Genomic DNA, 115,343 nt, shown 5'->3' with positions numbered 1-115,343 from the left:
TCGATGAAAGATGAGCAGAGTTACCCAGCGATGACAGGCGCCTTTAAAATTAAAGCGTTCAACAAGGACCAATCCTTGGTCGTAGAGCGTTATGACGGATACTGGGGCGAGAAGGCCCGGTTGGCTGAGGCGACAATGAAGTTCATTACGGACGGGAATTCGCGCCTGATGGCGCTGCAATCCGGCGAGGTGGACGTAGCGACGGATATTCCGGTTGATAACGCAGAGGTACTGAAAAAGAACGACAAGCTACAAGTGCTGTCGGCTCCCTCCTTGCGCACCCATATGATCGTGTACAATATGGAATCCCCAGTATTCAAGGATGCGGCGAACCGTAAGGTGGTGGACAGCCTGATTCCACGCACATCGATTGTGAGCGCCGTCATGAGGGGCTTCGGTACGGAAGCAAGCAGTCCGTTCCCGAGCATTCTTCCCTTCGGTAAAGTTGAGCGTAAAGCGCTGGACGGAACGGCGGATCAGCTGTTAACGAAGGATGGCTGGCAGAAGGACGCCCAAGGGACATGGACTAAGCAAGGCAAGCCGTTCGAGGTTACGCTGCTGACTTTTCCTCAGCGTCCAGAGCTCTCTGTTATGGCTGAGGTCATCCAAAGCCAATTGCTGAAAGAGGGAATCCAGGTCAAGATTCGCAAGGTGGAAAATATCGACGAGGCGTTGACCAAAAACGATTGGGATTTTGCTATGTACAGTATGCTTACTGCTCATACAGGAGAGCCACAATATTTTATGGACATGTTTTATTCTTCGCAAAGCGAAGCCAATGTAAGCCGTTATAGTTCCAAACCGCTGGAGAGTATTCTTAACAGCTTGAAGCTGGCGAAGGATACAGCGCAGCGTAATGCTGTGACACTACAAGCGCTGGATATCATCAATACGGATTTGCCACAGTCCTTCATTGTGCATCCTGACAATGTGTTTGGTGTGAAAAAAGGGGTAGAGGGTTTTACACCCCATCCGATCGAGTATTACTACATTACAGCGCAATCCGATATTGCGGAATAACGAGCGGCGTATCCTATGATTCGTTTTATACTGGAACGTGTGGCGCAGCTGCTCATCATTGTATTCGTTGTATCCACGCTGACTTTTGTACTGATGCGGCTGGCTCCTGGAGACCCTGCTACCATTTTGCTCACCGCGCATAATGTCCCTGCCTCTGAGGAGGCGTTGACGACGCTACGGCAGGAACTAGGCTTAAACGAACCGTTTCATATTCAATATGTGAACTGGCTGCGGGATGTGTTCACAGGGCATTGGGGCACCTCGTATGTATCCAAGGAATCCGTGCTAGCCGAACTGTGGAACAGACTGCCTGCTACTGTGGAGCTAGCTGCTGCGGGCTTTGCCGTCATGACGGTGCTTACGCTGGGGTTGGGGCTGGCTGCCTCGCTAAAAATTAGCGGCCCATTGGATCGTCTGGGCAGGCTGTTCGCCCTGCTGGGATCGTCGATCCCCTCTTTTTGGCTTGGGTTTCTGTTGATCTATCTATTCTCCGTTCGCTTGGGCTGGCTCCCATCCATGGGAAGGGAGGATTGGACACATTTAGTGCTCCCAGCGCTGACTCTTGGCGCAGGTTTGGGAGCTGTGCAAGCCCGTGTACTACGCGCTCAAATACTGGAGCTGGGTGACCGGAATTTTGTGAAAGCAGCGAAGGCTCGAGGCTTTTCCCGTATGCATATCCTGTTTTTTGAGATATTTAAGCATGCGGTTCTGCCTATAATTACACTGCTAGGTACCAACCTATCATTTATGCTGGCAGGTAATGTCATCGTAGAGACCATTTTTTCATGGCCGGGGTTGGGCAAGTATTTTATAGATGCAATTACACAGCGAGATTATCCGGTGATTCAGGGATATGTTATTTTCGCCGTATTTTTAATTGTAGGAGTTCAGTGTTTGGTGGATGTGGTCCAGACGGCAATAGATCCGAGGCTGCGTTTGCGTTAAGGGGGAAGCTGAAAATGAAAAAGATACGGCTTTCCTTTCAAGGGAGCTTGCTGGCAGGAGGCGTACTGTTTGGTCTGATCGTGCTGCTTGGGTTATTGGCTCCATGGGTCGCTCCTCATGATCCTCTTCAAGTGGATCTTTTGAACCGTCTGGCACCACCCAGTCGGAAATATCCTTTCGGTACGGATCATCTGGGTCGGGATGTGCTGTCAAGGCTAATTTACGGGATTCGGATGAGCGTGCTAATCGCATGTGCAATTACTGTAGCTACGTTGTGCTTCAGTCTGCCTATAGGGTTGCTCATTGGTTATGTGCGCGGACGCGTGGATCAGCTGGTTATGCGTGGAATCGACGGCGTACTGGCTTTTCCTGATATTATTTTAACGGTGGCAATTGTGGGCATTTTGGGTCCAGGTTTTGTTAACATGACCCTTGCGATTATTGCGGTACGGTGGGCGGGCTATGTCCGGTATATCCGTAGTCTGGTTCAAAAAGCCTGTCAGGAGGACTACGTTCGATATGCCCGTTTATCCGGCAATTCACACGTACGTATACTGAGCCGTTATGTATTGCCACAAGCGTTGCCGCAGTTGTTGGTTTATGCGGTATGGGATATCGGACGCGTGGTGCTGATGATCGCTGGGCTGTCCTTTCTTGGACTGGGTGTACAGCCGCCCAAGCCAGAGTGGGGCGTGATGCTGCATGATGCAACCTCGTATTTTCAGGTGGCTCCGCATGTCATGATTTTCCCGGGCTTGGCGATTATGCTGTTCGTACTTGCCTGCCAGCTTTTGGGCGACCGCTTTTCGGAAAAGGGGGCGGCCAAATAGTGGAGGATCAAACAGCCCTTGGGTGCAAGGATGCGATAGAACAAGTGGCAGGGCGAAAACCGTTGTTACACGTGGAACATTTGGAAATCTGCCGCACAGGCGTAGGAGCAAGCGGAAGCGGGAGCAAACTACTGCTGCGTGATGTGAGCTTTTCCATATATTCAGGGGAGATTGTGGCCCTGACCGGACCGAGTGGATGCGGCAAGAGCCTGACCGCACACGCAATCGCAGGCATGCTGGAGCCAGGTATTAATGTTACGCAAGGGCGTATCTACTATAACGGGGAAGACATTCTTCCGTTCCAGGAACGGCGCTGGCAAAGGCTACGCCAAGAGGATATTGCCCTGCTCATTCAACAATCGCTGAGCGGGTTGAACCCGATCCGGACTGTCCGCGCCCAGCTGATGGATACGCTTAGACTGCACGGGCGGCATTGGATGCCGCACGACCAGATGAAGCCGGGGCACGCTGGTGCTGCCCCATCCCACAATGCACCGCAGCAAGTCCACCCATTGGGCGTGCTGCCACGGATACGGCAGATGCTGAGCCGTGCCTCGGAGATAGCCAGAGGAGGCGCTACTCCAGTGCGAGAGGCCTATTTGTGCTCTCTGCTCCGCAAGGTTGGATTTGCAAATCCTGAGCATATTTTGTCATCATATCCTTTTGAACTAAGCGGAGGCATGTGTCAAAGGGTGCTGCTGGCTGCAATGTTAAGCTCCGGTCCGAGCCTCTTTATTGCCGATGAGCCTACTACGGCGTTGGATGTTATCAACCGCGATAAGGTTCTGGCATTGTTGCAACAATTGAGAGAAGACTTTGATCTCACCATATTGTTGATTTCACATGATCGCCAGAGTATGAGTCGCATAGCAGATCGAGTGTTGGAGATGAGCCCGGAAGGAAGGATGCACAAGTGATGCTGGAATTGAAGAATGTGACCAAAGCATACCCTGTCCGCAAACGGAGAAAAGGCTGGTTCAGCACGCAAGATAGCGAGCAGGCCGTGAAGAAGGTGAGTCTGGAGCTACGACAGGGGGAATGTCTCGGACTGGTTGGAGAAAGTGGAAGTGGCAAAAGCACGCTGGCACAATGTATTCTAGGGCTGGAGTCGTTGACTTCAGGAGAGATTTGGCTGGATGACCAGCCCATTCACACCGGAAGGATGAAGGATATTCAGCTGTACAAGCGAATTCAGTTGGTCGCACAGGATTCGTCGTCCTCGCTCCATCCTCGCATGACCATACGAGATATTTTGGAGGAGCCGATCCACAATTATTTTCCCGGACGAAAAGCGCAAGCACTGGATATTTGCCAGTCTTTACTGGAATCTGTGGGGCTGGACACGGAATGTCTGGTAAAGTACCCAACACAACTAAGTGGCGGGCAAAAACAGCGGGTATGTATTGCCCGAGCGTTGGCGGTGGAGCCCGATATTATCTTGTTCGATGAATCGATCGCCAATCTGGATACGACAACGCAGTTTTCCGTGCTGGGCATGCTTAAGAGAATGCAGCAGGAACGTGAGTTGTCCTACCTATTCATCACTCACGATCTCCAATCTACTCGTCAGTTTTGTGACCGCGTTGCCGTTATGGTTCAGGGGGAGATCGTGGAAATATTTAAGGAATGGGATAAGGACTTGTTACAGCATGAGTACACACGTACTCTGTTTCAAACGTTGGCGAATTAAGCCATAAATTTAATATTCTACAAATTTAAAATAAATAAGAGGATGGCTTGTCGAATGTTGTTGACAAAATAGAACGTGGTACCTATTCTAAATATGATTATGATAATCATTATCACATATATAGAAAAGGGGAAATACATTGATGTCCGTTCGACACCGCAAGACTGCCACCCTTATGTTGGTGGCGCTCCTCTTATTATCCGTTGTTTTGGGCTGCGCGAAGCAGGAGAACACACCTGCATCCACCTCTACTGAGGGAGCTGCCAATGAAAAGTCGATCACGCTATCGTGGCCGCGTGACATTGGTACGATGAATCCTCACGTATACAATCCTTCCCAACTTTTTGCACAATCCATGGTTTATGAGCCGTTAGTCAGCTACAAGCAAGGAGGCAAGCTGGAGCCTGCTTTGGCTGAATCCTGGACCATTTCCAAGGACGGCAAAATATATACATTTAAGCTGCACAAAGGTGTGAAATTTTCGGATGGAACGCTATTTAATGCAGCCATTGTCAAAAAGAACTTTGACGCTATTATGAAAAATCAGAAGACCCACAGCTGGCTTGGTATAGTAGGCGTTCTCGACAAAACTGAAGCTGTAGATGACAGCACCTTCCGAATGACGCTCAAAGAGCCATACTATCCAGTGCTTCAGGATTTGTCTGTCGTTCGCCCGTTCCGTTTTCTGGGTGAAGCGGGGTTCCCGGATGATGGAGATACGTCCAAAGGAATCAAGAAACCTGTAGGTACAGGACCTTGGATGCTGGATGAATACAAGCAAGATGAATATGCAACCTTTAAGCGTAATCCAAATTATTGGGGCACTGCACCAAAGGTGGATAAAATTACGGTAAAAATCATTCCCGATGGCGAAACCCGTGTAATGGCCTTTGAAAAAGGCGACTTGGATCTGATTTATGGAGAGGGTGTCATTAGTCTGGATGCTTTCAAACAGCTTCGCGACACGAATCAGTATGTTACCACGCTGTCCGAGCCTGTCGGTACAAGAAGCCTGTTACTCAACTCATCCAATCCCAAGCTGGCAGACCTTCGGGTACGTCTGGCACTCCAGCATGGCTTTAACAAGCAGGCAATGGTGGAAGGTGTAACCTCAGGTCTGGAGGAAACAGCGGATACGGTTTTATCCAAAAACTATCCGTATACGAATGTAAACTTACAGCCTGTTGGCTATGATGTGGAAAAATCCAAATCGTTGCTGGATGAGGCTGGCTGGAAGCTGCCCGCAGGCGGTACAGTACGGGAAAAAGACGGACAACAGCTGGATTTTGAGCTGATTTTTGATAAGACTGATCCGATCCAAAAGGCGATGGCTGAAACCATTCAGGCTGAATGGGGAGAACTGGGTGTCAAAGTGAACCTGACCGGACTGGAGCTGACGGTTCAAATTAAGCGCCTTAGATCCAACCAGTTTGATCTGTACTTCTGGTACAACTATGGTGCGCCTTATGATCCGCATTCCTTTATTAATGTTATTGCTAAGAAGAGCTTCGGAATTTCCGAGGTGCTGAGCGCCCTTCCGATGAAGAAAGACCTGGATCAGCAAGTACACCAAGCGCTCTCATCGACAGATGAAACCAAGCGCCAAGAGCTGTATGCTTCGATTCTGAAGACGCTCCAGGAGCAATCTGCCATTGTACCTATTTCGTATATTAAGAAAACGGCAGTGTACCAGAAAAAGATTACAAACTTTGTATTCCCGGCTAATCGGGATGAAAATCCGTTTGAGGGAATTGAAATCGGAAAGTAGCTGAAGCCGATAGGTAACGGTAGTTTACAGGATAGGAGGACAACTCATGATCAGCTATATCGGGAAGCGAATGGTAGCGGTCATTCCTATTGTTCTCTTTGCCACCCTCGTTACCTTTGCACTCATTCATATTTCACCAGTTGATCCGGCCGAGGCCTATTTGACGGCTGCTCATATTTACCCTACTCCAGAGATTCTGGAGCAGAAAAGACATGAGTTCGGGCTGGATCAGCCTTTGCTGACGCAGTATATGCATACACTTCAAAGAATCAGTCAATTGGACTTTGGTACTTCGTATCTAACCAACAAGCCGGTGTGGGATGAGGTCAAGGTTCGGCTGCCCGCCACTTTTGAATTGGCTGTGAGCAGTATGTTGCTATCTATTGTGGTAAGTATTCCGCTGGGCGTGCTGGCGGCGATGCGTAAAAATGGCTGGATCGACCTGCTTAGTCGAGGAATTTCATATTTTGGCGCGTCTATACCCCAGTTCTGGCTGGGATATTTGTTAATCTTCTTTTTCTCTGTCCGATTGGATTGGCTCCCTGTAGAGGGGCGAGGAACGTGGCAGCATCTGGTGTTGCCCACGTTAACCCTGTCGCTGGTTCTGATTGCTTTATATACGCGCCTGCTGCGTTCCAGTGTGTTGGAGCAGCTTCAGGAAACGTATGTGCAGTATGCCAGAACTCGAGGAATCCGTGAGCGGGTGATCATGCTCAAGCATGTACTGAAAATTGCCATTGCTCCACTGATTACAAGTATGGGTATGAATCTGGGCAAGCTTCTGACCGGAACAATTATTGTGGAGCAGGTGTTTTCATGGCCCGGGTTTGGCCGTTATTTTGTGGAAGCGATTTTTAACCGGGATATTCCCGTCATACAATGCTATGTATTTTTGGCGGCATGCCTGTTCATCGTATGCAATTTGCTCGTTGATCTGGTGCAATTGTATATGGACCCCCGAATTTCATCGAAGGGACGAGCAGAGCAGTGATGATAAGGTTGCGTACAATGTTCAAAGGTCAAAAGGTAATCGTGGTCTGCTCTGTCGTACTGGTTGCTCTTTTTATCATTATGGCGCTAGCTCCTTGGCTGGCTCCCCATGATCCGGTTAAAGTCAATTTACTGCACAAGCTGGAGGGACCTTCGAAAGAATACTGGCTGGGGACCGATCATTTGGGTCGATGCAATTTATCCCGGTTGCTGTATGGAGCGCGGATTTCCCTCGGCTTTGCGACATTAATTTTCCTGTCCTCGCTTAGTATCGGCGTTGTGATCGGGTCGCTTGCAGGTTATGTGGGTGGCTGGGTCGATAGTGTGTTGATGCGGTTTTGCGAAGGTATTATGGCGTTTCCGAATTTGGTGCTTGTGCTGGGCATTGTCGGTATTTTTGGGCCGGGCCTCATGCAGGTGCTGCTTGCTTTAATGATGGTGCAGTGGGTGTATTATGCCAGAATGTGCCGCAATATGGTCGTCAGTCTGAAAGAACGGAATTTTATAGCTGCCGCAAGGATTAGCGGGTCCTCCTCAGGGGCCATTATCCGCCGGCATATCATTCCAAATGTACTAAGGCCGATTGTGGTCATTGGTACGCTGGAAATGGGCTGGGCGATCATGGATATTTCTGCGTTGTCTTTCCTCGGTTTGGGCATCCAACCGCCGACTCCCGAATGGGGCGCGATGATTCATGAGGGAACGGGATACATCCGCAGTCACCCGGAATTAATGATCTATCCGGGGGTTATGATTCTGATGGTGGTGATGGCCTTCAATATATTGGGGGAGGCGCTGTCCGACCGATACGGAATTGCCAAACGTCAGTAAAACAGGAGTGAGTTACAACGATGGACGACAGGGCGAAGGTGCTGGAGGTCAGCGGCTTACAGGTGAAGCTCAAAACCGATGCCGAGGCGGTATCTCTGCTAGAGCCAACTCATTTTGAGCTGAAAAGGGGACAAGTTCTGGGTCTTGTCGGTGAGAGTGGAAGCGGCAAAACGGTGACTTGTAAAGCATTGCTCCAACTGCTGGATCGCCAGACGATGGACGTGGAAGGTAGTGTCCGTCTGAACGGGCGTGAACTGAACGGAATGACGGCCGAGGAAATGCGGCGTATTCGGGGCAAGGAAATCGCGTTTATTATGCAAAATCCGATGAGCGCCTTTACGCCAGTGTATACGATCGGAGCTCAGTTTATGGAAACGGTCCGTACGCACACTGGATTAACCAAACGACAGGCCCGTGATCTTGCCATAACGGCTCTGGAAAATATGAATTTGCCCGATCCAGCCAAGCTGATGAAGCGTTACTCGTTTCAGTTGAGCGGCGGGATGCTGCAACGGGTCATGATCGCCATTTCCATGTGCCTGCGGCCAGCAGTGGTTATTGCCGATGAACCAACGACGGCGCTTGATGTGGTCAATCAGCTACAGGTGCTAAGAGAGCTGAATCGCTTGCGTACGGAATACAATACGTCCATTTTGCTGATCTCGCATGATCTGGGCGTCATTTCCCAATTGGCGGATGAAGTGGCTGTCATGCAGCAGGGTCGTATTGTTGAGCAGGCTGAGGTCCATCAGTTGTTCGATCACCCGCAGGATGAATATACGAAAATGCTGCTGCATGTCAGACCCAAGTTGTCCATTCGGGGCATGAATCAGGTAGGTGGTTAGTCGCCTGTTCGACAGTTACACTTTCAAAAGGGGAGCGAATGCGTATGCTACAAGTGAAGAAAGTAACTCATAGCTATGGAAGACGCAAATGGCTGGGCCGTTCTGAACCACGCCCCCCTGTGTTGGCTAACGTTTCACTTACTATAGAGAGTGGGTTTTGCCTAGGCTTACTTGGAACCAGTGGAGCCGGTAAAAGCACGCTGGGCAAGGTTATTCTGGGGCTGGAGAAGCCGCAGGAGGGTCAGGTGCTGTTCCAGGGACAGGACATTTATAATGCGAGCCCCCAAGTCCGCAGGGGAATGCGACGGGATATGCAGGTCGTATTTCAGGACTGCTACTCTGCTGTAAACCCCCGAATGACCGCCGGGCAGATTATTGGGGAGCCATTGGACAATTACGAACGGTTATCGGTGCAGGAACAAAAAAGAACGGTCGAAAGCCTACTGGAACGGGTCGGCCTCAAGCCAGAGGATCGGATTAAATATCCGCATCAGTTCAGTGGCGGACAATTGCAGCGGATCAATATTGCACGGGCGATTGCGCTCAAACCAAAGCTGATCGTGCTGGATGAGTCCGTCAGTAGCCTCGATATGGTTCACCAGATGCATATTTTATCCCTGCTGGGAGAACTGAAATCTTCGTTTGGATTGTCATATCTGTTCATCACGCATGATATTCGGGCAGCTTATGCTGTCTGCGATGGCATTGCTGTGATGGAGCAGGGGAGACTGATTGAGCGCTGTGATGAGAAGGATCAGATTTTTGAATCTGCTCATCCGGCTGTACGACGGTTGATCTCGTCCATTTTGCCGGAACATCCAGCAGAGCGTTTTCCGCTTCATGGATGACATTGGACCCGCAAGGGTCCTTTTTTTGTGCAACATATAGCTAAATAATCAATATGAAATTTACTTGTTGTATTATTTGAATAACCCGTTATAATATAAAATCATAGTAAATTACTTGGATATTAAAAAGGGGATGTCATAATATGAAGAAATCTGCTTTGGTAGCAGCGATTGGTCTATCTCTTGTGTTATTAACGGGTGCCTTAAGTGGATGTTCCTCGAAGGAGGCGGCATCGGGGGATAAGGTAATCTATGTCGGCACACAAAATGACTACCCACCGTTTGCTTTTACGAATGATAAAAACGAGCTGACTGGATACGATGTGGAAGTAGTCAAGGAGATCGACAAGAAGCTGGACGGCTATAAGATTGAATTTGTGCCTTCGGGCTGGGATGCGATATTCCTTGCACTAGATTCAAATAAAGTTCAGATGATCGCCGATGAAGTTGCCAAAAATCCCGAACGTGAGAAGAAGTATTTGTTCTCGGATGAGTCCTATTTCTCGGCTCAGTCGGTTATTATTGTGAAAAAGGGTAGAACGGATATTCATTCCCTCAAGGATTTGGAAGGCAAGAAGGTAGCAGCCTCGGTAGGCGACTCCTACACACAGTTGCTGGAACAGTATAATGCGGAGAACGGAAATAAAATTATTTTGAAATACAATGATACAGGTACTTCGTCCGATAACCTTCAAGACGTGCAAAATGGCCGAGTGGACGCTTATGTGAATGATCCGGTTATGGCGGCGGCAACAATCAAGAAGGAAGGCTTGCAGGTGGAAGCTGTGGGTGAGCCGGTGCAAAGCGATAACATCAACCTGGTGTTCAAAAAGGATAAGCAGGGCGAAGAGCTGAAAGCTAAAATCGATCCGATTATTAAAGAGCTGAAAGCGGACGGAACACTGAAAAAATTGTCTCAACAGTGGACAGGTGGAGAATTTATTCCTCAGTAATAACAATGTAAAGGGTAAAGTGGGGTTCCTATGGAAAAGCTGTTTGATCTTGATTATATGCTGAAAAGCCTTCCCCAGATCGTCGAGTATCTTCCCGTGACCTTATGGATTGCGTTTGTGTCCATGCTGCTGGGTGGGATCATCGGGTTAGCTACGGCCTTAATCCGGATATACAAGGTGCCTGTCTTGGCGCCATTGTCTACGTTGTATGTCTCGTACATTCGGGGAACACCGCTCATTGTGCAGCTGTTTCTCGTATATTACGGAATACCCAAGTTTCTGTATTATTTCCAGAGCGAATATGGATTCTTACAGCAATTCAATGTCTATGTCATCCCGCCCGAGCTGTTTGCGTTGCTCTCATTTTCATTGAACCTCGGGGGATATTTGTCGGAGACGTTCCGGGCGGCGATTCATTCAGTCGACCGGGGACAATTTGAGGCTGCTAATTCCATCGGTATGAGCCAAACACAAATTATGCTCAAAATTGTATTGCCGCAGGCGTTGACGGTCGCTTTGCCCAATTTGGGAAACACGCTGATCAGTACGGTGAAGGATACGTCTTTTATTTTTATGATCGGTGTCGTCGATATGATGGGACAGGCTAAAATTATGGGCGCGCGAGCGTTGGCTTTTTTTGAGGTATATGTTGCGGTGTCTCTGATTTACTGGTTGGTGTGCATTATTATTGAGCGCGGGCTTGTCGTGCTGGAGAAGCGTATTCGAATTTACGAAAGAAGTGAGTAAGGGTATGATTCAACTTCATCAAATTCATAAGCATTTTGGACAGCATCACGTGTTGAAGGGCATAGACCTGACGGTAGGCAAGGGAGAAGTCGTAGTGATCCTGGGCCCAAGCGGATCGGGGAAGTCCACGCTGCTGCGCAGCATTAATTTTTTGGAACAGCCGACCAGTGGTGTTATTGAAATTGACGGTGTAAAGGTCGATGCCGCCAAGGCGGGAAAAAAGGACATTCTCGGACTACGGATGGCAACGGCAATGGTATTTCAGCAATATCAGTTGTTTAAAAATTTGAATGCACTCCACAATGTGATGATTGGTCTGACCAGTGTGAAAAAGCTGGATCGTAAGCAGGCGAGAGAGATCAGTGAAGGCATTCTGGAAAAGGTCGGGTTAAAGGATCGTATGACTTATTATCCTGCCCAGCTTTCGGGTGGACAGCAGCAGCGAGTTGCGATTGCCCGTGCTTTAGCACTAAATCCACAGGTGTTGTTGTTCGATGAACCGACATCCTCACTTGATCCTGAATTGGTGGATGAAGTGTTGTCCGTGATTCAAAAGGTGGCGAGTGAAGGCAATACGATGATTATTGTCACACATGAGCTTGGTTTTGCGAGAGATGTAGCGGATCGGGTTGTACTAATGGAGCATGGCGTGATCGTGGAGCAGGGACCCGTCGAGCAGTTTTTCACCAATCCGAAGGAAGAACGGACACGGCAGTTTCTGGGCAAAGCGTTGGTACAGTAGAGAGCGCCACAGGAGCAGCCTGTATCCCCATAAGAAGTACGTGGATGGGTTATAGGTATGTGCAGCGCTGTAGAGTATTGCACCTATAGTAAAAGCACGTTAGACAAGTCGCAGGAGGAAGGAAAGCCCGCGCTTGTTTGTCGTGCTTTTTTTGGCCCCTCATATCCCAAATTCTTTTCTATTGCAAAGTAGCTTATCACACTTATTCATGATAAATTCTAAGAACAATACAGTGAAGATGTAATCGGGAAGGAACATTGGCATATGAAAAAGGTTTTGTTCATTAATACCGGAGGGACCATTTCTTCCTCCTATCAGGAAAACGGCCTGACACCGACCCAATCGGCTGAAAATATTTTGGCGGAAATTCCGGAGCTGAAGGAGATTTGCGAGATTGATGCCCATAATCTGATGAGCATTGATAGCACAAATACACAACCTGAGGATTGGGCTTCTATCGCCCGGATGGTACATCGTTCGCTCGATCAATACGACGGTATTGTCATTGCACACGGCACGGATACGATGGCTTATACGGCTTCAGCCTTGAGCTTCATGCTGGGAACCGTAGACAAACCCGTCGTCGTGACAGGTTCGCAGGTTTCCATTTTGGCGGAGCACAGCGATTCCAAAAAAAATGTAATCGACTCATTCCTGACCGCATGTGGCGAGGTGGCCGGGGTTTTTGTCGTGTTTAACGGCAAAATTATTAACGGCAGCCGCAGCTCGAAGATCAGAACACGCAGCTATAATGCTTTTGAGAGTATTAACTATCCGTATATCGGACTCGTGGAGAACGGTAAGGTGGTCTATACGGAGGGCGTATTTGCAAATCGCGGTACCGCTCGTCACCCATACAACGACGGGTATGCTTCGGAGGTATTCCTGCTCAGGCTGATTCCGGGTACGAATCCGGCGATTTTCGATGCCATTCAGGGCTTGGGCTATAAAGGTATCGTCATTGAGGGCTTTGGTATGGGTGGCGTTCCTTTTAAAGAAAGAAGCCTGATCAGCAAAATCGAGGAGCTGATGAAGGACGGTATGAGTATTGTCGTGACTACTCAATGTCCTTATGAGGGCGGGGATTTGACGATTTACGAAGTGGGGCAAAAGGTACTGGAGAAGGGCGTTATTCCGGGGTATGACATGACAACGGAAGCGCTGGTGACGAAAATGATGTGGGCGTTGGGGCAGACGACCGACCCGGCAGGGGTAGCCAAGATTATGGCAACGAACTACGCGGACGAAGTTTCCTTGCCTGCGGATACAGCTTCCTTATAGGAAGCTGATTTCCGTAGATAAGAACAGGCATAAGAAAAAATACGGGGTTAACGCTGGGCTTGCCCCAGTCTGCCTTTAATCTCAACAGCCACTTTCAGCGCTTGTACAGCCGATTCCAGTGGAATCAGGCTTTCCGAATGTCCGCCAAAGCATTCAAGTGCATGATCCAAACTTTTTTCATAGGGATTGGCAGATTCGAGGTTGATTTTTTGCTGTCCTGATGCGGTATACTCATATAATGCGGTAGGTATAAGATCGTTTTCATCGCTTTCATGAAATACCAGCTTGGCCTTTTCAAAATAAGCCTCATAGGCCACTGTGAAGGGGTAGCTTCCCGGCATGTGGGATGAGGCGATGACTTCTGTGAATGTATCCCGATGCTGAAAGTAAGCCCGAACCTGTGCTTGTTCAGGATGGGTAACTTCTGTACCCCAGACTGTATATGGATCACAGGGGCCTAATAGCCAGGTCAATAAATCCAGTTCATGAATCATGAACTGAGTAGGAATGGAGCTTAGTCCAAGATCCCCCCACAGAGGAGGCGTTTCTCTTTTCAAAGATAAGGAGATGAGCTTCCCGTATTTCTGTTGGCGGTATGTCTCATACAGATAGGTATAGGCGGGGTCAAACTTAATGAACTGGTTGACCAGAATCTTTTTGCCATATTGCTTCTCAGCTTGTTGCATAAGAAGAGCGTCTTCGAGATCAAAGCAAACCGGTGTTTCACAAAATACATGCTTACCGTGCTTCAGCGCATCCACGGCATAGGACCTATGCAGCTGGGAGGGCAGGCATAGATCGACGATATCCACGTCTGGGTCCAGCAGAATATCCTCTATATTTTGTGTGACTTCTACGTTTAGCTCCTCTTTCAGCTTTTGCAGCTTGATTTCGTTCCTTCCAAATACCATGATTCTGTTTACTTTGGGATGGTTGTTTAACAGTGAGGCATGATACGCGCCGAATCCCGTCCCCAATATTCCAATATTCATCATCCATTACACCCCTTTACTTCTATGATACACACCTATTACTGCCAACAGGGTGTCAACAATCTTTGCATCATCTTTTCAATTCGGGTTAACCATCTATTGTGGAGGTATGATTGTGAGACTGCATCGTTTAATCGCGATTTTATTATGTATCGAATCTAGAGGGAGAATGAAGGCCAAAGAATTGGCGTTGGCACTGGAAACCTCTGTACGCTCTATTTACAGGGACATCGATCTCCTGGCTGAAGCCGGCGTTCCGATTGTTACCGCATCCGGCCCGAAGGGCGGAATTTATTTAATGGAGGGTTATACGGCGAACTTGAAACAGTTGAATGGCGGGGATGTTATTCAGTTGTATTTAACAGGGATGGGCATTTATACAGGCGGGCCCACGGAATCGGGTTTGAAGTTAAAGAATGCTCTGCTCAAACTGGAACAGACGATGCCAGACCCGTATCAGTCCGATATTAAGAAAGCCAAAGCGCGGTTTTATTTTGATGATACGCCGTGGTGGACGGAACGTATAGCCATTCCTTGTCTTGAGGCCGTGAGAACTGCAGTGTGGGGGTCACATAAAATAACCATTCAATATGAGAAAGCTGACGGAATCTGTTCTTCCCGTCATGTGCATCCCTATGGACTTGTGGTGAAAAAAGGAGATAAATGATTAAAAAAACACCTGCCTAGGGCAGATGCTTTGCTTGTTAAGTCCAGGCCCAGAGAAATCCGTCACGATCCCAGGCAATTCTGCCACCATGAAGCTTGCGGAATGCTTTTTTGATTTCTTTTTCCAGAGATACATGACCATGCTCGCTTATAAATACATACTGCTCTCCATACTCAGAGCGTACATATGCAATTGCATCTTCTTGTTTCAGGGTGCCCACTTCACGGATCTGCGCGACCATCCATTGTGCAATCTCTTGTTCTGTTGTAGGGGTGTTGTCCATTTGTTGTATCCTTTCCTGCGTACCGATTGGGTGTAGCTGTTCGGCTCACCTCCCCGTAGTATACGGCAATTCGGAGAATTATTGAATTTTTTGATATAAATTTACTTGAGCAGTTGGCTAAGTGGGCTTTCTTTTGTATAATTAAGGGAATATTCACGGGAATTTTCTTTTTTTGTATTGTAATCATGCAAGTAATCCCTGGGGGTGCCTGATTTGAAGGAAACAACCACAATTCGCGCAGAGCTGGAGCAGTACATCAGACGAGAAGGAATTACGATTAGTAAGTTTGGGGAGAACACAGGTATTAATGCAGGAACGATCAGTGCCATTATTAACGGTAATCGTCCGATTGCGATGCTGCTGTTGGATCGGATTGGTGCAGGCATGGGGCTTGAAGAAGGGAGCCTCTATGAGTTATACATTGATGAATTTATACGGAATACGGCACCGAATTGGCGACGGGTTCGTCCCTTTTTGCATCGCTGTGCAGAGCTGAACAAACTGGATTGTATTAAGCAAGTCGTGGAGTTTATGATGGACTATCTCATATACGCCCCAGCTTTATTTGAGACAGCAGAAGAATTATTCAGTGAAGGTAAGTTCGAGGCTGCGGCAATTATTTATAAAAATGTTTCGGAAAGTGAGAAGTACCAACATTCAGAGCGTCTGGCGCTCTGCCAATACCGTTTATTTACGATTGCCGTTGGCGATGACCAGGACGAAAATTTATGGGCAGCCACACACTTTGAAAGTTTTGTGGAGCGATTGGGTGAAGCAGACCAACTGGATGCCTTAAGAGACCTGGCTAATACCTATGCCTCCTTGCGGCGTTGGGATAAAGTAGAATGGTTTGCTGAAAAAATGGGTCACAGGGCCAAGGTGCAATACGAACAAAAATACGGGAATACCAGAAGATCAGAGCGTGGCAAGGAACCCAAGGGTCCTTTGTTTATGTATATTGTATACTCTTACGTGTTGCGTGCCGGGGTGTGGGATGAGCGCGGGGATTATCAGAAGGCGCTGGAGTATGTATCGCTATACTCTGATTTGAGCTGGGTGCAAGAGGATACGGAAGAAGCTCGGCGTTTGAAGGCCCTTTGTAGCAACTGGGCTGAGGCCAACGGGTATTTGTATCAGTTGATGTCAGGCAGCTTGGATGTGATTCCACAATATGTGGATTATTTGGAAAAAAACGAAGGCGAAATTCTGGTGGGGTTGCATAAAATTATGGTAGCGGCCAACCGTTATGATTTTAATGTGGATCATGTACTGCAACGTTTTGAAAAACAAATTGAGGCATTTGCAGATCAGCATGTCAAGGTAGGCACCTATACGGAGCAAATGTCAGCAGATCTTTATGCACGATTTTTGGCAGAGATGGCTTGTTATGATCTCAACAAACACCGTTATACCAAAGGCATGAAATTCTTGCTTGAGAGTCTTTCCTATTCTGTAGTGCTGAATGGTAATCCTGTCACCATTAAATGTGTAGGACTATTTGAAAAGTATCGGCATACTGCCACTTCTGAGGACAAAGAGGAATATAAAAACTTACTTGGAGAGGTAGAGTACATCCATGATAAAAAAGATCGTTTTTTCTCTGCTCGCATTTAATGTTTTTGTCCTATTGAATTTTTCACCCGTTACCCCCCCTATGGAAGATCCTAGCGACGTCCACAGTCATGGGTTAGGGGGATGGGCTTTTTCATCCCTTGAACCATCCGCTTAGAGGATCTAGAAAGCGGCATTCAAAAAGGTATTCTCTTATGAAGAAGAGGATACCTTTTTTTGATGTGAAGTGCATTTGAAGGAGCACTTTTGCCGTCAAGAGTGGGGAGCTGGAAGTTGAGCAGGCGGAAACCAGACATGACGTAGATCCACCCAGCCCTGACTGTTAAAAGATACGCCACGTACAGAAGGGAGATAGGCCGTCTGAACGGGCTTTTCATATAAAATATGCAGCTGGTGCTCATCCATGAGCCGAGTTTCGATATGTTCGAATTGCTGCGCCCTAACAGTATGATCGGCCTCCCGTGCAATTTCACGCAGCAGTCTTTCGATATCCACACGGCTATGAGGCTCCACATGCCCAGATACATTGAGATACAAGTCAAACAGGCGTAATTGCTCATCACGGTCACGAAAGAGAGAAAAGATGATTAAGTCTGACTCCATACGGATAGATGAGCTTTTGAATTCGTTCATAGATGCGGCCACGATGTTACAGGTATACCCACAGGATTCGAGCTGAGCCGCAACCCGGTCTGCGTCTGCTTTATACTCGGGAATGGTAGCAATTTGCAGCGCCGCCAGAGGTTCATAAGAATCGTTAGATGAATCCACTGCTGGAGGAAGGGAGCGATGATCGAGACATGCTACAATGCGGGCACGTATTTCTGGATTGCGTAGTGGTCCATCCTTATGTGTATTACATGTGATAAATTTGCGTACCGAAGCCGCCGAGTGAATCTGGCTCCATGCGGTATCCGTATCTCCCGCCGATACGGGATTATGGATAATGTGAAAAGAAGAAGCGGTGTCTTCCGTATCCGACGATTCCAGCTTAGTCGCCCATGGGAGTTGGACAATTTCCACTCGGTCCAGATGAGCCCGGCCTTGAAAATAAGGTGCGAAAGCCTCCAGTGTACACAGGCTTTCGTTCATTTCCGTGACTTTGAATGCCCCTGTACCGACAGGGCGGATGCCAAAGGCGGCTTCACCCACCTGATTAAGTTCACGCGGCACAATCGCAGCCCGGCTGGTACACAGGAAGGATAGAAACAGCTCGTTCGGCTCCTTTAGTACGAAGCGTACTATCGTTGGACTTAGCGCCTGGACGTGCTGAATTTGCCGGACGATAAAATGGTAAAGTCTCCTTCCCGGCGCCCGACTCAGTCGCTCAAAGGTATAGACGACGTCTTCAGCGGTCAGTATTTTTCCGTTATGAAACAGCACTTCTTTACGCAGGAAAAAGGTCCACTGTGTACGAGTGGTGTCCACCTCCCAAGCGTGCGCCAATCCCGGCAAAATCTCGCCGCTTTCGTTCGCCCGGCGGGCTAGGCCATCAAAGACGTGGCTGGATACGAAGGACTCGGCGAGCCAGTTTAAATACAACGGGTCCAGTGTATAGAGCTGCTGGCGAATAGGCAGACGCAGCGTGTCGATCTGCTGCTGATCACTGCGCACCTCTGCGTGATGCCCAAAATAATTCAGCAACCAGCCTTGCAAATGCTCCTGCATGGTGGAGGAGCGTGAATGAACTCGAATTTCATCCAGCGCGCGTTTGATATCATGGCGGTCTATGGCTTGCATCATGGATTGCACGGCAATGTCTTCCGGTTGAATGAGGAAGCGCAGACTGGAGCGACGACCTCTGCCTCGGCGGGGAGTCCATTGTATCCAGTCATGCTGCTCCATTTTCTGAATGATCATCAAGGCGTTGCGGTGAGTACAGTCAAAAATAGCCGCAAGCTCATCCAGCGTCGTCTCTATGGTATGGTTTTCGTCCTTGTTGTCAGCTGCGTGGGAGTGAAGCCGTAAAAATTGGGCATGGAGTTTCATTCAAGGTTGCTCCGTTTCCCCTATATTTGATTAAAAGCGTAGTCACTTTTATAAAATAGGAAATTTTGTTTGAATTAATTTCTCTTTATCTTCTTATTTTATCATCTACAATAAGGGTTATAAAGCATATTTGTGGAGGTATTTACCATGCATGACAAGATGAATGGAACGTCTTTGCCGAAAACGTCGTTTCTGTCCGCCTTTGCTGGCGCAATTGTGTTGGCGCTGGTTCATCAATATCTGTTTTACGGACATGGGCTGGGCGTGTCTATGCCAATTTTTGTTATTGGGTTTTACGCCTATATGTATGCCTTTAATCGAGATCGTTTCAAGTCCAGATCATGGATAGGGCGTTTGCTGTTTGTGATCATTTTCATGCTGGCATTGACATACGCGCTGTTCAATAATCCGGTCCTGTATGTGTTAAATGCGCTGGCGATACCTGCTCTGATTAGCGTACATATGGTGCTGCTGTTTGGGGAGAAAAGGCATGGCTGGTCAGAACCCGGTATTATTGGTCAGGCGTTAAGCCATTGGTTTTATCAAAACTTTCGTCATATCGTGACCCCCTTTCGGATGGTCAAGACAGTAGCCCTTCGGAATGTAAAGGATGAGCGTAAGCGTGTATTGGGAAAAGTGCTGATCGGTTTACTTATTGCCTTGCCGCTACTGTTCATTATCATATCTTTGCTGGCTTCGGCGGATGGGATGTTCGAAAAGTTGTTAGCTGGAGTACCCGAATGGATCGGAACGCTGTCCTTTGGGAATGGCATGCTGCGGCTGATCTGGACCTGCTTTTTCACCTTCTGTTTCTTCTGTTATTTGTGGGGATTTGTACAGCCTGCTCCGCGTAATACGCAGAGAGAGACCCAATCATGGCACGGGTTAGATGAGCGCACGAATGGCCAAACCACCGAGTATGATGGTCACTCTTCAGTGATGATTGACCGACCAACGGTGCCTTACCACGAGCCGGTCGCGATTAAATTTGACCCTGTCATTACCGCTACGGTGCTGATTGTCATGAATCTGGTGTATGTTGTGTTCGTTGTGTTGCAGTTCGGATATTTGTTTGGTGCATGGGAAGGTGCTCTGCCCGAAGGAACCTCGTATGCCGAATATGCGAGAAGAGGATTCGGGGAGCTGGTTATGGTAACAGGTATCAACTTTGTGCTGATGATCAGTGTATTGAAGTGGACTGAATTTGGCTCAGGTATAGTGCAAAAAATGAACAGCGGCCTGCTGTATATACTCGTGGGTTGTTCGGGTGTGATGCTGTATTCGGGATATACCCGGCTGGTTATGTACGAAGAAGCATACGGCTATACGTACACCCGCTATTTGGTACACGCGTTTATGATTTTTCTGGGCTTGCTACTGCTTATTGCAGCAATGCGCATTCATTTCCGTCAACTGCCGTTGGCGAAATATTATATTGTACTCGCTCTGGTCGCCTATGTCGTCGTGAACTATGTGGGCATTGATATACGGATTGCTGAAAATAATCTCGAACGGTATCGCACGACATCGGTGATAGATAAGGAATATTTGAGTGAGCTATCGGCGGACGCGATTCCGCTGCTGATTGACTTTAGTCGTAAGGAACATGGATCACTAGATGAGTTTTTACAAGCCCGTTTGACGAGCATGACGAGAGAAGAATCGGCTTGGCCTGAATTCAATTGGGCAAAGTATCGAGCGCAACGGGAATTGCACGACTATATTTTGGAATGAGAGGTGTTTGGGAATGATCGGAACAGAAACGGTACAGGGTATGGTACTGGAGCTACAGGATGAAATGTCACAGTATCAGCATCAGTTTGGTGTAAGACGGAACGATTTTCTCGTGGAGGCTATGTCTTACGGAATGAGTGAGGAGGAAGCTCGGTCTTATGCTATCCAGAGTATCGGTCCGGTCGTTCCCGTCGCCTATATGCCTACGTTGGCTCCTGGTAAAATCCGACCACTCAGTCCAATGCTGGCAGCGCGGTACCGATATGCGGGGGATTGGAAGGATATCGACGAGCATCTGCTCCTACCTGATGAAGTCCTGCGGATCGCAGGTACAGAGCAGTTCCGCAGCTGGATCAGCGATATGCGGAATTACTGGGTGGAATCGGCTCCATACCGATTCGGGGATGATCGTCTTTCGCTGCTATCGGTTGCGAGCGAGGAAGAGGGTCACTTTTCCATGCTCGTCTGGAAGGAGCCCGGTGAAGAGCCAGAAGTATGGACGTATGCTTCGCAGCATGAATACCGATTCAGTCATTTACTCCATTGGTTCAAGTGGCTGAACGGGCGGAGTGAAGAATGAGAGGTACAGATGATGAAAAAGAATCGTAATTGGGTCGTGCTATTTATCGGCATCGCTCTGATGATGGGGGCAGCAGACTATTTAACACAAGCTAAGCCTACGACTACTCCTGAGCTTATCGTTCCAACCGTAATCAGTGAAGAAAGCCTTCAGTTATGAGAATGAAGTTAATTTTTTGTAGTATTACGTTGTTAAAGTAAGCCGGAAATCACCCTAATAGTTGAGAGGGAATTGAGGCCAACATCAATGAATGTGGAGCCATTCAGATGTTCAAGCGACTCCGTCGTTTCCTCTACAACTTATATTCAGGGGGAATTTCAATGGCTAGAAGTGCAAGTACTTACGCATCTGTAATTGACGGTTTTAAGGTAGAAACGAACAAAAAGTATTCGCCAGTAGGTGGAACGAAGTGTAATATTTTTGCACAAGATGTGATGTCTGCGATGTCGGCTTCCCTGCCAAGTGGCTTAGCCAATCAAATGGCTGATGCTTTACTGGGTAACAATGCGCCGGGATGGTACACTGTAACCTTTCAGGATGCTCAAAAAAGAGCAAATCTCGGGTATCCTACCATCGGAATCAAAAAAGCAGATGGGCATGGTCATGTGGTCGTTGTCAGACCGAAGGGTTCATCGATCACGATTTTGAAGGAGGTACAGGTTGCACAGGCGGGGACCAAAAATTACAACAGTAATACCATTAATTATTCGTGGGTAGCAGCAGATCTGCCTGGAGTGAAATTCTACACACACGACTAATTGTATACAAGATATTGGAAATCTAATGACCCCGGAAGCAGATCCACTCGATCTGCCTCCGGGGTCGTCTTTTTTATTTTGAAACGGAATGTTTAGATACAATAAACGCTTTGCCTGGCTTGATAAAAGCAACAGCATAGCCATTGGAGAAGGAGGAGGATTCTGCCCTGTACTCAAGTTTAGTCAGCAGTTGCCCCTGACGATTGATGTAACCGAATTTGCCGTCTGAGACGGATGATTGTGTTTGTTTACCGACTAAAGCTAAGCCTTCTTTGAACGGAGAAGTAACATCATATTTTTGTTGATATTTAATGACCAGCGTTCCGTTTTTATCAATAAATCCGACTTCGTTTTTTGCATTTTTCACACTCGCCAGGCCTTCACTAAAATCCTGGGCATCCGTAAATTTAAAGGGAATCGCGACTTTTCCCTGTTTATTGATGAATCCCCATTTTCCCTTAGTATTTTGCACAGGGGCCAATCCTTCCGAGAAGTCTCCACCGGATTTATATTGAGGAGGAATAACTTCTTTTCCTGCTGTATTGATATATCCGTATAGCCCTTTGCTATTCTGAACAATAGCCAAGCCATCCGAGAAACCACGACTGTATTTATATTTATAGGGAATTGCTAGTTGACCAGAGGCATTCACAAAACCGATCTTGCCAGTGTTGGGGGCGTAGGCAAGAGCCAGACCGTCCGTAAATATATATTCTGAATCCCCATTTTCTTTAAAATGAGAAATGATTTTTCCCGTTCGATCTATAATTGCATTTTCTTTGGTGTCTGCTATGGTAACCTTGGCTTTTCCTTCGGAAAAGAAATTGGCTTCGGTATATTGGCAAGGGATGACCAGTGTCCCTTTGGTGTTAATGTATCCATAGAGATTGGTTTTTGTATTTTTGACTACGGCTCGCTGCTCATGAAAATCACCAATGGGTTTAAGCTCGGCGGGAAGTGAGAAAGCTTTATCTCCTTTGGTATTGTAATACACGAGGTTTCCAGCAGATGTTTCAGCAGCCAATAAGCCGTCATGAAAAGCACCATCGCTCAGCGGGCGAGCAACGTTGTAATCCAGAGCAGTTTTAGAAACTTCAATGGTTGTTGTGCCGGATGCGGCCCAGCCTGTTCCCATAACGGAGAGGCTAGTAACCAGAATCAATGCAGCTAATCCTAACTTTTTTAACATGCATAAGCTCCTTTGTGAGTTGATTTTTACCTTCGGGCTTTGAAAAATCTTACCTTCATACGTAAGGTATTCCATAATATAGACGATAAAAATGTGGGAATGTTTCTTAATATTCTAAATTTTTCTAATTTTCATCTCAATAACCAGAAAGGGAGCAAGCTAATCGCTTGCTCCCTCTACACCTAAACCTGCCCTATATCTTTCGTATGCTTAACAGAGAGTTGCCGTTACGCATAAACTCATACGGAACCTTGGCCTCTGTCACCCGTAAGCCTTCTGCCTCCAGCTCAAGAATCAAACGATCTAGCAGATCGTAACGAGTTCCCGTTAAATCGGTCAGAGGAAAAATGCGGACTTCCTCTGAAGCCACTCGCAGCAGTTCGTGTACCGTATTCTTATGAAACTCATAGTCGAGTCGATCACTATACATAAACAGAAAATGGGCAGACAGCACGATATTAAACTGTTCATCTTCAAAGGGAAGCTCCGGCAGTACCGCAGCAACGTAGCGTTCTGGGTGCTTCCTCATATCCTGCGTGCAATCCTGGAGTGCTTGATGGCGCTGCTCGCTAAGCCCTTGCACATCTCCATAACAGCTCCAAACATAATTATCTTTTGCACGTTCTAGCGTTTCCATTGCATGCTCAATATCCAATAGGCCTTTGCGTTTCAGATCATCAATCTTGTGATCGTAGGCGATATCACTTGCGGTGATATCCAGCGAGGCTTTGGTGCCCAGAGCGGTGAAGGAACATGCTCCCGCAGGACAGTCCAAAATCTTTTTGCCTACAAGTTCAGAAATTTGCAAATTGAACATTTGGACGTACTCCTCAAACGTGCGGCCGATGAACACGACCCGGTCTAACTCTTGCTTGGTTTTACTTTGACTCTTCTCATCACTACTCATCTCTTCTCACCTCAGCTATTCTTTGGCTACGGAGGAGCAACCAAGTTTACTCCGTAAGCTCATGTTAACATTTTACAGAATCGAATAACATATCATTTGGCAGAACCTCTTATTGTGAAAATCGATTCTATTGAGAGATTAAAGATAAGAGATCACGTTCATTTTCAAGAAAAAAAGTGAAGAAACAGTGTCATTTTAAAAAAAGTCTATACATATATATTAAATGTATAGACAAATCAAAAAACTGGATTTATAATTACGCTGTAAACGTTTTCTAGTAGTTAACATCCAATCAGAACTTGAAGGGAAGGAACAATCATGAAGAAAATTTTGCTGGCGTGCAGCTCAGGTATGTCTACAAGTTTGCTGGTTACTAAGATGCAGGATTATGCTAAGTCCATTGGAGACGAGGCTGAAATTTGGGCAGTAGGTCAAGATCAGGCGGCAGAAGACATGGCTAAGGCTGACGCAGTATTGATTGGCCCGCAAATGAGTTTTCTTAAAGGACAGCTGGAAAAGGAAGCAGCCCAATATGGTATTCATGTAGAAGTGATTGACATGATGGCATACGGGATGGTTGACGGTAAGAAAGCCTATGAGCAAGCAGTGAAGCTGGTGGAACGCAAAAATGGATAAAGTCAATATAGCCGAACTGACGGAAGAGCAAATTAGTTTCCAACTTATTCTTCATAGTGGAAGCGCTCGCAGTAAAGTGATTCAGGCGCTGACCGAATATCGAAATGAGAATGTAGAGGGTGCGGACGAACTGCTCAAACAAGCCAAGCAGGATTTACGTGCTGCGCATGATATCCATTTTCAAATGGTTAAGAAGGAAGCGGGAGGTACCCAAACTCCTTTCTCGCTCCTTCTAATGCATGCCGAGGATCATCTGATGTCCACGGTTACCATGAAGGATCTGGTTCTAGAATTGCTGGAGCTGTTCAAATCCAGAAATTTATAACGGAACATGTAATTTTGTGAAATTTGGGACATGAAAAGCTTGCAATCCTATTGATGCAAGTCACTTCGCGGGGAGGAATAGGCTTTGTTTGAGAAATTAAGCCGGATACTGATACCTATTGCCGGTAAACTGAACAACAACCGCTATCTTACTGTACTGCGTGATGCATTTATGTTGTCATTTCCATTAACAGTTTTTGGCTCCATCATTGTCGTTATTATCAATCTGCCGTTTCTAAAAGATTGGATGGGCGACGGTAATTATGCGACTTTTAACAGTCTGCTGAACATTGCGCCGAGTGCCACCCTGAACATCATGACCTTATTCGTGGTTGTCGGGATCGGCTATTATTTATCCCGAAGTTATAAGGTCGAGCCCATATTCGGTGGCATGATCGCGTTGGTCAGCTTCTTGATGCTCACCCCGTTTGTGCTGACACAAGAAAGCGGTGCCACGATTGCTGGTGTCATTCCGTTGGATCGGATTGGGGCCAAAGGCATGTTCCTTGGCATGATCGTTGCTTTTATAGCTGCTGAAATTTACCGAAGAGTGACACAGCGGAACATTGTTATCAAAATGCCTCCAGGCGTTCCGCCAGCCGTTGCCAAATCGTTTGCCGCTTTGCTTCCGGCGTGTATCACATTGGGCATATTTTTGATCATTAATGTTGTAGTTACACTGACTCTTCATAATAACCTGCATGATCTGATTTATCATGCTGTACAGGCACCTCTGGTGCACTTGGGCAGTGGTATTATACCTACATTAATTGCTATTTTCTTTGTTCAGCTTTTATGGTTCTTTGGGCTTCATGGTCAGATTATTATCAACTCAGTCATGGAACCGATCTGGAATACGCTGGCACTTGAAAACTACGAAGCGTACTCCAAAGGAGCGGAACTGCCGCATATTATCACCAAGCAGTTTGTGGATATTTATACCGTAGGTATCGGTGGTACAGGTATGACACTGGCCGTAGTGCTCACGATTCTGATCTTCCTGAAGAGTAAGCAATTGAAGCAGGTCAGTAAGCTGGCCCTTGGACCGGGTCTGTTTAATGTCAACGAGCCCGTCATATTCGGTTTGCCGATTGTGATGAATCCGCTTATTTTTGTCCCATGGGTCATTGCTCCAATGATCGTTACGCTGATTACTTACTTCGCCATGTCTACTGGGATTGTACCGCCGCCAAACGGAATACAGGTTCCTTGGACGATGCCGTTGTTCTTTAGTGGAATGATGGCTACGGGATCTCTGATGGGAGGCGTACTGCAGTTGTTTAATATGGCTGTCGTCTTTGTCATCTGGTTCCCGTTCCTAAAAATTATTGATCGGATGAACGTTCGTAAAGAGCAGGAAGAGGAGCTTAACCAAGCAGCCATTGCAGGTAAGGATCAAACTGTTGGAATGTAATGTGAATAAGCTGCTAGATTAGCAGCTTATTCATGCAAAAGAGAGAGGAGTAGAGCTGTGAATCATACCGAAATGAAAGATATAGAGCAGCAAACCATTCAATACCGTTTTCCATCCGACTTCTGGTGGGGCTCATCGGCCTCGGCTACCCAGACAGAAGGAACCGTGGAGGGAGACGGCAAAGGACCGAACATTTGGGATTATTGGTTTGAGCAGGAGCCGAACCGTTTTTATGACGGCGTTGGACCTGGCGAAACGTCCCGTTTCTATACCCGTTACAAAGAAGATATTGCACTCATGAAAGAGCTTGGTCACAACTCCTTCCGGTTCTCTATTTCCTGGTCACGTCTGTTTCCGGCAGGGAGAGGTGAATTGAACCAGAAGGCAGTTCAATTCTATAATGCCGTCATTGCAGAGTTGCATCAGGCGGGGATTGAGCCATTTGTGAGTTTGTATCATTTTGATTTGCCGATGGCTTTACAGGAAAAAGGAGGCTGGGTGAACCGGGAGACGGTCGAAGCTTACGTAGATTACGCTAACACTTGCTTTGAGCTATTCGGGGATCGTGTAGCCAAATGGTTTACGCATAACGAGCCGATTGTCCCGGTGGAAGGCGGCTATCTATACGATTTCCACTATCCGAATGAAGTGGATTTCGGTAAAGCCGTACAGGTGGGATATCATACCCTGTTATCGAGCGCCAGTGCTATTAAGGCTTACAGAGAGGGCGGTTATAAGGGGAAAATTGGAATTATTTTGAACCTGACGCCGACTTATCCGCGTAGTCAGCATCCGGCAGACGTGCAGGCTGCTGAAATATGCGATGCGTTCTTTAACCGTTCCTTTTTAGACCCATCTGTGACGGGAGAATTCAATCCTTTGCTCGTGGAGCTGTTACGCCAAGAGGGATATGTACCAAGCATGGAAGACGGAGATCGGGAGATTATACGCCAGGGCACTGTGGACCTACTGGGTATTAACTATTATCAGCCCCGCAGAGTCAAGGCTCGTGAAAGTCTGCCGAACCCGGATGCTCCTTTTGTGCCGGAACGTTTCTTCGATTATTACGTCATGCCTGGCCGCAAGATGAATGAGATGCGGGGCTGGGAGATTTATGAGAAAGGCATTTACGACATCCTGACCAATGTCAGAGAAAATTATGGCAACATTGAATGCTTCATTTCAGAAAACGGAATGGGCGTTCAAGGTGAAGAAAAATTCAGAGATGAACAGGGCATGATCCGCGATGACTATCGCATTGATTTTATCCGTGAGCATCTCAAGTGGGTTCAACGGGCCATCTCAGAGGGCTCGAATGTAAAGGGCTATCACTTATGGACGTTTATGGACAACTGGTCCTGGACGAATGCTTATAAGAATCGCTATGGTTTTGTGTCTGTCGATCTTCAGAACGGTGGCAAGAGATCCGTTAAACAGAGTGGGCACTGGTTCAAACAGGTGATCGAGAATAACGGATTCTAAGGTGGTCCTCTGGACCGCCTTTTTTTCTTCATCATCATCAAAGAACTGTGCTGTACGCCGCTGGTGAGAAAGTATAATGTTCGGTATACTTACTTATACCGTGATACCTTAACGTCCCGCCTGCAGAACCAAAAGAACCAGCGCTACCGATGTTTTGGTAAAATGCTGACATAAAACAAATTTTAGTACAGGTGGTAGACCAATGAACAAATACGAACGGATTGCACAAGAGGTCAAGAAGCGTATTATAGACAAGACCTATAGCAGTGATGATCCGATTCCCGATGAAATTTCACTGGCCAGTGAGTTCCGGGTAAGTCGGATGACGATTAAGAGGGCATTGGATACCTTGGTGTCGGAAGGGCTGTTGAATCGTAAAAGAGGACACGGAACCTTTATCGTCAAATCGATCTACAATGGCCCGGTTAATGTCGTTGTGAATGAAATGCTGGGGCTGACAAACGTGCTGCGCGGGAAAGAAATCAAAAGTAAAATCATAGCCTTTGACGTTCAATTTCCATCTGAAGAGGTAGCGGCGCATCTATTTATTGATGCCAATTCTCCTGTGTATCGTGTAGTCCGTCTGCGTATTGTAGAGGGCGAGCCGTATGTGATAGAGCGCACATACATGCCTACGAAGCTGATCAGCGGTATTACCGAGCAGGTGTTGCACGGCTCAGTGTACAAACATATTAAGGAGGAGCTGGGCCTTAATATTGTCAGTTCACATCGTACTATCCGCGCGTCCAAGTCGACCGAGCTAGATTGGGAGTATTTGGATTGTGGTGCGGATGATCCGGTTTTAGAAATTGAGCAGGTAGGTTATCTGGATACGGGTATACCGTTTGAATACTCATTCTCACGGCATCGGTATGATAAATTTGTGTTTACCACAGTAAATCGGGTACGTTGAGCGAATGAGTACGAAACAGGTGGTAAAGCAAACATGGCAGAAGAAGCCTATCTAATATGGGATTCTCCTGCCATGTTCTTTTTTAATGAAGCAAGTTAATTGCCAAGCAATCTTACTTCATGCACCGTCGGGGTATACCAGTTGTTCGGATTATTGAATAGCACTGCATTTACAAGGTTGATTCGCACGTAGCGAGCTTGAAAGTTGACTTTGTCACTGGTAAAACCATACGTGGTATTACCTGTGCGGTCAATCGTGGAGTAGTTAACTCCATCCGTGCTGTATTCAATTTTATATTTGTAATACGCTTCAGATCCTTTGTACATAAACCATGAAATATCCACTTCGCTGATGGTCTTGGTACTGCCCAAATCGACCTGCCACCAAGCGGGCCAGGATGCGGAAGCAGCTTTCCACGAGGTTTGGGCGTTGCCATCGTTCGCCAGTGAAGCTGGAGAACTGGATGCGGCTGAGCTCGCAGTCGCTGTTTTGCCCTGTGCGTGATTCACAAGGGACGGTAGGATTACTGTGCCTGTCGCAGCATCCAGATCCCAGCTACTGTACCAGTTCAGGGTTGCTGTTTTATTGGAGTCATTCAGAGTTAGCGGCAACCAGATGAATTTGTGGTCGCTCAGATTGAGCGGATTCCAGCGGTCGCCCATATAGATGTAGCTGGTTCCTGCGCTACCCGTAATTGTGGCGATGGAATGGATTTGCGAGCCGTAAGCTGCCGGGTCACCGAAGGGCGACAGAGCAGACCAGCTCCCAGTCATGGAACTGGCGGTTGCGTAGGCGCCCTGATTCGGATACCAGCCGGATGCCTGCGAGGTGAACAGGTAGTAGGTATTGTTCTTTTTCACAACAGCAGGAGCTTCGCGATAGCCATTTTCAAAAATCCAGCCAACGAACGACTGTACGCCTGTATAATCGGCTGTCAGCTTGAAGATGGCCATCGTATCGTTGGCGCCGCCATTTTTACGGGAAGCTGTAATAAGGTAACCGCTACCGTCAGTATCCGTGAACACCGTCATATCCCGAGACTCGTAATTCAGCGGGCGGAAGCTGCCTTGGTAGGCAAAATTTCCGTCGGGTGTATCGCTGGTAGCGACGGCTACACGACCGAGTGAGTAGTCCGTGCCATTTTCATAGTGCGCCCATAGTACATATTTTCCGGTGGTTTTGTTGTAGATGACTTTGGGACGCTCGATTTTGCTCGAATTCAGCTCAGGGGCGGAATCTTTGGTGAGAATACTGCTGCGGAAGGACCAATTTTTCAAATCGGTTGAGGTATATACGTTCACTTTTTCAAATTTCCAGTTTTCGGCGTGCTCGCCGTACCAATAATAAGTAGAACCTACTTTTAGAATATTACCGCTGTTCGCCTGAATCGGGTTACCTGCGGTGTCTTTCCAATCCATTCCGTTCGTAATGGCTGTGCTTGCTGTTGCGCTCAGGGATAGTTCAGCATTGGCGACGTCCAAACCATTCAGCGCTTGGTTCACCTCGGTCCCGTAGGTTGCTTGCGTAACGCCTGTTGTATGGGCATGTGCTGTATCGGGTTGAAGACCCGCACTGGCCACTGCGAATAGGATACAAATCCATGCGGCTAACCATTTGCTGCTGTTGATCCACTTCACGATATCATCTGCCTCCTTTAACACGGATAGGATGGGTCGGAATGGCTTGTCCGGCACCTCATCTTCGATTTTATCCTAATTGGAATCGTTTACAAGTGGAATAAATTGAAGTCTTTAGCATGGTGAAACTGTTGTTACGAGAAAGGAAAAATCTGATCACTACATACAAAAAGGGTATATAGATATTTGAAACTTTGGGGAAAGCTCGTCAGTTATGTGGGAAGTGTTTATTAATTGTGCGTTTTGTCATTGACACGTTCACATTATTTCAAATTTAAAGTGACTGGAATCACATAAACGGTTACTTTATGTGGGTATACTGGGTTTTAAATTGAGGATTAACAAATGGGACATATGTTGAAATACCCTTTGTTATCTTATTTTGGAGAGAAGAGGGATACAAAGATGCTAAGTGAGCAAACCATTGCAACGATCAAATCGACTGTACCTGTTTTGGAGGTACACGGAACTACAATCACCAAGCGTTTTTACCAGATGATGTTTGAGGCCCATCCCGAGCTTCTCAATATATTCAATCACGCGAATCAGAAGCAAGGACGTCAACAGGGAGCGCTGGCCAATGCTGTATATGCGGCTGCACAGCACATTGACCGCCTGGAGGAAATTATTCCGGTGGTACGCCAGATTGCACATAAGCATCGCAGTTTGGGAATTAAGCCCGAGCATTATCCTATCGTCGGAAAATATCTGCTCGCTGCGATCAAGGACGTACTGGGAGATGCTGCTACAGACGAGATCATTGCCGCATGGGCCGAAGCCTACGGTGTGATCGCTAACGTATTTATAGACATGGAAGCTGAAATGTACAAGGAGGCTGGTCAGCAGCAGGGAGGCTGGTCAGACTTTAAGAGCTTTGTTGTGCAGAAAAAGGTTAAGGAAAGCGACCAAATTACGTCCTTTTATTTGGTGCCGCAGGATGGGCAGGTGTTGCCTGAATTCGAGCCTGGACAATATATCAGCTTAAAGATGGAAATTCCGGGCGAACACAATACCCACATTCGTCAATACAGTCTTTCGGATGCACCGGGCCAATCTCACTACCGGATATCTGTAAAGCGTGAGGATGCTGTAGAGTCCCGCCCGGCAGGTAAAGTATCCGTGTATCTGCATGAGCAGGTGCAAGAGGGCGATGTGCTTCAAGTATCTGCACCGGCGGGTGATTTTACGCTGGATCGGACAGATCGCAGACCTGTCGTGCTGATCAGCGGTGGGGTTGGGCTAACCCCGATGGTTAGTATGCTGGCTTCTTTGGTGAAATCTGCTCCGCATCGGCCTATCACTTTTGTCCACGCAGCAGTCAATGGGGATAACCATGCTTTGCGTAATGAGGTAGAAAAGCTGGTCGCCACACATGCACAGGCTGCAGTTCGCTGGTGTTACAGCAGACCAACGGAGCAGGATCGGCTGGCACAGGCTTTTCACAAGGAAGGCCGTTTGGATCTGGCCTGGTTACAATCCGTGATACCGGATCGGAACGCCCAATATTATTTTTGCGGCCCTGAGGGATTCATGCAATCGGTATACGGCCTGTTGAAGGAGTGGAATATCCCTACTTCGGATATCCACTATGAATTCTTTGGTCCTGCCAGCGCATGGGAAGCAGAAGCACAATGACACAATGAAACATCAAAAAAGACGAAGGATATTTATCCTTCGTCTTTTTTGCGATGATTACAATCGAAAATCCTGCTCATTGGGTACTACTTTTCAAAATGCGCTCCTGTTTTCATAACAAGGGAGTACGCAAAAATTCCATACCTCGCGGCATATATGGGCGTAAAGCCTCCGGAATGCGGATCGAACCGTCCTCTTGCTGGTGATACTCCAGCAACGGAATCAGAATCCGGGGTGAAGCGACCGCTGTGTTGTTGAGCGTGTAACAATATTTCAATTTGCCGTCCGCATTGCGGTACCGGATGTTGGAACGACGTGCCTGGAAATCAAGCAGCTGGGACGACGAATGTGTCTCGCCGTAAGCATGGCGGCTGGGCATCCATGTCTCAATGTCCACCTGCTTGTAGGTTTTTTGCGCCATGTCGCCTGTACAGACAGCCATCTTACGGTAGGGCAGCTCCAGCAGTTGAAGCAGGTCTTCCGCATTGCGCGTAATCTCCTGAAACATCTGCTCTGAAGCGTCCAGGCTGGCTTCGCAGATGACGACCTGCTCAACCTTGGCAAACTGGTGCACACGATACAGTCCATGCACATCCCTTCCGGCCGAGCCGACCTCATTGCGGAAGCATACGGACACGGCTGCCAGCCGTATCGGGTCCGTAACATCCACGATCTCACCGCTGTAATACGAGACCAATGGCACTTCCGAAGTGCCTACAAGCCACTGATCCTCTCCTGTGATGCGGTACGTCTGATCCAGTCCGAGTGGGAAAAAACCAGTGCTGCGCATCGCCTCTGCACGTACCATCAGTGGAACGTCCAACAACTGGAATCCGCGTGCAGTCAGCAAATCCACCGCAAGCTGCTGAACAGCCCGATGCAAAGCAACCCCTGCTCCCGTCAGATAGTAGTTACGGGTACCGGCTGTTTTGACACCCCGAGGGACGTCGATAAGCTTGTGAAGCTCACCGAGCGCCATATGATCCTTTGGTTCAAATCCGAAGTTCGGAACCGGCCCGACCCGCTCCAGTTCTACATTATCGTCATCCGATCTTCCCCGTGGCGTATCTGGCGATACGATATTAGGCATCAGAAGCAAAAGCTGTTGAAACTGTTCCTCTACTTCCTGTTGCGGGGCTTCCAGAAGATCTAGCCGTTCGTTAATTTCTTTGACCTGCCGCTTTGCCCCTTCTGCCTGTTCACTCTTCCCAGCATGGATTAGCGCGCCAATATCCTGACTACACTGATTACGCTTCTGTCGAAGCTGTTCCACTTCCTGAAGTAGCTGTTTTCTCCGATCATCCAGGGTCAACAGCTCCACGACCGATACCTGTATTCCTTTGCCGTCTGCTGCCGTCTGAACTTGCTCTTGATGCTCTCTGATCCATTTGATATCCAACATGACACCGCACTCCTTTTCGGATAAAAATACAAAAAGCGCCCTCATCCACATGGGACGAGGAGCGCTTTGATCTCGCGGTGCCACCCAAATTGACCGGACAGCATGACTGATGTCATGACTCTCCAATCCACTTTGCTCCGCTGTAACGGGCGGTCCGGTTTACTTAGGTACATATCGCCATATCCTACGCTAACGTATGGTCCTTGGCGTAAACGCCTCCGAGTTGGATGCTCTTCACAGGCATAATATCGTTTGCTTTTTTGTTAGTATACGGATTTTCGGCAGGGTAATCAAGGGCATGAGTCTGCACATTGGATTAATTCCTTTTTTCATTGTGATCTTTCCAATAAAAATAAATACACAGCGTAGACTCTGCAACACATCCATGCGGATTTCATGTTTGCGAAGGGGAAAGGTAGGCTTTATTTCATATGTATATCCATCCTACTTCATCTGCGATCATGAAACTGGAAGAATATATAAGTAAAAGCCCCAATTTACCGTCCAAAATGGGCTATAGTCTCTATAATGACTTTTTAATTTCATGTAAAATGTAATGATTACCAAAATGGACAGCAATGGAGGAGAACATGGAGGATTTTAAAGATCGTTTACATACGATCCGCCAAGAACAGAACAAGCTGCTCAAGGAGTATCAAACATTAATCGCGGACTATGAAGCCTCAGATATCATTTTGGAGAATGAGGTTCTGCGAAAAAAGTTCGAGGATCATCAGGCTCGCTGCATTCACTTGGAAGAGCGAGTACGACATATTGAGCAGGAAAATGGAAAGCTGCGCACTGCGCTGACGGAGCAAATGCTGAGTGAAAAGGCGAATATGATTCGCATTTCGCGTGAAAAGCTGGAGACCTATTTTGCTTCCAGAACCGCAGAAGGGAAAAATCGGCTGACATCCTTTGAATATGGGGCTAAAAACCGGGTGGACCAGCTTATTCAGCAAACTACGCATGAGCTTAAAGAAGATCAGGACGAGATCGTCGCCAGATTACGACTGTTCTCAGAGGAGATTCGTGACCGGATCATGGAACAACGCGAGCGGTTTCAGGAGGCCGAGCGCCAATTGCTTCATCAGACGGCAAGCGAGTTTCAGCAACTCGGAGAAGAAGAGATCAGCGAGGAAACGATGCAGAAGCGCATGAAGCAAAATCAGTTTGAAATGAAGCTAGGCTTGAACTGGATCAACAAGCTGGGGATTTTGCTAATTATATTGGGTGTGGGAGCCGCTTTTAAATACTCATATTCGAACTGGTTCACAGGAAATATGAAGGGCGTGGCCTTCTTTCTGCTAGGAGCGCTGATGCTAGGAGGCGGCGAATGGCTGTACCGCAAGCAGAAGCAGACCTTTGCGCTCGGTATTTTGGGCGGCGGTATTTCTGTACTGTACGGATCGATTTTTTACAGCTACTTTTTGTTAGAAATCATAGGAATGTATACAGGCATAGGCTTGTCCGTACTCGTTACGGTGACCGCTGTGCTACTGTCATTAAGGTATGAATCCCGAACGATATGCTCTTTCGGCTTAGTAGGGGGGTATCTTCCGCTCTTTTCTTATATGGCAGCCAACGGGCTGGAAGGGAACGCCGTGTATATCGCCATGGGCTATTTGTTCCTGTTAAACTTGCTGATTCTGCTTGTATCCTTCCGCAAACGCTGGGTCGTCGTGCAATATATCAGCTTTCTGCTTAATACGCCCTTGATGATTGTGCTGGCGTGGTTATCGGAAAGCACCGTAGCGAGCATGCTGTATGCAGTCATTACATTTGCGATGTACCTCGGGATGACACTGTGGGTGCCGTTCCGTTTAAAAACAAAACTGTCATGGCTGGATTTCTCCCTATTGGCTCTGAATACAGTCGTGAGCTGTTCCGTTCTGTATTCTCTATTCGGCGATGCAGGCCTGGATGATTATAAAGGCTTGCTGGCTCTGGTCTTTTGCTTGGTGTACGGAGGTCTGGGACAATGGGTCCGTCGATATATTCCAGAGGAGAAACAAACTAAAATATTATTTTATGCGACTTCTTTGACCTTTGCCATCCTCATGATTCCGTTCCAGTTTGGAGTTAGATGGTTATCTATGGGGTGGTTGATCGAAGCAGTTCTCCTTACATTATATGGACACCGTTACCGGTTGAAGGAATTGGAACGAGCTGGCTGGGGCATTTTATTACTGTGTCTGGGCGCATTCTTTTTCGTCGATTTCCCTATATATCTGTTGTCAGGATTTGAGACAGACTATTTTGGACTCAAATATACGCTCATTACACTGGGAATGTTGATCGTTACCGTCTTCTATGCGATTGAATTTAGCCGTCCGAATGCTTTCAAAAACAATCGGTTGTACGAAATGCATATCATGCAAGGATTTAAATATGTAGCTTTGGTGAACGTATATTTCTACCTTTTGTATGAAGCCGGGCATTGGTATAACATCGTCTTATCCGACGAGTTTGCTCATTACACCTTGTACAAAGTATTGTTGTATGCCTGCGTATCGCTGGTGTTGGCTTATTTCCTGCCTAAGGTGAGGTTGCTGTATGATCGGGTGATTAAATACTACAGCTTGGCGTTGTACGTCATAGGCTACGCGCTGGCACTGGTGGTCACCGTAACGATTCCGACCTTGCATGAAAATTATGCGCAAAATACGGCTGCTGATTATGTGGCATTGGTGGTACTCGCAGCCTTTAATGTGCTGGTATTCTTCAGCAGCAGGGATTTCCTAAACGCACTGATGACCCGACATTATAGAAGTAATGAGTTGTATCCGGTCATTATGGGTGTATATTTGCTGGGCATCATAACGGCCTTTCTCGGAGTTCAGTTCCGTCTGGGGGATGCTGGTCTTGTGTTCAGTCTGGTGTATTTGCTACTGGCCATTTTGTATATTGTATACGGCTTCCTCAAGCGAGTGGTCTACATTCGCAGATTTGGATTGGGCTTGACCTTGCTGTCGACAGGTAAGCTGCTGTTGTATGATCTACATCTGTTAACAACTGGAAGCACGATTGTAGCCTACTTCTCTTTTGGTGTTGTACTGTTGGCGATTTCGTATATTTATCAAAAAGTATCTAATCGCATGGGAGAGACCATAATAAAGAAGGATGTTGAAGAAAATATGTAGTTTTCTGTTGTATTTTGTAGATACCGAACATTATGAAAATAAATCCGGTAATAGTGAAAAATTATGCATGACCTTACATCCTACTTACGCTATAATGAGTAAAAATTATTTATGTACGCATGCTCATGTTTATGCGTAAGTAGAGAGAATGAGGGGGATATAATGAATTTGAGCAAGGGGCAGAATAGCCTGTCTGATAAAAATGAACGCTTCTCGTCTGCTGGATTTATATTGGCGGCGATCGGCAGTGCGGCAGGACTAGGTAATATTTGGAAATTTCCGTATATTACAGGACAATATGGTGGAGCTGCATTTTTCTTATTGTTTATTGTCTGCCTGTTGCTTGTTGGTTTGCCTGTACTTTTAGCGGAGCTTGCGCTTGGTCGTGCAGGTCGAGGAAGTGCTGCTTCTGCAATGGTAAAAGTAGGCGGTCATCCGATTTGGGGCAAGATGAGCATCATGTTTGTTATCGTGCCGTTTGTTATCTTGTCGTTCTATGCCATTGTAGGGGGCTGGACACTACATTATGCCGTTGAGGCATTTAGCGGAAATCTGTTTTCGAATAATGATTTTGCTGGACAGTTCGCTTCTTTTTCCTCCGGCTATGCGCCGTTGGTTTGGCTGTTAGTTGTTTTTGCATTTACAGCAGTCGTGGTAACTCTTGGGGTATCGAACGGGATTGAAAAGTTCAATAAAATTTTGATTCCTGCCAAGGTCATCCTGTTGCTCGTGTTGATGATTAACGCTCTTATGCTGCCAGGCTCTGGTGCTGGCGTATCCTTCTTTCTGAATCCCGACTTCTCTAAGCTAAGTATAGAGTCTGCATTGGTTGCTTTGGGACATGCCTTCTTCTCACTCTCACTGGGGATGGGAATTATGATCACGTACGGTGCATACGTAGATCGCCGTCAATCGCTGGGTGGAGCCATGCTGGCCGTTGGTGGCGGAGATTTAATCTATGCGTTTATCGCAGGTATGATTATTTTCCCTACAACCTTCTCCTTCGGAATTAATCCGGCTCAAGGACCATCGCTGGTTTTCATTGCTTTACCGGCTGCTTTCTCGGCAATGCCTTTTGGTGCATTCTTCGGCGGTTTGTTCTTCGTACTGCTGGCGGTTGCTGCATTAGGTTCTATGGTATCCTTGCTGGAAGTTCCAGTAGCCTATGTCATGGAGCGTATGCGTTGGAGCCGGGTTCGCTCCGTTCTCGTCGTATCGGTCCTGTGCTTGATGCTGGGCGTCCCTTCTGCATTGTCCATGGGGCTGGTGCCTGAACTAAAAGTAGGGGATAAATCATTCTTTGATTTCGTAGACTTTACCGCATCCAACATCTTCTTACCGTTAGGCGGTTTGTTGATTGTTATATTCACAGGTTATTACTGGAAGACTGCGGCTGAGCATGCGAACATCAAACCTTTCTGGTTCAACGTATGGTTATTCGGTCTTCGGTATGTTGCACCGATCCTGATGTTGTTGGTCTTCCTTCATACCTCAGGTATCATCAAGTTTTAAGAGAATAGAATACTAATAAAAAGGCATTTTCTTCCTAAGGGAAGAGATGCCTTTTTTTGTATATCTATCAGTGGTTACCTAACTGTGGAAAGGAATGATATAATAAAAACATTGTCATTAATTTTAACTTCATTGAAATCATTACGATTATGAAGTTTTATATAATGAATGAAAAGGCTACAGGGCATCGCAGACGATGTGCAGGAGAGGGAAAGGGCAGAAGAGCATTGAAACAGACAGGGAGCTTGAATTTGCAAGAAGGACGGCGGCTGAAATGAAGTCTAATCGGTTGTCGTCACAACGTCGTTATATGCCAGGTTTGGATGGTTTAAGAGCGCTGGCGGTCATCGCAGTCATTGTGTATCATCTGAATCCGGATTGGTTGCCGGGTGGTTTGTTGGGTGTGGGCGTGTTTTTTACTTTGTCGGGGTATCTGATTACAGATATTTTGGTGAGTCAGTGGGATACATATCATAGTTTTAAAATGAAAGATTTCTGGTTGCGTCGTGCCAGAAGGTTGCTGCCTGCCGTGTTGACGGTTGTGGCTGTCATTGTCCTGTGCTCGTTGCTTTTCGATCCGTCACGGCTCACGGCCTTGCGCGGAGATGTACCTGCCGCATTGGTGTATATGAGCAATTGGTGGTTTATTTTCCATCAGGTTTCGTATTTTGAAAGTTTCGGCCCACCTTCTCCGCTTGGGCATCTGTGGTCGCTGGCGGTGGAGGAGCAGTTTTATATCCTGTGGCCCTTACTGCTGGCGCTCGGGCTAAAATTCATGCCCAAGCGTATTGTGCTCGCAGGCTGGGTAACTTGTCTGGCATTAATATCTGCGCTCCTGATGGCCGTGATTTACGTACCGGGAAGCGACCCGAGCCGGGTGTATTACGGCACGGATACGCGTGGATTTGCTTTACTAATTGGTGCGGCGCTGGCCTTGGTGTGGCCAAGCGGCAAGCTGAAAGAGCAAGCTTCTGCTAAGGCGCGTATGCTTTTGGATAGCATCGGTGCAATAAGCTTGCTGTTGCTTTGTCACTGGGCGTGGGCCTCGAATGAATATGACCCATCTCTGTACCGGGGCGGCCTGCTGGGCATAGCTTTAGTCACTGCTATTGTGGTCGCAGCGTTGGCACATCCGGTAAGCCACCTTGGTCGTCTGCTTGGAATCAAGCCGCTACGTTGGATTGGAGCCCGTTCCTACGGACTGTATCTGTGGCATGTTCCGGTTATCACGCTAACGACGCCTCAGGTAGATACCGATGGCGTGCATGTGCTGCGCATCATTTTACAATTGCTAGCTACCGTATTGCTGGCGTCTCTCTCGTTTAAATATATCGAGGAGCCGATCCGCCATGGAGGATTCCGCCACTGGATCACAGGAATCCGCTCTGCGGTTCGTAGACAGGAGCGGTGGAGATGGATGCCTACAACTACAGCGGCTGTGCTGTTTGTAGGTATTCTCGTGGGTACCGTCCACCTGTACGTGGCTTCTCCTGATGCAACGATTCAGGCGGCATCAAGCGATGAGAATCCAGTCGCAAAGGCAAAGGCGATGCCGCCGCTTCACGGAACGGTATCCGTGGCTTCCAAGGAGCCTCAAGCCATCAAGCTGCAAGGGTCCGAGGGCAGCAAGGTGCAGACCCCAGTCCCGTCTCAAACCCAGACGCCTAAGAATACGGCGGTCCAGGCTGGTACTACGGACGATGTTACGAAACCGTCGGAACCTTCGGACAAACCCAAAGAAGCTACGCCTATGACAGGTGATGGCTCGAGTGTTACCGCCATTGGAGACTCTGTCATGTTGGATGTACAGTCGTACATTCAGGAATCCTTCCCGGGAGCTGTTGTAGATGGGCGGATCGGCCGTCAGATGGCGGAGGCGCCTGCCGTACTGGAGCAGCTAAGACAGAACGGACAGCTCGGTAAGACGGTTATTATTGAGCTAGGCACGAACGGCGCTTTTACCAAGGACCAGTTATCCGATCTGTTGGCTAGCCTGAAGGATGCGAAGCGTATTATACTTGTGAATACCCGTGTGCCTCGGCCGTGGGAGAGTATTGTGAACAAGCATCTTGCTGAAGCAGCGTCCCAGGACCCGCGAATTACAATGATTGACTGGTACGGAGCCAGCTCTGGTAAAAACTCCTATTTCGAGCATGACGGAGTACATTTGAAACCTAAAGGTGCTAAAGCTTATGCGTCCTTGTTGGCTCAGGCCCTAACGAAGCAATCGTAATAAACTGCAATGATACTCATAAATTATGTAAATGCAAGACAAGAAAGCCACCGGGAGTAGGTTGTCCTCTGGTTGAAGCACATCCCTAAATTTTCATCGGCTAAACCTAAGGGGTTTTCCAATGTCTATTCTAAGGTGTGTATATCAACCCTGATCCGGTGGTTTTTCTTATTTTAGTATGGAGGTACATAAGCTAATGGAAAAGGGCTATTCACATAGTAGGACAATGGAGCACCGCTTGAAGAGGAACAGAAAAAGGCTCATTTGGATTGCTATTTTATTATTTGTGGCAGGTTGTATTACTTTCATTGCAATAAAGGTCTCAGATAACAAAACACAGGCGCCAACACAGGAGCTTGCTAAAAAAACAGATTCCGTATCCAAGGACTCATCAAAAGGTAAAGCGGTCTCTCCAAAAAGCGACCCCGAAGTAGAAGATGGTGCCTTTGTCGAAAAATATTTAAAGCAGCAAATGCTAGGGCAGATGCCCGATGGAGCCGATGGTAAAAAAGTGGCCTACTTATCCTTTGATGATGGTCCATCCGTGACGGTAACACCTAAAATATTGGACATTCTGAAAAAACAGAAGGTCAAGGCAACCTTTTTTATCGTAGGAAAAGAAGCCGATGAAAATGAACATACCAGGAACATTATCAAAAGAATTGTTAAAGAGGGTCATGCGATAGGAAACCACACGTACTCTCATAATTATAAATATTTATATCCTAACAGGCGGGTAAGCACGGACCATGTTATGCAGGAAATTGAGAGGAACAATAAGGTGTTAAAAAGTATTCTGGGGCCAGAATTCACCACAAGAATGGTGCGGTTTCCTGGGGGCCACATGACATGGAATAGAAGAGATCCACAGGGGATGGCTGCTTTGGATAAAGTCTTACTTCAGAAGGACTATCATCAGGTAGATTGGAATGTACTAACGAAGGATGCAGAGGGAGCATCCAAGAAAGCCCCTGGACTAATCAACCAATTTATGAGATCAGTGAAAGGTCGAGAAAAAGCCATCATACTCATGCATGATACCTATGGTAAAGAAGAAACTGCAAAAGCTTTGCCGCAAATTATAGAATATCTAAAAAAACAGGGATATGAGTTTAAGGTTATGAAGTAAGATAAGTTTATATATAAGAAAAGGACGGGGCTGATGGCCACCGTCCTTTTTGCTAATAAGGTATATCGTTCGGGTGTTTTAGATACGCTCTGCTTCACCCATTGCCTGAATGAAAGCACCGATACCTTTGGGATCATTAGTTATAATCGGCTCGCTGATATAGTAAGCGAAGGTACCGTCCCGACGATCTTTGCCACCCAAACCGCTTACTTGCACCGTTTTGTTCAGATTCACGAGTCCTTCTTCAGTGATCGTGATAAATTCATCGATAATACCCTTACGGATGATTTCGGCCTCTTGACGATATTGCTCTGGCAGATAGCCTTTGCGAACGCCCTTGGCAATAGCATAGAGAATCATGCAGGAAGCAGAGGCCTCCAGATAGTTGCCTTTCACATGGCCCAGGTTGAGCACTTGATAAAAGACTCCACTTTCTTTATCACGCACTTTCAGCAGGGCTTCCAGTGTTTCCGTCAGCATATCAATTAGGACGGGACGGTCTGCATGATCCTCTGGAATATAGTCCAGCACGTCAACGAGTGCCATAACGAACCAACCCATCGAGCGTCCCCAGAAATTTTTAGAGCAGCCTGTTTCCGGGTTGCACCAATGCTGCTCACCCTTCTCATCCCAAGCATGGTAGAGCAGACCTGTTTCAGGATCACGCGTATGTTCGTAGCAAAGCTTGAATTGCAGGGTCACATCGTCAAACTCTGATGGATCTCCGAATTCGCGGATGAATTCAGCATAGAACGGGGCACCCATGTACAAGCCGTCGAGCCAAATTTGATACGGATAAATTTGCTTATGCCAGAATGCGCCCTCGCTTGTGCGTGGGTGTTTTTCCAGCTGACTGCGTAATTGGTAGGCTGCCTTTTTGTATCGTTCATCTCCTGTGGCACGATACAGCGAGAAGAGCAGCTTGCCGTTATTCACGTGGTCAATATTGTACTCATCTACTTTATAGCGCTGAATTACGCCATTTTCGTCAACAAAATGGTCCATATGTTTTTTTATAAATTCCATGTACTTGGGATCGCCTGTCAGTTCGCCAACCCATTCCAGACCTCTGTAAATAACGCCATGGTCATATTCCCATTTTTCATAAAATTCCGGGCTCCGTTGCAGAACGGAATCGCTCATACGTACAGCCCAAGAATCTGTTTTTGTAGGACTGGTGGTTGGTTGTGATGTTGGATTTGCCATGATACAGTCACCTCTTTAGTAAATGTTTAATCTGTAATTGTTATTGTTGTTACATAGATGGAGTGTGTGTCTTAGGGTCAACGGGTTTGTTCTTGAAGCCCACGTTATTGTTACCCCAGCACCGATCGTAATGGAAGCCTGTCAGTTCCTCGAATACCTTCCGGGCTTCCGGTTTGGCTGATTTCATGGAGCCACCGTTTTTGAGGCGGTCAATTTCGGCGATTAGCTTCTTGTGGCTGTCAATATCCAGCTTCATCACGACAGAAGCAATCATACCGATGATCGCGAGAACGATAGTACCAACCACAAGTACATAAAAGATGGCGTGCTGAGCAGCGACGGGCTGACTATCAGCCCCGGATACAAAGCCAAAATGCTGTAACACCCAGCCGAGAATGAAGACGACAACGGCCCGCACCATTTTTCCGGCAAAAGTCATCATACCTGCATAAATACCTTCCCGGCGACGGCCGGTCAACGCTTCATCCACATCGGCAAGGAACGTGTATTGATTCCAAGGGATGTAGTAGACGCCCCCAGTACCAAGCCCCATGAACAGGGTGATGACATATAGCCATACCATCGTATTCGAGGCTCCCGTTATATAGAGCAGGCCATAACCTGCTACGCTAAAGCAAACGACAACGAGTGCGGCGATGAAAGGCATACGGAACCCTTTACGCACGCAGAATTGAATGAAGAAATAGGTAGAAATCAATTGAATGACAGAGTTAAAGCTGTTCAAATTGGATACCATCTCCGAGCTTTGGAACAAGGAGAAGACAATAAAGTACGTAAAAGCAGAAGTAAACAGCCACTCAGCTGAAAAGCCGCCCAGGTACATCCCGAGATGATGACGGAACGTCTTGACTCGGAAGGTAGAGGAAATGTCGACAAACAACTTTTTCATCGAATCTATGAAGGAAAGCGGAGCTTCACCTTCCAGTTCCTTTTGCAGTTCCTCACTTGGACGTTCCCAGGAGTTTTTGTACAAGAATGCCATCGCAATCAGCAGAATAGCTGCAAAAACGAGACCGGTATAAAAGAAAGGCAATGGAGAGTCTTTGCCATACTCGGCAATAAAGCGACCAGGGATAAAAGCGGCAGCGAAATTGGCAATTTTGCCAAACATAGCCTTCCATCCAGTCAATCTGGAGCGTGCGCCGAAGTCCCGTGTCATCTCTGACGCTAGTGCTTCATACGGCACCATGACAGAGGTATACACCAGTTCAAACAGCACGTACGTACTCAGGTAATACCAGAAGCCCAACCCATCTACCCAAAGCATCGGATACACGAGCATCAGCGGGATACCCATCATGATGAAAAAGCGTCGTCTGCCGAATTTACGGCCCAAGCGGGTCCGGTGAAAGTTATCGCTGATAAAGCCCATGACCGGATTGCTGACTGCATCTATGATGCTAGCAACAGAGAAAATGGCCGCGGCCTGAACGGGAGACAGTCCGCAAAAGGTTGTATAAAAGTACATTAACCATGCACCGCTAATCGCAAGTGCGCCACTTCCCAGCATGTTACCGCTTCCATAGGCGAGTGTATGTTTCAGTGTGATTCTTCGTTCCATGATCTGTTCACCTCATATTTTGTCTGGTTATGAGGACAATCACCGGTCGCTATATTATGCAGAATTGTCTAAGTTGGTAGATGGGCCAGGGCGTCCTGATTAGGCAGGGCTTTTAACGTGCCCCTATATTTTTTCCGCTCGGAGTACCCGAGCCGATCAGATCGCTTCCTTTGGCCAGCTTAAGGAAATCACCTAGCTGGATGGAACCGTCTGCACTTCGAGTGATAGAAGGCGTGAGACTAACAAAGTCGTCTGCACTGACTACCAGACCATTGGCATTCGTCGATTTTTTGTTTTTCCACCAAACGCTAGAGTTGTCTTGATCTGTACCGCTTGTTTTGTCACTGGCGCTTCCCTCAAAGGAAAGATTGTTTATGAACACGTGATCACCCTTGTCAAAAGCAAAATTACTTTGTCCATTGTCCCACGAAGTATTATTGGTCAACGTAATGCTGCCGGGGTTGCTATTGTAGGTGAAGCCGTGTTTTTTGTTTTGGAAAGCAATACTGTTTTTCACAATATGGTTGACTTTGATTTTGTCTCCACCCAGCTTAAAGCCGTTGCCGTCGCTGTTCGCGGTAGACGTTCCATCTGCGGTCTGCCCGTTGTGGTGGGCCACACTGTTCAAAATGGTTACTTCGCCGATGGGACCCGTTTCGGTTTTGCTATACAAATCCCAGCCATCGTCTACGTTGTACGCAGCCAAGCAGTTATCAAACACATTGCCTGATCCCACAGTCAATTTGGCAGCGAAGCCATCGGCATCCTCACCATTATCGGGATCAGCGTTATCGTGAGAGTAAGAATTCAAAATCAAATTGTTCGAAGGCCACTCACTAGTGGAAGCGTTAGGGGAGTAACGTCCAAGCTGAAGTCCAGTATCCCGGTTGTGGTGAGTTTCCACGTTTTCGATTCGGTTATTGCTGCCGCCGATATAGATACCATTATCTCCGGCACCCTTGACTTCCAGGCCCTTTACCAGCCAAAAGTCTCCGTTAAGCTGAAGTCCACGATTGGCTGAACCAAAGGCTTGAGCAGAGAAATCAAGTACCGGCTTTTCACTACCGTAAGCGACCAACCCTTTGAGTGAGCCGTTATTGCCGCTATTTTCACGCTGAATTGTAACCGTTGAGGAGTAGGTGTAGTTACCACCGCGCAGGTAAATGGTTTTACCAGGAGCAATTTGCGTAAGTGCTGCTTCGAGCGTGGTAGGACTGGATATTGTACCCGGATTGGACACGTTACCATTTGGCGCTACATACAAATCACCTGCCGCTAACGTTGTGGAGACGGTGGTTGAGTCGGTTGTACTAACTGCCTCTTCTGTGAGTGCGGAAGAAGGGATGTCGTTGGATAACGTATCTGCGTAAGCGGTTCCAATAAGGCAAGAAGAAGCAAAAACAAAAGAAACACCGAGTCTTAGAGCGTTAAAGCCGGTTTTTGGACGATCATTTCGTTTAAACATGTAATTTCCTCCTTATTTGAGCTCATATTTTAAAAGAAGATAGCATCTATAAAAGTGACTCATGCTGTCTTTCCACTAAAAACAGGACACCTCCTGGGGGAATAGATTGATCTACCATTAGTCCAAAACGCTCTAAGAAGTATATGCACAGTGTAATATATGTTAACGTTTGCATCAACAGTTTTTTACTGTTTTTTTGATATTGTGAAAAAAAGTTCACACTTTTGTTTCAACTAAAAATGTAGTTTTGCCAGACTGGGAAAATTTGATTATACTTAAACATTATACATATAATAGGAATGAAAACTGTGGGAAAGGGTGGGTTTAGCGCATGGAGAGTGGAAATCATTTGACGGATTCAACTGTCGAACAATTGCAGGAAAAGCGGCCACGAGTGAAAAATGAGATGATCGATTGGCTTAAGGCCATTATTGTAGCCATTGTGTTCGTGTTCATTATACGTTGGCTATTATTTGCGCCATTTATTGTTGAGGGAGCGTCCATGGAACCGAATTTCAAGACAGATGAACGAGTGGTCGTGAACAAGGTGATTTACGATTTTCGTGATCCCAAGCCGAGTGAGGTTGTTGTATTCCATGTGAGAAAGGAACAAAGAGACTTTATTAAACGTGTTATTGGAGTGGCTGGAGATACGATTCAGTATCAAGGCGACAATCTTTATGTGAACGGTAAGAAAGTAGAGGAGTCATACATTCAGGGAGCTATTCAGGATGCGCACGCCAAGGGAGAACTATATAACAATGTTGATTTTCCAAATGGAACCATAACCGATTCCAAGGTACCTGAGGGGTATATTTTTGTGATGGGTGACCACCGCAATAATAGTAGGGATAGTCGTGCTATTGGCTTTGTCTCTATTAAAGATATTGTTGGCCGTGCGGATGTGATTTTTTGGCCGGTGGATAGCGCACAATGGGTTAAGCATAAATAATATAAGAGCGCCTAAGAGGGGGGGATTCCTCACTTAAGGCGCTTTTTATTTTATAAACTTCGAATATTTGACTCAGCCTTTGACGGCTCCAGCAACGACGCCTTTAACAATGTATTTTTGCAGAAAAATAAATACGATGATCGAAGGCAGAACAGCCATTACCATCGCGGTCATGGCGTATTGCCAATCTGACGTATACTGTCCGACAAAGGTGTAGGCGGCCAGCGTCAGTGTTTTGGTGCTGGGTGAGCCGTTGACCATGAGTAACGGAAGCAGAAAATCGTTCCAAATCCACATCACGTCGATAATGACAATGGTGGCGGTGACTGATTTCAGCAAGGGGAAAATCACGGAAAAGAAAAGCCGGAATCCCGAGGCCCCATCGATTTTGGCGCTTTCATCAATCTCAGCCGGAATACCTTTCACGAAGCCGTGATAGATAAACACTGCCAGCGGTGCGCCGAAGCCCCAATACAGCAAACCAAGTCCCCAAGTGCTATCTGCCAGATTTAAGTCTTTCGCCAGTCGCAAGACAGTGAGCATGATGGACTGAAATGGGATCAGCATCGGCATAATGCACAGCATGTAAATCACGGAGCTCCATTTGCTTTTGGTTCTTGCCAGCTTGTAGGCCGCGATGGAAGATATCAGTACGATACCTGCCAGTCCGACGACGGTGATAATGGTGTTATTCAGAAATAGGCGTGGATAGTCAATGAATTTCCATACATATACGTAGTTATCCAGCGAAAGCTGCTTGGGCAGCGCAATGACGTCGGTCATGACCTCAGCGAAGCTTTTGAACGAATTGTTAATGGCGAGAAACAGCGGATACAAAAATAACAGTGATAATACAATCATGCCCGCTTCTAGCAAAATACGTCCTGTACGGCTGCGTTGCATCAGGCTTCAACCTCCCTGCGTTTGAAAATAGACAATTGAATAATCGTAATGATCAGGACTGCAACGAATAAAATCAATGCTTTGGCTGTTCCGTAGCCATACAGATTGTTCTGGAACGTGTCCCGGTAAATATCATACGCAATGCTGTATGTTGTACCACCTGGCCCACCGCCGGTCAGAGATAAAATGACGTCAAACACTTTGATCGAGTTGGTCAGTGCCATGAAGACTGAGATCGTAATGGAAGGTGCGAGCATCGGTAGAATAATACTGAAAAATCTCCGAATCGGCCCCGCGCCATCGACAATGGCAGCTTCTTTTAAATCTTCTGGCACAGATTGCAAGCCTGCAATATAAATGACCATGTAAAAGCCAATGGATTGCCAGATCGATACCGCCAAAATGGAAACAAACGCGAGCCCTTCCTCACCCAGCCAACTTAGCTGGAAGATGCCCCAGCCTGTACTGTGTCCCAGTGACTCAAAGCCTTGCATGAAGATGAATTTCCATATAAAGCCGACAATCACGAGACTGAGGATATACGGGATAAAGAAAGCCGCCCGCAGCCAAGCCGAGCTTTTCAGCTTCATATCGAGAACGAGCGCCAGCAAAATGGCCAGCACATTCACCAATACAATGTACAGAATGGCATATTTGACGGTAAACCAGGCTGCATGTGCAAAATTGGCGTCCCCAAGCAGGATTTGCTTGAAGTTATCCAGACCTACAAATTTCGGATGTTTGGATATGCCGTTCCACTTCGTCAGGGAATAGCGTATCGTCATCAAAAACGGAATATAAAATGCAATCGTAATGCACAGGATTACGGGCAGTGTGAATAAACCGAATTCCAGTTTACTGCCCTTGTCGCCCCAAGTTCCCCTTTTTTTCAGCATAACGCACCTCTTTTTCTCAACATTTTCCGCTCTTTCGCTCCAAGCTGTTTAAGATATAATGAAAGTATAGGATAGCCCCTAGGGCCGGACCAATGGATTTAAGAAAACAGTTGAGGGTAAAAATGTGTACGCTTTCAAAAGGGGCGATTATCATGATGTCAGAGCGTGTAGGAACGTTTCTTCGCTCTATGTGGAGGAGGATCACGCAAAAATTAGTGAACAAGCTCATTCTACTTTTTACCTCGGTGATTATTCTGGTGGTGGGCTCACTCACAATTATTTCCTATCAGATGATTGAAAAGGAGTCGGTTAACCATAGCATCGCCAGCACGACCAATAATCTGTTGCTAGTCAATCAGAATTTGGAGGATTACTTGGAGGGAATGCAGCAGCTGGCTCTTCCGCAGCTTCGTTATAACGATATCATGAACGCCATTGCCAATGAGAATCGGGACTATGCTTCGAGAATGGTCATTGAAAATTACTTGCGCAGCATGTTTTATTCACGTAATGATCTGGAAGCGATCTATCTGTACGTGGCGGACCGACATCAATACTATGTGGTTACCAGGGAGACGTACAACATTACGGTGCGCAAAGGAATAAACACAGATATTCCCAAGCTTCCTTGGTATAAAGAGGCGATGGCTAGTACTACGAACGAATCATTTCAATCCTTTGTAGGGTCCCGCTCTGATATGGGCTATGTGGCGCCACAAGCGAGCTTTATGGCATACCATCGAGTGCTGAGGTCGATTGCATCCCGCCACCCGCAGGCGGTGCTGTCCTTTTATTACAATACGAGCGCCGTGAATGAAATCATGCAGAACATTCCACTGGGCAAAGGGGACCAATTGATGCTAATGAGCCCTAAAGGGGTTCCCTTTTATGTGAACAGCTTTCCGCTATATGAGCGGATGCGTGATTCTGGAGTGTTGACACAGATCGGCAAGGGAGGAAGCGGGCGAGTAACGTGGTCAGATAGCAGTGGGGATCAGGAGTATTTGGTCGTCTATGATGCTGGTGAAAAAGAGGGGTGGCAGCTCATTAAGCCCATCCCATACCGCCAGATTTATGAAGCAGCTACGACAACACGGAATTGGAGCTATGCCATCGGGGCTTTATTTTTAGGTGTGTCTATTATATTAGTGACACTGACCTCGAACGCCATTACCCGACCTTTACATAAGCTGTCCACCCAGATGAAGCGGTTTAGCACCGGAGATTTTGGAGCAACAGCTCCTGTGAAGGGACATGACGAGATTGCATATTTGTCGCTGCATTTTAACGAAATGGTACAAAGAACCGAAGAACTTATTAATGAGCGCTATCGCATGAAGCTGGTCGAAAAGAACGCCATACTCAAGGCGTTGGAGGCTGAAATTAATCCTCATTTTCTGTACAATGCCCTGCAAGCCATATCCACGCAGGCATTAAAGCGGGAGATGTTCGACATGGCGGATATGGTGGATGCGTTGGCCCAAACGTTGCGGTATTCCATCAACGGCAAGGATATCGTAGCTGCCCGCGAAGAGCTCAAGCACATTGAACGGTATATAGGTCTGCAAAAAGCAAGGTTCGGAGCGAGACTGCGGGTCGAAGTGGTATGGGAAGAAACGCTGATGGAGCTGCCGATTCCGAGATTATCTGTGCAGACGTTGGTGGAAAACGCTATCAAGCATGCGTTGGAAAAAGTATCAAGCGATATTCTGATCGTCATTTCAGCCGAATCGAGTTCTACAAATGCCACAATTACAGTCAGGGACAACGGACCTGGAATTTCAGAGGACAAGCTGAAAATGGTGCTGGATTCATTCCATGAAAAATGGGAAGAACGGGAGAGCGAGCATATTGGTTTGAAAAATCTGAACACACGGTTGAAGCTTTTGTATGGAGATCAGGCAGGATTATTCATACTTACGGATGAAACGGGAACGGAAATGAGAATGCAAATTCCCCGGGGAGGAAGTAGTCATGTATAACGTATTGATTATTGACGATGAGGAGCCATTGCGCGAAGCCATTCGTATTATCGGGGACTGGGACGGTCTGGGCATCGAACATATTTATGAGGCGACGAATGGAAGGTTGGGACTGGAGCTGTTGGGTCAGCACCATATAGATGTGGTGATGGTCGATATGAAAATGCCTGAGCTGAACGGTATCGAATTTCTTCGTGCCATCGAAAAGGCATATCCCCACCTGCTGACGATTGTCATTAGTGGCTACAATGACTTTGAATTTACACGGCAGGCGATTCAATCCCGGGTGGTGGACTATCTGCTCAAACCTATCAATCGTCAGGATCTGAACCAGGCACTGCGCAAAGCAGTGGACATTCTGGAAAGTCGAGAGCAAAGCAAAAACAAGTTCATTAGCCAGAACATTACGCTGAATATGTCACTGCCGAAGCTGAAAGAGAAGCTATATTTGTCCATTTTGGACGGTAGCTTCAAAAGGCAGGCCAATACGGCGTTGCTCCCATTGATCGGAGCGGATCAGCCGGGGAGTCGCTTTGGGGTGATCGTGCTGCGGCTGCTGAACAGGGATGAGATTCGCAGGACGCGTTTTCATGGCGATGCCGATCTGATGGATTTTGCCGTGACCAATGTGTTAGCTCAGACGTCAGATGAACGGTTGAGTTGTTTTAGCTTCTCCCATCCGCGACGGGAGCGTGAGGTCGTTTCGATCTGTACCTTGGCCCCAGGACAAGAAGAACATATGGCCTTACTATTGGCACAAGTGACACAGAAGGCGGTGGCGAACCTGCATGGGCTGTTCAGCATGGTGGTAGTTGCCGGATTGGGTAAGCTCTGCACAGATGTATTGGAGCTAGCGTCTGCTTATATGGATGCCAAGACGCTCATTCACAGCACGGATGTGTTGAAGATGGAAGGGGAATCCATTCTTCATACAGTGCCACGGCAAATGGGTACGTTAGAGGAAATGTCATGGACGGAGCGACTGTTGTCGATCCAAAAGGATGCTCAGACAGGTCAGGCGAACCGGGCAAAGGTACTGCTGGGCGATCTGCTGAAACAATTGGCATCAGGCCCTATTTTCCGTTTACAGGATGCGGATCGAATGATGAAGGAGTTCCATTTTTTACTGAGAGAAGCTGCGATTGAGTTGGGTGCGTCTACGTCAGCGTTGAATCAAGATGGAGCTTTGGAAGAACTGGAGCACGCGGGGGAAAGCGATTTGTCTGCTGATTTTACGAGCTTTGTCCACTACGGTCAGAGATTGAATCGGATGCTGGAGCTTTACATTGCTGGGGTCCAACATGCTCAAGCGGGGAACCAGTCCTTTGACATAACGGATATCAAAAGGCACATCGACCGTTATTATTTTGAGGATATCAAAATTTCGTTTTTTGCCGAAACCTATTTTTTGAGTCGGGAATACCTGATGAAGCTGTTCAAACAGCAGTTTGGTTACGGTATTCACGAATATGTACAGAAGGTTAGAATGGACAAGGCGAAGGAGCTGCTGGGTGATTCAAGCCTGAAAATACAGGAAATCTCGGATATGCTCGGCTACAAAGATAAAAATTATTTCAGTAAGGCTTTTCGTAATTATTATCAGGTGTCACCGTCTGAGTATCGCGTAAGCCTGCAATAAACCACTTTTTTACCCTTAACGCTTCACTAATCTGCCTTTTTAAATGGGAGTATATTTTTTAGAATGAGCGCATGGACGTTGATCACAAACAAATGGGGGAGTATCCATGTTAAAGAAGATGATGGCGTTATCCGGCAGTTTGCTTTTGACGGTCGGTTTGTTGAGCGGATGTGGAAGCAGCGGCGGCACGGATGCGTCGAAAGAAAGTGCTGGCGGCAAAGAAGATTTGAAAACGATTACAATAAACATGTTCACAGCTTCACCAGAGTATACCGATGCTTTTAACGCGTATATCGAGGAGTATAAGAAGGTCAAACCTAACGTGAAGATCAATCTGGAGATCATGCAGGCAGACTACAACACGATTCTGAAGTCGAAAATAGCCTCAGGCAGTACACCGGATGTATTCCAAACGACGGCAGGAGGCGACATCGACACGTATGCGGATTATAGCGCTGATCTGACCAATGAGCCGCTGGCAGCAGCCATGACGGATGCTGTTCGAGCGAATATGAGCTCCAGTGACGGCAAAGTATTAGGACTCCCGGTAAAAGGGAACCTGTTTACGCTGATTTACAATAAGGATTTGCTTACCAAGGCTGGGGTAACCTCCCCGCCGAAGACGATTGCAGAAATGCAGGATGCAGTCACCAAGCTAGAGGCGAAGGGCATTACTCCATTTGCCAATGCATATAAAGAGTGGTGGGTATGGAAGCATATCTTCCAACACTATGTAGATGCTGCCGCGCAGGATGCAGGCGTGGAACCGAAGCAACTCGTTAGTGATTTTATCGCAGGCAAAGCAAAAATCAAGGACTACCCAGTGCTGTACAACAACTTCTTTAACTTCATTGATTTGACGGTGAAACATGGCACAGATAAGCCACTGGAACGGGACAGCAATGCGGAAGTAAGTGATTTTGCATCCGGAAAAGCTGCGTTTATGACGGGTAAAGGTGCATGGGATGAGGAAGCAATCAAGAAAATTAATCCTGATCTCAAGATTGGCATCATGGGATATCCGGTGAGTGACAAAGCTGATCAATCGGTTATCATTACCGGTGCGGATCAGGCGTTGCGTATCAACAAGGATTCCGAGGTATCGAAGGAAACAATTGAATTTTTCAACTGGCTGTACACTTCGGAATACGGTAAGAACTGGTTCTCCCAGGTAGCGAAGGTGATTCCTCCAATTAAGGATGCACCGCTTCCTGATCTGGAAATGCCTAAGGAAATGGAAAGCATTTTGAAAACGTCGAAGTCCGGTGATCTGTCTGTTAACTACTCGCTGGATACGTTCCACCAAAAATTTGGCGAGCTGATGCAGGCATATATCAGCGGTAACATGAATAAGGATCAGGCGGTTGCAGAGATTGAGAAGGCATGGGTGCAATTAGGTTCAGCACAATAAGATTGGTTCCGCAGAGGCGTCCGTAAGGGCGTCTTTTTGTATTATAGCTAGGAGGCGGAGAGGGGATGGACAAAAAAATATTTAATAATATTTAAATATTTACTTGCAAAAAGTTATTGAGTTGTGGATAATAGGTTGTGTGCAATATATCTACACCATACGACATACACAATGACTGCAAGTTGCAAATGTGAGAGATCCCCCGTTGGAGGAATCTCTTTTATTCCGTTTGGACTATGCCGATTATGTTTTTAATAGACCGTGTAATTTGAAGCGTATTTTTCGTTTATGTGACGAAGATAAAAAGGAGATGAACGTTTTGACGAATTCGTTGTTTACACCGTATACACTGAAAGATTTGGAATTAAAGAATCGTGTGGTGATGCCCCCGATGTGCCAATACTCGGTGACAGCCAAGGACGGGATTCCGAATGATTGGCATCATGTCCATTACCTGAGCCGGGCTATTGGAGGCACGGGCCTGATTATTATAGAAATGACGGACGTGGAACCGGATGGACGGATTACAGATTATGATCTGGGTCTTTGGTCAGACGAGCATGTCCCAGCTTATAAGAAGCTGGTTGACGGCATTCATGCGCACGGGTCCAAGGTAGGCATCCAGATTGCTCACGCGGGTCGTAAAGCTGAGGATGCAGCTGAGCCAGTTGCTCCTTCCGCGATTGCATACCCGGATGCGAATTATAAACAGCCACGCGCGCTTACGACGGAGGAAGTCCGTGGCATGGTGCAGAAATTCGCAGACGCTACCCGGCGTGCAGTTCAAGCGGGCGTGGATACGATTGAACTTCACGGGGCACATGGTTACTTGATTCACCAATTCCATTCACCAGTTACAAACAAGCGGGACGACGAGTACGGTAAGGATTTATCCCGTTTCGGTGTTGAGGTTATTCAGGCTGTACGCAAGCAAATGCCTGCGGGTATGCCGTTAATCTTACGCATCAGCGCGGTGGAATACGTAGATGGTGGGTACGATGTGGATCATGCCATTGAGCTGAGCCGTGCATATCAGGCTGCAGGCGTAGACGTGATCCATGTTAGCTCGGGCGGGGAAGGCCCTGCTGGCGTCAGAAAGCCGGGCAACTATCCGGGCTATCAAGTGCCGTTCGCACGCCAAATTCGCGAGGCACTGAACATCCCGGTGATCGCTGTAGGCTCGTTGGATGACCCAGCCTTGGCGCAGTCCGTTATCGGCAACGAGGATGCCGATCTGGTCGCTGTGGGACGCGGATTGCTGCGCGATCCATATTGGGCGATTCATGCAGCAGTGACGCTGCGCGGCGAGGAGCCTTCCATACCTGAACAATATCAACGTGGCTACTGAGGCCTAAGTAACCCCACGTTGTTTATATATAAACAAGGCACCTGCAACGAAGTGTACGCTTCGTCAGGTGCCTGTTTTGTTTTATGGACAGATGGTACAGTGTATTGAATATTCGGTGTAACTTATTTGGTGAAAACTTTAACTTCCTTTGGAGCGAGAGTCACGGTGATCGAACCGTTGTTAATCTGAATGGAGTCGTTGCTCAGCTGGTTGGTCAGACGGGTACCGTTGGACAGATTGTCGAAGTTGCCAATCGTGCGAGTTTGACTGCTCCATGAGTTGTTGATAAGTACGATGGCCTCGTCGCCGTTTTTAGAGCGCTGGAAGCTGTAAAAGGAGTCGTCCACCCATTTTTCCTTTTGGTTGCCGTTTTGCAGAGCAGGGTGGTTGTTGCGCACACGGTTCAGCTTAGCGATGTACTGATACAGATCATGATTGGCGTTAAACACAACGTTTTCCCGGTTAGCAGGATCATCCCCGCCACTAAAGCCTTGCTCGGTGCCTTGATAGATGATAGGAATCCCGCGTGACGTCAGAGTAAAGCCCAAAGCAGTTTTGAGCTGTGGCCATTTGTCATAGTTAGCACCCGGCTTGCCGGAGGCATCATTCAGGAAACGTTTTACATCATGATTGTCGATAAATACACCGTTGGTCTGGGCATCGCGATAGTAACGATCATCGGAGTAGCGCTCCTTGATTTTTCTCATGGATTGATCGTGTCCGAACACATCCTTGATTGTATAATACATCGGAAAATCTAATGCGGCATCGAGATATCGGGTGTAATCCCCCACATAAGCAGGGTCGCCATGGAAAATTTCACCCATGGTGAAGGTATTGGCGGCTTGGTCAAAATCCTTCAGGAACCCTTTGGGTACATGCTTCACAGTGTCCACCCGCAGTCCGTCGACCCCCGACTCGTTCAACAGCCATTTGATCCAGTTTTTGAGCTCATTTGCTGTTGCAGGGTTGTCCTGATTCAGGTCATCTAATCCAGCCACATCACCGTTTTCGATTTTCGATTGGTTGTTGGAGCTGTAGTCTGCTCCTGTGATGTCGCCATTGTGATGATACCAATCTGCTTTGTCAAAGGGAGCCTTGGCGATGCCGTTCCCAGGTTGAAAATCGCCGGTGTGATTGGGAACTACGTCCAGCATAACAGCGATATTTTTGTCGTGTGCCTTACCAACCAGCTCTTTGAACTTGTCCATGGTACCGAGATGTCCGTCTACCGCATAAAAATCATACGTATGATAGCCGTGGTAAGCGTATTCGCTCTTTTGCATCGTTACTGGAGTAATCCAGATGGCGGTAAACCCCATATTTTTAATGTAGTCGAGTTGGTTAATAATACCTTGAAAATCGCCACCGTGCCACTTGCGCTGATCGCTGTTGTTGGAATTGAAACCACCGTAATTATCGTTGGATGGATCTCCGTTGCTGAAACGGTCTGTCATGATAAAATAAATGCTCTGTTTACTCCAGTCTGTGCCAAGGGGAGTGGGCTTGGAGAGGGTACCCGGATCTATAGAGGTGAAGGCGCTCGAAAGCGCCTCCGTTTGAGCAGTTACTTCAACTCCGTTAACATTGGGTGTGTAGGTAGAAGTGCTTACATTTAAGGATGCACCCGAAAGTTTTTCTGTTTGGATAGGCCCTGCCACTTCGTTGAGGTCGGTTGTGTAGGTGGAAGTCACTACGCTGACGGCACTTCCTGAAGGTGCCCCCGTTCGGATAGATCCTGCAGCTCCGTTCAAGCCGGGTGTGTAGGTAGAAGTTCCAGTGCTGAAAAGGTAATTTTTAGTATTGTTGCTGTCCCAGTTGTTATTGCCGTCATTAAAAGCAGCTTCCAATTGGGCGGCAGACCCGATATCGACGGTAATTTTGGCATAGCCGCTAATTTCGGCATCCTGCATTTTCACACCCGGTGCAGCAGTCCAGCTACCACCAGCCGGACGGTAGTGAATGTAAGGCGAGTTAAAGCCTTTTTTGTAGTATACCGTTACCTTGTTAGTTGTACCGCCGCCATCCCCGGGAATCGTACCCGCTGGAGCGCCAGATGTGATAGTTCCCGCATTGCCGCTGTTACCGGGCGTGTAAGTAGAAGTGCCCGTGCTGAAGGAGTAGTTTTTGGTGTTGTTGCTGTCCCAGCCGTTATTGCCGTCGTTAAAAGCGGCTTCCAATTGGGAGGCAGACCCGATATCGACGGTAATTTTGGCATAGCCGCTAATTTCGGCATCCTGCATTTTCACACCCGGTGCAGCAGTCCAGCTACCACCAGCCGGACGGTAGTGAATGTAAGGCGAGTTGAAGCCTTTTTTATAGTATATCGTTACTTTGTTGCCTGTACCGCCATTATTGTCAGGCTTGGCTTTGCTGATGATATATTGTTTGAATCCACTCAACTCACCGGTTGGTGAGCCATCATTGTTGACGAGATTGTTGATGCGCAATAACGTAAACCCGTGATAACCGAACTTCGTGATTTTCTCCTCGATTTTTTGGAAGCCGCTGCCGCCTGTCGGGAGTGCATTTTCACCATTCAGGCGAACACCCTTGGCATTCGCGATGGAGGAGACGGTGTCAACCAGGGTGGACGGCAACGAATAATTCGGTGCTGTGCCACTGTCACTCATCTCCAGGCAAGTAAATGTCAAGTCTAGATCGGCATCCTTGAATTTCTGAATGAGACGGTTGTAATCATAATATCCACCCGCTTGTTCTGTGCTGTGCGGCATGGCAGGATTGTTCATTTGCCAGTGCAGACCGGAAATTTTGGCCCCGATCCGGACACCGAACACAGAATCGAAGTTTTTGTGTGCAGCTGCTCCGATGACGCCCAGATGCTTCTCAAGCACACTTTGGTACCACGACAGAAAATCCTTTCCATACGTGGAATTATATCCCCCATTCGTGTAAAATCCGTCCCCATCGGTCGGCGGATTGATTTGGCTAAGGCTACTCAGCTTGGTACCCCATGCTGCATTAATCTTGTCCATTGATCCGTACTTTTCATTCATGGCCGTGCGGAACGCACTTTTAGCTGTTTCAGTGTAGGCTTGGAATTTGCCCCGTGCAGGATAACTCCATCCCGCTGCCGGATAGTATGAAGGATATCGCAATTCTCCAGAGGGCCCACCGCTTAAATAAATTTTGGGAATGATGCTTTTGTAGCTAGCAAAGGTTTGAGCAAATGAGGCATATAGCTCGTCATATTGTTTACCAGTCCCGCTCCATAATGGAGAGAGGGCTTCGTTATTGGCAAAACCGCTTTCGTCCTTGAACTGCATTTCATCTGCACTGCCCTTGCTCGACAGCCAGCTTGGCAGTGGGATGTTGCAGTCATCTCCCACATTTCCTCCACACTTATGCGTTGAGATGATAGGAACCCACTTCAGTCCCGCTTCTTTCACGGCATCTGCATAGGTCTTGTAGTAGCTCCAATCGAACTGGTTGTCTCCTGCGCTCTCCACATAGCCCCACCAGACGTCGGTAGTGATGGCATGCACGCCATTGTTTTTCAACGTTTGCAGTTGCTTTTTAAAGGAACCCCAGTCATTAATTTTCGCCAGCGGTCCCATAACGGAAGCCTGAAAATCATCTGCAACCGCAGCGCTCGCCGTATTAGAGGGTGAGCCAATGAAGGCGGTCAGAGACAGCACAAGGCTCAGTAGAAGCATACACCCTTTTTTCCATAGACTTCGATACAAGGTCAAACCGATCATCCTCCCCAAAGCATAGTCTAATTCGACAACATTTTGTAAACGTCTACAAAAATAGTATAAAGCAAGCGGTTGCATAAAAAGAAGAATTTATTGCACACTCAGAGTGGACAAATATGACATTTTACGTAAGCAACCGTGTGCTTAAAAGTTTCCAGGCAAAAAAATAAGGCATAGGTCTGAGTAAGACGCATGCCTTTTAATGATGTGCGGATAGACAATGCCAGTATAGGAGAAAGCGAACCTAGGCGTAGAGAAGCCTTGTTCCAGTCTGTATGAAAGTATTGCCGAGGCAGCTTGCTTAATAAATAGGGCGATTCTTCTGGTCCGGAATGCCACTTTTACGGTAGAAATACGTATTGATCCGATCCCGCCATTCTTTGGCATGCTCAGTCTGATGCTCCAGCCGCTTCAGCACCTGTTCATACATGGCATCATTCAGTTGCCCTCGTAGACTAACCCACGTGTCTCGGAGATGGGCCGCACGTTCTGCACCTTCAAAATGGGTATCATAAATGTGCTGTATGACAGTTTGGCCGGAGTGGAGCAAGTGTGTATAAGGAACATGGTTAAAGAATAAAAGCAGCTCATCCGGGCAGGTGTCCGTAGATTCGTAGATATTAGTATTGGGAGAAAAATATTGTCCTGCATAGCCCGTTCCGGTTGCGGACGTGCGATCTACCCCGATCCCCCGGCAATCAGCAAAATGGTAGGTGCCCCACATAGAATATTCGTACCCGTCTACATCCGGCCCATAGTGATGATCGGGACTGACCATCCAGCCGACCCCGAGAGGGGCGGTGTAGGATTCGTAGATATTCCATGAATCGAGCAGCATCTGCTTAATGGTAGAAATTAAATCTGTGTCGCCGTCGCTATTCCCTTGTCTGCCAAACGTCAGCCGAACCCACTCGTCAGCGATTTCGTCTGCGGACAGGTCCGGGTCCCAAGCCAACCGACCATAGCCATAAAGATTGGATTGGGCGAGCAAATGTCCGGTCCAATTGGTGTCTGCACCGATATTGGATACAGCGGCTATTCCATAGTTGGTATGCTTGGGAGAATGCAAAGCGCCACTCACGATACGCTTGATGGTGGAGCCTTTTCCTCGGGCGTAGGTGTCAAAATCCAATACCTCCTTCCATTGCGGAACAAGGTAACATAGATGTTTCTGTTGGCCGGTGTACTCTTGCGCAATTTGAAATTCCAGCAGTACCTGAGTGGATTCCAGCGCACCGAAAAGGGGGGAGACAGGCTCCCGCACCTGAAAATCCATGGGACCATTTTTGATCTGTAAAATGACATTTTCTCGAAACAGTCCATCCAGCGGTTTAAAATGGTCAAAGGCTGCGCGAGCCCGATCCGTCTTGCGATCGCGCCAGTCCTGCTTGCAGTTGTAGACAAAGCAGCGCCAAATCACACGTCCGCCAAAGGGCTGCAACGCATCTGCCAGCATATTGGCTCCATCGGCGTGATGGCGTCCGTAGCTGAACGGTCCAGGCCGATTTTCGGAATCGGCTTTGACCACAAAACCACCCAGATCAGGAACGGCGGTGTAAACTTCCTGGGCTTTGGTCTGCCACCATTCAGCTACAGCTGATTCTAAGGGATCGGCCGTGGTTAACCCGCCGAGCTGAATAGGACTGGCATAGTTAATGCTCAAGTAGATCTGTATGCCATAGGCGCGAAACACCGCAGCTACTTTAGCCACATCCGGTAGGAATTTATCTGCAATCAGCTCGGTTTCTACCTGATGGACATTCACATTGTTGATGGATAGTGCTTGAATGCCTACAGAAGCGAGCAGACGGGCATAGTCACGCAGGCGCTCCATATTTGTAGTAAAGGCATTATTGTCGTAGAAAATAGATCCGCCCGCATATCCACGTTCAACACTACCATCCATGTTATCCCAGTGGTTGATCATGCGGATGGGATTAACAGGGTTGGATAATTGGTCTAGAATGGGGGCGTGCAATGATTCGTTGGTGGGCTTCAACTTCCCATCTAGTCCTCCCTGCAGGTAGCGCAGCAGATGAAAGACTCCGTACAATACGCCTTTGGAGGTCTGCCCTGCGACTGTAACGTATTGTCCTTTGAACTCATCGTTACCATGCGAAGCTGAATATGCCGGATCTGGCATCTCTATCCCGCGAATTCGGTAGCCTTCTGCACCCACTTCTGCCTGTTCCTCTGCGCTGAATCGTTCTGCGACCAAAGGATGCGCTGGGAACGTACCCAGCGCAATGAATGGCGCATCCAAAGGAACGGCGCTGATTTTCGGCTGCTGTCCAAACATGGAGGTTAATCCGTGCTGAAGCTCACTCGCAGCCGATTGAAGCACTTCATCTGTCTCATGGACCACGATGATCCTGCACCAAGCGGGCAGCTTTTCTACCTTACTATTGCGGCTGTAATGCAGCCAAGCCGCATAGCCGCTCTCTTTTGGCATATCCATAAGCTTGCTCATATTGGAGCCTCCTTTTGGGCAGGTGAAGATGATCCTCAGACATGCTGTTCCTGATCCTGACTCATATGTTCAGGGAGAGTCAGACGGTTGCCGTTGCCTTCATACAGCCACAAAATGGCGGTCACTCCGCGTGGATAGTATTTGCTGCCGTGAGCAATACCGGACAGTATCTGATCACTCCAGCACCAATAGGATTCTTCAGGGTGAAGGAGCCATGAGACGTGGGCAGCGTCTGCGGCCTGCCCAGCTTCTTCCCAAGGCAGTTCTAGCAGCTCGCGGGCAATAAACTGTGACAGATAGATTTTGCTCAGCCAGGAGTTGTTACTGGTCGAGGACAGCTTCCAGCCTCCGTCTTCAAACAGACAAACTCCCGGTACCAGTACAGTTTCCAAATGGCGCCGCAGTGCTTGGATATATCCACCGAACCGTCCATCAGGCTTAAGCGCAGCCTCACATCCTGTAAAGTAAGGGAAGATCAGCCCCTCAATGGCAGGAATAATCTGCGAGTCATTGCCTTCCTTAATAACTGCAGGAATATAGCCCTTGTCTGTCATATGTGCTGTGATTGCGGCTGCACATTTGTCCGCCTGTAAGCCAGCCTCCTGTGAGAGGGAGTTAAGCCCTTTTGAGGCAAATATTTTTTCCAGTGCAACATATACCGCCCAGCATTTGCTGCCTAGATAAATGTTGTTGCGGGACTGACCCAGAGATACGTCCAGACTGTCGTAGGTCGTAATTTCTGCGCCTCCCCGGGTTCTAGAGCTGTCCAAGCCCATCAAGCCGTTTCGTTGTGCCGGGTCGGGGTGATCCCGCCGCAGCATGCTTTCGAAGCAGTCACACAAGACAGGCAGCATGCGTGTTGTAAATGACTGATCCTGTGTCTGCTCGATATATACCGTAGCGCAGCAAAGCCAGTTCACCAGCTCCTCATGGCTCATGTAAGAGAAGCAGTCGTCAATCCCTGCCAGCTCATAACAGGAGTATCCCTGCCGGGAGAACACGTTGGCCACGCCCATATCATGCGTAAACGTGATACCACCCGGATAGGTCTGTTCCTCTCCCGGAAAGCGTACCTCATCCCGATAGCTGTACCTTTGGACAAACCACTCCAGCTCGTTGCGCACCGTCCATGGATTTAAAATCAATTCATAGTAGAGCTGATCTGCCGTCAAATCGAGTGTATTCATCATCCGATACTCGCCTTCGTTCACAACCCAGATCGGTTCTCCGTCCGCTTGGTGACTAAGCAGTTGGGTGCTACCGTAGTAGCTGTGGATCGCCTGAGCGAGCATGAATTCCTGGTCTGGGCTCAGGTTGGCCGACTCCATCCAGCGATTAGCCTGAACACAGGCTGCGGTGAGGTCTGTAAAATGCTTCAATGCATAGCTCCCCACGTCTTCAATATCCTTGAACAGCCGGGTATAGTAATACGATGCTTCGATGCCTGTCGTTACTATGCCGCCGCGATAGAAGCATATGGCGAAGGTATACGTGCGCTTCTCACCTGCGGGAACGTCCATCAGAAGCGCACCCGTCACGCCCAGGCCAAAGGATAAATTCTCGGCCATGGTCTCCCCAAGCAGCTTCTCCATTGCAAATCCGCTGGCAGGTACTGCTTCGCTGCTGTTGGTCACAATGGCTGTGCTGCGCCCTTGGCCGATGCCTGTGAGTCTTCCCTCCAATGGGGTAGAATCCGTAGCGTCCCTGCGCGGATCTTCTCCAATAATGCGTATGCCGCTATACGGATCACTGCCCTGATAGCCGAAAAAAGCTTTTCGTGCTGCAGTTCCTTGCGTGTTATTGACGGTTAGCTCAGCGAATACCGCCGGAACCAACGCTGCTCGCAGCTCATCCATACCCGCGGTTCCCGGCTCGGGCACCGGGCGAACAGGAGAGTACAGCCGGAACGTCAAATCACCAGCCTGCCATGTATCCGTTCCTGCTTTTAGCTCACGGGTAATGTCTGAATCGGCAAAGGCCATAAGCTGTGGTTCCGTTCGTTTACCCTTTTTCTCCACGTCGTAGCGGGCACTTTCATCCTGTGTGGATGCAAAAAAGGGAAGCGCCTCGTATGATCCGCCATCTCTGGATTGCAGCCCAATATATACATTTTCATCGGCAGGCTTGCCCAGCTCCAAACCGAGTCCGCCGCGATTGCCCTTAAACCCAAGCGTAAAGCTGGAAAAAGAACCGATCGGTGCATGCTGCGTGTTATAAAATATATTTTTCGACATATAATGAAACCCCTTTCATAGTAAGGTTTAACTTTGACTAACTTCACTTAGAGCCTAGCATGTCAAATGGCAGGGAACCATTGTCAAATCGCTCAACTATTTATCCAAATCGCGCTGAAAGCGATATACTGGAGTATATCCATGTAAGTAAGCCAGGAGGGAAAACATGTCGTCACCACGTTTACCGAAGCGTCCCCATCATCCAGATCTTACAGCTGCCGGAGAGGAATTCTTTTTTCCCGATGTACGGACCACGATCAATTTGTTTGCCATTCATACACGAAGTGTCGGAAGAGAGTGGAGCTATCCGCCACACGAGCATCCTCAATATGAAATTAACATCGTGCTTGCGGGAGAACAGATCATGGTTGTGGATGGTCGCAGCTATACCCAGCGACAGGGTGATCTGGTGCTGCTGCGCCCGGGAATTGTCCACTCCAGCCATAGTAACGGAGAGGGATTTACGTATTTTTGTATGCATTTCGACATTGATGATAAGCTGTTTCTCTCGCTCCTGAGTCGTCTGGAGCAGGTGATGTTCCCAGCTGAAGGCACCGTGGCAGGTCAGATGGGACCAGCGTTGAGCAAGCTGCTCGATCTTTCAACGCCAGAAGACATAGGAGTAGGTAGTGATTCGGTGGCAAAGCGAATGCGGATTCAATCTGCTGTGTTTGAACTGTTCGCAACGTTGTGGGAGGCTGTATCCAGTGAAGCGGCCCATCTGCCGGGGCGTGGATATGTGCAGGCAGAGCTTGCCCATCAGATTGCCAGTCGTCTTCAGGGCAGAGTGAATCAGCCTTATGGACAGGCCGGATCGGTGGAAAAACAGGATGGGATCGAGGGGATTTCATCCGAGCTAGGTATTAGCGTGTCCCATTGTAATCGTGTATTCCGTAGCGTTTTCGGCGTATCTCCTCGTGTATATCTATCTGAGCTTGTGCTGCATGAGGCCAAGTTGCTGTTAGCTGACCCGCAATGGTCGGTGCAACAAATTGCCGATATGCTCGGCTATGGGGATATTGCGCATTTTAGCAGACAGTTCAAGCGCTGGTCGGGCCAATCGCCGACATCCTATCGCAAAAGCACGGTACAGGAAAGCCCATACGAATAAAAATGAGTATGTCTTAAAAATAGTTATGATATAATCCTTATAAAGGAGCTGAGAATAATATGAATTCACATAATCAACGTGTCGTCGTGATTGGCGGCAGTGCAGGTATAGGGCTGGCAACAGCCATAGAAGCAGCAAAGCAAGGGGCAAGCATCGTGATCGCTGGGCATGATCCACTCCGACAGGCAGGAATCAATCTTTAAACAAAAATCGGTTCAACAACATACAAAGTGTTGAACCGGTTTTTTATGATAACAGGCTTGGCCCTCTTGCAACTCTTTAGCTTTGCACATCTAATCCTTTATATTTTCGCAAAATACGTGGATAAATCAACTTAGACCCGATGCATACCATCGCCAGCATGGCGAACAGCAAACCGCTCCACAGCGTCCCATGGATCCCCGCTCTCGCAATAAACCACCCCCCTGCCAGCGAGCCCAGTGAGACCCCTAGGTTAATAAACGAGATATAAAGACTGTTGGCAAACGCGGGAGCTTCTTTGGCCTCATCAATCACCCAAATCTGGGCGACAATCAGTCCGCTGGTATGAACGGCTCCCCACACGATAATGATGAAGAGCGTAGGGATAAATGAAGAACTGATCCCGTACAACAGCAAATAGGTGCCCCCCAAGACTACTGGATGAAAAAGAGCGGTCCGTACCTTATGCAAGCCCATGAGCTTGCCAGCCAACAGATTGCCGAGCATTCCGCCGATGCCGAAAATAATAAGCAGAAAACTGATAACCTTGCTGCTCATCCCTGTATTTTGCCCCAAATATTCGGCAGAATAGCTATACACCGAGAACATGGCTGCAAAAATAAAAGTAGCCGCCCCGATATTGAGCCACAGCGATACTTTACGCAAAATGCCAAGCTGCTTCCGATAGGAGAACATTTCGGCTTGCGGTGTATCCGGCAGCATAAATAAAATACCGATCCCTGCAAGCCCATTCGCTACCGCAGTAAACCAGAAGGAGGCCTCGTATGAAAATTGATTGGCGATATAGGCTGTAATTGGAATACCGAGTACCATTCCCATGCTCGTGCCGAGAAAGGCTTTGGCGGAAGCTTGCGTTGCTTTTTCCGGGGGATACAACGCAGTGGCGGCGACAAAGGCAAGCGAGAAATACACCGGGTGAAACAGAGCCGGAATGATACGTAAAATCACTAGTAGATAAAAGTTGGACGTATAGGCTGACAGCAAGCTTGTTATGGCAAAAACAAACAACGACATTGTCATGATTCGCTTGCGGTTAAACCTGGACATCAATAGCACCATGAAGGGACCGAACAGCGCGATGATCAATGCAAATGAACTGACAAGAAACCCGGCCTGAGCTGCCGTAATATGAAAACGTTCAATGATGACCGGCAAAATGCCAACCACACCGAACTCAATCGTGTATACACCAAATAGGCCAAGCGCAATGAAAAGCAGGGGCTTACTATATTTCATTAGTTTCATTCCCTTTCCACGTCTTCCTGCTTTACGTCCTTGATTTTGCATGCTAATATTTCATTAAATCATAAAATAATAAGGCAATATTCGAAATAATACATAATAATAATTGTGTTTTTGTAATATTGCCTTTGATTTAAGGAGGCTGGTTTGATGGATCAAGTGGATCATAAAATTTTGTTGTGTCTACAAAACCAGGCGCGTATCTCCATGACCGAGCTGGGTAAGGAGGTTGGGCTTTCCCAGCCTGCCGTAACGGAAAGAGTGCGGCGCATGGAGGATAAAGGTATTATCACCGGGTATCGCGCCATAGTTTCACATGAGAAAGTCGGGAAGCCGATCATGGCTCACGTGCTCGTGCACACGAATCAATGCAATTCATTTGTTGAGTTTTGCCAATCTGCACCTGAAGTCATTGAGTGCCATAGAATCAGCGGCGAGCAAAATTACTTACTGAAAGTCATGGTTGAGTCTATGCTCAAGCTGGAGCAGTTCGGGGATGAGTGTGGAAAGCACGGGCACTCTACCACGTTAATTGTCCTGTCCTCGCCTGTAGACCATAAACATGTAACCCCCACTTTATTAGACCCTATTTGAGCTACCGTAAATGGCTTGGCAAAGCTCGGTTGTAAACGGACCTGACATCCCTTCGAATGCTGTATTGGTAAAGGCGACAACACTAAGTCTTAGTGCGGGATCAACGAACCACGAATGACCGTAAGCTCCTCCGAGACGCCACGTTCCGGGTGATTCTGCTGTTCCACTTTCGTCGGGATTTTGGAGTACGGTGAATCCTAGTCCAAAGCCCCGCCCCGGCCAGCCTGCCAAGGGGAGGTTCCCGGTCTGGATGGTGCCCATTTCACGAACCCATTCTTCTGAAAGTAACGGATTGCCGCCGTTTCGCAGTGTTTCCAGCAGCTGCATGAAATCTTTTGCGCTGCCAATCATACCAGAGCCACCAGAGTGGAAAGCCGTGGGATCAAAGGCTCGTGCAGGCTGAAAACGAAGTCCTGCGGTGCCTTCAAAAACCTGCGCAACCTCAAGCTCACGCATCCGCCGGGGTTCTGATATATCGTTGACATAAGGAGCCGCAAGCCGTCCAGCATCCGCGACCGCGAAACTGGTGTCGTGCATACCGAGAGGTTCGGTAACGAGCTTTTTAACAGCAGCATCAAGGGTTGTGCCACATACACGGCTAATGATAGCGCCGAGCACATCAGTAGCAATCGAATATCCCCACGCTTTACCCGGTGTATATAACAGTGGCACAGAAGCCAAACGTTGCAAGTTCTCTTCCAGCGTAAGATTTGAAAAATCCATGCCATCTGATACGCCTGCACGATGATAGGGACCGCCACCTTCTTCCTCTAAAAAGCCATAGGTCAACCCGGCAGTATGTGTCAGCAATTGGCGTACTGTAATGGAGGGCTGCTCACCACTGATTAATCGGGGGCGAAAGTCGGGCAACCAGCGTTCAATAGATTCATCGAGCTTAATCAATCCTTGGGCTGCCAAAACCAAAGCCGCAGTAGATACAATTGGCTTGGATACAGAAGAAAGCCGAAATAGAGCATCCTCATGCATAGGACGTTGTTCTTCTCGATCAGCCAGCCCCGCCGCTCGGACATACACGGGTGAACCGTCCATATATATCATGACGACTGCGCCGACCAGGCGCTTCTCGGCAAGGGTTTGATCTATAACTGCATTTACACGTCCGTCCAGACCAGCTTGTATCGCAAAAACTCTATTATCCAAACCCATAAATATCTCATCCTCTCTATGATCCAGCGGTTACCGCTTGATGGAACTTAGTTTACAGGATGGGAAGACGACATTACATAAGGTAACAAAGGTATTCAGCGAGTATTTACGTTAAAATAAAATTATATGGAAAGAATGGCCTTGGATTTAAATGAATGGGGTTTTACAAGAAGTTATGCTGCGTTTTACAGTGCCTTTTTAAGTTGAGATACGTTGAAAAAAGGTGGTAAAATTTACAACAAAGGGGGTTTTATTTATTGAGGATTGTATCGCGTAATAAGTTGGCTTGCTTGGTTGTCTTAGGAGGGATTTTGACCGTAATTGCTACAGGTTTTGGAGGAGGTAAGGAATCTTATAAACTTCCCGATAAGCCCAAAGAGGCTGCTGTCTCGACATTTTCAGAATATATGAACGCTTCTATGAGTCGCGATTACGATAAGATGCTTTCACTGTCTGATGATTATCGCTTTAAAACAGAACGGGCACGGCTTGATTTTCTAAAAGCCCAGGGAACACCGATTGATTATCGTATCGTGTCTGTGGATGATTCTAACCCTTCCAAGATTGTTGTTTCGTCGATAACGAAGTATGAGGATATGGAGTTACCTTCCATTAAGCATATTCTTGCTTTTGAGGAAGGAAAGTACAAGCTACAAATGAGAAATGTTGTGATCAATATGATTCCTTCATCACCTGACTACAGAACGGTCGAGTACGAGCTTGACAAAGTAGACGACAATTTAGAAGGTAATTTCAAGTGATTTTAATTTTTTAATTTTCTAATCAAACGGTCCAAAGCGTATCCAATGAGATACCAGAAAATTAGTGTAGTGAAGTAAACAATAGTTATGGGGATGTCTGCCTCTCGCACAAATCGAAATGATTCATACATCCAAACCAACGGGCTAATAATAGCTAATAGTATATTGTAGTCGTCGTACCCCGTAATATTTACAGTAATAACTAGACATGAGATTAGGACTAGCCAAAAACGAAAAGATTTCATTGCCTGTACCTCCGCAATTGTATTTGTTGTTATAGACGAATAAAAAACTGAAGGTAGCCAAATTTATTTATTAAAATGTATTAAAAAGACAATATTTCGATCCTATTTACTTGTCACGATTTTTAGCCGTGCGGTATTCGTATGGATTTGAGTGACGCTGGATTCTTTCAGACTTTTCGATTTATGATATACTCTCGATATATGATTTGGATGGGATGGTGATGGCTGAATGAATCGTACACACGACCTAGGCAAGTTAATCAAACTAACTGGAGATAGAGCAAAACTGGACGCTAAAGCAAATGGCACATATATCGTCTACAAAACGTCGGATGGTCAATTTGTTAAAGAGTACAGTAATGGTCAAGTCGAACGAATTAAAGAGCAGGATATTTTATCATGAGTGAGCCGTTTTATTCTTTGTAATCAACATTCGCGCAAACCTCCTATAATCCATTCTTTCATTTGTAATAAAATATGTATGATTGGTTAATTACCCTGTTTATGTATATTGTAAGGTGTATGATCGGATGATGAAAGTAGATTTCACACAAAAAGCCTATCTGCCGTTGTTCCGGCAGATAGGCTTTTATAACATAAACGTCCACTATACTTCGTAACCATATACAGTCTGTGTCTTTACATTGCAATTGCACCGACCACATACTCCCTATTGTCAGTTATCTCTACGCTGACGTGCGCGGGCTTCGCCGCCTTTACGGCCAGCTTCTTCCCTGCTCATTTTCCCGTCGCTATCACTTTGGTCTGAGTTGCCACGGGCTTCGCCGCCCTTGCGTCCGATTTCTTGATAGAATTCCTTGTCATGGTTTTTGGAAGTGGCTTCGCCGCCTTTTTCACCAATTTCCTGGTAGAAGTCCTTGCCATGACTTTTGGAAGTGGCTTCGCCACCTTTTTCGCCAATCTCTTGATAAAATTCTTTGTCGTGATTTTTAGCAGTAGCTTCTCCACCTAAACGTCCTGCCTCTTCGCGACTCATTTTGCCATTTTGGTTGTTGTTAGCCATGTTCAATCACTCCTCATCGAATTTTAGTAAAGCGGGTACGTGTATCTATTAACCTTTGTGTCAGGAATTAAACATGTCTCTTTTATTTTGTGAAATCACAGATAACTGGGGATATTCACCTGATTAGCGTTCCCATGCTTCTGTGTGCAGTTGTTGCTGGCGGTTAAATAATGCCGGATAAATGAACAGGCTGAGCAGCACGCTGGTCAAAATAGCAGAGGTCATGGTGGTAAATACGATGAGCAATTGCAAACGTACGGCGGCAATCGGATTGGCACCTGCGATGATTTGTCCGGTCATCATGCCGGGAAGCTGGACAAGCCCCAGCGTTTTCTGCCCCTCAATGGTTGGAATCATACTGGAACGTATGCAATCCTTGAGTATAGGGAAGATGGCTTGTCTAGGCGTGCCGCCTAACGCCAGAATGAGCATGATTTCAGGCTTGCGCAGCAGGACTTCCGACTTGAGCCGGGACACCAGCAGGCTGGACAAAATCATGGAACTGCCAATGATCATGCCGCTAATCGGAATCATATACCGGGCTGTCGCAGGAATGATATGCAGGCCAATGAGGAATGTCTGTGTAACGATTTCCACACACAGCAGCGTCAGGAATGATTTCCACATGAGACCGGGGATAAATCGTCCTTTGCGCGCAACATTTTGTGAGGCTACGGTAATCATGAGCAGAATGAATAATACGATAAATCCGTAGCTTTGCATCCCAAAAATCAAATGCAATACATATCCAATCGCCAGCAGTTGAACCGACGCTCTGATTGTGGCGATGATCATGTCTCGGTCCAGACCGAGTTTGAAGGATTTGGACATGACGATGGCGATAAATACAAAACCGAGAGAGAGAATCAAGGCAACAATCGTCATACCCATTCTCCTGCTACAAACCTGCGGGTCTCACTATGCTGTGGAGCATCAAAAAACGTCTCCGTATCCGCTTGTTCTATCAGTCTTCCGTCGATCATCAGCCATGTTTCGTGGCCTACCCTGCGGGCTTGTTCCATATGATGCGTAATCCAGATCATCGTTGTTCCCTCTTCTTTGTTCATTTGCAGCAGCAATTCCTCAACCTCTTTGACCGAGGCAGGGTCCAGTGCAGAAGTAATCTCATCTAGCAGTAAAATATCCGGGCGGTTCGCGAGTGTCCGCGCCAAGGCCAAGCGCTGTCTTTGTCCGCCGGACAGTTCCTGCGCCTTCTGTTCCAACAGGTCGCGAGTAAGTCCTACGCGTTCCAACAGGCCGGCAGGATCATCCAGCACTGTACCGTGCAGCCGTTCTACGGTTTGGAGATTGTATAGGACCGTTCCCTGAAGCATGGGGGCATCCTGAAAAACCAATGCTACTTTCCGTCTCAGTTCAGGGATCTCCCACTCCGATATAGGTTTGCCGAGGACACGGATATCCCCTTCATCCGGTGTCATTAGGAGGTTGCACAGTGAAAGCAACGTGCTTTTACCAGACCCTGATGGACCGACCAACGTGGTGATTTTGCCGGGGGAGACTTTTGCCGTAATCCCGTTCAGAACAGCACGTTGCTGTCCAGACCCGGTGAAATATTTGATAATGTGATTGAATTCAATAGCTGGAAGTGGCTTGGGTTCCATAGATATAGCTAGCTCCTTTGTAAGGGATCGAGAAAGGGATCAGATCCGTTCCGTTTATGATCTTATTTTTTTATTATATCAGTAATGCCCGCTATGCTCTTCTATAAAGGTTCGATGCAGGTCGGCTGTTGTAAAAGGCATTTTCTTTGTATAAACTAACAGGATTAGTTAAAATAGAATCTGGATCGACTCAGTATATGCATAAGGAACCGGATTACATAGAAATTCGATGGAAGGAGACAGGATGATGTCGCCTAGAAACGGAGTAAAACTGCAAGATATCCTGCGGGCTGCCGAGGACATTGCCAATGAACAAGGGATGGGGGATGTCACGCTCACCACGCTGGCGCAAAAGCTGCACATTCGCCCTCCGTCCTTGTATAACCACGTGAACGGATTGAATGGACTGCGCCAAGTACTGGCATTGCACAGCCTCGAACAGTTGGAGGAAGCTTTGATGAGCGCAGCGGTTGGTAGAGCGGGCGGAGATGCACTGACCGCTATGGGGAAGGCGTATATGCGGTATGCTCGCGAGCGACCAGGTTTGTATGAAGCGATGCTGTATGCAACTGATCGAAATGATACCGAAATGAGGCAGGCTGCGGATCGCGTGGCCGAGCTGGTCATTACCGTCCTATCCAGTGGTTATGGCTTTAAGGAAGAAGATTGCATTCATGCAGCGAGGGGATTCCGTAGTCTGCTTCATGGATTCGCCTCGCTTGAACAAAAGGGCGGCTTTGGTTTACCTGTGGAGGTGGACCAGAGCATTGAGGTGATGATGGCTACCTTTTTGGCAGGTCTGCGTGTGCGGCAAAAGCGAGATGCCGAGCTTACCAAAGAAGTCTGATTTCAACCTGATGCAGCTAACATGATTGCGTCGCAGACCCGAAGGGTAAAATACATCTGTATAATGTAGATGAGAGACTGCGAATACAGGAGGGGTATGAGTGAACGTACTGGTGATTGGCGCAAATGGAAAAGTAGGCAGACATCTTGTCCGTCTACTGGGGCAGAATAAATCGCATCGCGTAAAGGCGTTGATCCGCCATTCGGATCAGGCCGAAGCGCTTGAACGTTTGGGAGCAGAAACGGTGGTAGCTGACCTCGAAGGGACGGTTGGTGATATTGCCGCAGCTATAAAAGGCAGCGATGCTGTCGTATTCACAGCAGGCTCCGGTGGAAAAACAGGAGCGGATAAAACGCTGCTTATCGACCTGGATGGAGCGGTCAAGGTGATGGAAGCCGCCGAACAAGCGGGTATCCAGCGCTTCGTTATGGTCAGCGCCCTACATGCGGAGAATCGGGAGCAGTGGCCTGCATCCATTAAACCGTATTATGTGGCGAAGCATTACGCTGACCGCCTGTTGGAAGCGAGCAACCTGGACTACACGATTCTTCGTCCGGGTGGTCTGACGGATGATGTGGGCACCGGAAAAGTTGCTACCGGTGAGGAGCTCACCAGCCACACCATTTCTCGTGAAGATGTGGCGGCAGCGGTGGTAGCAGCGCTGGAGGAACAGCAGACGTATCATCGTGCAATTAATCTGGTGTCTGGCAGTACGCCTATTGCTGAGGCAATCCGGCTGTAATTACGGATGAAGTTGTTGCCCAAAGGACGCTTATAAATGACAAAAAAGCGAGAAGACGGCCACAATGGTCATCTTCTCGCTTTAATAATTTTACAGCTTGGTTGGATCCATTTCTTTTGGGAATGTTTCTTCAAAGCTGTGTTTTTTCTCGTATAAGTTGTACCAAGTTTCTGCAATGATATCTGGATGTCCTACCTATTCATGCCAACATCATACATGAGGCTGGTTATTTATGGGCATCTGGAATTACTCCGTTTGATAAAGAGGAAATAGTCAAGAAGGCTTCGTTATTAATAACAGGAGGAAAAGATTAATTCTTGTTTTGAGAGGTATCCCCGGTGGCAGAGCCCCGGGGATGCCTTTTGCTGTTTTCTCAGTACGATCATCCCCGTAGCAGTTCCAAGCTCCAACTCCACCTGAATAGCAGCAAAAGTATTTGCTTAAAACTAATTATATTATTTATAATACTAATATAATTAGTTTATAATTAAGTCAAGGAGATGAGATAAATGCGTATTGTTCAGGTGCAGCATGTGTATCAATTGACGTTTATGCCCCGGCTGTTCCCGGTGAACTGTTATTTGGTGGAGGAGAAAGAGGGGCTCACCTTGGTAGATGCCGGATTGCCATACAGTACCCGTGGTATAGCGCAGGCTGCGGCGCGGATCGGGCAGCCGATTATTCGAATTGTACTTACCCATGCCCATGGGGATCATGTGGGTGCGTTGGATAAGCTCAAGGCAAGGTATCCTGACGCGCAAGTGTTCATTTCAAGGCGGGACGCACCGCTGCTACAGGGCGATGTATCGTTGGAGGCAGGAGAACCGGATACTCCTATTCGAGGCGATGTACCGAAGCATATCCTTACCCAGCCTGACGTTTTACTGGAGGATGGGGATCATGTAGGTTCGCTGTTGGCGATCAGTGCACCAGGACATACGCCGGGCTCGATGGCATTTTTGGATACTCGCACCCGTGCGTTGATTGTAGGCGACGCCTTTCAGACCCGAGGTGGTATAGCGGTTTCGGGAAGGCTTAAGCCGCTGTTTCCTTTTCCGGCACTGGCTACCTGGAACAAGGAAATTTCGCTGAAAAGCGCCAAAAAGCTGGCGAGTTTCAATCCATCTTTATTAGCTGTCGGTCACGGTAACATGCTGAAGCATCCACAATCTCAGCTGGAAAGGGCGATTATGGAGATGGAACGACAATCTTCAGTGTGATGATTTCGTATTCAGCCAACATTCAGCCAGAACTCACAAAGTCCTAAGCTAAGGCAGATACAATATGGGAAAATAGAAACAGAGAGAGGTGCATCGGATTTGAACGTTTGGAAAGCGAACGGTCTGAAATATATACTTCTATGTAGTCTCATATTGTGTGCTGTCGCTAGTGTCGTTTCGTTATGGAGTTATTCAGGTAGTTCTGCGTCCCAGTCTACGGCTGTTAGGCAGGGACCATCCGGCGGGTTTGGGGGAGGAGGCGGACCTGGCGGAGGTATGAGGGGGACGGATTCGGCGAATAGCGCTGACAGCAAGAATCAGGGGACGACAGACCAAACTACCAACTCCTCCACTGAGGGGACATCGACATCGGGTGACAAAGGTACAACGACCGGGAATGATACGTCTGTATCGGGCGGCAGTGGTGTTGCCAGAGACGGACAGCACAGAGGCCCCGGTGGCATGTCTGGTAACGGATCTGGCATGGGCGGTCCTGGCGGTGGTATGGGTGGTGGAAGAAGTGGGAACTCCTCATCTGCTTATGCTACTCCGCTGGCGATTTTCGCCGCTTTGTTCTTCGGTGCGTTCGTGTATATTGCGTACCGGTTTCGGGCTCGTGAATGGAAGTTCGGGGAATGTAATCGAGGACTGATGCTGTGGACTGTACTGGGTGTGGGTTTCTTTTTAAGAATGGCGATCGCCCCATGGATTTCGGGTCACATGGATTTAATGCTATTCCGGAACTGGGCTACGACAGCAGCGGATAGCTTATCGGGCTTTTACACGAACGGATCAAGTGATTATCCGCCGTTCTATATTTATATTTTATATGTGATCGGTCAAATCGGCTCTACGGATGCTTTCAGTCCCTATATGTCCGTGCTGTTGCGGCTTCCCAATATATTAGCCGATATCGTGACAGCGTACATGCTGTACCGGTTGGCGAGCAAACGGGTCGGCTATGGAATAAGCCTTGGATTGGCTATATTCTACGTGTTTAACCCGGCGGTGTTTATCAATTCGACCTTCTGGGGACAGGTAGATTCTTTCTTTACGATGCTGATTGTGGGCATGATTGTGCTGCTTGTGGAAAACCGGGTCGGCTGGTCCGCCGTATTGTTTACGGTAGCCGTATTGATGAAGCCGCAGGGAATTATTTATGGGCCTGTTCTGTTCTTTGAGCTGTTGAGACAACGTAAAATACAGCCTTGGCTGTTGTCCATTGGCGGTGCCGTTGTGACGACCATTCTGGTCATATTGCCATTTTCGTGGGGGCAAGAGCCGTTATGGCTACTTGACCTATACAAGGGAACGGTCGGCGAGTATCCGTATGCTTCGGTGAACGCGTATAACTTTTTCGCATTGATCGGTGGCAATTATACGCAGGACACTACAACATTGTTCCTGTTCAGTTACCATACATGGGGTATGATCTGCATTGTGTTGGTGACTCTATTTACATGGTGGATGTATATCCGCAGTCGCAAACCACAATTTGCAGCAGTAGCTGCACTGGTGCTCATTGCAGGTGTATTTACCTTCGCTTCCAGCATGCATGAACGGTACTTGTTCCCTGCGGCCGCGTTAGCTGTACTGGCGTATCTGTATTTACGAGACCGCAGATTCTTGTGGCTTGCGGGTGGATTCAGTCTTACGATTTTCCTGAACACCTTTGATATCTTCTATAGCTCCAACTCTCGGGATCAATACGGTATTATTTTGTGTGTGACATCATTGTTGAATGTGTTGTTGTTTGGGTATTTGGTCAAAGTAGTGTGGGATTGCTCCAAATCGACCACGATTGAGACTGCCCCTTCCACAGACAGAGTTTCGCCAGAACTTCCTTCAGCGCAGCTTGCATGGGGAGCGTCTTCCCAAGGTGTGAACACGACAATTGATAGTTAGTGGAGTATAAAATATGCTAAAAAACCGCCTTTTAACGAAATGGAAGTGGTTGATAGATCAACTGCAATCCATAAGTTAAAGAAGCGGTTTTTTGTTGTCCTCATGTTAGAGTAACATTGTATCTATGTGTCTCAATCCATATATTCGTTCAGTTTCTGTACATCGCAGATGGTAATCTCTCTTGTACCCCTGCTATGAATAATCCCCAGCTGTTCAAATTTTCCGAATTTGCGACTGATGGTTTCGCGGGTGACACCCACATAATTAGCCATTTCCTCGCGTGAAAGGGGGAGGTTTATTTTAATGTAGGAACCATCAGGCTTGCCGTATTTATGTCCAAGCTCAAGAATCATATAGGCGATGCGGATTTCCGGGTCTTTGGTAGCTAGGCTTTGAGCCAGGTTTTCGGTATGTGCCAAGCGTTTAGTAATGGTTTTGAGCAGCTTCAAAGAGATATCGGGATTGTTGCGGATCAACTGCTCCATATCATCCTTGGTGAGCATACAAATATCAGTATCTTTTAAGGCATACGCACTAAAGTTACTCAGCTCATCGCTGTTAAATATGTTCAACTCGCCAAAAAAATCGCCAGTTGTCAGAATGTGCAGAATTTGCTCCTTGCCCTGAGGCGTCATCTTCAGTAGCTTGACATGCCCGCTTTTAATAATGTACAGCGTATCGGATGCTTGTTCCTCGATAATCAGGGCTTCACCCTTCTGATATTTTCGGTGTCGGATCATAGAGCTGACCTTACACAAATCTTCGCAGGACAAAGAGGAAAAGATAGGCACTTTGCGGGCACAGGGCTCCTTTTCGCACTGGCAGGGACAGGACATCGCATTCACATTCATTCACTCCATTCATAAACCGGAAACTACAGGTTATAGCGCATGGTTGTTATTCTGTATCATCTATTGGGGCAAAATGACTTTGATCCTCACCGCAGACGGGACAAACCCAGTCTTCTGGAAGATCCTCAAACGCTGTACCAGGCATAACGTCTTCATCGGGGTCACCGATAGCAGGATCATAAATGTATCCACAGGGCTGACAAACATATTTTTCCATCTCTAGTTCTCCTTGTCATTCAATATTTTTGTAAGCTCTGGTGCGTCCGGTTTGAGTCCCTGCATGATGGCTGTTTTGTATGGTAGTGAAGCAAGGGCATCTCCAAAGCCAATCACGCCGCAGATAGAGCCGTTTTGTATAAACATACGTGTATAAGAAGCACGATTTTTAATAATCAGGCTGGTGTCGCAGACTTGTTCATCTACCAGACCGATGGAAAAGAGAGGAGATTCATAGCAGTTTGAAAGGGTTACAGGGAGGGGACGCTGATAGCTGACGGATGCGCCCGCCATATTAGCGCCTGCTATTTTTCCCTGCTCCATTGCGCTTTCCCATAACCCATCTACTCTACTTTGAAATTCGGCTGCATCACCTGCTGCATAGATATTGGCGGAGCTGGTCTCCATCTGTGCATTCACCAGAATGCCTTGTCTAATATCAAGGCCGATTTGGCGAGCAAGCTCCGTATTCGGTACAATTCCGATAGAGTACACGACATGCTCGCAAGGGATAACAGAGCCGTCCTGTAGTTCCACACCTTCTACGTGATCTGTGCCTTTAATACCTTTTACGCCTTGCCCAAGGTGGATCTGAGTACCCCGTTCGGTCATTTGATCGGTCAAAATAGCGGAGGCCTTTTCATCTAGCTGGCGGGGCATAAGCCGATGCGAAGCTTCCAGTATGGTTACAGCATACCCGGCTTGCTGGAAGGACCAGGCGGTTTCCACGCCTTGAATACCGCCCCCGATGATACATATCCGGTCTCCCTGTCGCAATTCTGCTTTAAGGCTATCTGCATCTTGTCGAAAACGGATATTGTGAACGTTCCTTAGAGAAGCCCCATCCAGCACAAGCTTACGGTTGTGAGCTCCTGTACACAGCAGGAGCTTGTCATAAGCAACGGTTTGTCCATCTATTGTTTTGATAGTACAATCCTCTGGATGTATCTCGGTTATCTTGATGCCGGAATACACATGAATTCGTTGATTGGCAAACCATTTTTCCTTTTTGATCAGGATTTTGTCACTGTGCAAATCAGTAAATAGTCCCTTGGAAAGTTTGACTCTGTTATACGGAAAGGATGCTTCCTCCCCGTAAATAGAAATTTCGGCCAGCTCATCATGATCTCTAATCGCTTTTGCCGCGTTGACGGCGGCGACACTGCCTCCGATAATAACGTAATGTTGGTTACCCATTCAGTATCTCTCCTATTCGCTATACGCTACTGTGTTTTAAATAACACTAAGCAGTAGATCTGAGACAAATTCAGCGGCATTTTTAATTTTTTTCACTTTCTCAACTTCTGTAGGAGAGAAACGAATACGTACCGGGAATTCCACATGGGTCATACCCGTTGATTTGATTACATCTGAAGTGCTTTGCACCTTCATATTGGTACCGTTCAAGTAGTCCTGTACAACTTCAATGGCTTCCCCGCTCCAGCCGTAGGAACCAAAGGCAGCAGCCAGCTTGCCTTCCAGATTCATCTTTTGCATTTGTTGCAATAGGTCTTCCAATTTGCCCGTCATATCGGCATATTTAGTAGAGCTACCAACGAACACAGCATCTGCTGAGGCAATACTATTCAATATTTCTGTTTCATCCGCTTTATCCACGTCCCATAGCTCCACCTTGATTTGGTTCTCCAAAAAGCAGTCCTTCAGGATGTTTGCCATTTTTTTAGTATTATTTTTTAGGGTGGCATAGACAATCGCTACTTTTTTATCTTCCTTGGTTTCGGTACTCATAGAGGCGTACAAATCAATAAACTTGGCAATATCATGCCGGATCGCGAAGCCGTGGGAAGGCGCAATCATCTCAATATCCAGATCGGCAACAGCTTCGATTAATGTGCGCACATATCTGCGATGTGGATGAATAATAGCCTGATAGTATCCGATAAAGTCCTCGGTGATATCAAAACCAGCCTCATCGGCAAATAGATGCTCTACAGCCACGTGTGTACTGAAAATATCGCAAGGGAACAAGATTTTATCTTCTATACAATACGTAATCATGGTTTCTTCCGTATGCAGATAAGGAGTTTCTTTGAACAGCAGCGTTTTGCCTCCAATGTCCAGTTGATCCCCATCCTTGATTACGAGGAAGTTGCGATGCTGAAGCTTGTACATTTGTTGAATTTCCGGAACGGCAATCTCAGTGCAGACAATCGTAGCGTTCGTTGCCTTGGAAGCAAGTGCCGCCAATCCGCCCGAGTGATCTGGTTCCGTGTGATTGACGATGATATATTGAATGTCCAATGGATCGATCAATTCGGTTACAGCTTCGGCAAATTCTCTACCGAACGCCATATCCACGGTATCCACAATGGTTGGCTTTCCGGTTTTTAATAGATATGCATTATAAGTTGTACCCTTTGATAGTAGAAGACGATGAAAGGGAACCTCACGATTATCAATTTTTCCTACCCAATAAATATCCTTTGCCAGCTTGAATCCGGGCTTCATAGGAATAACCTCCTGCTTGTTATTGTTTTAGCATCTTGCATAATCCGATTCTAGTTGGATGTGTCGATGAAAAAGATGATTGAAATCAAATTTTTAAATAATTAAAAGTATTTTTTACTTAAATTTAGTTTTGTGATTGCAATCACAAGTCGAGCGAAATAATCCAATACAATAAAGGTATTAATCCATCTTAAGCAAATTTAATTTCAAACAGGAGCGTGAACCAATATGAAAAAATCAAACCTCATTCAATTTCAGGAATATAAGGAAGCTGCGTTTACAAAACGAATTGTGCATAAGGAAGCCGACAATGTAATTTTTATTCTCAACTTTACTCCTAATGCTGAGTTGCCAACACATAATCACCCAGGAGCGAATGTATATTTGCTTGTTCTTGAAGGCAGCGGTATTGTAACTGTGAACGGCGAAGCAACGGAAGTTGTCCAAGGGGATATCATTCATGTTACGGGAGATGAGCACTTTTCCTATCGTGGCGGTGCAGAGGCAAATTCCAGGCTGCATGTAGTGTTGACCCAAACGCCAAGTGAAAGCTATGCGCAGAACATATAAAAGAGGATACAGCACCATCATTGTATAAATGGAGCATTGGCATAAATCGTAAGAGTGGGTCTCCAATTGGCAATATATAGATATTGCATAATGCAACATGCTCATATAAAAAAAGAAAAAGGTTATTTTTTTACACTCGTATTGATAATGAATATCATTATCAAATTTTAAGAAGAGGTGTTAATAGCCAATGCAGACAGTAGATTACAAACAGGTGCCAGGGCACTGGATATTAGCAAGTCTCGGTAAGCGCGTGCTTAGGCCCGGAGGGTTAAAAATGACACGTTGGATGATAGAGGGACTTGACGTAACCGGGCAGGATGAGGTTATTGAGTTTGCCCCCGGATTGGGTATAACTGCCCAAATCACACTGCGGCTTAATCCCCGTCGTTATATTGCGATTGAACAGAATGAGAAGGCGGCTTCTATTGTAAAAACGTATGCAAGCGGAGCAAATCGGGAAGTCATTATTGCCGATGCTGAACAGGTTCCGTTGCCGGATGCCTCTGCGACGGTGGTATATGGGGAAGCCATGCTGACGATGCACACAAGGGCCAAGAAAGCGCAGATTATTTCGGAAGCCAGGCGGCTTTTGAAAGCAGGTGGGAAGTATGCTATTCATGAGATGTGCCTTGCTCCTAACCATATTGAGCCTGCGCTCAGAAAACAAATTTACAAGGATTTAGCTGTAGCCATGAGAGTTAATGCGACACCGTTGACGGTGTCAGAGTGGGAACAGCTGCTGAAAGAGGAAGGCTTTAAGGTCGTTAAAATCTATACGGTTCCCATGCACTTATTGCATCTGCCACGTATCATTCAGGACGAGGGCTGGTTGAGATTTGGGAAAATTGTCTTTAACCTTATGCATAACCATGCTGCCCGGACAAGGGTTATGGGTATGCGCAAGCAGTTTGTAAAGTACGCCGACCATCTGCAAGCGGTCAGTATCATCGCTGAGCGATAGCCTGAATTCACGAATAAGAGAATAAAGCTTTTTACGCAATAGCAAAAAAGGAGACGAACCCCTATTTAGGGATTCGTCTCCTCAGAGTGTCGAGAAAGTCCAGAGGACTTTTCGACACTTCTATTTTTATATGGGGAGACGCATCTTTTAAAACAAAAATCGATTTAAAACGATCTGAGGACCCTAGTTCTTAGACCACTAAGACAGTTTTAAACCCCCTGCAAAAAAACAGGGGGTTTCTCGACAGCCTGAGGAGACGAACCCCTATTTAGGGATTCGTCTCCTTTTTGTATATTTGCTGCTTTGGCTTGGCCGCTGGCGTGCGCATGCTTTGCACCCCTCTATTCGTCATATAATAGGCGTAACGAAAATTTCCAATTCCTGATGTTTTACATTACCATAGTGACTGAGATCATTGGAATAGTTAACCAAAATAATAAAATAGGCATACTTCAAAAGGAGGAAGCGTGTTATGAAGCTGCATCGAGCCATTGTGGTGGATGATGAAACCTTTACTCGTAAAGGGCTGCTTCAACTCATGGATTGGCAAGCCTGTGGTTTTGAAGTCGTAGGAGAAGCTGATAACGGTGAGGATGCGCTGGAGCTAATCAGCCGTATTCACCCGGACCTGGTCATTACCGATATTCGTATGCCTGTGCTGGACGGATTAGAGCTGATTCGGTCTGTGCTCGAACAGAGTACAGAACATCCCGCGTTTATTATCTTAAGCGGCTATAGTGATTTTGCTTATGCGCAGCAGGCAATCCGCTATGGGGTTCATGATTTTATGCTTAAGCCGATTGATGAGGGTGACTTTTCGGCTACATTGCGCAAGCTGAGTGAAAGACTGCATCGTGAACAGCAGAGTGCGCAACGATATCAGAAACACCATGCAGGTGGGCTGTTAGAGACTGTGATGATGAACCCAGTGGATGATGTAGTGGTGACACAGTGGGAGCAGCAGCTACGGCTTGGGGAAGCCACTTATATGTACTATGTACTCGTCGAGCTGAATGACCAACATCCCTGGCGCTCCGGTGGCAATAATATCATGCTATCGCTTTTCCAATTCAGGGAGCTTATAGAGCAAGCGCTTCATCGGTTAATGGATGGCAAGTACCCTCTCTATGTTCATGAGCATCGTAACCGGATTGGTCTTATCGTACCCGACTTCCTTTTGGAGTGTTTTGAAGGCAAGGTCGAAGTTTTTGTGAAAGCGCTACAACGCGAGATAGAGGGGATGAAGACACTAAAAGATCAGCTGGGAAGTCGAGTTTTCATTTATGCAGGAAAGCCTGTGAATCGGTTGCAGGATATCCAGCAGTCCTATGCCTGTGCGAAGGAGGCAGTGCTCCATAAATACATTTATGACCATGGCGGTATTGTTGTATATCTACAGGAGGAAATGCCACCACTTCACTATAAGACCATCCCTCAGGACGTACTGGATCGCTTGACGGAACAAGTTGAGGAACTGCGGTTGGATGAGCTGCGTGTGGCCGTGGATTATTTATTTAGCAGCTTTCGGGAGGAGTGTTATGCTCCTGAGGCTATGAAAATGAGTCTGCATCAGTGCGTACTTAGTATCGTTCGGGTCATTCAAAACATGCAGGGAGATGAGCGCTCACTTCAGTCACTAGAACCGATGATGAACTGGCAGGACATGAACCTGTCCCTGGGTGAACTACAGCGATTGTTTACAGCTTTTGTCGAGGAAAGTGGAAGGTATATCGGGGTTCTGCGCAAGGATTGTCAGCAGGGAGGCATCCAGCACATCCGTGCTTACATTGAGCAGCATGCCGCCGAGAATATAAGCCTGAAAAGTATTGCGGCTCGCTTTTACATGAACCCTGTATACCTCGGTCAATTGTTCAGAAAAACGTATGGTGTGTACTTTAACGAATTTCTGCTGAAATTGCGCGTTCAGGAGGCGAAACGCTTGTTGCGGCAGACGGATCTGCGGATTTATGAAATTGCTGAGCGCGTGGGCTTCGGCAGTTCAGACTATTTTGTTACCCAGTTTGAAAAGATGGCGCATGCCACACCAAGCGAATACCGCAACAGCCTGATTGTTGGCAACGAGTCAGAGAGGGCCGGCGAATGAAGATGCTGAGAATGACTCTTGATCATGTACGACTGCGAGATAAAATGCTGCTGCTTTATTTTCTCTGTGTTTTTACGCCTGTAGTGCTGACCAATCTGATTTTTTACCATGTCACCTCGCAAAACGTGAAGGAACAGCGTATGCAGGATATTTCGCGCGCACTGGAACAGATTAAAATTGAATTTTACCGTGAATTTGAAGATGCGATGGAAATCTCGTCTATCTTTTATACGGATCATCAGCTCAATGAGGTATTGGAAGAAACATATCCCCACCCTGCTGACTATATCGCCGCTTATGACTCTTATTTACGTCATATCTTGAACAACACTTACAGTCCTGCATACCATTCCGTAGGTGGAATTACGATCTACACCAATAATTCAACGCTGCTGAATTCCGGGGGAATCAGCTTTATAGATGAGGGAGTCAGAAGTTTGCCTTGGTATACCAAAATCTCGCCTGGACGCCAGTCCAAGCCTATATTTGTACGTACCGATGACAGCACAGGTGAACAGATGTACCCTTTTAGCCTGATTCGGCGGATGAACTACTTTTATTCCCAAAATGGTCGTGAAAAAATACTGAAAATAGAACTGCGAATGTCGTCCATTCGAGAGATTTTCAATAACCTGAATTTGCAGGGAAGTCTCTTTCTGCTGAACGAACGAGGGGGAATCGAATATACAACGGACCCCAAAGTGGATATAAACCACAAAAATGTGGCCTATAACACTCTCAAGCTGCCCGAGGACACGATGGAGTTCAAGACGAATTATGTGCTTACGAGCAATCTGAATGGCTGGAGCATTGTGGCTGCGGTATCGAGAGATGCAGTGCTGTATGAAATGCAGGAATCTCGCAATTTTGTGCTCTTGTTAACCTGTGTAAATATGTTGCTGCCTACATTAATCATTATTTGGATTACACGTTCGTTGAACGTGAGGATTCATCGTATTTTAAAGCACATGAAAAAGGTAAAAAACCAGCATTTTGAGCTGATTCGCGGTACAGAGTCGAGAGATGAGATCGGGCAATTAACAGGTGAGTTTAATCGGATGACGCTGAAAATAAAGCGACTGATTAACGATGTCTATATGGCCGATATACAGCGAAAAAATCTGGAAATTCAGCGCAGGCATGCCCAGTTGAATGCACTTCACAGTCAGATCAACCCACATTTTCTGTTCAATGCACTGGAGACGATTCGCATGCGGAGCTTGATGAAGCATGAGGATGAGACAGCGCGCATTATTCATAACATGGCACGGATTTTCCGCAATTCGCTGGTGTGGAACAAGGATCGGGTTACTTTGCGGGAGGAGCTGGAGCTGATCCGTTGTTTTCTGGAAATTCAGCAATATCGCTTTGGTGAGCGAATACAGTACGAAGTGCAGGCGCGCTCTGAAGACTTGGATAATCTGCTTCCCAAAATGGTCGCGCTGACACTGGTTGAAAATGCAAGCATCCACGGCATTGAGCCGCTAAAGCATGGAGGACGCATTGAGATTCATTTTGAGCATGAGGAAGGACAACTGATTCTAACGGTTCGGGATGATGGGGTGGGCATGTCTGAGGAACAGATACAACGCTTGTATGGTTACATGCAAAGGCAGGAAGAAATGGGTGAGCGTATAGGTCTACAAAATGTCATATATCGTCTTAAACTTTACTACGGGAGCCGCTTTGAGCTTGCCATTCGCAGTGCACCCGGCGAGGGTACGGAGATTCGAATTAGGATTCCTGCGGATCGGGAGTGAGGTGGAGAGCAGTACCTATTTTGCGTTGAAGGACCTTTACCTATAGTTTTCTAAGTAACACCTTTAGATTGACAGGTGAACGAAATGAACAGCATTTTATAAAATGAAAGTGCTTACAATTTAGGGTGTGCGGGATTCTCAGTGCTTGAGGTACGTGCGCACGATATTCACACACAATCGACAAAAGAGGGCGAAAGGGGAGGGTCTGGCATGACAAGCAAAAGGTTCGGAATCATCAGTCTGGTAATGGTTATGATGGCGTCTATGATCGCTGCTTGCTCTGGGAGCTCGGGCAAGGAGCCGGCGTCAGGAGATAGCAAGGAGAAGGTCACATTCACGTATTTTAATGCCACTGCGGGGAGAGACATTAATACCAATGAAACACGGATCGGCAAAATTTTGGAGGATCAGACGGGGGTAAACTGGAAGCTGGAGCATTTGGTGGGTGATTCCAATACAAAGATCGGTACATTTATTGCCAGTAACGATTACCCGGATGTGATAGTACCGGATGGCACGATCGATAAGCTGCTGGATGCCGGGGCTTTTATTCCCCTGAATGATTTGATCGACAAATATGGACCAAATATTAAGCGTGTATATGGACCGTACTACAACTTGATGAAGGCGGAGGATGGGAACATTTACTTTCTGCCGCTAAGTGCGGTGGTAGGCGATTATTTACCTGCGCCTAACTTAGAGCAAGGAGCCTTTTGGGTGCAACGCAGGGTATTAAAAGAAGCGGGATATCCAAAAATCAAAACACTTGACGAGTATTTAGCTCTGATTCGTAACTATGCGAAAAAGCATGCAGATGAGGGCTTGACTGGGTACCTGGCTTTAACCACGCAGGATAGGTTTTATGCTCTTACGAACGCGCCGATGCATCTGGCAGGCTATCCGAATGATGGCGGCACGATTATTGATATGAAAACACACCGGGCCACGGATTATGGAGATATGGAAATCACAAAGCGGTATCTGAAAGAGCTAAATCAGCTCAATGTAGAGGGCCTATTTGATAAATCGTCCTTTGTGGACAATTACGATCAATATTTGGCGAAGCTGACCTCGGGTAAGGTGCTGGGCTTTTTCGACTACCGCTGGCAGGCGGGGCAGGCCCTGAATAATCTGCAGGAGGCTTCCAAGCAATCGGGCAATGATGATATGGAGTATATAGGGCTGCCTGTTGTATACGACCAGAATATAAAGGATCAGTACATTGATCCTTCGTCATTTGTTAATAACCGAGGCATAGGAATTACGGTCAGTGCCAAGGACCCGGTGCGTATCATCAAATTTTTTGACAACCTGCTGACGGACGAAAACCAGATATTATCCAACTGGGGAATCAAGGGAGAAACCTATGATGTAGATAAAAAAGGACGCTTTTACCGGACTGAGGAGCAAATTAAGCAGACTGGTCAGGACGCGTTCCGCGAATCATTTGGGTTCAAATATTTTGAATACAGTTGGCCGCGATACGGTAGCGGTTCTACCCTGCCTGACGGCAACTCGGTTGGCCCCGGACGGCAGCCTGAGGTTGCGCGTATGTCCTACACCGAGGGGGATAAAAAGCTACTAAAAGTCTATGGTGTAGAGTCCTTCTCGCAAATGTTTTCCGCACCTGACGAGCGCCCATGGTATCCGGCCTGGAGTATTCCGATTGCTCAAGGCTCAACAGCGCAGCTCTTCCAGCAAAAGAAGGGGGACCTACAGCGCAAATATTTCCCGCGTTTGGTGCTGTCTGCACCAGAGCAGTTTGATGCGATTTGGAATGAATACACCACTGAATTCAACAAGCTGGATGTAAAGGCGTATGAGGAGCTGATCACGAAGGAGGTTGCCAAAAAAATCGAAAATCCCGGTAAAAAATAAAGGAGGAAGCAGCTATGGGCCACTCGTCACCACCACCTGTCACGATCTCCTCGGATCATTTGCCGCCCTCGCGGCGAACCGGCTTTAGGGGATTTATGCACAAGCTGAATCAGCAACGGGCACTGGTATGGATGTCCGTCCCTTTTTTAATCTGGCTGTTCATCTTCAAGTATTTGCCCATCTGGGGTTGGACGATTGCCTTTCAGGATTTTAAGCCTGCCCGCAAGTTGCTCGATCAGCAATGGGTCGGATTAAAACATTTCCATTTTCTATTTCAGGATGAACACTTTCTGCGGGTCATGCGCAATACACTGGCGATGAGCTTTATTAATCTGGTGCTGGGTTTTGTCACCGCTATAACATTAGCGATTTTGCTGAATGAGCTTCGTCAGATCATGTTCAAGCGGGTCGTGCAGACGGTCAGCTATCTGCCACATTTTATTTCGTGGGTGGTCGCGGCTAGCATCATCAGTACGGCACTGTCTGCGGATGGCGGCATCATCAATGAGGTGCTGATGTGGCTGGGGTTGATTAAGGAGCCTATTCTGTGGCTGGGCGAGGGAAGCTATTTTTGGGGCATTCTCGGTGCATCGGAGGTATGGAAAAATGTCGGCTGGAACACCATCATTTATTTGGCCGCGATGACGATGATTGATCCCTCGCAGTATGAGGCAGCCGAGATGGACGGAGCAGGGCGTTTTCAGCGGATTTGGCATGTGACATTACCGGGGTTGAAGCCTGTATTTATCATCCTGCTCATTATGAACATTGGCAATTTACTGGAATCCGGCTTTGAGCCGCAATACTTACTGGGCAACGGCATGAACGTGGATTACTCGGAGAATCTGGATATTTTCGTGCTGAAATATGGTATTCAGATGGGTAATTTCTCGCTTTCCATTGCTGCTGGGATGTTCAAAACGGTGGTCAGCTTCATCTTACTGTTTAGCGCCAATCATATTGCGAAGCGGTTAGGGGAGGAGAGATTGTTCTGAAGAAAGAGTGAGTTATGGTGGGGGGACGGCCGCTTCGCGTGCGGATTGTTCTTCCGATCGCTGTTATCCCCGTATTTTCTTATTGGAATAAAGATCATAGGTTAAAATCCGGGGATAAAGGCGAACGCTCCGCTTCTTCAGAACAATTCCGCCCGCTCCGCTGCTACCCGCCGTAAAGTCACTTTTTTTGAGAACTGAGGGTAGTGGCAAGGGGAGAGTTTAAGGAAGGCGCGTGACTCGCGCTTCCTTGGGTAAATGTGCCATTATGGTTGGCTCAGCTTCGCTATCAGCCATTAGAGGCTGTTTTTTAGGACTGTGCTATTCGAAGGAGATAGCAGAGGGTGCGCGATCCAAATGCCTAAACTATTTTTTAGAAAGGAGCGGAAGTCATGGGCAAAGGGAAGGCCGTACACGGGCGATTTCGGGCGCCCTCGGATCGAATTTTTGATGCGTGCAATATCGGGTTTATGCTCTGCCTAATGGTGTTCACGCTGTATCCGTTTTTAAATACGCTGGCGGTTTCGTTAAATGAAGCGAATGATTCGATTCGGGGCGGGATCTATTTGTGGCCGCGTGAATTTACGTGGAGTAATTATGAATTTGTGTTCAAGGAAGCGACGATTTTCCATGCTACGCTGATTTCTGTATTACGTACAGTTGTGGGTACAGTGACTTCGGTGTTTTGCTGCGCGATGGTGGCGTACACGATCAGCCGGCCGGAATATGTACTGCGCAAATTTGTTTCAATTGCTTTTATTTTAACGATGTATTTTAGCGGTGGATTGATTCCGAACTTTCTCCTGATTCGTGAGCTTGGGATGCTGGGGACTTTCTGGGTGTATGTCGTGCCGGGATTGATTGGGGTGTTTAATGTGATTGTCATTCGCTCCTTTATTGAGGGATTGCCGGAAGGGATTTTGGAGTCGGCGCGTATTGACGGGGCTGGGGAGTTTGCCACTTTTATGCGCATCGTTTTGCCGCTGTGTGTTCCCGTACTGGCGACGGTGTCGCTGTTTACAGCGGTCGCGCAATGGAATTCCTGGTTCGATGTGTTTTTGTACAATTCGTCATATGAGCAATGGAGCACTCTTCAATATGAGCTGATGAAAATACTGCAAAATTCTAACACGTCTGTTAACACTCAGGACTATGCGAGCCAATTCGCTGGTTCGGAAAATCTGGCGAAGTCGGTCACGCCTACCTCAATTCGGGCCACGATGACGATTGTCGCTTCAGTGCCTATTATTTTAGTTTATCCTTTTTTGCAAAAATACTTTGTGAAGGGTATGACCTTGGGAGGTGTCAAAGGATAGTAACTGAAATCCAATAGTGCCCAATACGAATTCAAAAAATTGGAGTACGGGAGGGATTGCTTTGCGGTCATGTTGGGTTAAGCCTTTTTGTCTGGTACTGGCGGGAGCGCTGTTGTTATCGCCTGTCGGTTGGTGGGGAGCGTCTGTGGCGAAGGCAGCTCCGTCTATAGAACATTCCCCGCCTGTTTCGGATATGGTGCTATCGGCGGGTAGTATCCATAAGACCATTGGAACGTATGGATTTGAGCAAGGAAACAGCGACGGCTGGAAGCCGCGAGGAACTTATACCCAAATTGCATCCGTCACGGAAGCAGCATATGGCGGCACGCACAGTCTGAAGGCAACCGCTCGTACAGCGGCTTGGAACGGGGCGGAGCTGGATGTGAAGTCGCTGTTGCAGCCGGATGTGGAGTATGAAATTAGTGGCTATGTGAAGCTGGATGGTCATTCTGCGGTTCCGAGCATGGTTAAACTTACAGTGGAGCAGCAGCCCACAGGCGGGACTACGACATGGAAGACGGTAGCGCAGACGGAGACGGCGGATACATCGTGGATCAAACTTCAGGGGAAATATACTTTTACCGGGGGGATGGATGCATTGAAGCTGTATGTGGAAAGCTCGAATCCCGCGCAGGCCTACTATGTGGATGAGATAGAAATAACACAGGTATCGAAGAGGCCACCGGAGCCGGCCAATGGTATCGTATCCGGGTTTGAAGATGGTACGGCTCAAGGATGGGTGTCCCGTATGGGAGATGAGACCGTGCAGGTTTCGGACGCCGATGCACGAAGCGGCTCATACAGTCTGCTGACAACAGGCAGACAAAAGACATATGCCGGACCCAAGCTGGATGTGACTGCTACGATGCAAAAGGGCAGCCGATATACGGTCAGTGCCTGGGTGAAGCTGGCGCCGGGTGAGCAGCCTGCCAAGGTGAGGCTCAGCGTACAGCGTGATCATCAAGGGGATAGTGCGTATGAAACTGTTGTAGGCGACACGGCTACTACGACAGGGGGATGGATGCATTTGTCTGGTATGTATACGCTTGCGCATGATGCAGACACTGTTTCTATGTATTTGGAAACGGCAGAAGGAACGTCTTCCTTTTATATGGATGATTTCGAGCTGTCACTTGTACCACCGCTGGCTATTGAAAAGGACATTCCTTCTTTGCATGGATTATATGGGGGACAGTTTAGCATTGGCACGGCGATTGAAGCTTTCCAGACCGAAGGGGCTTACGGAGAGTTGGTACAGAAGCATTTTAACAGCGTCGTTGCAGGGAATGCGATGAAGCCGATCTCCTTACAACCGTCCGAGGGACAGTTCCATTGGGAGGAAGCAGACCAAATTGTGCAGTTTGCTAGACAGCATGGACTGGAAATTCGCTTCCATACTTTGGTGTGGCATAACCAAACTGGGGATTGGATGTTCAAGGATAAGAATGGACAGCCGATGACGCCGACTGCTGAGAATAAAAAGCTTTTGCTGGATCGGCTGGAGACGCATATACGCGCTGTTGCAGCCCGGTATAAAAATGTCATCACCGATTGGGATGTGGTGAATGAGGTCATTGATCCTGATCAGCCGGATGGCATGCGCCGCAGCAAGTGGTATCAGATTACCGGTACGGATTATATTGAAAAAGCATTCCGTGTCACGAGGGAAGCGACGGGTCCGAACGCACGGCTATTCATTAACGATTACAACACGCATGAGCCGAAGAAACGGGATTTTCTGTACAATTTGGTACGTGATCTGCTCGCTAAAGGTGTACCGATTGACGGGGTAGGCCACCAATCGCATATCCGCCTGGAGTTTCCCGCTATTAGCGAGATTGAGCAGTCCATAGAAAAGTTTGCTTCACTTGGTCTGGATAATCAAATTACCGAGCTGGATATGGGTCTTTATTCCAATGATACAGATCGCTATGAAACAATTCCAGAATCTATGCTCATCCGGCAGGCTCACCGCTATCGGGCGCTGTTCGATATGTTTTCAAGACAGCAGGAACATATCAGCAATGTGACGATTTGGGGTACGGATGATGGAAATACGTGGCTTAGCACGTTTCCGATAGCCCGGTTGGATAAACCGCTACTATTCGACGAACGGTTAAAGGCCAAATATGCCTATTGGGCACTTGCTGATCCGTCCAAAGTCCCGCCGTTGCCAGCAGGGAATAACGAATAAATGGTTTGAATACATGCCGGGCTTGTTTTGCCTTATTCTATGCTGTATCGAACGTCGCCTTATACATGCATAAAAGCAGGCTGTCCTTCACATGTGACATGTAAAGGACAGCCTGCATTGCTATCGTAAAGGAATGCACTTTTATTCCAAATTGGCGTGTTGACCAAACATAGATTTGGAGGTCAGCTTGCGCAGATCCATCGTTCTGAGTACCAATGCGTCACCGTACAACAGCAGGGTTTGCTCAAACAATGAGCCCATGGGCTGGATCGTCTGGTAGTCCTTGTTGGACGGGTCCTTGGCCGCACCAGGCAGCTTGACGATGATATCGGCCAGTTTGCCAATGGTGGAACCGGGAGAAGTGGTTAGTAGCGCCAGAGAGGCTCCGAGTTTCTTTGCTTTTTCTGCCATGGAGATCAGGCTTTTGGTTTCACCAGAGCCTGAACCGATAATGAGCAGGTCGCCCTCGCCCAAACCGGGAGTTACGGTTTCCCCGACTACGTAAGCTTGAATTCCCATATGCATCAGCCGCATTGCCAGCGAGCGAATCATGAACCCTGAGCGGCCCGCACCTGCCACGAATACCTTATTGGCAACGGCGATGGAATGGATCAGCTGTTCCGATTCCGTATCACTGATCAATTGTGGAACCAATTGTAGCTCCTTGAGTACCTCAGATAAATATTGAGAGGTTTCCATTGGGGTTAACCTTGTTTGATGAGCTGTTGCATTTGGGAAGCTACAGCCTTTTTGTCGTCCTCGCCAGTGATACCACCGCCGACGATAACCAGATCCGGTTGAGCCTTTACGACTTCAGCCAATGTGCTCAGCTTAATACCGCCAGCCACAGCAGTTTTGGAGTTTTTCACGACTTTTTTGACGGTTTGCAGTGCTTCGAACGGGCTTTGTCCTTCAGCTTGCAGATCGTAGCCTGTATGCACACAGATGTAGTCAACGCCCAGAGCGTCGATTTCTTTCGCACGTTGCTCCAGGTTTTTAACACCGATCATATCCACCAGGATTTTTTTGCCGCCTTGTTTTTTCGCTTCTTCTACTGCGCCTTTGATTGTTGCATCTTCAGCTACAGCCAAAATCGTAACGATATCTGCACCAGCCTCGGAAGCTTTTAGCACTTCATAGCCCCCTGCATCCATAACCTTCAGGTCAGCCAGCACTTTCAGATTCGGGAATGCTTCTTTCATTGCTTTTACTGCATGAAGTCCTTCATTGATGACAATCGGCGTACCGATTTCTACGATATCAATATACGACTCTACTTCTTTTACCAATGCAATCCCTTGCGGGATATCTACTAAGTCTAAAGCCAATTGAAGTTCCATGTTATTAACTTCACTCCTTAAGTGAATTTATATTTTGATGAACAGGTACATGCTCTGTTGAGTATCAATCTATACTTTAGTTTCATGCACAGGTTTGATTGTAAGGCCCAGCTACCCGGTTGAAAAGTACGCACTAATTCGTAACGTAGTTACCCCCACGATACTATAGCATCATAAAAACCATCCATGAGAGAGCCTACATTTTGTCTTCTTTAGCATTATTTCTATAAGGGGAGTCAACTATTCGTAACCGATAACCGTACACAGCAATGTAAGGTTGCAAAAAAAGAAGGTAGTGATGATTGAATTGACTTCAAGTTAGGTTTTGACTATATTTGTAATATAATGGTATACAAAAAATGGAGGCTAAGAGTATAACTACCCTGAAGAGTAGCCGCTGTGCTAAGGGGTAATCGCAATTTTCAGGATAGGGAGGCGGGTTTAGTGGAAGAGGTCCTGAACCAAAGGGAAGCCATTTATTTGTTGTCGGACAGCCACGAACTCGATAAAGCTTGTGAGTTGTTTAGAATCAGCTACACACATAATGATTGGGATGAAGCGAACAAAGTAGCAGACTATCTGCATACGTTGGCTGAAAACCTGTATCACACCCAACTGAGAAATGCTGCAGACGGCAAGTATGAGACATTGGACACCAAACACCCGCTAGTGTTTTATTATGCTTATAGTTATTTGGCGAAATCTATTTACTATCAGAATATGGGCAAGTATGAGGAAGCCAGAAACTATATTATGAAGTATAGCGAAATGGGTTGGTTTATGGGGCTGGATCAGAGCGGTCACGAAGAAGTAGAGAGATTCCGTTTCCTCGCCAAGGCCAATTTATTTACGATTGAATTACTTTCGGGGAGAAGGGAACTTTTGCCTGAGTACGTTCAATTTCTTCACGACAATGACGAGGAGCTACTTCCAGGATTGGTTGGTATTGCCGAAGCAGCTAACCTGAATAATTGGAATATAGACGACCTGCTGAACGATTTTGCCGATGATATTAAGATATTTGAAGGTTATGAAGATAGAGCAAACCGCGTATATTATTTAAAACTGGTCAACCAATTGGCCATTTACCATTTCAAGAAGAAGCAGTACTCCGTTGCCTTAAATTATGTCCTTGATTCTCTGCAATTCTCTGCCAGTGTAGAAGCGGATGCTGATTTCAGGACACTGGTTGCTCTGTTTGAGACTTATCGAGCTTTGGCAACACCATCACAGCAAGAGCAATACCAAACCATTTTATTAAGGGGGCTTCATAATGAAAAAGGCATTAATCTCGGTAATTATGGTCTTGGCGTTTCTTAGTATTGCTCTTCCGTTGGGAAATATTTTGGGAGGGTTAGACCCTGTGATTCCTTCAAATCATGGTGTTTTTTCTTATACTGCTTGAGTCAGAATTAGACCTTCAAGCCCGATAGGGCTTTTGTACATAAAAGGAGCACACTTTTACGCATTTGCGATCAGTGTGCTCCCCTCTTTTATGCCAAGATTTATTTTACGACATACGAAGTCAGGTGACTGGCCAGATGTTGCATCGTTTCACTCGCCTTTTGCATACGCTCCATCACTTCAGTGAAAGAGCCTACCAGAGTCGCCTGCTCCTGAGAAGAAGAAACAATTTGCTCAATTTCCTGCTCCATTTGACGAATGGAGTTCTGTACATCCTTAAGGGCTCCTTCAATATCGACCGTCGCCTTTTTGGATTCTACGGATAGCTTGCGCACCTCTTGAGCGACGATACCAAAGCCTGCACCTGCTTCTCCGACACGCGCGGCCTCGATCGCTGCATTCAATCCAAGCAGGTTGGTTTGATCAGAAATTTCCTTGATGAACACAGCTACCTGATTGATTTTACCCGAGTTTTGTACGGCGATTTGGGTGTTTTTCAAAATCTGTTCACTGGTTGCCTGAAGCTCCTCGGAATGAGCCGCCACATGCTGTACCATATCAATGAGCTGCTCAGTGATGGAGAGGTTCTCGGATACGATTTGATCCAGTTGATTTTTGTTAGTCAAATTATAAGAGGCCGCAAATGCTGCGATGACTTCACCTTTCTCGTCAAATACAGGAATACTGATCATATCAAGAGGAAGCCCTAGAATTTCAGCAGGGATGTGGGTCAGGCTGGGCTCACGTCCATTTTTAAGCATGGCAAAATCTTTATAGTCTTCGAGCAGCTCCGAGCCCGTTTCAAAGCCGAGGTCCATACCCTCCGATTGGGTATACATAAGGACATGAGTGCGGTCGAAGAGAGCAAGAGTCACTTTCTCACGCATAATCTGTTGTATGTAGGGAATGGCTGCAATTAATGCATCTATTGTATTCAAATAGATAACCTACCTTTCTTTACTAGATATATTTTTTATAGTCTCGTATATAGTTGTCGGTCTAAAGACGGATAAAAGTTATAAAGATATTGAAAATTTAAAGGGAAATGAAAGCTTCAAAAAAAAAGGCATACCGTTTCCATTAAGGAACGATATGCCTTCTATTTAATCTTAACGTGTCAGTGCTGTGTATAGGTAGTTCACTTACCGCGTTGCTCGAACAGTTGTGCGATTTCCACAATAACCTTGGTAGCAAGTACCATGTTGTCCACCGACACGTATTCAAACTTACCGTGGTAGTTCTCCCCACCTGTAAAAATATTCGGGGTAGGCAGTCCCATGTAGGATAGCTGTGAACCGTCTGTACCGCCACGAATCGGCTTAATAATGGGTTCGATATTCAGCTTTGTCATTGCTTCATAAGCGACATCGACGATATGCTTGACTGGCTCTATTTTCTCTTTCATGTTGTAATACTGATCTCTCAATTCCAGCGCAATACGGTTTCCTCCATATGCGGCCTGCAGTTCTTTGACTACATTTGTTAAATAAGCTTTCCGGTTTTCAAAGCTCTCGCGGTCAAAATCACGGATAATATAGTATAGCTTAGCTTGTTCTGCCGTGCCTGTAGACTCCAAGAGATGATAGAAGCCATCATATCCGTCTGTATATTCTGGGGCTTCGTTTGCAGGTAACCGACTGTGCAGCTCCATAGCGATTTTGGCAGCGTGGATCATTTTGTTTTTAGCCGTACCGGGATGCACGTTCACACCGTGAATGGTAATATGGGCGGCTGCGGCGTTAAAGCTTTCATACTCCAGTTCTCCGAGCGGTCCGCCGTCTACCGTATAGGCATATTCAGCGCCAAAAGCGGCTACATCAAAGCGTTCCGGTCCTCTTCCAATCTCTTCGTCCGGTGTAAAGGCAACGCGAATTTTGCCATGTTGAATTTCTGGATGGTCAATCAGGTAGTGGATAGCTGTCATGATTTCTGCGATCCCGGCTTTGTTGTCTGCACCGAGCAGGGTGGTACCATCTGTTGTGATCAGGGTGTGGCCTTTATATTGAGTCAGTTCGGGAAACTCACGTGGAGAAAGAACCACACCAAGCGAAGCATTCAGCGTGATATCGCCCCCATCATAGTTCTCCGTCAATTGCGGCTTTACCCCTGCGCCAGTCAGTTCGGTAGCCGTATCGAGGTGGGCGAGAAAACCGATGACGGGAACCTCTTTATCCGTATTGGAAGGAAGGGTCGCCATCACATAACCATTATCATCAATAGTTACGTCTGTCATACCAATGGCTTTCAATTCGCCCACCAAGAGGTTGCCCAATGTGAGCTGTCCGGGTGTAGTGGGGCAAGTGTGGCTGCTTTCATCAGATTGGGTATCTACCTGAACATATGTAGTCAGGCGGTCAATCAGTTCCTGTTTCATGTGTGTATCCTCCTTAGTGTCATTTCTATTATGGTACGTATTTTATCATGATTAGGCTTATAATATGAAAAAAATGGTTGACCCTTTTAGGAATGACGGGTTGTGTTGCACAGGGGAGACGAGTAAGATAATAGTAAAATAAAAGTAAAAATAGAGTAAAACGATTAAAGGAGTCTGCAATGCCTACGTTAAAAGATATCGCCCAGGAGGCAGAGGTTTCGATATCCACGGTCTCCCGAGTGCTGAATTATGATGAAACACTGTCTGTATCAGAGGAAACGCGGCGTAAAATTTTTGAGGTTGCCGAGCGCATGAAATATACGACGGTTAAACGTAAAAATGGCGGTATTGGTCGTCAGCCCCGCAAGAAGGCAGAGGGACCCATCCGGTTAGGTATGGTGCACTGGTTTAGTGCGTACGAGGAACTGGAAGACCCTTATTATCTATCTATTCGGTTTGGCGTGGAAAAAGAGTGCCGCCAAAGTGGGGCGCAGCTGGAGCGTATTTTCAGAAGAGAGGACCTAACTACACTGAAGGCATTATCCGAAGGGCTACATGGACTGATCGTGCTGGGGCATTTTAGCAGCGAAGAGGTAGAACGTATGCTGGGACTGCCCATTCCTTGCGTCTTTCTGGATCATCCGGTAGAGCGTACAGGGGCAGACTATGTGGTCATTGACCTTGCTCACGCTGCGGCTGATGCACTGGATTATTTGATGGGCGCAGGTCATCGCCACATCGGATATGTAGGTATGGGCAAGGATGAGCAGTCCCATGATTCCGAACGAGTCGAGCTAGATGCCCGCTATGAGACGTTTTTGCGGTATCAGGAACAGCACAGGCTATGCACGTCGGATGATATTCATGTGTGCGGAGGAACGGCGGCAGACGGCTTCCGTGCGATGGAAGCGGCTATTCTGGCAGGACCAGAAAACCTGCCTACAGCCTTCTTTGTCGCGAGCGATTCGGTGGCTATTGGGGTGTTGAAGGCACTGGAGCAGCATCAGCTTGCGGTGCCGGAACGTATCTCAATTGTTGGCTTCAATGATATTCCGACAGCGGAATATTTGACCCCATCTCTGTCAACAGTCAAAACGCATACCGAACTGATGGGAGAAACGGGCGTTCAGCTCTTGCTGCATACAGTACGCAACGGTGCAAACGAGGTGGGGCGCAAGGTCATCATTCCGACCGAGCTAATGATTCGCAACAGCAGTGCGCCGCTGCATACCGATGCCAAATAAAATCGACGCTATGGATTTGGACAGCCCCGCCTTCCGGGGCTGTTTTTTGATTATAAAAAGATACAAAAATGGATTGACAATTGTCTTGGAAATGCTTACATTGAACATATATTTATTTTACTAAGTTTTACTCGTCATTTTTACTTAAATATTTTACTATGGTATAAGAGTGGAAAATAAAAGGTTGAGGTGACTACCCATGCGTACCATTTTGCCGTTGAATGACCAATGGTTTTACCTTCCTGAATATGTCGAGAGCGAAATAAGCGCAGGCATTGATGCAGGTCGGTATGAGCCAATTCAGCTGCCGCACACCAATGTAGAGCTTCCGTATAATTATTTTGACGACAAGGCATTTCAGTTTATTTCTACGTATAAAAGAGAGCTGAACATTCCGGCAGATGCCAAAGGTAAGCGAGTGTATGTTGATTTTGAAGGAGTCATGACCTATGCCCAGGTATATCTAAACGGGGTAAAAGCGGGGGAGCATAAAGGTGGATATACACCGTTCAGTGTTGAATTGACCGAACTTGCCGAGTATGGCGGCTCCAATGTGCTCACAGTCATTGTCGATTCCACGGAACGGGACGACATCCCTCCCTTTGGGGCAGTCATTGACTATCTGACCTATGGCGGTATTTACCGCGAAGTGCAGCTGCGAATAGTGGAGCCTGTACACCTTGGAACGATATTCATTCAGACACCGGAGCCGCTTGCGGCAAATAAGGCGGTGCGTGTGGTCGTGGAGCTGGAGGGCATCGGCGATCAGCAGGACGACTTGACGGTCGCGCTGCAATTGCTGGACGGAGCGAGCGTGAAGGCGGAGACCGAGCTGGCAGCGGTGACGGCGGCGGAAGTAACGCTGGAGCTGAAAGAGCTGGGCGGCCTGCGGCTATGGGATATAGATGATCCCAAGCTGTATGAAGCGAAGCTGACGCTGCTACGAGGCGGAGAAGAACTGGATCAGATGACCGTGCGCTTTGGCTTCCGCGAGGCTGAATTTCAGCCGGACGGTTTTTACTTGAACGGGCGGAAGATCAAGCTGCTCGGCCTGAACCGTCACCAGTCCTATCCGTACGTTGGCTATGCTATGCCCAAAAGAGCGCAGCGTCGTGATGCAGATGTGCTCAAGGAGGAGCTGGGGCTGAATATGGTACGGACATCCCACTACCCTCAGTCCCGTCATTTTCTAGACCGCTGTGATGAGATTGGATTGCTCGTTTTCGAAGAGATTCCGGGTTGGCAGCATATTGGCGGTGAAGCGTGGAAGGAGCAGGCGGTGAGGGACGTAGAGGACATGATTATCCGTGATCGTAATCATCCCTCCATTGTAATCTGGGGCGTACGAATTAATGAGTCGCAGGATGACCATGATCTGTACACGCGTACCAATGAGCTGGCACGAAAACTAGATCCGACCCGTGCTACGGGTGGTGTGCGTTATATTGTAGGCAGTGAGCTGCTGGAAGATGTATATACGATAAATGATTTTGTTCATGATGGTGGGCACAAAAAATATTTGGCGAAGGAAATCCGCAATTTTGATACGTATGACGATACAGAAGGCGTAGATGGCGAAACGACAGGCTTGCGCCAGCCGTCTCTCGTTACAAAGCTGGATCATCCAGTCCCTTATCTGGTAACGGAATATAACGGGCATATGTACCCGACCAAGCGTTTTGACCAGGAGGAACGGGTAATGGAGCATGCACTGCGCCATACGCGGGTCCAAAATGCTTCTTATGCCGATGAGGGCATTGCCGGAGCGATTGGCTGGTGTGCTTTTGACTATAACACGCATGCTGATTTTGGTTCCGGTGATAAAATCTGCTACCACGGTGTCATGGATATGTTCCGCCTGCCTAAATTTGCAGCCAGTGTGTACCGGAGCCAGAAGAACGTCGAACAGGAAATCGTTATGGAGCCGGTCACTTACTGGTCTCGTGGCGAGCGGAATATCGGGGGTATCGTGCCGCTGGTCGTGTTCACCAATTGCGATGAGGTGGAGTTCATCTACGGTCATGAGCGCAAAGGTATTTATCGTCCGAACCGAGAGAAGTACCCGGCGCTTCCTCACCCTCCTGTCGTGATCGATGAGTTGACAGGTCACTGGGGCATGAAGTGGGAAGACGCTGTATTCATTGGGTACGTAGATGGGCAAGAAGTGATCCGCAGATACTATTCACGTAATCCGGTGCCGACAGAGCTACGGGTAGCTGCAGATGATATGGTACTGGAAGCTGGCGATTGGGACGTAACCCGAGTAGTAGTGGATGCTCTAGACGAATACGGCAATGCCCTGCCGTTCTATACAGATCCTGTTTCGGTGGAGGTCGAGGGAGTGGGTGAATTGATCGGTCCTTCAAGCTTATCCCTAATTGGTGGACGCATTGCATTCTGGATTCGTACAAAGGGTGAGGCTGGCAATATCCGCGTGAAGGTTTCAGCGCCTTCTCGTTTCGGTTTGCAGGAATTGAGCATTGACGTGCAATAAGGAAGCAAAGGCAACATACAATCCTGCTAACTGCTTTTATACTGTCTGATACTTCTATTATTTAGTAAGGAGTTGTCCGCAGATTCTGCAAAGAATCTGAGAGGGCAACTCCTTTTTAGCATAGGTTAGGGTACGTTAATCTATAAGTCTTTCGAATTGTGTCTTATTACTGAGTCACTTAACGTTACGCTCGTAGATTGGAAGCATAGAATACACTATCAAACGCAAGGGAGGTGAAAACTATGGCGATTCTTTTACCTCAACAAAACTTTACGATAGCGGCTGGTATCGGCAAATCGTATTATGAAAATTTGCGTGGTGGTGCAGATGCAGCAGTAACCGTTAATAATAACGGTCCCTTTCCGATTGATCTTGTCCTTACTGTTGTCAATGCGCCTGTGATTACCTATACGATCCCTGCATTCACTAGTCTTACGGTGGAAGTTGCCTTATTGCTGGTAGCTGGTTTATTGACTAGCGCGGCCGGAGGCACATTTGGTACGATTCAGATTGCGACAGCTGATCTTTAACCTGTAACGACCTGATCCTCTAACTCTAGCTTTGCCATGTGGCAAGGTTAGAGTTTTTTGTTTGAAATTTTCTGAAACTTTTTTCATGTTGTGCCGATATATACATATAGCATAGCAAACAACAACATCGAAAAGGAGTACCCTGTATGAGCTTTAGCAATCCGGTTTTACGTGATGACATCTTTTTGCGCGAAGATGAAAGAGAAGCTAGTGAACAACGCATGACCATTGGAGGAACGGTGAACAAAACGTTGCTTCTGCTGGTTCTGCTCATCGTCTCTGGAAGTATTACCTGGTACATGACCTACGAAGGAACCGTAGAGGTGCTATCCTTGCTGACGGCAGGCTTTATTGGTATGGCAGGCGTAGCACTTGCGATATCCTTTTTCCCCAAAACGGCTCCATTACTCTCTCCTGTATATGCGATTCTGAGTGGTTTTGCTTTGGGTGGCGTTTCAGCTTTTATGGAGTATGAGTACCCTGGAATTGTAGCCAATGCCATTTTGCTGACCGTGGGTATCTTGTTCTTGATGCTCTTTATGTACACGCAGCGAATCATCAAGGTGACACGCGGCTTTATCTCATTCGTGGTCCTGTGTACGATGGCGATTTTTCTGGTGACGCTGGTTGATTTTATTATGAACTTTTTCGGTATGAATGTTCCCTATATCCATGAAACAGGTTGGCTGGGTATTGGCATTAGCTTATTTATCGTGATCATTGCGGCTTTGAATCTGCTGGTTGATTTCAATTTTATTGAAGAGCAAGCAGATCAAGGCGCACCCAAATATATGGAATGGTATGGTGCTTTTGCATTGCTGGTGACTCTAGTATGGCTGTATGTACGGATTTTGGATCTGTTGGCCAAATTCAGTAAGAGGGACTAAGTGCAGGGTGAGAAGAAAAGGATGGCTGAATGCCGTCCTTTTTTGTATTAAATAGACGGTTTAAAAATTGCATTTTACGTTAAATACATAGAAGTTGGGTAAAACATAAAGACAGACAGGAGAGGAGTGAGTGCATGTATCAAGTGGTGCTGGTTAGGCATGGACAGAGCGTGTATAACCGACAAAACCTGTTCACAGGCTGGACGGACGTGGACCTGACTGAACAGGGGACTCATGAGGCCGTTGAGGCGGGACGCATTCTCAAGGAGGCTGGATATACGTTTGATTTGGCATTTGCCTCTGTGCTAAAACGTTCTATCCGCACGCTGTATCATATCTTGGATGAGCTGGATCATCTGTGGATACCTGTGCAGAAGTCATGGAAGTTGAATGAACGCCATTATGGTGCCCTTCAGGGGCTTAGCAAGCTGGATTCCGCCGTGCAATACGGCGAGGAGCAGGTTCATATCTGGCGGCGTAGTCTGACGGTGCGGCCCCCTATGCTGGATGAGAAGGACGAGCGGAGTCCGCATCGGGAAGAGCGTTATCGCAATATTAAGCCAGAAGAGCTGCCACTTGGGGAAAGCCTGGAGGACACCGTGCATCGGGTCGGTGAGTTTTGGAAGCAGCGGATTGTACCTTTGATTCTCAAAAAGGATCGAGTTATCATTTCTGCACATGGTAACACTTTGCGGGCTTTAATCAAGTATATGGAGAATCTGGACGAAACCGCATTGCTGGATTTGAATATTCCGACAGGCATTCCACTGGTGTACGAGCTGGATGAGCATATAGATCCCATCCGGCGTTTTTATCTCGGTGATCCGAGTCATGTAGAGGCTAAGAAGCAGGCCGTGGCCAACCAAAGCAAGGTAACGGAGTGACTTTCCATACACAAAGAGGACAGGGCGCTTCCTCGCATCCTGTCCTCTTTGTGTTGGGTATAGATTAAGCGTTTGCTTCCTCTTCTTCTGTTTCCTGGCTGTCTTCCTCTGCGGGAAGTGCCCACACCGATACACTGCCGGCACGAACGGGAAATATGCCGTAGCCATCCTGCTCAATCTTTACGGTATGATCGTGATGTCCGGTCAAATCCATCCATTCTTCCCCTGCACGTTGTTTGCCTACGAACATGCGCTTTTCTCCGTCATTTGCGTTGGTGATCACCACAGCACATCCGGAGCCTTCCAGCTCAGGCACGCCTTGACGAACCCATCCAATCGTATGGGGATCATCGAAATAATCTTTTTGCTCACCATAAGCTTTATGGTACCGGGCATATAGAAGCGGGTCTAGCTCAGCCTGCTTGCCTTTCACGGGCGTTTGCCCCTGGATACCGTAGTAATCGCCGTAGAACACACAGGGATAACCGTCCTTGCGCAGCAAGATGAGTGCATAGGCGCTAGGCTTGAACCAGTCCTCCACCCAGGATTCGAGCGCTTCATGCGGCTGTGAATCATGATTATCGACAAAAGTAACCGAGTTCAGGGGATGGGTATGAACAAGCGTATCCTCGAAAATGGTGCTTAAATCGAAATCCTTGCCACCCAAGGAAGCGCTATGTAGTTTGTAGTGGAGGGATACGTCAAACAGGTCGATTTTATAATCAATGGTATCCAGGAACTTTTGACACGATTCCAGATCCGGTTTCCAAAACTCGCCTACCATATAAAAATCCTGCCCGCGTTTTTTAATCATTTCTGTAGCAAACTCTCGTACAAATTCATGATTAATATGCTTGATTGCATCCAGACGGAATCCGTTGCATTGCAGAGTATCTATCAGCCATTTCCCCCAACGGATCATCTCTTTGCGCACATCCTGATGATTATAGTCAATATTGGCGAACATTAAATAATCATAATTGCCGAATTCATCATCTACATTTTCGCTCCAGCTTTTGTTTTTACCTAAAATACGATAGATTCCTGTCCGGTCATGGCTTGCATCGTAATCGGTTCCGTTAAAATGTTCAAAGTTCCATTGAAATGTGGAATACTGACCTTGACGGCCGGGGAACGTAAATTTAGTCCAGCCTTCGATATCAAAGGGCTCGGAAATGACTTCATTGCGGTTATCCGGGTTAACCTCGACGACCTTGAATACTTCAGTTTCATCCGCGCCGGCCTTATGATTCATGACCAGATCGACATAGACGGCCACGCCGTGGCGAACACAGGCGGCAACAGCCTCCAGCAGGTCTTCCCTGGTTCCGTATTTGGTGCGCACCGCACCTTTTTGGTCAAATTCGCCCAGATCATAAAGGTCATAGACGCCGTATCCCGTATCCTCGGGCGATTGGCCTTTGGTGACAGGTGGAATCCATATCGCGTCAATTCCTTTGGCCTTCAGTTCCGGCGCCAGGCGGGTAAGCTTTTTCCAGTGAGAACCGTCAGCTTCGACATTCCACTCGAAAAATTGCATCATCGTATGGTTCCTTTTCATGTACGTCCCTCCTTCATATATAACAAGTTACCCACCAAGTGAGGGGGGCTAAACGTCAGACGGTCAATATGATGCTGAGTGAAGAACAAGGATCGCTGTATAACGTATGCTGAATCATTAAAATTTGTTATACCTGAGTGTTCACAACGACTCGGGTAGCTAGAAAAGAGAACGTGAAAACGGTAAAATGAATCTAACTTAACAATAGTTCGGGTTTTGGGCAAACTGTGAAGCGCGAGCAACAGAGGAAAGGAGGAGTGGACGTGACAGAACCGCAGCAGAACAAGGATGAAGCGAGCAAACCGCTGATTAAAAAATGTACGTATTGTCAGGAGATGAAACCTTTAACGGACTTTCAGCGCAGAACGGGTCGCCGGGCTGGTCCTTATTCCCGGCGTGGTCCTTGCCGTTCCTGCCGAGGATTGGCCCCACAAGAACGTGCGGCTACGTCCGCTCCCTCCGGCGAGGAAACAAATCCCTCGGCTGCTCCCGTGACGCAGCATAGCCTTGAAGCAAATACGGCTGCGCATAGCCTGGAGGCGTCGCTACCTATGGAGGCACAACACCCCCGCAGGAAGCCGGTCACGGACAAAGCGCGTGAGCGCCACCGGCAACGGGTTCGGCATCTGCTTAGCAGGCTGAAGCCTGCGGATACCCGGGCGTTGCGGCTCAATCGCAATGGCATGATTCGGCTAAGAGGCAAAACCGACCAGGGGAGACGCTGGCATCAAGAGATTGAGCTTGATCTGGCCATGACCCTGGTCAGAGAGCGTATGGCGGTGATTGTTAATCCATACACTGTGCGCAGACTGTATAGCAACAAGGAATTTCGTCAATATGTGCTTAAGCGTGACCGTTATACTTGCTTTTTTTGCGGGGGCTACGGTGACACGATTGATCATTTACTGCCTCGGGCAAAAGGGGGGCACACGACGCCGGTCAATTGTGTATGTGCTTGCAATGAATGCAATCAAGTTAAGGCTGCCCGTGATGTAGATGAGTTCATTGAGTCTGGTGTACCGCAGCCGTCTCCTGAAGATTTCGAGGCACCTGATAATCCTGATGCTTCTGAAGGCACCCTACGTACGTAGGGCGATTCTTGGAGCGTAGGTCCCTTAGTACAGTTCTACTTCAAAGCCGGATTCCTTCCAGGCTGTTGTTCCGCCTTCGATAAAAGCTACATTGGTAAAGCCCATCTGCTGGAGTGTATAAGCTGCCAATGCAGCTTGTCCGCCTGCCCCACAAGTGGTGATAATCGGGCGGTTGCGGTCACGTAGACGTTCGTCACGCAAATCCTGTGGAACCTCCAAGTCAGCGCGGATGGGCAGCATGCCCAATGAAATATTGGCGCTTCCACGAATCAGGCCGCAAGCGCCTGCATCATGGGAGTCCTGTACATCGATAACGAATGTATCTGGATTTGCCTCCATTCGCTGACGTGCCTCCTGTGAATCAATGCCCTTAACGTGCTGCCTCGCTTCTTGAACCATATCTCCAAATGTTTTAGCCATCATTTAAAACCTCCGTATGAATATATTTTGTGTTATTTTCATATTATCGAACTAAAACTCACTCTCTTTATTACCCTCCTCTAGCATAAGATGACCCTTCTTTTAAGGGAAACTTGGACAAAAATCGAGCTTATTCTAATTTTTATCTAAAATAACAATAAAAATTTTGCAGAAATTTGTGCAAATTTAAAATTTCTTCGACGATTGTGTCGTGAAAGGTGTAATATAGAGGTATAGGGTTCCGTTTCGGCCTGTTGTAGTCACGAAGGAGCGCTTCGTGGAATATTCCGCAGCAGTAACAACAGAATACCGTCTGAGCAATATACAATTGGCATCTGCGATAAATCAGTCTTGCCCTGTAGGGTATAGGCCGGTTTTAGCTGTGCTTCTTGCATGTTTAAGGGCGTGAATTCGATGAACGTTTTATTGCTAGAGTTTATGGATACAGGTTACGAGAAAGGAATGGACTTCTATTTTCACAGTAAAGGAGGACGTTCACGCATGTCTGAAAACCAACAAGAGGTGGCAGTAACACAGGAAGCTACCAAAGAGTCTCGGGATGTATTGGACCAATTGATGAAACCGGAGGTTCAGCAATCGCTGACCGTGCTGGTAGAAAATCTGCCCAAGTTGACTGAGATGGTTACTTTGATGACCGACGCTTATGATGTAGCTCGCAGTCTGGCGACTGACCCTGTCTTTATCGGAGATATGAAAAGCTCCATGGGAGAGTTTGTGAAGCCTGTTACAGATTCGGCTAAAGGATTGGCTTCTGCTGCAATTGAAGCAAATGACCGTGTACAAACTACGGACGGCAGTGTAGGTCTGTTTGGCCTGCTCAAAATGCTTAAAGATCCGAATGTACAAAAAACGCTGCGTTTCAGCCAGGCTTTCCTGGATATTCTGAATGAGCGCCAACGCGAAAGCAAATAATTACCTGATCGAGAACGGAGGATGGACATGTCGAAGCAAATTTTGATCTTGGGCGGCGGGTACGGCGGATTGCTAGCCGCTCTTACAGCACGCCAGCATATGGACGCTAGCCAAGCAACCATTACAGTGGTTAACCGCTTTGCGTCGCACCAAATTATTACGGAACTGCACCGTTTGGCGGCAGGTACAATTGCCGAAAAAGCTGTTGCGCTTCCTTTGGAAAAACTGCTGCGTAACAAAGAAATTATCCTGAAAGTGGATACTGTTTCCGAAATCAAGCCTGACGATAAAAAAGTAACCTTGGCCAGTGGCGCTACGTTGAGCTATGACGCTCTCGTTATTTCCCTGGGCAGCGAAACGGCTTACTTCGGTATTCCAGGACTGCAAGAGCATAGCTTCACGCTGAAATCAGTGGCAGAAGCCAATCGCATTCGCGCACATGTGGAAGCTCGTCTGGATGCTTACAAGCAATCCGGTAACCAAGCAGACGCTACAATCGTTATCGGTGGTGGCGGTCTGACAGGCGTTGAGCTGGTGGGTGAATATGCTGACAAATTGCCTGTAATTTGTCGCGAAAAAGGTATTAACTACGAAGATATCAACTTGTATTGCGTAGAAGCTGGACCATCTATTTTGGCAGGCTTCCCTCAACCACTGGTTGATCGTGCAGTAACAAGCCTTGAAAAACGTGGCGTTCAAATCGTAGCGGGTGTTCCGATTACAGAAATGAAAGCTGACGAAGTTCTCTTGAAAGACGGACGTTCGATCAAAACGAACACACTGATCTGGACAGGCGGCGTACAAGGTAATGCACTGGTTGGCGCATCTGGTATCGAAGTAAACCGTGGTCGCGCAACTGTGAATGGTGCACTGCAATCGACTTCTCACGAAGACATCTTCCTCGCTGGCGACAGCGCAGTGGTGTTCCCGGGTGAAGGCGAGCGTCCATACCCTCCAACTGCACAGTTGGCTTGGCAAATGGGCGAATTAGTTGGTTACAACATCTTCGCTTATTTCAACGGAGCGAAAATGGAACGCTTTACACCAGTATTCTCCGGTACACTGGGCAGCTTGGGCAGAACAGACGCGATCGGTACTGTAGGCGCGAATGGCACCCAACTGAAAGGCGCTGTAGCTACTTTGATGAAGGAAGGCAGTAACATCCGTTACTTGTCCCACATCAAAGGACTTTTTGCATTGGCCTATTAATATTCTTTATATTTTATATGTTTCATTGGAAGAGAGCGCTATTCAGCGCTCTCTTTTTTTGTAGCTTTTCTTTACGACACTAGAGTTGCTTACGATTCATTAGTCTTAATTCACTTCATCTTCGCTAACTCTGCCACTTGTACAGGGGGGAGCGCACCTTCAAATATACTCAGCTCATCAATACATCCTTTGAACGCAGGGTCCCACCAGTTGACACCTAAGCTGAATGTTCCAGATTTGGAGGTAAAGACATCTGGGAATCCTGAGCCGGTAAATTGAAGCTCGCCATTCACATACACGGCTAACACCCCACGATCTACAGTGAAGGCGAGATGGGTCCATTCATTTGTTTTGATCTTTAGGCCAGTACTGCCGGTATACCAAAGTGAGCTGCCGGACCAGACCATTGTATTATCCTTCTCGGGTCCTCTGGGCAGAAGGCTAATCCAGTGGTTACTATCCATAGCTCCAAAGAAAGTTGGTGTATGCAGCGTCAAATCGCTTGGTTTTACCCACAGTGACACGGAATATGCTGAGCTGGATATGAGTCCTTCAGGTAGAGCAATGCCTGACTTTCCATCAAGGACTATAGCTTGGCCCTTTACGCCTTCAGCGTAGGATACACTTCCTCCCTGGCGATCGATTCGGTCACCGATAACTTTGCCATTAGCAAAAGCATCCTGCTGATCCTCCAGATTATTTTCAAATGTGTATGACGCAGTCAATGTTGCTTTCTCATAAGGGGATACCGTGATGTTAAAAACTTTGTCCCGACTACGTTCTCCTTTGGTAATGGTAGCCGTCAAAGTGGCAGATGCAGCCTTTTCTCCGATTCCTGGACGCTTGATTTCACCTGTATCCGTAATGACGCTTTGGTCTGAAGTTTTCCAGGTAATCCGGGTTTGCCGACTGCCTTCCTTCGGAAGATTCAGGCTAGCCGTCACCCGACTTGTATCGCCAATATCTAACTCACGATATACACTGTCCACTACTGTCGTATCGGTCATATCAGGGAGCTTACTGCCCCAAGCCATTTCACCTTTATTCGATAAAACTGTAAACGCCAGGATGTATTGATTCGTAACCTGATCCCATTGTCTTAAGAACACCCCATCCAATACAGCACCATCCAGTGTTAATTGGATATTCGCATCTCCCGACTTGCGCCATGTTCCTTGCACATCGCCTTCGATGGTATGATCTGCTCTAAGCTGAATGAATTGTGTATTCTTGATCGTAGCCGAAGAATCACTGCCATGATTAATATATTGATAATCGCCAATGAATTGTTTCTCATCCAGCTTTGTTAGCGTCTCGCCACCGTAACGGTAAGGGGCTACGACAGGCCAGTCATCCTGATTCATAAACATTTGGTGTATACGCAGCTCATGTGTCTCCCCCTGCTGAGGGAATCGGGTATGAAAGACGACAAACATTTGTCCAGTAGCAGGATCGGTGTATACAGAATTGTGTCCAGGGGAAACATAGCCGTAGCCAGTGCCTGTACCGGGGTCGCCTATTTTACTATCGAACAAGAAATTACCTATCAACTTGTTGCCATAAGTTGTATTTTTGGTGTTTGCCGGCAAAACAGCATTCTGTCCTTTGGCATCCTTATAAGGTCCTGTCGGACTCTTGGAACGGAATAACCTCATGTTATACCCTCCGTCCGCTGCAAGACCGCCGTAGGTTACATACAAATAGTAATAACCCGTTTTTGGGTTGTATTCAATATACGGACCTTCCCCGGACTCACCGTATCCACCTGCGATCTTGGTGCCAAAATAACGATCAATCAGACGGCCGTCCTCCGTAGTTCCATCTTTACCTGGGTACATGGGTTTGCCAGTTGCCTTATCTAGCTCGAGTAAAAATATTCCCCCGGACCATGAACCATACGTCATCCACAAGCGCCCGTTTGCATCGTAAAAAACGCTTGCATCGATTGCATTTGGGAACATCCGATTCGCATAAGAACCATCGGTATTAAACCATCCCGGTCTGGGGCCCTCAAGCTTGCCTTCCTTAATGAGTTGTTGAATCGGCGTATTTGTCCACTTTTTATCTACCTTGCTATCTTTATCGAATGCAGTCTCTTTCGTAAAACCAGTGTGTATAATGGTATCCACATATTGATATGGACCCTCGATTTTGGGTGCGACTGCAATGCCGATCGCGGAACGAATGTAGGTGGAAGATGCGCTATAATAAATCATATATGCCCCTTTTGTCCCATCCTCATTGACATAATGCTCATTCCAAAATACATCGGGCGCCCATACCGAGAATCCTCCCTTACTGTCCGCATCATTCTCACCCGCCCAAGCGAAAGATCCAGCTAGATTCTTCGATAAGTCCCCGTAAAGTGTGTTCCCAGGCGTAGTGTAACCGTTTGCAAAAGAAGTCCAGTTTGTAAGATCTTTTGACTTCGCCGCAGAGATGTGTGACCCAAATACATAATAAGTGTCACCGTCTTTGACAATGGAAGGGTCATGAACCGATACATTAGAGAAGGTTGGCGCATCCTGCTTATTGTTCTGGTCTGGCACCGTTACCGCCGCGTCCATTGTACCTAATGGTGCGCTTGCGATTGCTAATAATAATGTTAGTGTTATTGCAATACTTTTCCTGACCTTACGTTTAACAAAACTTCTCATCATACACATTTGCCCCTTTCTAAATTGGAATACAGTGATATATTCTGCTTTTATTGCTAAATACCTTTATATTTATGAGTATTATTAATGTATTTATGAATCACTTGTCTATTAGGTAAAAATTATAAATTATGGTTGACGTTATGTTTTTGTGAGGATAAGCTAGTTATAAAAAATAAGTCGTAAGAATTGTTACTTGAACAAATTGTTGTTTTAACCTAAACGCTAACAAAGGAGAGCATTATGAATGAAAATCAGACTGTTGGTCTGCCTTATGATTGTACTAAGTTTTGCTACTGTACACTCCAATTCGACATCAGCTCAAGCTCATACGCCCATACACTTGAAGGTCAATGATCATTACGTTTTATACACCTACCCTGCATCCCCCTTTGTGGATACGAAGGGAAGGCTGCTTATACCGCTCCAAGTGGCTGAGGATATACTGGGTGGCAAAGTAACTTATAATGCAGCGAACAAGACGGCTGCTGTTGATCTGTTGGGGCGTAATGTAACGGCTACGATTGGATCACCCGAAATATCAGTTAACGGTGAGCCGATGACAATGGACACAGTCCCCATCATAAAAAGCAACGCGATGTTTTTGCCGGTATCCATTTTGTTGAAGGATACAGATGCGAAGATGGAATGGGATCCCAAACGTGGCTTATTGAAACTAAGACATGATAGCTTTACGGAAAGCCCAGTTCTTATGAGGTTTAAGGGACAAGACTTGGCCCAAGTCATTGATGCGAATGCATTTGATCTTATTTCCTTTGGCTGGGATCAAAGGCAAGGTGTATTGAATATTCATGCTACGTATAAGAGCGCCTTATCGCCCGCCTTCAAGCAAATTGACTTTAATCCTATGATTGTTTATAGCAAAGGGACCTATAGTGTATATCCTTATTCTAAACCCAGTATGTTTTACAAAGTTAAAATAACCAGTCCTGGTAATTTGGTTTATAGAATGAATATCGATACAACCAATGCGGATGAAGATTATATAAAATATATTACTTCTGTTGGCAGATTAATTAAGTAGTAGAATGTATGTTGCTTGTACATTATAAAAAAGAGACAAAGGCTTAAGGGCCTTTGTCTCTTTTTTTGAAAGATTAATCTTAGAAGGTAATGATTTGACTGCTGTTTCCTTTATTGCGTACGTATCCCACGACTTTGGATACAGACTCTCTGTCTTTAAGATAATTAGTAACGCCGTCTGTCAGGTTGTTTTTTTGATTGTTTGACATTTTATTCCAGTCATCCGAATTTACATAAACTTCGACGATAGCTTCACTGCTGTCGCCTCTTACTGTGAAATCAAAGCCGACCCCATTATAGGTGCCATATCTATCGGACAAGTTACGTTGGATCGTACTTGTATCCAGAGAAGAAGCTACCTTTTTAATCGTCACATCGCCTCTGCTGTTGGTTGAAAAGGTCGCCAGTTTATCTCTATTACTGGAGTTTTTCACTGTGCCTTCAATATCAGCATCTTTATACTCTTTCAAAATATCTTCAACGATGTCTTCCAGGTAGCTTTCCTTTCTGCTGTCGGATAGATCATCCCATCTGGATTTTGTCATTTCGATGGTTACTGTAATATCACTTTTGTTACCATCCAACGTGATATCAGAGTTGGTGCTATAGGCATCGCTGTGATCATCGTTCAGCTTCTTTTGAAGATCCTTCAAGGAGCTAGAGCTATTTTTGCTTGCTTCATCTTTTAGCGTCTGGTTGTCTTTTTGCAATTGAGCGATGGTAGCGTCTTTCGTCGTGTTCGCTGCTTTCGCTGTGTTGAGCTCTTGAGTCAGCGTCGTAATCTGGTTGTTCAACGCCGTAACTGTAGACTGATCAATCGGAACGCCGTTGTCGGCAATGACTACGCGTTTGTTTGTGCCATCCCATGTTACCTTTTTATCCAAAGCTGTACCTGCCAGCTTCAGTGGGATATACGTTACGCCATCCAGCAGGAACGGTTCTGTTTTGGCATCATAAGGAACCTCGGTTCCGTTGTAGATGATTTTAATATTGTTATATACTGCTTGGATCGGCTTAGTCACTTGTGCGGCATATGTGGATTGGCTGAAAAGAGCCCCGGATATGGCCAAGGCGGATACGGCAGTGATGATGACAGGTTTTTTGATAGATTTCAGTGATTTCATTCGTTGGTCTACCCCTTTATTTAAGAATTATAGCCTGGTTCATAGACTAGAGTAACATTAATGCCTACAAAATCCAACAGCTTGGAGAGTCATTATGGGTTGTGCTTATATTGGTTAGACGCAACAGCAACCGTAAAAGTTGCCCTGTTTGCGCAAAAGTTTTTCCAAAAGTATCCGAACAACACAAAACAAGCCCGCTGCACAAGACAGCGAGACTTGTTGGTAAAACAGTGCGTCGAGGTTATCCATTCAGGATTATTTGCCGTCCTTCAGTTTGCCTGCTGTTTCCTGAAGATGGCCTTTGGCCTTATCCAGTTTGCCTTCGGCTTGAAGGGACTTATTATCGGTAGCGTTCCCGATTTGGTCCTTGATTTCACCTTTGGCTTTGTTCACATTACCTTTGATTTTATCGCTAGTTCCGTTATCCTTCATGTTATAGCCCTCCTTATGTGATCGAACTTTCATTCAGCATGCTGTAGTTAGTCATTACCCGAGCGAGGGTAATACGAAACCAGAGGCTGTATATCACAGACGGGGGTATAATGTTGGATACGGATTAAATCAGAACGTGAAGTGGGGAGTGAGCGCATGCTCAAAATTTTATTGTTTATTCTCGTTATTCAAATTATTTACGTATCGGCGTATACACTGCGCATGATTCTGACGCTGAAAGGACAGAAGTACATTGCTGCGCTCATTAGCACCGTGGAAGTTACGGTCTATGTATTGGGCTTGAATGTTGTGCTTAAGTACCTGGATCAAGTGGCAAGTCTTGCAGTATACGCCATTGGCTATGCATTGGGCATTCTTATTGGAGCATGGATTGAGGAAAAAATAGCGCTCGGTTATGTCACCGTTAAGGTGATCAGCAATGAGATCAATGGAGGAATTGCCAATGCGCTGCGGGACAAAGGATACGGCGTTACAGCCTGGCTGGGCAGTGGACGTGATGGAGAGCGCCTGGTAATGGAAATTTTGGCTAAACGAAAAAACCAGAATAAGCTGTATCAGTCCATTCTGGAGCTGGACCCTAAGGCTTTTGTCATTACGGTAGAGCCGAAGCAATTTCATGGCGGCTTCTGGACTAAGGCTATCCGTAAATAAACATTTTGGTAAATTGCGCATATTTTTTGGAGGTTGGAGCATATTAATACCCGCACAGGTGGGAATTAACAGTAAGCCGACAGGGGATATTACCCTATAAAAACCGAGGGGGGATATAGATGTACAGACGCCAGGCCCCGGAAATCATTCCAGAGGAAAATACGGCTATTTGGTCGTGTACAAACGAGGGTTGCAACGGTTGGATGCGAACGGATTTCACCTTTTTGAACGAGCCAGCTTGTCCATTTTGCCAAGCCTCAATGGGGCAAGAAATGCGGATGCTGCCGATTCTCAATCGGGCGGGCAATTCCTTTGTCGCCCAGCGCTCCTAATCCAGGATTTTGCAAAATCCACCATTGAAAGTGAGTACGATGATCACACTGCAGAATTTATGAACGCCAAAAGCCGCTCCAGCGACATGCTGAGCGGCTTTTGGTTGTGGAAATTGGGGTAGGGGTGACCTGTCCCCAAGTAAGGTGTGTGTTGATTATGGTCTCTGGATGGGCTGTACGGAATCACGATATACAATATGACCCTGCACGAGGACTCGACCAAAGCGGCCGCCGGGATGGCTTATTTTTTTCATCATCGAATCAATCGCGGTACGTGCCATCTGCTCGATGTCTACGCCGACCGTGGTCAGTTGCGGAACAATAAGAGTGGCGTATACATCGTTGTCAAATCCGACCACAGAGCAGTCCTCAGGCACGCGGTATCCTAGACCAATGAGCTTGTGTACCAGATTGTGAGCGACCTGATCGCAGTTACATACAAAGGCAGTCGGTAGCGGCTGAGGCAGCTCCATTTCAACAAAAGCACCTTCGTCGTCCCGGTCACTGAGCACCCACTCGTTACGGAGGGGCAGTCTGTGCTCCAGCAAGGATTTATAGTAGCCGAGGAAACGATCCTGAATACTACTGGTGGAATAGATATTGCCTACATATGCAATATCACGATGCCCCTGGGCGATCAAATAGTTGGTCAGCTCATACGCTCCGTAGAAATTATCCGTCACCACGGAGTCGATATCGGCATGTTCATCATAAAAATCGAGAAACATTTTGGGTAGATCCATGGTTTGTACCAGCTCGATATATGGCTTGCTCACTTGACCCAGGAGAATGAAGCCGTCCACCTTGCGGTCGTAATAGATACGTGGCAGATTAAGCTGTTCTTCATCTTCGCGATGAAGGATGTGAAGGATGCCATAGTAGCCGTATGGCTCCAGTGCCCGTGAAATTTGCTGGTAGATGTGCAGATAAAACGATTGGCCGGGGCCAGTAAAACGTTCAGGGATGACAACACCAATGTTATAGGTGAGGCCCTCCTTCATGGACTTGGCAACGGTATTGAAACGATAACCCATTTCGCCCGCGAGCGTCTTAATACGCTCTTTTAGCTCCTCGCTAACCCCATCCTTGTCATTGAGCGCCTTCGACACGGTCACGCTGCTTACTCCCAGCTTATCTGCAATATCCCGCATCGTAACGTTGCTCTTCATTCCTGTTCCGCCTTCCAATTTTAAAAAGATAAGCATTTTGCCTAATCCAGAGAATGGATGCAAAATGCTGGGGAATATATCCGTAGCTTAGCCGCCTG

General features: G+C 47.1%; 96 protein-coding genes and 2 pseudogenes (1 of these 98 only partly in view). 64 read left to right on the top strand and 34 right to left on the bottom strand.

The window, feature by feature from the left end; translation table 11 throughout:
• The 14 genes from ACWGXJ_RS24395 to ACWGXJ_RS24330 form a co-directional block, all read left to right on the top strand.
• On the top strand, nt 1-1,020 hold the 3' portion of the coding sequence (locus ACWGXJ_RS24395; RefSeq protein WP_452567765.1) for an ABC transporter substrate-binding protein. Its footprint begins 561 nt before the window's first position; 1,020 of the gene's 1,581 nt are visible here — the last part of the coding sequence; its start codon lies off the left edge, out of view; the stop codon is at nt 1,018-1,020.
• Between the two features lie 15 nt (nt 1,021-1,035).
• Nucleotides 1,036-1,965, top strand: a complete 930-nt coding sequence (gene nikB, locus ACWGXJ_RS24390; protein WP_452567764.1) for a nickel ABC transporter permease — start codon at nt 1,036-1,038, stop codon at nt 1,963-1,965.
• A gap of 14 nt (nt 1,966-1,979) precedes the next feature.
• Nucleotides 1,980-2,795 carry an ABC transporter permease gene (locus tag ACWGXJ_RS24385; protein WP_250266973.1) on the top strand — a complete coding sequence of 272 codons (816 nt, stop codon included), beginning with the start codon at nt 1,980-1,982 and terminating at the stop codon, nt 2,793-2,795.
• Entirely contained in the window at nt 2,795-3,712 is a 918-nt protein-coding gene (locus tag ACWGXJ_RS24380; RefSeq protein WP_452567763.1) for an ATP-binding cassette domain-containing protein, read from the top strand. The genes ACWGXJ_RS24385 and ACWGXJ_RS24380 overlap by 1 nt, the downstream gene beginning before the upstream one ends.
• Nucleotides 3,709-4,485, top strand: a complete 777-nt coding sequence (locus ACWGXJ_RS24375) for an ABC transporter ATP-binding protein (RefSeq protein WP_452567762.1) — start codon at nt 3,709-3,711, stop codon at nt 4,483-4,485. The genes ACWGXJ_RS24380 and ACWGXJ_RS24375 overlap by 4 nt, the downstream gene beginning before the upstream one ends.
• Nucleotides 4,486-4,627: 142 nt before the next feature.
• Complete coding sequence (gene nikA / locus ACWGXJ_RS24370; RefSeq protein ID WP_452567761.1) at nt 4,628-6,253, top strand: nickel ABC transporter substrate-binding protein; 1,626 nt, start codon at nt 4,628-4,630, stop codon at nt 6,251-6,253.
• 46 nt (nt 6,254-6,299) lie between these two features.
• On the top strand, nt 6,300-7,244 hold the full coding sequence (gene nikB / locus ACWGXJ_RS24365; RefSeq protein WP_452567760.1) for a nickel ABC transporter permease subunit NikB: 945 nt from the start codon (nt 6,300-6,302) through the stop codon (nt 7,242-7,244).
• Nucleotides 7,244-8,074, top strand: coding sequence for a nickel ABC transporter permease subunit NikC (nikC, locus tag ACWGXJ_RS24360; protein ID WP_452567951.1), 831 nt, complete (start codon nt 7,244-7,246; stop codon nt 8,072-8,074). The genes nikB (ACWGXJ_RS24365) and nikC overlap by 1 nt, the downstream gene beginning before the upstream one ends.
• Nucleotides 8,075-8,094: 20 nt before the next feature.
• Entirely contained in the window at nt 8,095-8,919 is an 825-nt protein-coding gene (locus ACWGXJ_RS24355; protein WP_452567759.1) for an ABC transporter ATP-binding protein, read from the top strand.
• A gap of 38 nt (nt 8,920-8,957) precedes the next feature.
• Complete coding sequence (gene nikE / locus ACWGXJ_RS24350; protein ID WP_039271913.1) at nt 8,958-9,767, top strand: nickel import ATP-binding protein NikE; 810 nt, start codon at nt 8,958-8,960, stop codon at nt 9,765-9,767.
• Nucleotides 9,768-9,910: 143 nt separating this feature from the next.
• On the top strand, nt 9,911-10,720 hold the full coding sequence (locus ACWGXJ_RS24345) for a transporter substrate-binding domain-containing protein (RefSeq protein WP_452567758.1): 810 nt from the start codon (nt 9,911-9,913) through the stop codon (nt 10,718-10,720).
• 30 nt (nt 10,721-10,750) lie between these two features.
• Complete coding sequence (locus ACWGXJ_RS24340; protein ID WP_013312615.1) at nt 10,751-11,467, top strand: amino acid ABC transporter permease; 717 nt, start codon at nt 10,751-10,753, stop codon at nt 11,465-11,467.
• Nucleotides 11,468-11,471: 4 nt separating this feature from the next.
• Nucleotides 11,472-12,209 (top strand): amino acid ABC transporter ATP-binding protein, encoded by a 738-nt coding sequence (locus ACWGXJ_RS24335; protein ID WP_452567757.1) that lies wholly within the window; start codon nt 11,472-11,474, stop codon nt 12,207-12,209.
• Between the two features lie 264 nt (nt 12,210-12,473).
• On the top strand, nt 12,474-13,490 hold the full coding sequence (locus ACWGXJ_RS24330; protein ID WP_029518796.1) for an asparaginase: 1,017 nt from the start codon (nt 12,474-12,476) through the stop codon (nt 13,488-13,490).
• Between the two features lie 47 nt (nt 13,491-13,537).
• Here the strand turns inward: ACWGXJ_RS24330 and ACWGXJ_RS24325 are convergent, their stop codons facing one another.
• On the bottom strand, nt 13,538-14,485 hold the full coding sequence (locus ACWGXJ_RS24325; protein ID WP_452567756.1) for a Gfo/Idh/MocA family protein: 948 nt from the start codon (nt 14,483-14,485) through the stop codon (nt 13,538-13,540).
• 112 nt (nt 14,486-14,597) lie between these two features.
• On the opposite strand from ACWGXJ_RS24325, the pseudogene ACWGXJ_RS24320 reads away from it, so the two are divergent.
• Nucleotides 14,598-15,143: pseudogene (locus ACWGXJ_RS24320) on the top strand (helix-turn-helix transcriptional regulator); the annotation flags it as partial.
• Between the two features lie 43 nt (nt 15,144-15,186).
• Here the strand turns inward: ACWGXJ_RS24320 and ACWGXJ_RS24315 are convergent.
• On the bottom strand, nt 15,187-15,432 hold the full coding sequence (locus ACWGXJ_RS24315) for a DUF6953 family protein (protein WP_013312611.1): 246 nt from the start codon (nt 15,430-15,432) through the stop codon (nt 15,187-15,189).
• Nucleotides 15,433-15,645: 213 nt separating this feature from the next.
• On the opposite strand from ACWGXJ_RS24315, the gene ACWGXJ_RS24310 reads away from it, so the two are divergent.
• On the top strand, nt 15,646-17,046 hold the full coding sequence (locus tag ACWGXJ_RS24310; protein ID WP_452567755.1) for a transcriptional regulator: 1,401 nt from the start codon (nt 15,646-15,648) through the stop codon (nt 17,044-17,046).
• A gap of 210 nt (nt 17,047-17,256) precedes the next feature.
• Here ACWGXJ_RS24310 and ACWGXJ_RS24305 read toward each other — a convergent pair whose 3' ends face one another.
• Nucleotides 17,257-18,993 carry an ABC transporter substrate-binding protein gene (locus tag ACWGXJ_RS24305; RefSeq protein WP_165178105.1) on the bottom strand — a complete coding sequence of 579 codons (1,737 nt, stop codon included), beginning with the start codon at nt 18,991-18,993 and terminating at the stop codon, nt 17,257-17,259.
• A 147-nt stretch (nt 18,994-19,140) separates the two neighbouring features.
• On the opposite strand from ACWGXJ_RS24305, the gene ACWGXJ_RS24300 reads away from it, so the two are divergent.
• The 4 genes from ACWGXJ_RS24300 to ACWGXJ_RS24285 all read left to right on the top strand — a co-directional run bounded on the left by ACWGXJ_RS24300 (nt 19,141) and on the right by ACWGXJ_RS24285 (nt 22,065).
• Nucleotides 19,141-20,727 (top strand): DUF4153 domain-containing protein, encoded by a 1,587-nt coding sequence (locus ACWGXJ_RS24300; protein ID WP_452567754.1) that lies wholly within the window; start codon nt 19,141-19,143, stop codon nt 20,725-20,727.
• A 13-nt stretch (nt 20,728-20,740) separates the two neighbouring features.
• Nucleotides 20,741-21,307 (top strand): hypothetical protein, encoded by a 567-nt coding sequence (locus ACWGXJ_RS24295; RefSeq protein ID WP_209940658.1) that lies wholly within the window; start codon nt 20,741-20,743, stop codon nt 21,305-21,307.
• 9 nt (nt 21,308-21,316) lie between these two features.
• Nucleotides 21,317-21,466, top strand: a complete 150-nt coding sequence (locus ACWGXJ_RS24290; protein WP_172828237.1) for a hypothetical protein — start codon at nt 21,317-21,319, stop codon at nt 21,464-21,466.
• A 161-nt stretch (nt 21,467-21,627) separates the two neighbouring features.
• Nucleotides 21,628-22,065 (top strand): hypothetical protein, encoded by a 438-nt coding sequence (locus tag ACWGXJ_RS24285; RefSeq protein WP_069012257.1) that lies wholly within the window; start codon nt 21,628-21,630, stop codon nt 22,063-22,065.
• 73 nt (nt 22,066-22,138) lie between these two features.
• On the opposite strand, the gene ACWGXJ_RS24280 is transcribed toward ACWGXJ_RS24285, so the two are convergent.
• Together ACWGXJ_RS24280 and ACWGXJ_RS24275 are read right to left on the bottom strand one after the other, a co-directional pair.
• Nucleotides 22,139-23,254 (bottom strand): WG repeat-containing protein, encoded by a 1,116-nt coding sequence (locus ACWGXJ_RS24280; protein ID WP_452567753.1) that lies wholly within the window; start codon nt 23,252-23,254, stop codon nt 22,139-22,141.
• Between the two features lie 193 nt (nt 23,255-23,447).
• A complete protein-coding gene (locus ACWGXJ_RS24275; protein WP_452567752.1) occupies nt 23,448-24,161 on the bottom strand; it encodes an SAM-dependent methyltransferase in 714 nt (237 codons plus the stop codon).
• A 318-nt stretch (nt 24,162-24,479) separates the two neighbouring features.
• Here ACWGXJ_RS24275 and ACWGXJ_RS24270 point away from each other — a divergent pair, with 318 nt between their 5' ends.
• From ACWGXJ_RS24270 to ACWGXJ_RS24250, 5 genes are all read left to right on the top strand, one after another.
• A complete protein-coding gene (locus ACWGXJ_RS24270; protein ID WP_013312603.1) occupies nt 24,480-24,797 on the top strand; it encodes a PTS sugar transporter subunit IIB in 318 nt (105 codons plus the stop codon).
• Complete coding sequence (locus tag ACWGXJ_RS24265) at nt 24,790-25,122, top strand: PTS lactose/cellobiose transporter subunit IIA (RefSeq protein ID WP_013312602.1); 333 nt, start codon at nt 24,790-24,792, stop codon at nt 25,120-25,122. Before ACWGXJ_RS24270 ends, ACWGXJ_RS24265 begins: the two co-directional genes overlap by 8 nt.
• An 84-nt stretch (nt 25,123-25,206) precedes the next feature.
• Entirely contained in the window at nt 25,207-26,535 is a 1,329-nt protein-coding gene (celB, locus tag ACWGXJ_RS24260; RefSeq protein ID WP_452567751.1) for a PTS cellobiose transporter subunit IIC, read from the top strand.
• A gap of 72 nt (nt 26,536-26,607) precedes the next feature.
• Complete coding sequence (locus tag ACWGXJ_RS24255) at nt 26,608-28,017, top strand: glycoside hydrolase family 1 protein (RefSeq protein ID WP_452567950.1); 1,410 nt, start codon at nt 26,608-26,610, stop codon at nt 28,015-28,017.
• 202 nt (nt 28,018-28,219) lie between these two features.
• Nucleotides 28,220-28,930, top strand: coding sequence for a GntR family transcriptional regulator (locus tag ACWGXJ_RS24250; protein ID WP_039271892.1), 711 nt, complete (start codon nt 28,220-28,222; stop codon nt 28,928-28,930).
• Nucleotides 28,931-29,025: 95 nt separating this feature from the next.
• Here the strand turns inward: ACWGXJ_RS24250 and ACWGXJ_RS24245 are convergent, their stop codons facing one another.
• On the bottom strand, nt 29,026-30,567 hold the full coding sequence (locus ACWGXJ_RS24245) for a family 43 glycosylhydrolase (RefSeq protein ID WP_452567750.1): 1,542 nt from the start codon (nt 30,565-30,567) through the stop codon (nt 29,026-29,028).
• 405 nt (nt 30,568-30,972) lie between these two features.
• On the opposite strand from ACWGXJ_RS24245, the gene hmpA reads away from it, so the two are divergent.
• Nucleotides 30,973-32,202, top strand: a complete 1,230-nt coding sequence (gene hmpA / locus ACWGXJ_RS24240) for an NO-inducible flavohemoprotein (protein ID WP_235306700.1) — start codon at nt 30,973-30,975, stop codon at nt 32,200-32,202.
• 112 nt (nt 32,203-32,314) lie between these two features.
• Here the strand turns inward: hmpA and serS are convergent, their stop codons facing one another.
• Nucleotides 32,315-33,604: a serine--tRNA ligase gene (serS, locus tag ACWGXJ_RS24235; RefSeq protein ID WP_452567749.1), complete on the bottom strand. Its 1,290-nt coding sequence runs from the start codon at nt 33,602-33,604 to the stop codon at nt 32,315-32,317.
• 590 nt (nt 33,605-34,194) lie between these two features.
• Here serS and ACWGXJ_RS24230 point away from each other — a divergent pair.
• From ACWGXJ_RS24230 to ACWGXJ_RS24215, 4 genes are all read left to right on the top strand, one after another.
• Nucleotides 34,195-36,747, top strand: coding sequence for a DUF2339 domain-containing protein (locus ACWGXJ_RS24230; protein ID WP_452567748.1), 2,553 nt, complete (start codon nt 34,195-34,197; stop codon nt 36,745-36,747).
• Nucleotides 36,748-36,909: 162 nt separating this feature from the next.
• Nucleotides 36,910-38,259 (top strand): sodium-dependent transporter, encoded by a 1,350-nt coding sequence (locus tag ACWGXJ_RS24225; RefSeq protein ID WP_061829525.1) that lies wholly within the window; start codon nt 36,910-36,912, stop codon nt 38,257-38,259.
• Between the two features lie 274 nt (nt 38,260-38,533).
• Nucleotides 38,534-40,492: an acyltransferase family protein gene (locus ACWGXJ_RS24220; protein WP_452567747.1), complete on the top strand. Its 1,959-nt coding sequence runs from the start codon at nt 38,534-38,536 to the stop codon at nt 40,490-40,492.
• Nucleotides 40,493-40,688: 196 nt separating this feature from the next.
• Complete coding sequence (locus ACWGXJ_RS24215) at nt 40,689-41,621, top strand: polysaccharide deacetylase family protein (protein ID WP_322158985.1); 933 nt, start codon at nt 40,689-40,691, stop codon at nt 41,619-41,621.
• Nucleotides 41,622-41,699: 78 nt separating this feature from the next.
• Here the strand turns inward: ACWGXJ_RS24215 and ACWGXJ_RS24210 are convergent, their stop codons facing one another.
• The 3 genes from ACWGXJ_RS24210 to ACWGXJ_RS24200 form a co-directional block, all read right to left on the bottom strand.
• On the bottom strand, nt 41,700-42,827 hold the full coding sequence (locus ACWGXJ_RS24210) for a glycoside hydrolase family 88/105 protein (protein WP_103047202.1): 1,128 nt from the start codon (nt 42,825-42,827) through the stop codon (nt 41,700-41,702).
• Nucleotides 42,828-42,876: 49 nt separating this feature from the next.
• The gene (locus tag ACWGXJ_RS24205) at nt 42,877-44,409 is read right to left on the bottom strand and encodes an MFS transporter (protein ID WP_025719365.1); all 1,533 of its coding nucleotides are present in this window, start codon (nt 44,407-44,409) and stop codon (nt 42,877-42,879) included.
• 112 nt (nt 44,410-44,521) lie between these two features.
• On the bottom strand, nt 44,522-45,874 hold the full coding sequence (locus ACWGXJ_RS24200; protein ID WP_452567746.1) for a right-handed parallel beta-helix repeat-containing protein: 1,353 nt from the start codon (nt 45,872-45,874) through the stop codon (nt 44,522-44,524).
• A 331-nt stretch (nt 45,875-46,205) separates the two neighbouring features.
• Between ACWGXJ_RS24200 and lepB the strand changes: the two genes are divergently transcribed.
• Nucleotides 46,206-46,826 (top strand): signal peptidase I, encoded by a 621-nt coding sequence (gene lepB / locus ACWGXJ_RS24195; protein WP_452567745.1) that lies wholly within the window; start codon nt 46,206-46,208, stop codon nt 46,824-46,826.
• Nucleotides 46,827-46,898: 72 nt separating this feature from the next.
• Here lepB and ACWGXJ_RS24190 read toward each other — a convergent pair whose 3' ends face one another.
• Nucleotides 46,899-47,729 carry a carbohydrate ABC transporter permease gene (locus ACWGXJ_RS24190; RefSeq protein ID WP_013312583.1) on the bottom strand — a complete coding sequence of 277 codons (831 nt, stop codon included), beginning with the start codon at nt 47,727-47,729 and terminating at the stop codon, nt 46,899-46,901.
• Complete coding sequence (locus ACWGXJ_RS24185) at nt 47,729-48,625, bottom strand: carbohydrate ABC transporter permease (RefSeq protein ID WP_013312582.1); 897 nt, start codon at nt 48,623-48,625, stop codon at nt 47,729-47,731. Before ACWGXJ_RS24185 ends, ACWGXJ_RS24190 begins: the two co-directional genes overlap by 1 nt.
• A 122-nt stretch (nt 48,626-48,747) precedes the next feature.
• Between ACWGXJ_RS24185 and ACWGXJ_RS24180 the strand changes: the two genes are divergently transcribed.
• From ACWGXJ_RS24180 to ACWGXJ_RS24165, 4 genes are all read left to right on the top strand, one after another.
• Nucleotides 48,748-50,607 (top strand): cache domain-containing sensor histidine kinase, encoded by a 1,860-nt coding sequence (locus ACWGXJ_RS24180; RefSeq protein WP_452567744.1) that lies wholly within the window; start codon nt 48,748-48,750, stop codon nt 50,605-50,607.
• Nucleotides 50,600-52,246, top strand: coding sequence for a response regulator transcription factor (locus ACWGXJ_RS24175; RefSeq protein ID WP_452567743.1), 1,647 nt, complete (start codon nt 50,600-50,602; stop codon nt 52,244-52,246). Before ACWGXJ_RS24180 ends, ACWGXJ_RS24175 begins: the two co-directional genes overlap by 8 nt.
• Nucleotides 52,247-52,352: 106 nt before the next feature.
• Entirely contained in the window at nt 52,353-53,657 is a 1,305-nt protein-coding gene (locus ACWGXJ_RS24170) for an ABC transporter substrate-binding protein (protein WP_452567742.1), read from the top strand.
• Nucleotides 53,658-53,976: 319 nt separating this feature from the next.
• Nucleotides 53,977-55,005, top strand: coding sequence for an NADH:flavin oxidoreductase/NADH oxidase (locus ACWGXJ_RS24165; RefSeq protein ID WP_254326264.1), 1,029 nt, complete (start codon nt 53,977-53,979; stop codon nt 55,003-55,005).
• A gap of 122 nt (nt 55,006-55,127) precedes the next feature.
• On the opposite strand, the gene ACWGXJ_RS24160 is transcribed toward ACWGXJ_RS24165, so the two are convergent.
• From ACWGXJ_RS24160 to ACWGXJ_RS24150, 3 genes are all read right to left on the bottom strand, one after another.
• Nucleotides 55,128-58,718 carry a family 14 glycosylhydrolase gene (locus ACWGXJ_RS24160; protein ID WP_452567741.1) on the bottom strand — a complete coding sequence of 1,197 codons (3,591 nt, stop codon included), beginning with the start codon at nt 58,716-58,718 and terminating at the stop codon, nt 55,128-55,130.
• A 307-nt stretch (nt 58,719-59,025) separates the two neighbouring features.
• Nucleotides 59,026-61,194 (bottom strand): alpha-glucuronidase family glycosyl hydrolase, encoded by a 2,169-nt coding sequence (locus ACWGXJ_RS24155; RefSeq protein WP_452567740.1) that lies wholly within the window; start codon nt 61,192-61,194, stop codon nt 59,026-59,028.
• Nucleotides 61,195-61,229: 35 nt separating this feature from the next.
• Nucleotides 61,230-63,428, bottom strand: coding sequence for a glycoside hydrolase family 52 protein (locus ACWGXJ_RS24150; protein WP_452567739.1), 2,199 nt, complete (start codon nt 63,426-63,428; stop codon nt 61,230-61,232).
• A gap of 166 nt (nt 63,429-63,594) precedes the next feature.
• On the opposite strand from ACWGXJ_RS24150, the gene ACWGXJ_RS24145 reads away from it, so the two are divergent.
• Nucleotides 63,595-64,539 (top strand): helix-turn-helix domain-containing protein, encoded by a 945-nt coding sequence (locus ACWGXJ_RS24145; protein ID WP_452567738.1) that lies wholly within the window; start codon nt 63,595-63,597, stop codon nt 64,537-64,539.
• A gap of 59 nt (nt 64,540-64,598) precedes the next feature.
• Nucleotides 64,599-64,706 (top strand): annotated as a pseudogene (locus ACWGXJ_RS24140) (SDR family oxidoreductase); the annotation flags it as partial.
• A gap of 112 nt (nt 64,707-64,818) precedes the next feature.
• Here the strand turns inward: ACWGXJ_RS24140 and ACWGXJ_RS24135 are convergent.
• Nucleotides 64,819-65,997 (bottom strand): MFS transporter, encoded by a 1,179-nt coding sequence (locus ACWGXJ_RS24135; RefSeq protein WP_069292038.1) that lies wholly within the window; start codon nt 65,995-65,997, stop codon nt 64,819-64,821.
• A 156-nt stretch (nt 65,998-66,153) separates the two neighbouring features.
• Here ACWGXJ_RS24135 and ACWGXJ_RS24130 point away from each other — a divergent pair, with 156 nt between their 5' ends.
• Nucleotides 66,154-66,597 (top strand): Lrp/AsnC family transcriptional regulator, encoded by a 444-nt coding sequence (locus ACWGXJ_RS24130; RefSeq protein ID WP_023990936.1) that lies wholly within the window; start codon nt 66,154-66,156, stop codon nt 66,595-66,597.
• Here ACWGXJ_RS24130 and ACWGXJ_RS24125 read toward each other — a convergent pair.
• Complete coding sequence (locus ACWGXJ_RS24125) at nt 66,583-67,764, bottom strand: serine hydrolase domain-containing protein (RefSeq protein WP_322171909.1); 1,182 nt, start codon at nt 67,762-67,764, stop codon at nt 66,583-66,585. The genes ACWGXJ_RS24130 and ACWGXJ_RS24125 overlap by 15 nt on opposite strands.
• A 257-nt stretch (nt 67,765-68,021) precedes the next feature.
• On the opposite strand from ACWGXJ_RS24125, the gene ACWGXJ_RS24120 reads away from it, so the two are divergent.
• Complete coding sequence (locus tag ACWGXJ_RS24120) at nt 68,022-68,525, top strand: hypothetical protein (protein ID WP_414126086.1); 504 nt, start codon at nt 68,022-68,024, stop codon at nt 68,523-68,525.
• Nucleotides 68,526-68,999: 474 nt separating this feature from the next.
• Nucleotides 69,000-69,173 carry a hypothetical protein gene (locus ACWGXJ_RS24115; protein ID WP_172828283.1) on the top strand — a complete coding sequence of 58 codons (174 nt, stop codon included), beginning with the start codon at nt 69,000-69,002 and terminating at the stop codon, nt 69,171-69,173.
• Between the two features lie 273 nt (nt 69,174-69,446).
• On the opposite strand, the gene ACWGXJ_RS24110 is transcribed toward ACWGXJ_RS24115, so the two are convergent.
• From ACWGXJ_RS24110 to ACWGXJ_RS24100, 3 genes are all read right to left on the bottom strand, one after another.
• Complete coding sequence (locus ACWGXJ_RS24110) at nt 69,447-69,794, bottom strand: KGG domain-containing protein (RefSeq protein ID WP_061829502.1); 348 nt, start codon at nt 69,792-69,794, stop codon at nt 69,447-69,449.
• A 123-nt stretch (nt 69,795-69,917) separates the two neighbouring features.
• Nucleotides 69,918-70,679, bottom strand: a complete 762-nt coding sequence (locus ACWGXJ_RS24105) for an ABC transporter permease (RefSeq protein ID WP_029518725.1) — start codon at nt 70,677-70,679, stop codon at nt 69,918-69,920.
• Complete coding sequence (locus ACWGXJ_RS24100) at nt 70,676-71,416, bottom strand: ABC transporter ATP-binding protein (RefSeq protein WP_250266935.1); 741 nt, start codon at nt 71,414-71,416, stop codon at nt 70,676-70,678. Before ACWGXJ_RS24100 ends, ACWGXJ_RS24105 begins: the two co-directional genes overlap by 4 nt.
• 247 nt (nt 71,417-71,663) lie before the next feature.
• Between ACWGXJ_RS24100 and ACWGXJ_RS24095 the strand changes: the two genes are divergently transcribed.
• The 4 genes from ACWGXJ_RS24095 (at nt 71,664) to ACWGXJ_RS24080 (ending at nt 76,130) form a co-directional block, all read left to right on the top strand.
• A complete protein-coding gene (locus ACWGXJ_RS24095; protein WP_452567949.1) occupies nt 71,664-72,263 on the top strand; it encodes a TetR/AcrR family transcriptional regulator in 600 nt (199 codons plus the stop codon).
• Between the two features lie 100 nt (nt 72,264-72,363).
• Nucleotides 72,364-73,005 carry an SDR family oxidoreductase gene (locus tag ACWGXJ_RS24090; protein ID WP_452567737.1) on the top strand — a complete coding sequence of 214 codons (642 nt, stop codon included), beginning with the start codon at nt 72,364-72,366 and terminating at the stop codon, nt 73,003-73,005.
• Nucleotides 73,006-73,514: 509 nt separating this feature from the next.
• Nucleotides 73,515-74,225: an MBL fold metallo-hydrolase gene (locus tag ACWGXJ_RS24085; protein WP_452567736.1), complete on the top strand. Its 711-nt coding sequence runs from the start codon at nt 73,515-73,517 to the stop codon at nt 74,223-74,225.
• A 99-nt stretch (nt 74,226-74,324) separates the two neighbouring features.
• Nucleotides 74,325-76,130, top strand: a complete 1,806-nt coding sequence (locus ACWGXJ_RS24080; protein ID WP_452567735.1) for a glycosyltransferase 87 family protein — start codon at nt 74,325-74,327, stop codon at nt 76,128-76,130.
• A 131-nt stretch (nt 76,131-76,261) separates the two neighbouring features.
• Here the strand turns inward: ACWGXJ_RS24080 and ACWGXJ_RS24075 are convergent, their stop codons facing one another.
• The 4 genes from ACWGXJ_RS24075 to ACWGXJ_RS24060 form a co-directional block, all read right to left on the bottom strand.
• Nucleotides 76,262-76,966 (bottom strand): Crp/Fnr family transcriptional regulator, encoded by a 705-nt coding sequence (locus tag ACWGXJ_RS24075; RefSeq protein ID WP_254326386.1) that lies wholly within the window; start codon nt 76,964-76,966, stop codon nt 76,262-76,264.
• A 61-nt stretch (nt 76,967-77,027) separates the two neighbouring features.
• A complete protein-coding gene (gene rd, locus ACWGXJ_RS24070; protein WP_235306667.1) occupies nt 77,028-77,198 on the bottom strand; it encodes a rubredoxin in 171 nt (56 codons plus the stop codon).
• Nucleotides 77,199-77,200: 2 nt separating this feature from the next.
• On the bottom strand, nt 77,201-78,394 hold the full coding sequence (locus ACWGXJ_RS24065; protein WP_254326247.1) for an NAD(P)/FAD-dependent oxidoreductase: 1,194 nt from the start codon (nt 78,392-78,394) through the stop codon (nt 77,201-77,203).
• Between the two features lie 36 nt (nt 78,395-78,430).
• Nucleotides 78,431-79,666 (bottom strand): FprA family A-type flavoprotein, encoded by a 1,236-nt coding sequence (locus ACWGXJ_RS24060; protein ID WP_190298233.1) that lies wholly within the window; start codon nt 79,664-79,666, stop codon nt 78,431-78,433.
• 228 nt (nt 79,667-79,894) lie between these two features.
• On the opposite strand from ACWGXJ_RS24060, the gene ACWGXJ_RS24055 reads away from it, so the two are divergent.
• The 8 genes from ACWGXJ_RS24055 (at nt 79,895) to ACWGXJ_RS24020 (ending at nt 91,444) form a co-directional block, all read left to right on the top strand.
• Nucleotides 79,895-80,236, top strand: coding sequence for a cupin domain-containing protein (locus tag ACWGXJ_RS24055; protein WP_452567734.1), 342 nt, complete (start codon nt 79,895-79,897; stop codon nt 80,234-80,236).
• A 277-nt stretch (nt 80,237-80,513) separates the two neighbouring features.
• Complete coding sequence (locus ACWGXJ_RS24050) at nt 80,514-81,200, top strand: class I SAM-dependent methyltransferase (RefSeq protein WP_452567733.1); 687 nt, start codon at nt 80,514-80,516, stop codon at nt 81,198-81,200.
• Between the two features lie 472 nt (nt 81,201-81,672).
• Nucleotides 81,673-83,304 carry a response regulator transcription factor gene (locus tag ACWGXJ_RS24045; protein WP_452567732.1) on the top strand — a complete coding sequence of 544 codons (1,632 nt, stop codon included), beginning with the start codon at nt 81,673-81,675 and terminating at the stop codon, nt 83,302-83,304.
• Nucleotides 83,301-85,064, top strand: coding sequence for a sensor histidine kinase (locus ACWGXJ_RS24040; protein WP_452567731.1), 1,764 nt, complete (start codon nt 83,301-83,303; stop codon nt 85,062-85,064). Before ACWGXJ_RS24045 ends, ACWGXJ_RS24040 begins: the two co-directional genes overlap by 4 nt.
• Before the next feature lie 210 nt (nt 85,065-85,274).
• Nucleotides 85,275-86,942 carry an ABC transporter substrate-binding protein gene (locus tag ACWGXJ_RS24035; protein WP_254328134.1) on the top strand — a complete coding sequence of 556 codons (1,668 nt, stop codon included), beginning with the start codon at nt 85,275-85,277 and terminating at the stop codon, nt 86,940-86,942.
• 14 nt (nt 86,943-86,956) lie between these two features.
• Nucleotides 86,957-87,937: an ABC transporter permease gene (locus tag ACWGXJ_RS24030; protein WP_165178022.1), complete on the top strand. Its 981-nt coding sequence runs from the start codon at nt 86,957-86,959 to the stop codon at nt 87,935-87,937.
• A gap of 389 nt (nt 87,938-88,326) precedes the next feature.
• Nucleotides 88,327-89,250, top strand: a complete 924-nt coding sequence (locus tag ACWGXJ_RS24025; RefSeq protein WP_446675223.1) for a carbohydrate ABC transporter permease — start codon at nt 88,327-88,329, stop codon at nt 89,248-89,250.
• A 61-nt stretch (nt 89,251-89,311) separates the two neighbouring features.
• Complete coding sequence (locus ACWGXJ_RS24020; RefSeq protein ID WP_452567730.1) at nt 89,312-91,444, top strand: endo-1,4-beta-xylanase; 2,133 nt, start codon at nt 89,312-89,314, stop codon at nt 91,442-91,444.
• A gap of 141 nt (nt 91,445-91,585) precedes the next feature.
• Here ACWGXJ_RS24020 and hxlB read toward each other — a convergent pair whose 3' ends face one another.
• Entirely contained in the window at nt 91,586-92,143 is a 558-nt protein-coding gene (hxlB, locus tag ACWGXJ_RS24015) for a 6-phospho-3-hexuloisomerase (protein ID WP_069290647.1), read from the bottom strand.
• A 5-nt stretch (nt 92,144-92,148) separates the two neighbouring features.
• Entirely contained in the window at nt 92,149-92,784 is a 636-nt protein-coding gene (gene hxlA / locus ACWGXJ_RS24010; protein ID WP_013312540.1) for a 3-hexulose-6-phosphate synthase, read from the bottom strand.
• A 444-nt stretch (nt 92,785-93,228) separates the two neighbouring features.
• Here hxlA and ACWGXJ_RS24005 point away from each other — a divergent pair, with 444 nt between their 5' ends.
• Complete coding sequence (locus ACWGXJ_RS24005; protein ID WP_069290646.1) at nt 93,229-94,104, top strand: DNA-binding protein; 876 nt, start codon at nt 93,229-93,231, stop codon at nt 94,102-94,104.
• A 185-nt stretch (nt 94,105-94,289) separates the two neighbouring features.
• On the opposite strand, the gene ACWGXJ_RS24000 is transcribed toward ACWGXJ_RS24005, so the two are convergent.
• Nucleotides 94,290-95,126 carry a methyl-accepting chemotaxis protein gene (locus tag ACWGXJ_RS24000; RefSeq protein ID WP_452567729.1) on the bottom strand — a complete coding sequence of 279 codons (837 nt, stop codon included), beginning with the start codon at nt 95,124-95,126 and terminating at the stop codon, nt 94,290-94,292.
• Between the two features lie 200 nt (nt 95,127-95,326).
• Nucleotides 95,327-96,562: a peptidase T gene (gene pepT / locus ACWGXJ_RS23995; protein WP_452567728.1), complete on the bottom strand. Its 1,236-nt coding sequence runs from the start codon at nt 96,560-96,562 to the stop codon at nt 95,327-95,329.
• A 179-nt stretch (nt 96,563-96,741) separates the two neighbouring features.
• Here pepT and ACWGXJ_RS23990 point away from each other — a divergent pair, with 179 nt between their 5' ends.
• From ACWGXJ_RS23990 to gpmA, 5 genes are all read left to right on the top strand, one after another.
• Nucleotides 96,742-97,806: a LacI family DNA-binding transcriptional regulator gene (locus ACWGXJ_RS23990; RefSeq protein WP_250260137.1), complete on the top strand. Its 1,065-nt coding sequence runs from the start codon at nt 96,742-96,744 to the stop codon at nt 97,804-97,806.
• A gap of 199 nt (nt 97,807-98,005) precedes the next feature.
• Nucleotides 98,006-100,300, top strand: a complete 2,295-nt coding sequence (locus ACWGXJ_RS23985) for a glycoside hydrolase family 2 protein (RefSeq protein ID WP_452567727.1) — start codon at nt 98,006-98,008, stop codon at nt 100,298-100,300.
• Nucleotides 100,301-100,542: 242 nt separating this feature from the next.
• Nucleotides 100,543-100,830, top strand: coding sequence for a hypothetical protein (locus ACWGXJ_RS23980; RefSeq protein ID WP_069290641.1), 288 nt, complete (start codon nt 100,543-100,545; stop codon nt 100,828-100,830).
• Between the two features lie 146 nt (nt 100,831-100,976).
• Complete coding sequence (locus tag ACWGXJ_RS23975; protein WP_452567726.1) at nt 100,977-101,717, top strand: Bax inhibitor-1/YccA family protein; 741 nt, start codon at nt 100,977-100,979, stop codon at nt 101,715-101,717.
• A gap of 134 nt (nt 101,718-101,851) precedes the next feature.
• Nucleotides 101,852-102,601: a 2,3-diphosphoglycerate-dependent phosphoglycerate mutase gene (gene gpmA, locus ACWGXJ_RS23970; RefSeq protein WP_440723241.1), complete on the top strand. Its 750-nt coding sequence runs from the start codon at nt 101,852-101,854 to the stop codon at nt 102,599-102,601.
• Between the two features lie 64 nt (nt 102,602-102,665).
• Here the strand turns inward: gpmA and ACWGXJ_RS23965 are convergent, their stop codons facing one another.
• Nucleotides 102,666-104,162, bottom strand: coding sequence for an alpha-amylase (locus ACWGXJ_RS23965; RefSeq protein WP_440723242.1), 1,497 nt, complete (start codon nt 104,160-104,162; stop codon nt 102,666-102,668).
• A gap of 263 nt (nt 104,163-104,425) precedes the next feature.
• Between ACWGXJ_RS23965 and ACWGXJ_RS23960 the strand changes: the two genes are divergently transcribed.
• Nucleotides 104,426-105,253, top strand: coding sequence for an HNH endonuclease (locus ACWGXJ_RS23960; RefSeq protein ID WP_452567725.1), 828 nt, complete (start codon nt 104,426-104,428; stop codon nt 105,251-105,253).
• A gap of 24 nt (nt 105,254-105,277) precedes the next feature.
• Here ACWGXJ_RS23960 and ACWGXJ_RS23955 read toward each other — a convergent pair whose 3' ends face one another.
• On the bottom strand, nt 105,278-105,673 hold the full coding sequence (locus ACWGXJ_RS23955) for a rhodanese-like domain-containing protein (RefSeq protein ID WP_452567948.1): 396 nt from the start codon (nt 105,671-105,673) through the stop codon (nt 105,278-105,280).
• A 501-nt stretch (nt 105,674-106,174) separates the two neighbouring features.
• On the opposite strand from ACWGXJ_RS23955, the gene ACWGXJ_RS23950 reads away from it, so the two are divergent.
• Both ACWGXJ_RS23950 and ACWGXJ_RS23945 read left to right on the top strand, forming a co-directional pair.
• Complete coding sequence (locus ACWGXJ_RS23950; protein WP_013312528.1) at nt 106,175-106,606, top strand: DUF1641 domain-containing protein; 432 nt, start codon at nt 106,175-106,177, stop codon at nt 106,604-106,606.
• Nucleotides 106,607-106,633: 27 nt separating this feature from the next.
• Complete coding sequence (locus ACWGXJ_RS23945; protein WP_061829474.1) at nt 106,634-107,815, top strand: NAD(P)/FAD-dependent oxidoreductase; 1,182 nt, start codon at nt 106,634-106,636, stop codon at nt 107,813-107,815.
• Between the two features lie 110 nt (nt 107,816-107,925).
• Here the strand turns inward: ACWGXJ_RS23945 and ACWGXJ_RS23940 are convergent, their stop codons facing one another.
• Nucleotides 107,926-110,475 (bottom strand): LamG-like jellyroll fold domain-containing protein, encoded by a 2,550-nt coding sequence (locus tag ACWGXJ_RS23940; RefSeq protein ID WP_452567724.1) that lies wholly within the window; start codon nt 110,473-110,475, stop codon nt 107,926-107,928.
• A 244-nt stretch (nt 110,476-110,719) separates the two neighbouring features.
• Between ACWGXJ_RS23940 and ACWGXJ_RS23935 the strand changes: the two genes are divergently transcribed.
• Nucleotides 110,720-111,517 (top strand): copper amine oxidase N-terminal domain-containing protein, encoded by a 798-nt coding sequence (locus ACWGXJ_RS23935; RefSeq protein ID WP_452567723.1) that lies wholly within the window; start codon nt 110,720-110,722, stop codon nt 111,515-111,517.
• A 79-nt stretch (nt 111,518-111,596) separates the two neighbouring features.
• Here the strand turns inward: ACWGXJ_RS23935 and ACWGXJ_RS23930 are convergent, their stop codons facing one another.
• Both ACWGXJ_RS23930 and ACWGXJ_RS23925 read right to left on the bottom strand, forming a co-directional pair.
• Nucleotides 111,597-112,640, bottom strand: coding sequence for a stalk domain-containing protein (locus ACWGXJ_RS23930; RefSeq protein WP_452567722.1), 1,044 nt, complete (start codon nt 112,638-112,640; stop codon nt 111,597-111,599).
• A gap of 255 nt (nt 112,641-112,895) precedes the next feature.
• Complete coding sequence (locus tag ACWGXJ_RS23925) at nt 112,896-113,072, bottom strand: CsbD family protein (RefSeq protein ID WP_013312524.1); 177 nt, start codon at nt 113,070-113,072, stop codon at nt 112,896-112,898.
• A 156-nt stretch (nt 113,073-113,228) separates the two neighbouring features.
• Here ACWGXJ_RS23925 and ACWGXJ_RS23920 point away from each other — a divergent pair, with 156 nt between their 5' ends.
• Entirely contained in the window at nt 113,229-113,744 is a 516-nt protein-coding gene (locus tag ACWGXJ_RS23920) for a DUF2179 domain-containing protein (protein ID WP_023990890.1), read from the top strand.
• Nucleotides 113,745-113,863: 119 nt separating this feature from the next.
• A complete protein-coding gene (locus tag ACWGXJ_RS23915) occupies nt 113,864-114,076 on the top strand; it encodes a cold-shock protein (protein ID WP_025721956.1) in 213 nt (70 codons plus the stop codon).
• 155 nt (nt 114,077-114,231) lie between these two features.
• Here the strand turns inward: ACWGXJ_RS23915 and ACWGXJ_RS23910 are convergent, their stop codons facing one another.
• Nucleotides 114,232-115,245, bottom strand: a complete 1,014-nt coding sequence (locus tag ACWGXJ_RS23910; RefSeq protein ID WP_235306647.1) for a substrate-binding domain-containing protein — start codon at nt 115,243-115,245, stop codon at nt 114,232-114,234.
• Nucleotides 115,246-115,343: the final 98 nt, after the last annotated feature.

The organism is Paenibacillus sp. S33, assembly GCF_053615415.1.
Note: the sequence above shows the minus strand (reverse complement) of the source record. Positions and strands in the feature narration are given on the sequence as shown.

Coding starts and splice junctions, on each gene's coding strand:
- nikB (WP_452567764.1), top strand. CDS start 1,036: ATGATTCGTTTTATACTGGAACGTGTGGCGCAGCTGCTCATCATTGTA.
- ACWGXJ_RS24385 (WP_250266973.1), top strand. CDS start 1,980: ATGAAAAAGATACGGCTTTCCTTTCAAGGGAGCTTGCTGGCAGGAGGC.
- nikA (WP_452567761.1), top strand. CDS start 4,628: ATGTCCGTTCGACACCGCAAGACTGCCACCCTTATGTTGGTGGCGCTC.
- nikB (WP_452567760.1), top strand. CDS start 6,300: ATGATCAGCTATATCGGGAAGCGAATGGTAGCGGTCATTCCTATTGTT.
- nikC (WP_452567951.1), top strand. CDS start 7,244: ATGATAAGGTTGCGTACAATGTTCAAAGGTCAAAAGGTAATCGTGGTC.
- ACWGXJ_RS24355 (WP_452567759.1), top strand. CDS start 8,095: ATGGACGACAGGGCGAAGGTGCTGGAGGTCAGCGGCTTACAGGTGAAG.
- nikE (WP_039271913.1), top strand. CDS start 8,958: ATGCGTATGCTACAAGTGAAGAAAGTAACTCATAGCTATGGAAGACGC.
- ACWGXJ_RS24345 (WP_452567758.1), top strand. CDS start 9,911: ATGAAGAAATCTGCTTTGGTAGCAGCGATTGGTCTATCTCTTGTGTTA.
- ACWGXJ_RS24340 (WP_013312615.1), top strand. CDS start 10,751: ATGGAAAAGCTGTTTGATCTTGATTATATGCTGAAAAGCCTTCCCCAG.
- ACWGXJ_RS24335 (WP_452567757.1), top strand. CDS start 11,472: ATGATTCAACTTCATCAAATTCATAAGCATTTTGGACAGCATCACGTG.
- ACWGXJ_RS24330 (WP_029518796.1), top strand. CDS start 12,474: ATGAAAAAGGTTTTGTTCATTAATACCGGAGGGACCATTTCTTCCTCC.
- ACWGXJ_RS24325 (WP_452567756.1), bottom strand. CDS start 14,485: ATGATGAATATTGGAATATTGGGGACGGGATTCGGCGCGTATCATGCC.
- ACWGXJ_RS24315 (WP_013312611.1), bottom strand. CDS start 15,432: ATGGACAACACCCCTACAACAGAACAAGAGATTGCACAATGGATGGTC.
- ACWGXJ_RS24305 (WP_165178105.1), bottom strand. CDS start 18,993: ATGAAACTCCATGCCCAATTTTTACGGCTTCACTCCCACGCAGCTGAC.
- ACWGXJ_RS24300 (WP_452567754.1), top strand. CDS start 19,141: ATGCATGACAAGATGAATGGAACGTCTTTGCCGAAAACGTCGTTTCTG.
- ACWGXJ_RS24295 (WP_209940658.1), top strand. CDS start 20,741: ATGATCGGAACAGAAACGGTACAGGGTATGGTACTGGAGCTACAGGAT.
- ACWGXJ_RS24290 (WP_172828237.1), top strand. CDS start 21,317: ATGATGAAAAAGAATCGTAATTGGGTCGTGCTATTTATCGGCATCGCT.
- ACWGXJ_RS24285 (WP_069012257.1), top strand. CDS start 21,628: ATGGCTAGAAGTGCAAGTACTTACGCATCTGTAATTGACGGTTTTAAG.
- ACWGXJ_RS24280 (WP_452567753.1), bottom strand. CDS start 23,254: ATGTTAAAAAAGTTAGGATTAGCTGCATTGATTCTGGTTACTAGCCTC.
- ACWGXJ_RS24275 (WP_452567752.1), bottom strand. CDS start 24,161: ATGAGTAGTGATGAGAAGAGTCAAAGTAAAACCAAGCAAGAGTTAGAC.
- ACWGXJ_RS24270 (WP_013312603.1), top strand. CDS start 24,480: ATGAAGAAAATTTTGCTGGCGTGCAGCTCAGGTATGTCTACAAGTTTG.
- ACWGXJ_RS24265 (WP_013312602.1), top strand. CDS start 24,790: ATGGATAAAGTCAATATAGCCGAACTGACGGAAGAGCAAATTAGTTTC.
- ACWGXJ_RS24255 (WP_452567950.1), top strand. CDS start 26,608: ATGAAAGATATAGAGCAGCAAACCATTCAATACCGTTTTCCATCCGAC.
- ACWGXJ_RS24250 (WP_039271892.1), top strand. CDS start 28,220: ATGAACAAATACGAACGGATTGCACAAGAGGTCAAGAAGCGTATTATA.
- hmpA (WP_235306700.1), top strand. CDS start 30,973: ATGCTAAGTGAGCAAACCATTGCAACGATCAAATCGACTGTACCTGTT.
- serS (WP_452567749.1), bottom strand. CDS start 33,604: ATGTTGGATATCAAATGGATCAGAGAGCATCAAGAGCAAGTTCAGACG.
- ACWGXJ_RS24230 (WP_452567748.1), top strand. CDS start 34,195: ATGGAGGATTTTAAAGATCGTTTACATACGATCCGCCAAGAACAGAAC.
- ACWGXJ_RS24225 (WP_061829525.1), top strand. CDS start 36,910: ATGAATTTGAGCAAGGGGCAGAATAGCCTGTCTGATAAAAATGAACGC.
- ACWGXJ_RS24220 (WP_452567747.1), top strand. CDS start 38,534: ATGAAGTCTAATCGGTTGTCGTCACAACGTCGTTATATGCCAGGTTTG.
- ACWGXJ_RS24215 (WP_322158985.1), top strand. CDS start 40,689: ATGGAAAAGGGCTATTCACATAGTAGGACAATGGAGCACCGCTTGAAG.
- ACWGXJ_RS24210 (WP_103047202.1), bottom strand. CDS start 42,827: ATGGCAAATCCAACATCACAACCAACCACCAGTCCTACAAAAACAGAT.
- ACWGXJ_RS24205 (WP_025719365.1), bottom strand. CDS start 44,409: ATGGAACGAAGAATCACACTGAAACATACACTCGCCTATGGAAGCGGT.
- ACWGXJ_RS24200 (WP_452567746.1), bottom strand. CDS start 45,874: ATGTTTAAACGAAATGATCGTCCAAAAACCGGCTTTAACGCTCTAAGA.
- lepB (WP_452567745.1), top strand. CDS start 46,206: ATGGAGAGTGGAAATCATTTGACGGATTCAACTGTCGAACAATTGCAG.
- ACWGXJ_RS24190 (WP_013312583.1), bottom strand. CDS start 47,729: ATGCAACGCAGCCGTACAGGACGTATTTTGCTAGAAGCGGGCATGATT.
- ACWGXJ_RS24185 (WP_013312582.1), bottom strand. CDS start 48,625: ATGCTGAAAAAAAGGGGAACTTGGGGCGACAAGGGCAGTAAACTGGAA.
- ACWGXJ_RS24180 (WP_452567744.1), top strand. CDS start 48,748: ATGTGTACGCTTTCAAAAGGGGCGATTATCATGATGTCAGAGCGTGTA.
- ACWGXJ_RS24175 (WP_452567743.1), top strand. CDS start 50,600: ATGTATAACGTATTGATTATTGACGATGAGGAGCCATTGCGCGAAGCC.
- ACWGXJ_RS24170 (WP_452567742.1), top strand. CDS start 52,353: ATGTTAAAGAAGATGATGGCGTTATCCGGCAGTTTGCTTTTGACGGTC.
- ACWGXJ_RS24155 (WP_452567740.1), bottom strand. CDS start 61,194: ATGAGCAAGCTTATGGATATGCCAAAAGAGAGCGGCTATGCGGCTTGG.
- ACWGXJ_RS24150 (WP_452567739.1), bottom strand. CDS start 63,428: ATGTCGAAAAATATATTTTATAACACGCAGCATGCACCGATCGGTTCT.
- ACWGXJ_RS24145 (WP_452567738.1), top strand. CDS start 63,595: ATGTCGTCACCACGTTTACCGAAGCGTCCCCATCATCCAGATCTTACA.
- ACWGXJ_RS24135 (WP_069292038.1), bottom strand. CDS start 65,997: ATGAAATATAGTAAGCCCCTGCTTTTCATTGCGCTTGGCCTATTTGGT.
- ACWGXJ_RS24130 (WP_023990936.1), top strand. CDS start 66,154: ATGGATCAAGTGGATCATAAAATTTTGTTGTGTCTACAAAACCAGGCG.
- ACWGXJ_RS24125 (WP_322171909.1), bottom strand. CDS start 67,764: ATGGGTTTGGATAATAGAGTTTTTGCGATACAAGCTGGTCTGGACGGA.
- ACWGXJ_RS24115 (WP_172828283.1), top strand. CDS start 69,000: ATGAATCGTACACACGACCTAGGCAAGTTAATCAAACTAACTGGAGAT.
- ACWGXJ_RS24110 (WP_061829502.1), bottom strand. CDS start 69,794: ATGGCTAACAACAACCAAAATGGCAAAATGAGTCGCGAAGAGGCAGGA.
- ACWGXJ_RS24105 (WP_029518725.1), bottom strand. CDS start 70,679: ATGACGATTGTTGCCTTGATTCTCTCTCTCGGTTTTGTATTTATCGCC.
- ACWGXJ_RS24100 (WP_250266935.1), bottom strand. CDS start 71,416: ATGGAACCCAAGCCACTTCCAGCTATTGAATTCAATCACATTATCAAA.
- ACWGXJ_RS24095 (WP_452567949.1), top strand. CDS start 71,664: ATGTCGCCTAGAAACGGAGTAAAACTGCAAGATATCCTGCGGGCTGCC.
- ACWGXJ_RS24085 (WP_452567736.1), top strand. CDS start 73,515: ATGCGTATTGTTCAGGTGCAGCATGTGTATCAATTGACGTTTATGCCC.
- ACWGXJ_RS24075 (WP_254326386.1), bottom strand. CDS start 76,966: ATGTCCTGTCCCTGCCAGTGCGAAAAGGAGCCCTGTGCCCGCAAAGTG.
- rd (WP_235306667.1), bottom strand. CDS start 77,198: ATGGAAAAATATGTTTGTCAGCCCTGTGGATACATTTATGATCCTGCT.
- ACWGXJ_RS24065 (WP_254326247.1), bottom strand. CDS start 78,394: ATGGGTAACCAACATTACGTTATTATCGGAGGCAGTGTCGCCGCCGTC.
- ACWGXJ_RS24060 (WP_190298233.1), bottom strand. CDS start 79,666: ATGAAGCCCGGATTCAAGCTGGCAAAGGATATTTATTGGGTAGGAAAA.
- ACWGXJ_RS24055 (WP_452567734.1), top strand. CDS start 79,895: ATGAAAAAATCAAACCTCATTCAATTTCAGGAATATAAGGAAGCTGCG.
- ACWGXJ_RS24050 (WP_452567733.1), top strand. CDS start 80,514: ATGACACGTTGGATGATAGAGGGACTTGACGTAACCGGGCAGGATGAG.
- ACWGXJ_RS24045 (WP_452567732.1), top strand. CDS start 81,673: ATGAAGCTGCATCGAGCCATTGTGGTGGATGATGAAACCTTTACTCGT.
- ACWGXJ_RS24040 (WP_452567731.1), top strand. CDS start 83,301: ATGAAGATGCTGAGAATGACTCTTGATCATGTACGACTGCGAGATAAA.
- ACWGXJ_RS24035 (WP_254328134.1), top strand. CDS start 85,275: ATGACAAGCAAAAGGTTCGGAATCATCAGTCTGGTAATGGTTATGATG.
- ACWGXJ_RS24030 (WP_165178022.1), top strand. CDS start 86,957: ATGGGCCACTCGTCACCACCACCTGTCACGATCTCCTCGGATCATTTG.
- ACWGXJ_RS24025 (WP_446675223.1), top strand. CDS start 88,327: ATGGGCAAAGGGAAGGCCGTACACGGGCGATTTCGGGCGCCCTCGGAT.
- hxlB (WP_069290647.1), bottom strand. CDS start 92,143: ATGGAAACCTCTCAATATTTATCTGAGGTACTCAAGGAGCTACAATTG.
- hxlA (WP_013312540.1), bottom strand. CDS start 92,784: ATGGAACTTCAATTGGCTTTAGACTTAGTAGATATCCCGCAAGGGATT.
- pepT (WP_452567728.1), bottom strand. CDS start 96,562: ATGAAACAGGAACTGATTGACCGCCTGACTACATATGTTCAGGTAGAT.
- ACWGXJ_RS23990 (WP_250260137.1), top strand. CDS start 96,742: ATGCCTACGTTAAAAGATATCGCCCAGGAGGCAGAGGTTTCGATATCC.
- ACWGXJ_RS23985 (WP_452567727.1), top strand. CDS start 98,006: ATGCGTACCATTTTGCCGTTGAATGACCAATGGTTTTACCTTCCTGAA.
- ACWGXJ_RS23980 (WP_069290641.1), top strand. CDS start 100,543: ATGGCGATTCTTTTACCTCAACAAAACTTTACGATAGCGGCTGGTATC.
- ACWGXJ_RS23975 (WP_452567726.1), top strand. CDS start 100,977: ATGAGCTTTAGCAATCCGGTTTTACGTGATGACATCTTTTTGCGCGAA.
- gpmA (WP_440723241.1), top strand. CDS start 101,852: ATGTATCAAGTGGTGCTGGTTAGGCATGGACAGAGCGTGTATAACCGA.
- ACWGXJ_RS23965 (WP_440723242.1), bottom strand. CDS start 104,162: ATGAAAAGGAACCATACGATGATGCAATTTTTCGAGTGGAATGTCGAA.
- ACWGXJ_RS23955 (WP_452567948.1), bottom strand. CDS start 105,673: ATGGCTAAAACATTTGGAGATATGGTTCAAGAAGCGAGGCAGCACGTT.
- ACWGXJ_RS23950 (WP_013312528.1), top strand. CDS start 106,175: ATGTCTGAAAACCAACAAGAGGTGGCAGTAACACAGGAAGCTACCAAA.
- ACWGXJ_RS23945 (WP_061829474.1), top strand. CDS start 106,634: ATGTCGAAGCAAATTTTGATCTTGGGCGGCGGGTACGGCGGATTGCTA.
- ACWGXJ_RS23940 (WP_452567724.1), bottom strand. CDS start 110,475: ATGATGAGAAGTTTTGTTAAACGTAAGGTCAGGAAAAGTATTGCAATA.
- ACWGXJ_RS23935 (WP_452567723.1), top strand. CDS start 110,720: ATGAAAATCAGACTGTTGGTCTGCCTTATGATTGTACTAAGTTTTGCT.
- ACWGXJ_RS23930 (WP_452567722.1), bottom strand. CDS start 112,640: ATGAAATCACTGAAATCTATCAAAAAACCTGTCATCATCACTGCCGTA.
- ACWGXJ_RS23925 (WP_013312524.1), bottom strand. CDS start 113,072: ATGAAGGATAACGGAACTAGCGATAAAATCAAAGGTAATGTGAACAAA.
- ACWGXJ_RS23920 (WP_023990890.1), top strand. CDS start 113,229: ATGCTCAAAATTTTATTGTTTATTCTCGTTATTCAAATTATTTACGTA.
- ACWGXJ_RS23915 (WP_025721956.1), top strand. CDS start 113,864: ATGTACAGACGCCAGGCCCCGGAAATCATTCCAGAGGAAAATACGGCT.
- ACWGXJ_RS23910 (WP_235306647.1), bottom strand. CDS start 115,245: ATGAAGAGCAACGTTACGATGCGGGATATTGCAGATAAGCTGGGAGTA.